The organism is Flavobacterium aquaticum, assembly GCF_003259835.1.
Taxonomy (GTDB): Bacteria; Bacteroidota; Bacteroidia; order Flavobacteriales; family Flavobacteriaceae; genus Flavobacterium; species Flavobacterium aquaticum.
In genome coordinates this window covers 1-83,004 of sequence record NZ_QLMI01000009.1, presented here as the reverse complement: position 1 = coordinate 83,004, position 83,004 = coordinate 1, and the positions used below count along the sequence as shown (strand labels likewise).

Here is an 83,004-nt window from a genome sequence, read left to right as displayed (position 1 = left end):
CCTACACTTGGAGTTACTGATACCACAGTATATCCACTAGGAATGTTCTCAGTAACGATAACTCCAGTAGCATCACTTGGTCCGTTATTAGTAGCTGTTATAGTAAATGTTACAGTATCACCTACATTAGGTGTTGCGTTGTCCACTACTTTCGTGATAGATAAATCAGCTACCGATGATTGAGTATCTGTATCGGAACAATTAGAGCAAGTTGGATCTGGATCTGGAGAATTTGTAGTTACAGCAACCGTATTGGTTAAATTACCAGTATAATTTGAAGGCACGGCTACATTAACTGTATAGGTAACAGTTGCTCCATTAGCAATTGAAGCAATTATTTCGTTAATATTACCAGTTCCTGAAGTTCCATTTGTTGCGCTCCAAGAAGTTATTGAAGTTCCAGTAGGTGCTGTATCCACAACGTTAACATTTACTGCGTCGCCAGGACCATTGTTTGTTACAGTTATAGTATATGAAACTGTTGTGCCTGGAATGTATTGCGTTTGACCATTTGTTTTTGTTGTAATAACATCAGAAGAACAAAGAATAGGAGAAGCAGTTATTGTTATAGGGTCACTTCTATATGCTTCATCATTATAAGGAGCTGTTAATCCTTTAATGTTGTAGTTGACTGTTGCAACGCCATTATAACCTGCAACAGGAGTGAAATTCACTAATGAAGTTAAAGGATTATATACCCAAGTTCCTACACCTGCAATGAAGTAATTTTGTCCTTGTGGATTTCCTAGAGTATCTAGAAATTGAAAAGAATTTGGATTTATGTTTGCTGAAGAAGCCGTTGGTGGACCTGAAATTGGACCATCATAAGCTACATCATTTAAAAGAGGGTTAATAGTTATAATATTTCCTCCATTTGAACAATAAGTTAAAGCATCTGGTAAGCCTTCTGCAGCATAAGGAATTGTTACTTTTAAATTTCTAATTAAATGTACATCATTTAATCCTCCGGTAGATGCTCCAAAACCAATTTTGAATGCTGATGGAGGAGTAGTGTTTAATGTATGAGTAGTATTAGCACCTTGCAAATTTGAAACTTCAAAATCTGTTACTGCAGGGTTTGCATTTTCAACATAATTATAAGATGTTTGATACCAATAATTATTTATTACGGTTGAAATTATTGTTCCATGTTGAATTCTAACTGTTACAAAATATCCATTTATTGGATGAGGAATTAATTCTACATAACATTTTCTGTAATCGGGATTATTTGGATCCCAAGATAGTGTAGAAGTTCTTAAATTGAAATTATCTGCTAGACCTCCACCAGTAATATAAGCTCCTGTTGCAGGGTCAATTGTTGCAGAGCCTATTGCTGTTGCAAAAGTTGTTTGAGTTGCAAGGGTAGGATAACCTGTGTAACCATCACCAAGACCAATGCCTGCATTTATAATGTCTCCCTTTTTACCACGTAGAGTAACGTGACTATGAGCTTGTGTGAATGTTGCATTTGGCACACCATTATATCTTGAAGTAGCTTCAAATACACTTCTTTTAAAGTTGGTAAAGCCATCAAGTCCAATTCCTAAATATGCACCAGTAAGTCCAGTTTGTCTTGCAAAAGTAAAAGGATCCCTAGCTCTGTTATAGCCATAACCCAGTGCTCCACCACTAGCTCCAATTACTGGGGTTCCTACTGAGGCATCAAATAAAAACATGCAAATTCCATCTGCGCCACTTCCGCCGTACATACCATATTCAAATTCAATTTTAATACCATTTGAAGAGGTAAATTGTTTTGTGGCAACATAAATGGCTCCAAACTGACTGTTTAGAGCAGGGGTTAATTGTACTCCTTGTGGTGTAAATGTTGCTGCATTTGTTGTTCCTCCTTGTGGGGTTAGCAAGGAAACATCAGCTGGTTGAATTCCAGAAGTAAATGACTCATTATATGGGAAATCTCCATATAATTGCGCATTTGAAATCGCACTGAAAAACAAGGAAAGCATCAACATCATCCACTTTAAATTTTTCATTTCAAAACATGGAAGTGTTTTGAAAGTAAAATTTGTTTTTGGGTTAGTAATCTTACTTTTCATATAATCGGGTTTAAATTCGTATTAAAATTTCTTTAAATAGTTTGTTTTAAATGAGATACGACAAATTTATAGGGTAGTGGTATAACTATTTGTAGAACAGGTTTTTGTAAACTTATAGAACAAGTTCTACAAATAATTTATTCTTTTTTGTCTTTATAAAAGTTGAAAATTTGTATTAAACTGGATAAATTGTCAACATCTAATTTTTCAAAAATTCTATTCTTATAAGTGCTTACCGTTGATTTTTGAATATTTAATGTATTACATATATCAATATTTGAAAAACCTTCAACCAATAGTTTTGCAATTTCAATTTCTCTATTTGAAAGTTGTTCTAACGGATTTTTAGGTTTTTTAAAAATGTATGTATCCATAATTTTCTCCTGAATATTCTTACTAATATATTTTCCGCTATTTAACACTGATTTTATGGCAAGTTTAATTTCGTCTTCATTACTTAGTTTGCTTAAGTAGCCACTTGCTCCTGCATTTAAATATCGAATGGCATATATATTTTCATCAAAGGCTGAGAAAATTAAAATTTTGATATTAGGTTGTATTTTTTTTATTGTTGGAATTATATTTAAACTTGTACCATCAGGAAAACTAATATCTAATACCAATAAATCTATAGGGGTTGTATTTAGTCTTTTAATAATTTCAGAAAAATTTGCCAATTGATAAACACAAGAATTCTTGTGAATTTCTTTTAAAATAAAAGTTACGCCTTGACGTACAATTGTATGATCGTCGGCAACGATAAAATTAAATTCGCATTGTTCTTCCATGATTAATTTGCTTCAAAAAATAAACTACATTCTACTTTTGTTCCTTGATTTATTTTACTTGAGATGTTGATATCGCCTTCAAATAGTTCTACAATTTCTTTGCATAGATTAAGTCCTAATCCAATGCCGAGGTTATTAACTTTGTCTGAAATGGTTCCTTGATAATAATCTTCAAAAACATAGTTTAAATCTTCTTGAGAAATCCCTATTCCACTATCTTCCACTGTTAATAGGAGGTTTATTTTCTTTGAAAATTCATTAACAATGTAAAGTCCCACTTTTATTTCTCCGTTAGATGTAAATTTATTGGCGTTACCAACTAAATTGTAGAGTAATTGTTGTAGTTTAATTTTATCTGAATTAACAAAACAATCATTTGTAATATTGCTTTGAATAAGTAGTTGGTTTTGATTGCTTTCTACTAGATAATTGAGATTTTTTAGAGTCTCTTCAATATTTTGTTTTAAATTAAATTGCTCCTTATTAAGAATTAGTTTTTTATTTTCATTTTTAGAAAATTCCAAAATTTGGTTAACCATTAACGACATTGAATTTGTTGTATACTGAATAGATTGCACAGACTCTTTTAAAGAAGGATCATTCGTATTATTAAAAATGGATTTCAGGTACATAGAAAGAATGTTTAAAGGAGAACGAATCTCATGGCTAATCATTCCTACAATTCTATTTTTAAAATTCAAGTTTTGGCGTAATTTTTCTTTAGAATCAAGTAGTCTATTTTCGTAGTTAAATGCCAAGTATGTTAATAGAATTAATATTCCTGAGATTATAAATAATATGAATAGTAAGCCAAAAATGGTATAGCGTCTAATAGAACTATTGGTTTTGAATTGGTTATCAAAGTTCTGTCTGCTTGTTTTGTCAAATAGAGTTAGCGCTTTATTTATACTATTAATAATGAATTCACTATGCATAAGAATAGCGTAATTGTTTTCTGCAAAACTTTCGGTTGTGTTTAATTTTTTTCTTAATTGTCCGAATTCATTGTAATAAAAACTATTTGTTCTTTTAAATGCATTTGCTAATTGTTCTTCGATGTTTCCAGTAGTGATATTTTTTCCATACTTCATGGTTATAGTAACATTCAATTTTTCTTTTTGAACATCTACTTTGCCAGAAAATGCATCGCCAATTCTACTAAATAGGCCTTTTCGTTCAACACTATCTACCAACATATAAGATTCTACTTGAACACTATTTAAAATATCCTTGTAGTCAAATGAATTGAAATTTATCGGAGGAAAATCGATTTTGTTTTTGGGATTTTTTTGAACAGAAATTAGTGAATCCAGCAATTGTTTTTCTTCATTTATTTTAATGAGATTAATTTTTTCTTGATTTAAATAAGCAGTTAAGGATTCATTTTTAGAAACCGTACCCAATAATATGTTAACATTATTGTTTAGATTTTCTAAAGATTGATAATACGCTGCTAAATAGGTAGTATCTTTTGAATTTAAAAAATCTTGTAAATTTTTGTGAATGGTAGCATAATCATCTTTAATGATTTCTTTTTGTTTAAATAATGCAGATGAATTATCTAAGTTCTCTTTATATTTTTGAAGTTTATTTTCATTAATGAATTCATTATATAAAAGAACAACCAATATTAATAAAGTGAAAATTGAAGTTAGAAGTAAAAAGACTTGTACTAATTTTCGCTTTCTTAAAATGTTTAAGTTTAAATCTAAATAATGTAAAATGTTTCTAATCAACTTTATTGCTTTTTATGTTTTGTTTAATTTCAAAACTGGTTTTTATAATGAAAAATTAAAGCTTGTTTTTTTAGTAGGAATTTTCTTTGTTAACAAAAATAATACAGCTTTAACTAAATATTTGTAGAACTAATTAATCGCTATAAATAGAACTAATTCTACAACAGGTGCAATTTATATCGATTGATTATTTAAAAATGTAAATTGAAATACGCAATTTTACTCGAGATTAAAATTTTTATAAATCACTGATAATCATTAGCTTGTTGTTGTATTTGTAAATAATTGAGTAGTAATGAGTAGTAGCTAATTGCTTTTCTGAGCTTTATAAAAGTATTAGTAAAAAAAAATCCAGTTTTTTAAACTGGATTTTTATATTTGGAACAGGAAAAATTAAAAGTTTAGCAACCAAGAGTATAAATCTTGTTCGCTATCTAAGTTGAGTTTTTTTCTAACTCTATATTTTTTTGATTCTATAGATCTAACACTTGAATTCGTAAATCGAGCAATATCTTTAGCTGTATAATTCAATCTAAAGTAAGCTAAAATTTCAATATCGCTTAAAGTTAACTCAGGATAAGTACTTGTTAATTTGTTTATATGATCTGAAAAAACATCTTTAAACCTTTCTAAAAATAACTTGTTGTCTTTTTCTGCAATACTTTTTAGTTCTAAAATGGCTTCAATTGAGGGAGCATCTTTCGAATTTGTATTACTATTCACTACTTCATAATCATTTTTTAAGTCTAATATTTCATAATTGTTTTTATCATCAATAAATTTATTTTTTTTGGATTTTTTCCAATAATAGATAAAGATAATCCCTAAACTAAGAATCGAGAAAATGATTATATAATAATATTTGGAAAAATGTTTGGTTTCTTCTTTTTTTAATTGAGTTTCATCTTTTAGAATATTTTCTAAAGCCTTTCCTTTAGATTTGTCAATTTCAATAGAATTACTGATGGAGTTAACTAATAATTTACTTGCTTTTTCTTCTTTGCCAAGTTTTAATAATAATTCTCCATATTCATTATTTATTATGTTTAAAAATATTTTATTTCCTGATGCTTTTGCATATTTAATTGCTTCTTCATAGTATTTTGCTGACAATTTGAATTCACTGATAAAGTTGTGTACTTTTCCTAAATCTTTGTAAATCATGGCTTTAATTGTATTGCTTTTTGATTTAAGCGCTAATTCTTCAGCAAATTTTAAATGTGTAATTGCAACTTTGTGATCTTCATATAAACCATACATGTACTCCTGAGCAAAAATTAATTCTGCATAAGCTAAAGTGTTATTTCTGGATAGACTTTTTTTTGAAATTTGTTTTGCTTCTTTTAACATTTGTTCTCTAAAGTAAAATACCGAATCTTTTGGGAAACTTTCTGCAATTCCATATGTTAAAAAGACTACATATAGATACGCTTTTGATGTGTGTCGATCATCTTTATCTTCAATTTTATCTGCAATTTTTAAACCTTCATAAACTGTAGACTTAGTTTTGTCTATAATTCCAGAATGCTGATATATTTTAGCTTTAGTAGATAAAAAAGAGGCATGACTTTTGTAATCTTTTTCTTCTTTTGATAATTCAATTCCTTCGGTAATGAACTTAGATGCTTCATCCAAGTTTCCGCTATTAAACATTATAACTGTGTAAATTTTTGAAGAAATTATCATTCCTCTTTTGTAATTTTCTTTTTTACTCTGTTCGTAAAGGCTTAGTGATCTCTTATCTAAGTTTTTTAAGTTTTCTACACCTTCTTTATAAAAATCCAATTCAAGCTTATCAATTTCTTGTTCTAAGCTTAGTTGCTGATTGGTTTGTGAAAATAGAGTAATACTAAGGAAGAGCAGAAGTAAAATTAAGCTGTTTTTTTTCATGTAAATTATAACTATTTTAAGAGTGTTTTTTAGAATAATCTAAAATTAGTAAATAAATCGAGATAAAATAGTTAAAAAAATATTTTTTTTAAATTTCATTTTTGTTTGAAATTCTTTAAAAAAAACAATAAAAAAACCCTAAACAATTGCTGTTTAGGGTTTTACTTTTCGTAGCGAAGACGGGAGTTGAACCCGTGACCTCAGGGTTATGAATCCTGCGCTCTAACCAACTGAGCTACCTCGCCAAATGTTGGTCTTACATCCTTGCTGAATGCGGGTGCAAATATAAAACTAATTCTTTTGTTTGCAAATATTTTTTGACTAAAATAAATTAAAATATTTTTTTTGTTTATTCGATTAATTCTATATATATTTCCAAACTGAAAAATAAAAATAAGCTATGAGTGTAAAAGTAAAATATGAATTAGAATTTCCTATTCAATCTTCACCACAACTACTGTATCAATATATTTCTACGCCGTCTGGATTATCTGAATGGTTTGCTGATAATGTGAATTCTAGAGGTGAGTTTTTTACTTTCATTTGGGATGATTCTGAAGAGAAGGCAAAATTAGCTTCTAAAAAATCAGGTGAGCGTATTAAGTTTAAATGGTTAGAAGAAGATGGTACTGAAACGGACTACTTTTTTGAAATGAAAATTTTAGAAGATGAAATTACTAAAGATGTTTCTATCGTTATTTCTGATTTTGCTCATGCCGATGAATTAGATGAATCTAAGTTATTATGGGAAAATCAAATTTCCGATTTAAAACATGTATTGGGTTCTGTTTAAAACTCAATTTTAAAAGTTATATTTGTCCCGATTTAAAAGTCGGGATTTTTTATGGTAAATTTTAACGGAAATATTCAAGAAAATAGTTCAATTTCGATTGAAAATAATAGAGGTTTTTTATTTGGAGATAGTATTTTTGAGACAATAAAAGTATTGGATAACAAAGTGTTATTTCTTGAAGATCATTACTTTAGATTGATGGCTTCTATGCGTATTTGCCGAATGGAAATTCCTATGAATTTTACTATGGAATTTTTTGAATCTCAAATTTTAAATTTAATTGCTACATTTTCAGATTCTAATTCGTATCGTGTTCGTTTTTCTGTTTACAGAGATTCGGAAGGATTTTATTTGCCAAAATCTAGAAATGTACAATTTATTGTGTCAGCTTCGCCATTAAATTCAGAATTATATTTTTTTGGAAAAGAGCACTACGAAGTAGAGTTATACAAAGATTTCTATGTTTCAAAACAATTACTTTCAACTTTAAAAACTAATAATAAAATGCTTCAAATTACTGGAAGTATTTTTGCCGATGAAAATGGTTATGACAATTGCTTGGTATTAAATGATGAAAAGAATGTAGTGGAAGCATTACAAAGTAATATCTTCATGAAAACAGGTAATTTGGTGATTACACCACCCGTTTCAGATGGTTGTTTAAACGGAATCATGCGCAAACAAGTACTAGAAATTTTGAAAAAAGTAGAAGGAATCGAAGTCAAAGAAACTTCAATTTCTCCTTTCGATTTACAAAAAGCAGACGAATTATTCTTAACCAATGTGATTTCAGGAATTCAACCGATTACCAAATACCGTAAAAAAGAATACACAACAGAATTTGCTTCAGATGTATTAAAAAGATTGAATGCTAAAATTCGACTTAGTTAAGCATAGGATTTTCTGGTGCGTTTGAAAATAATACGTATTCGCCACCTTGCTCAATTATCTTTTCTTTCCAAAACAAAGTGCTTGCTTTTGAGAGTAGTTTGTTTTTGAGTGTATTTTCGGCAACAATCCACGAATTTTCTTGCATCTCCATTTCTAGTTGGTTTACACTCCAACCACTATAACCCAAGAAAAAACGAATATGATTTTTGGTGATCTTACCTTCGTTTATTAATTGTTTAGTGGTTTCAAAGTCGCCACCCCAATAAATTCCGTTAGAGATTTCAACGCTATTTGGAATAATATCTGGAATATTGTGGATGAAATACAGATTGTCCTGTTCAACAGGTCCACCATTATATATTTTAAAAGAAGCTCCAATTTCAGGAATCAAATCATTGATTGTGTAGTTCAATGGTTTATTTAGAATAAACCCAATCGAACCTTCATCGTTATGTTCTGCTAATAGGACCACAGAGCGATTAAAAGAAACATCGCCTAAAATCGAAGGTTCCGCAATTAGCAGATGGCCTTTTTTGGGTAAAGTTGATATCATATTTCTGTAGTTAATTAATTAAAGTTATCAAAAAAAAATCATAAATTCAAAATATTCTCGACGAAATGCAAAAAAAAAGTCCCGATTTACATCAGGACTCTCTTATTTTATGTAACAAAATTATTTTTTGTTTACTGCTCCTTCTAATTCAGCACCAGCTTTGAATTTTACTACGTTTTTAGCAGCAATTTTGATAGTTTTACCAGTTTGTGGATTTCTACCATCTCTTGCAGCTCTTTTAGATACTGACCAAGATCCGAAACCTACTAAAGATACTCTTCCACCTTTGTTTAAAGTTCCTTCAACATTGCTTAAAAATGATTCTAAAGCTAATTTAGCAGCTGCTTTTGTAATACCAGCAGAAGCTGCCATTGCATCGATTAATTCTGATTTGTTCATGATTAAAGTTATTTATAATTGGTTAAACTTAATTATTTATCACAAATTTAGCGGTATTATTGAGCTGTGCAAGTATTCGTGCTAATTTTCGACTAAAATGTTAATAAATTAGATTAAATGTTAATAACATTGTTTGTTTTTTCAAATTTTAGGCTTAAATATAGTGTTTTCAGGGCTTAGAGCGCTATTGCATTTTCAGAAAACGAAATTCCGTTTAATAATTCATGTGCTAACATTCTTTTCTTTCCTGGAAATTGTAAACTTTCAATTTTTAAAAAGCCATCTTTTGTAGTAATAAATATCTCTTTTTTAGTAGTTGTAATCTTTCCGATAGTTTCCGAATGTGCTTTTTCTTCAAAACTTGCTAAATAGATTTTTACATTCCATTCGTTTTCGCCGTCTTTAATATAAGTCCAAGCCGCAGGATAAGGAGATAAACCTCTTATTAAATTAAAAATCGTCTCTCCTGATTGGGTCCAATCAATTTTGCAATTCTCTTTATTTAGCTTGTAAGCCGTTTTAACATCCGGATTGTTTTCTTGTAAAGTTGTAATGGCTTTTCCAGATTCAATTAATTGAAGTGTTTCTAAAACCGTCTCACTTCCTAAATGCATCAAACGGTCATGTAACTCACCGGCAGTTTCGTTCGCGCCAATTTCAGTTTCTTTACTCAAAATCATCGCTCCGGTATCAATTTTATCATCGATAAAGAAGGATGTAACTCCTGTTTTAGTTTCACCATTAATGATAGCCCAATTAATAGGAGCAGCACCACGATATTCTGGTAACAAAGAAGCATGTAAGTTGAATGTTCCTAATTTTGGCATTTTCCAAACGACTTCAGGCAACATTCTAAAGGCTACGACTACTTGTAAATTGGCATCCAAACTTTTTAATTCGGTTAAGAAATCTTCTGATTTTAAATTGGTAGGTTGTAATAAACGTAGGTTTTTTTCTAGTGCATATTCTTTAATCGCACTCATGCTTACTTTTTGTCCACGACCTGCTGGTTTGTCCGGAGCGGTGATTACGCCCACAATATCATAGTTGTTTTTGTAAATAGTATCCAAAATCCCAACAGCAAAATCGGGCGTTCCCATGAATACAATTCTTAATTTTTCCATTATATAAGGTAATATTGATTGTTTGAATTGATTTTGATTCGATTATTTTCTAATAATAATTGAATCGCAAAGATAGTCGCTTCTGAAGAAATGTGCAGTTGGTTTTCAATTTCTCTTGAACTTAACGGACTTTTCTCTAATAATTGTATGACCGATTGCGTTATTTCAACTGGATTGACTTTTTTTTTAGCAATACAATACGAACAAATGCCACAGTCTTCCTTCGTAATTTCATCAAAATAAGCCAAAAGTATTTTGTTTTTGCAAGTATCTTCGTTTGTAATGTAGTTTACCACGCTCTGAAATTGCTCTTCTTTCAATTTGTTTTGATGTTCTAAAAATTTAGCTACGCGATTAATCGTTAAATCATCTTCGCGAGCTTCGTTAAAAGTTATCGAACTATCATTGTTTTTCGCGTGTAAAATGATACACTGACTTTCCGCTAATTTATCAATTACTTCTTCTACATGTTTTTCTGAAGTGTTTGCTTTTTTTGCAACTAAATGCGGATTTATTGTGGTTTCAATATCAAAAATTCCAGAATAGGTTCTTAAAATCGTGGTAATAACAGGTTCGTCGTATGGATGTAAACTGATGTAACGGATTACTTCTTTACTAGGAATGATAAATTGCAAACTAATTTTCTCTGTTGATTCGCTTTGAAAAGTGATGATTCCTTGACGGTCTAAAAATTGCAAACTATTGAATGCTTTGATTACTGGGAAATTATAATGCGCACAAAACTGATTCAAATTGAAAGCAAAACTTTCATTATAACCTTCACCATAAGCAATTTGGAAGAAATTGTTCAGTTTGATGTAAACTTCTTTCACGAATTTTTTATCGGGTAAAACATCAATAAATTGTGCTTTAGTATAAGTGATATCCGAAGGATTGGTAACGATGATTCCAAAGGCTTTTTCGCCATTTCGTCCAGCTCTTCCAGCTTCTTGATAATAATTTTCAATGTTTTCTGGAAGTTGGATGTGAATTACCGTTTTTACATCGGGTTTGTCAATTCCCATTCCGAAGGCATTCGTTGCTATCATGACTTGCGATTTATTCTCCAACCATGATTGCATATTTTTTTCTTTCTCTTTTGCTGGTAATCCTCCGTGGTAAATGGTTGAAGTAAATCCCAATTGGTTCAACTGTTGCGAAGTTTCAACACACGATTTTCGATTGCGAACATAAATAATAGAAGATTGCGGATTTTTAGTTAAAATCTGCTGTATTTTGAAAAGCTTATCTTCGGTTTTAATCACGTGATATGCTAAGTTTTCTCTAGTAAATGACTTTGTAAATACTTTCGGATTAACCAAAGCTAAATTCGTACAAATGTCTTCCTGAACTCTTTTATTTGCGGTTGCTGTCAATGCTAAAAATGGAGTAGAAGGGAAGTGTTCTTTTAAAGCCGAAATTTTCAAATACGCCGGTCTAAAATCGTGACCCCATTGGCTCACACAATGCGCTTCATCAATAGCGATAAGATTTATGGGCAATTGTTTCAAGCGTTCAACAATCCAGTCGTGCTGTAAACGTTCGGGAGAAAGATATAAGAATTTGTAATTTCCGAATTGGCAATTGTCTAAAATATCAATAATGTCGTCTTGGGAAACACCACCAGTTAAAGCAATCGCTTTGATGTTTTTGCTTTGTAAATTCTGAACTTGGTCTTTCATTAAAGCAATTAAAGGCGAAATCACCAAGCAAATCCCATTCAACATCATCGCCGGAATCTGAAAACAAACCGATTTCCCTCCTCCAGTTGGCAAAAGTGCAAACGTATCATTGCCACTTAAAACCGATTGAATGATTTCTTCTTGTGGTGTTCTAAAATTATCGTGTTTCCAGTATTTTTGAAGAATTTGTAAGGCTTCCGACATGTAAATTGGCTTTTAGAAACACTAAATTACGAAAAAAATTATTTAACAAGATGTTTCATAATAAAATCCACACGATTTTCAACCGTATCTTTTGGAACTTCCGTAATTGAATAGCCGTATTTTTTGTAAGTTTCCATCAAATGTTCGTGAATTAAAACCGCTTGTTCGTAATTTTCATAACGCTCGGCATCACTAACATAAATTTCTTTCCAAGGCGGTAAAACAAAAATTGCAGAATATTTGTGGTCTTGACAGGCTTTATCAAAAAATGCAGGGTACGAATCGCCTATGTAATGCATATACGCCAAAACATCTGGAATGCCTCGATCTAAAAAGACGATATTTGCCTCTTCGTTTAATGCTTCTTTGAATTGTCTTTTTCTGCCTTCTAGCAATAATTCACTGAATAAAAGTGGTTTTTCTAAGAACAATTGTTCAATACCTTGTTCTTGGGCTTCACGAATAACTTCGCGCGAAACCTCAGGATAACAAGTGTGTCCTTTTTCTTTTAATGCATCGATTAAGGTGGTTTTTCCAGAGCTTGGTCCACCAATTAAAACCACAATTTCTTTATTCATATTGGAAATACTAAGGCGCAAAAGTAAGTTTTTTTAAAAATCTAATCAACTTAAAAATTTATAAGTTACTACATTACAATTCTGAACATAAAAAAGTATATTTGCTTTTCCAATACGAAATGATGATGGATAAGAAAACAGAAGATTTTTACGCAAGATTAAAAGAAGAATTAACAAACTCAACGCTTTGGCCTTCAGAGTATTTGTATAAATTTATTATGCCGTCTGATGTGCATAGTATTGCAAAAGTAGAAGCTGCTTTTAATGATATGGGAGCTGTTATTACTACGCAACAATCTAAAACAGGTAAATTTACCAGTGTTTCTATTAGTGTAACTATGGCAAGCGCTCAGAGTGTGATTGATAAATACATTGAAGTTTCGGATATTGAAGGCATCATTTCATTATAAAAAAACATGCAAGAAGAAGTAAGTTACTTAGAATATAATTCAGAACGTCCGCATTTGATTATTCCAGAATATGGAAGACATTTGCAGAAATTAATCGATCAAGCTACTGAAATTGAAGATCGTGAAGAACGAAACAAAGCAGCAAAATATATTATTTCTGTGATGGGTTCTTTGAATCCGCACTTGAGAGACGTTTTAGATTTTCAACATAAATTGTGGGATCAGTTGTTTATTATGTCTGATTTTAAATTGGATGTAGATTCGCCTTATCCTATTCCTTCAAAAGATATTTTAACTCAGAAACCAGATCGTTTAGAATATCCTCAAAATTTCCCGAAATATCGTTTTTACGGAAACAATATCAAATATATGATTGATGTGGCAAACAGTTGGGAAGAAAGTGATTTAAAAAATGCTTTAGTTTTAGTGATTGCGAATCACATGAAAAAGTGTTACTTGAGTTGGAACAAAGACACGGTAACCGATGAGGTGATTTTTGAGCATTTATTAGAACTTTCGGGAGGAAAATTAAATCTTTCCAAATCCAATGAAGAACTTTCGAACACCCACGATTTAATGAAAGTGAACAAGAAAGTTTCAAATAAAACCCAATTTGGTCCTAATAAACCAGGAATTGTTAAGAAAAACAACAATCCAAAAGGGCATTTAAACAAGAACAATCAAAATAAAAATACATTTAAAAAATAGGCAGTTACATGGGAACATTTAAAATTGAAGGAGGAAAAGCATTAAAAGGAGAAATCACACCACAAGGCGCTAAAAATGAGGCGTTACAAGTGTTATGTCCTGTTTTGTTAACTTCTGAAAAAGTAAGAGTAACGAATATTCCAGATATCATTGATGTTAACAAATTGATTACACTTTTAGGTAATTTAGGCGTTAAAATTCAAAAAAATGGACCTGGCGATTACACGTTTCAAGCCGATGAAGTAAATGTAAACTACTTAAAAACAGAAGCTTTCAAAAAAGAAGGTGGAAGTTTAAGAGGTTCTATTATGATTGTGGGACCTTTATTAGCACGTTTTGGTTGTGGTTATATTCCAAAACCAGGAGGTGATAAAATTGGACGTCGTCGTTTAGATACGCACTTTGAAGGTTTTATTAACCTTGGAGCAAAATTCAGATACGAAAGAGAAGACCATTTCTACGGTGTGGAAATCGATGGAAGATTACAAGGAACTTACATGTTGTTAGACGAAGCTTCTGTAACCGGAACTGCTAATATTGTAATGGCAGCGGTTTTAGCTGAAGGAACAACTACGATTTATAACGCAGCTTGTGAACCTTACTTGCAACAATTGTGTAAAATGTTAAACTCTATGGGAGCTAAAATCTCAGGAGTAGGGTCTAATTTATTAACGATTGAAGGAGTTGAGAGTTTAGGCGGTTGCGAACACAGAATTTTACCTGATATGGTAGAAATTGGTTCTTGGATTGGTCTTGCGGCTATGACAAGAAGTGAAATCACAATTAAAAATGTAAGTTGGGAGAACTTAGGACAAATTCCAAACGTGTTTAGAAAACTTGGAATTACATTAGAAAGAAGAGGAGAAGACATTTACATTCCAGCTCATAAAGATGGGTATGAAATCAAAACCGATATCGACGGTTCTATCTTAACCGTTTCGGATGCACCATGGCCAGGATTTACGCCTGACTTGTTAAGTATTGTTTTGGTAGTTTGTACACAAGCAAAAGGCGATGTTTTAATTCACCAAAAAATGTTTGAAAGCCGTTTGTTCTTCGTGGATAAATTAATCGATATGGGAGCAAAAATTATGTTATGTGATCCGCACAGAGCGGTGGTTATGGGACATAATTTCCAATCGCAATTAAAAGCAACTACAATGAGTTCACCTGATATTAGAGCCGGAATTTCCTTATTAATCGCCGCTTTAACAGCAAAAGGAACTTCAACCATTCAAAATATCGAACAAATCGACAGAGGTTACGAGCGCATCGATGAAAGATTAAGAGCTATCGGAGCTAATATTGTAAGAGTATAATTTAGTGTTCAGTGTTCAGTCGCAGTAAGCAGTGTTACTGTGACTGAACACTGTGACTGATTACTAAAAATGGAAACCTACATCATCATTTTTCTCTGCATCGCATCCTTCGTAGCTGGTTTTATCGATGCTATTGTGGGTGGCGGAGGCTTAATTCAAACTCCTGCCGCTTTAATTTTATTGCCGAATGTGCCTGTTGCTTCCATCATTGGAACATTAAAAATTCCGGGTTTTAGTGGAACTAGTATGGCAACATACCATTATTTGAAATCAGCAAAGGTCAATTGGAAATTATTTATAGTAATGGCAATTGTTTCTTTCACATTTGCTTATTTGGGTTCGAGTTTACTCAACGTAATGCAAAACGATTTCATGAAACCCTTGCTTTTTGTGGTTTTAATTTTACTCTTACTTTATACCTATTTCAAGAAAGATTTCGGACAATTTCAAATCAATAAACTGACTCAAAAGCAAACCTATATTTACGGAATTATAATTTCAATTTTTTTAGGTTTCTACGATGGCTTCATCGGTCCAGGAACAGGAAGTTTGCTAATTATGGCGTTTATTGCAATTCTTGGTTTCGATTTTTTAAAAGCGAATATCTATGCGAAATTAGTCAACTTGGCAACAAACATTGGTTCCATTACTTTATTCGTGTTAAAAGGAAAAATCATTTGGACAATTGCTATTCCAATGGCAATTTGTAATGTTACTGGTTCGTGGTTAGGAGCTAGATTAGCTATTTCAAAAGGCAACGGATTTATTCGTGTTTTCTTTTTGATTGTGGTTGGAATGGCGTTGCTTCGTTTTGGTTATGATGTGTTTTTAAAATAAAAAAGCACTCCATTTAGAAGTGCTTTTCATTGTTATTTCTTAGAATTTCAACCCAAACATTACGCCATCTCCTTGAAAACCATTTTGGTAACTTCTTACATAATCAACACGTAAGAACCTGAATTTACCCCAACCAATATTATCAAATCCAACAGTAAATTCTTGATATGGTTTCATGTTTGGAATGTTCAATTGATGAAAACCTCCAATTAAATTCCATTGTAACTTGTTCAATAACGGAATCTTGTTCATGATATAACCTTTAAAATTGTGCTCAATGTGCGTTTCCAAATACGCATCATTGGTAGAATGCGTGTAATAAGGAAGCAAATTAAATGAGTTCAATGAATTGTTCAACAAATTAATATGCGTTTGATTTCCGTTGAAGTGTTTATAATCTACAAACGAAATATTATCGGCATTAAAGAATTTTCCTGCTTTAAAGCGTAAGCCAAAATCGCCTTTATTTCCTAGGGTTTTGTTGTAATCAATGGTTCCACTGATTAAATCATAATGATAATTGCTGTTCGAAGCGCCAAATGCTTTTTCGTAATAGAAACTCAATATTGGATAATTATCGTTTTGAATGTTAACCTTTCCATCAGGACGCGAAATGTATTTTTGTCCAAAACGAATACGTGTTCCTAAACTCGCTTTCATAATATGATGTTTTTCAAAAGGAACCGAAGTATAATTATCAGGTTGTAACGGATCGTTCGAAAAATACAAATCATCATTTTTAATCATTGTATAATCGGTGTTGTTAAATAACGCTCTTCGGTTTTCGTACAATAATTTACCTGAAGCAAAAACACCGTTGGTAACTTCTCTTCCGTAGTTAATTTCTGCAAATTCTTTATTGTACAATTTCATGTAATTGTTTTTAAAGAATAATGTTGCTACCGAATTTACTAAATTGCTTATTGGTTCATTTGGGTTAAACTGACTTATGACGCTTCCTCCATTTAAACTTATGTAAGCGTTGTTTATATTGTTAAATCGGTGATAAAAGTTACCTTTTATGCGCAATCTGTCTTCGGCAAAACCATAATTAACTATAGAAGAAATAGAAGTATATTTCCCTGTTTCTTCATTCCATTTTCTAAAAGAAAAGCCACTGTCTAAATTCCAACCTTGAACGGTATTAAAACTTAAAGAAGTTAAATTGGTTAAACCTTGGTAATTGAAACTCCAATTTTTAAATGAATTTTTATAAGTGTAACCCGTAATAATTTTCAATAACTTGAATTTATTCCCTTTGGCATCAACCGAATCCAAATATACTTGTGATTTTCTTAAAGTTTGTAAACTATCTTTTTTAATGTAATTTGTTGTTTCTTCTTCGGTTAATGGAACAGGTCTGAATTCATTCCAATACGAATCTTCTTTTTTGTTCGCGTTTTCAGCAAAAGTTACTACTTCTTTACCAAATGTTTTCTTTTCGAAAGCATCTTTGAAGTTGTAATTAGTAAATACATAAGTAAACTTTCCATCAAATTTCATCCCGAAAAGACCAGCTTTAAAGTCTAGCGTTTGAATGTTTTTTGCCCAAATCTTATTATCTGAATTGTAACTAAAGCTTTGTGTTAATTTCATGGTTTCAAGAATTGGCTGTTGCATTCTATAGCCTTTAATATCTAAGTCAATTCCATAAATTGCCCAAGTATCTTCTACAATATAAATATAACCTTCAAAAACAGGTTCTTTGTCTCGTTTTGGCGTAACTAAAATTTTATTGATTAACTGATTACTTTCGTTATAAAAAGTGCTTTCTAATTTGTATTTGTAATAATTAAAAGCATTATCAGCAATAGGAGAAACCATGTTGATATTAAACTCAACGTAGTTGTCGTAAAAATCGTAATTTGTTTTTAGCGCAGTATTGTAGCTAAACCCGTTATCGTCTCCGGCAATTTTAGAAGCAATGATTTCTTCTTTTAAATCATCAGGTTTTTGGAATTTAATTTTTGATACAGTTTCCGATTGATAAATAATACCACTTCTAGTAGAATCTAAGTTGCCTTCTAAATCTCCAATTTCTACGCCCATGAATTTCTTAGGAATATCTTTTGCTCTAAAAATTCCTCTCGAATAAAAATCGGCTTCAAACTTATCAGTTTTAGCGGCATTTTTCTTTTTTTCTTTTATAGTATTTCGAATAATTTCATCAGCAGGATTTTCTCCATTTACAATCACAACTTCTTTCAGTTGAAAATCTTCCTCTTGTAAAGTTACATCAAACTCAAAAGGAAAACTGCTGATGTTTAAAATGTGTTTCTGAGTTTTAAATCCTAAATATTGAAAAACCAAATGCACATTGTTTTTCTGTGTAGTGTTTAATTCGTATTTACCATGTTCATTTGACGTTGTACCTATATAGGTGTTCTCTATATATATGTTTACAAATGGTAAAGCATTTCCATCTTTATCTTTGATAGTTCCTTTAATTTGAGCGAAAGAGATTGATGTTAAGAATAATAAGAATAGCGTAATTTGTTGTTTCATGTTGTTTGTTTTTATTGCACAGAGCTACACCGAGCTTTTTTTGATTTTCTTTGTCTTTATAGAGCTACACAGAGACGTTTCACTTGTTTTTACACAGAGTTGCACAGAGTTTTTTTGATTTTCTTTGTCTTTATAGAGTTACACTGAGGTGTTTTACTTGTTTTATTTCACAGAGCTTCACAGAGCTTTTTTTAATTTTGTTTGTCTTTAGAGAGTTACACTGAGGCGTTTTACTTGTTCTTTACACAGAGTTTTTTTTGATTGAGAGCTTCTTCGAGATTTTTTACTTTTATAATACAAATCGTTTAATTCCTTTAGATAATAGTTTAGTGTTAAAATTAATTAATAATCCTGTTTTGTAATTTCCTAATCTCATGTAAGTTAATATTTGAGCTTTATGAACATCGGTGAAAGTTTCAACTGTTTTAATTTCGATTACTAATCTATCTTCTATTAGTAAATCTATTCTATAACCATGATCAAGTTTGATTTCTTTATATTCAATAGGAAGTTTTAATTCTCGTTCAACTTTTAAATTAGCTTTTTTTAATTCATAATATAAACACTCTTGATAAGCAGATTCTAATAATCCCGGACCTAAATGGCGATGAACTTCAATAGCCAAGCCAATAACTTGTTCTGTTAACTTATCAATTTCCATAAAAGTATTTCAATTTTATTTATATTCTTAATTTAAAAAAGTGCAACGTCCTTTTCATCTCTCACATTCAACACAAAGCATATAAACCCTCCGTGAATCTCATTTGCCTCTGTGCATCTCTGTGTATAAAACCAAGTGCAACGCCTCTCCATCTCTGTGTAACAAACAAGTAAAACGCTACTCAAAAGCTCTTAATGCCAACTTATAACTCTGCAGTCCAAAACCAATAATTACACCTTTAGCATTTGGCGAAATATACGATTGATGACGAAAAGATTCTCTTGAAAATGTATTGGAAATATGAACTTCTACAACTGGAGTTGTAATCGCTTTAATAGCATCACCAATTCCTATAGAAGTATGGGTATAAGCACCAGCATTTAGAACGATACCATCATAACTAAAACCTACTTCTTGAATTTTACTGATAATTTCTCCTTCAATATTACTTTGGAAATATTCTAATGTGATAGCTGGAAACTCACTTTGTAATTTTTCAAAATACGATTCAAAAGTGGCATTGCCGTAAACTTCGGGTTCTCTCTTTCCTAATAAATTAAGATTTGGACCATTTATAATGATAAGCTTCATGAGAATTGTTTTTGTAAAAGTAAAAAAACCATTCTTTTTGAGAATGGTTTTAGCAAAATATTATAACTTTTAGTGTTAAAACATATAACCTACTGAAAATTGAATAACCGAGTTTTTCACATCAGCATCTTTTTTAGCTTCTGTTAAACCCGCAACATAACGCCCTGATACAAATAATCCGTTTGTAATCTTATAACTTAAACCACCAGCTAAGCCAAAGTCGAAAGTATTCGTGTCGTTTGAATCAACTTCATTTCGTTCGCTTACTAATACAGAAGCTTGTGGACCTAATTCTAAACTAAGCTTATTAGATGTTAAATAAAATTTAGCAAGAACTGGAAGTGATAAATAACCCAACTCATTTTTAACTTGTTCGCCTAAACCTTCCAATTCTGCACCTTGTGTAGAATATAAGAGTTCGGGTTGAATGGCGAAGTTTTCAAATACTTTTAATTCCATTACAGCACCTGCATGATAGCTTGTAATAGTTTTAAAATCTACACCCGAAACATCTCCGCCTGTGTAGTTAGCAAAATTTACCCCACCTTTTACACCAAATTTTAGCATTTGAGCCTGCGAAAAACCAGTTCCTAGAACCAGTAAAATCAATGTTACAATTGTTCTTTTCATATTAAAATCTTTAGAGTAGTAACGCTTGCTAGCGCTTTTTAGTATGATTGTCGATAAAATGCACTTTTTATCGATTTTTGGATTTTGTTGATTATGAGGTGTTTATGTTTTTTTTGTTGTTTTTTGAAGGTTTACTTTTTATTAAAAAAAGTTTAAAATTTTAAATTTTAAAACTTTCAACTGCTTGATTATGAACATAATCGTTTTTGCTTGTTAATAAAATTGTTAATAACATAACAAAATATGTTATTTCGTATAAAAAAATGCTATAAATTTGCTCTATTAACTTTAAATTTAAACTAAACATGAAAAAAGTTTTATTATCTGCTGTAGCATTATTGGCTTTCGGTTTTGCTAACGCACAAGAAGAAGAAAAAGCATTTGGTTTCGCTAAAGGTGATGTTATTGTAGAAGGTAACTTAGGTTTTTCATCTACTAATGACAAAAACACTGAAGAAAAAACTAACAGTTTTCAATTCAATCCAAAAGTTGGTTACTTTTTAACTGACAAATTTGTTGTTGGAGTTGAATTAGGTGTTGGTTCAGACAAAGAAGAAGTAGCAGGAACAGAAACTGACAAAAATTCAAATTTTGATGCAGGTGTTTTTGGTCGTTATTATTTCTTAGATTTAGGAAAAAGATTCAAAACTTATGCTGAAGCTGGTTTAGGTATGGAATCAGGAAAAGCTGGTTTAGGAGATGCTAAGTATTCTGGATTTGGATTTGGTGCAGGATTAGGAATGAACTATTTCGTTTCTGATAGTTTTGCTATCAACTTCGCTTTAACAGATGTTTTATCTTACTCTTCTCAAAAATGGGATGGTGCTGAGAATGTATCTGAATTCAATGCAAATGTAAATGTTTTCAATAACTTCTTTACAACTGCTCAATTTGGTTTAACTTACAAATTCTAATTTGTAAAAAACAAATAAGTCAAAAATCCCGCTTAGGCGGGATTTTTTTATTGCTGTAATTTGCCTACATTTGATATATGAGTACTTGGCAATCGTATATTAAAGAATATCAAAATTATCTTCGTTTAGAGCGTGGTCTTTCTAAAAATACCATTGAAAACTATACGTTTGATATCGAAAAATTAGTGTTGTTCTTACATCAACATGAAATACAGGTTTCTCCTGTTACAATTACAGAAGAAACGGTTCAGCAATTCATTTACGAAATTTCATCTCAAGTAAATGCTCGAAGTCAGTCGCGAATTATTTCAGGATTAAAAAGTTTTTTCAACTACTTAGTTTTTGAGGATTATCGAAAAGATACACCACTTGAATTAATTGAAGTTCCTAAAACAGGCAGAAAATTACCCGATACATTAGCAACAGAAGAAATTGATGCGTTAATCTCGGCAATAGATTTATCTACTCCAGAAGGTGAACGTAATAAAGCTATGTTAGAAACCTTGTACAGTTGCGGTTTGCGTGTTTCAGAATTAGTAAGTTTAAAGATTTCCGATTTGTTTTTTGAAGAAGGTTTTATCAAAATCACAGGTAAAGGAAATAAGCAGCGTTTTGTGCCCGTAGGAGGCTCTACAATTAAATACATAACTTCTTATGTAAATTTAATACGAGTGCATTATCCGGTACAAAAAGGACACGAGGATACGCTTTTTCTAAATAGGAGAGGAAAGCAATTAACACGAGCTATGGTTTTTACCATAATTAAAGATTTAGCGGTAAAAATCAATTTAAATAAAACCATTAGTCCACACACATTCCGACATTCTTTTGCAACACATTTATTAGAAAATGGTGCCGATTTACGTTCGATACAATTAATGCTCGGGCACGAATCCATTACTACAACCGAAGTGTATATGCATTTGGATAGAAAATTCTTATCGGAAGTTTTGAATAATTATCATCCGAGGAAGTAGTTTTTGTTTTTACACAGAGATACACGGAGTTTTTTTGATATGCTTTGTGTTGAGAGAGTTACACAGAGGCGTTGCACTTGTTTCAGGTTTCAAGTTTGAAGTTGAACTTATTGTCACTTCGAGCGAAGTCGAGAACTATAGAAAAGTTTTTACACAGAGCTGCATGGAGTTTTTTTGAAATACTTTGTGTTGAGAGAGTTACACAGAGGCGTTGCACTTGTTTCAAGTTTGAAGTTGAACTTATTGCCACTTCGAGCGAAGTCGAGAACTATAGAAAAGTTTTTACACAGAGCTGCATGGAGTTTTTTTGAAATACTTTGTGTTGAGAGAGTTACACAGAGGCGTTGCACTTGTTTCAGGTTTCAAGTTTGAAGTTGAACTTATTGTCACTTCGAGCGAAGTCGAGAACTATAGAAAAGTTTTTACACAGAGCTGCACGGAGTTTTTTTGAAATACTTTGTGTTGAGAGAGCTACACAGAGACTTTTATAACCAATTAGATAAGGCGTTTCGTTTGTTATGCTGTCAAGTATCTCTTTTGTGAACTTCAAATTGGAATTTAGTTCAACATAAAACTTATATGACTTATATGTTTAAAACAAACAACAATAATCACTCACTAAAGAGATTCCTAATGGAATGATAAAAATGGGCATAAAAAAACCGTGCTAAAATGAATTAACACGGCATTTAATTTCTATAACTTAAGACTATTTAGCAATATTCACGGCTCTAGTCTCACGAATAACCGTGATTTTTACTTGACCAGGATATGTCATTTCAGTTTGAATTTTTTGAGAAATATCAAACGATAAGTTTACCGCTGCATCGTCAGATACTTTTTCACTTTCTACAATAACACGTAATTCTCTACCTGCTTGAATTGCATAAGCATTTTTAACACCGTTGAATCCGAAAGCGATGTCTTCTAAGTCTTTCAAACGTTGGATGTAAGAATCTAATACTTGTCTTCTTGCTCCAGGACGTGCTCCAGAAATAGCATCACAAACTTGGATAATTGGAGAAATCAATGATTTCATTTCAATTTCGTCGTGGTGTGCTCCAATTGCGTTACAAACTTCCTCTTTTTCTCCGTATTTCTCAGCCCATTGCATACCTAAGATTGCGTGAGGTAATTCACTTTCTGTATCAGGTACTTTTCCAATATCGTGTAATAAACCAGCTCTTTTAGCTAATTTAACGTTTAATCCTAATTCAGCCGCCATGATACCACATAACTTAGCAACTTCTCTTGAGTGTTGTAATAAGTTTTGTCCGTAAGATGAACGGTATTTCATTCTACCTACCACTTTAATTAATTCAGGATGTAATCCGTGGATTCCTAAATCAATTACCGTACGTTTTCCAGTTTCGATGATCTCCTCGTCGATTTGTTTTGCTGTTTTAGCAACAACTTCTTCAATACGTGCTGGGTGAATACGTCCGTCAGTTACTAATTTGTGTAAGGCTAAACGAGCGATTTCTCTCCTTACCGGATCAAAACAAGATAAGATGATAGCTTCAGGTGTGTCGTCAACTATGATTTCAACTCCTGTAGCTGCTTCTAAAGCTCTAATGTTACGACCTTCACGACCAATGATTCTACCTTTCACATCATCTGATTCAATGTTAAATACAGAAACACAATTTTCAACAGCTTCTTCAGTACCCACACGTTGAATAGTATTGATGATGATTTTCTTAGCTTCTTGTTGCGCTGTCATTTTTGCTTCTTCCACAGTATCTTGGATGAATGACATAGCATTTGTTTTGGCTTCCGCTTTTAAACTTTCTACTAATTGATTTTTAGCATCTTCAGCAGATAATCCAGAAATAGCTTCTAATTGCTCTACTTGGCTTCTGTGAAGTTTATCAATTTCTTGTTGTTTCTTGTCTAAATATTCGATTTTATTGTTGTAATCTGCAATTTTAGCTTCAACTTCATCGTTGATTTTTTTAGCTTTTGCTAATTCATTTGAAACTTGAGATTCTTTATCACGCGTTCTTTTTTCAGCTTCCGCCATTTTTTTATCGCGTGCTAAAATTACTTGTTCGTGTTCTGCTTTTAATTCTAAAAACTTCTCTTTAGCTTGTAAAATTTTATCTTTTTTTGCTGCTTCAGCTTCTGTTTTAGCGTCTTTTAAAATCGAAGCTGCTTCTTTTTTGGCATTTTTAATTAGGTTAGAAACATTGCTTTTCTCTAAAAATTTAGCAATTCCAAAACCTCCTGCAAGACCAACAACAATTCCAATTATTATACTTAGTATATCCATGTGTGTGTTAAAAAATTTATATAAAAAAAAGCCTACATTAGGTGTTTGTATAAACTCTGTTATACAAGATTTGAGCTAACCTGCAGTTCAAACTTCCCACTTAAGGGCCTGTTATAGTTGCAAAGATTCACTCGTTTAATTTGTTAGTGTTGAGTTTATCAAATATATACTAATGTAGGCAGTATCTTTGTTTGTTATGTAAGAACGTATTTATTTTGAGAGTAACTCACTCAGTTTTTTATCCAAATTTTGTAATCTGGTTATGTTGCTTTCATTATCCTGAGAGTTATTGATTTGTTTTTGTTCAACCTGAGCTGCAAATTGCAAGGCACACATTGCTAAAACATCTTGTTTGTCTCTTACAGCATAGCTTTGTTCAAACTGTTTAATCATAGCATCTATCTTTTTTGAAGCACTTCTAAGTCCTTCTTCTTGCGATGGATCTACCGTTAAGGGATACACGCGGTCTGCTATCGATATTTTAATTTTCAGTTTTTCACTCATGCGGTTTCTAATCCGAAAGTTGGGCTATACAATAATCGATTTCTCTGATTAATGAATTTATTTTGAGTTTTGTTTCTCGTTTATTTTCTTCACTGCCTAGTAATGAGTTTACCATTTTTAGAGTATCTAACTGGTTCTTCAAAGCTTCAATTTCACCTGATTGCTGTTGTTGATTTTTTCTAGAAAGCAACAATTCATCCTGCAACTCTTGGTTTTTCTTTTCTAGCTGTGCCACTTTTTGGTTCAGCTTAAAAAATTTAACTTCGAGAGAATCAATTAATTCAGATAATCCATTCATTAATGATAAAATTCATTTCATTATTTCACAAAGTTAGCATTAGTATTCAAAAATTGCAATACTTTTTATTAAATTTTGTGAATTAATTTTTATTATTTATAACTAATTGATTATTAAATAATTATTATAGGTATGGTTTTTGTTTACTTTATGTAAAATTATTTTAGTATTTTAGCACTAAACACAAGCACTATGAGATTCGTATTAGCCATTTTATTCGCCCCTCTTTTTATTTTTAGTCAAGATTTTCCTCAAGATTATTTTCAATCTCCTTTAGATATTCCGCTCGATTTATCGGGTTCTTTTGGAGAATTACGAAGTAACCACTTTCATTCTGGTTTGGATTTTAAAACAAAAGGAGTAGAAGGTCTTCCCGTTTATGCTGCCGGTGATGGTTATATTTCAAGGATTAAAATCTCAACTTTTGGATATGGAAAAGCCATTTATATTACACATCCAAATGGTTATACATCTGTTTATGGACATCTCCAAAAAGCAAATGGTGCTATAGAATCTTTCATTAAAGCTAGACAATACAAAGAACAATCCTATGAAGTAGAAATGTATTTGTATCCAACAGAATTACCAGTAAAAAAAGGTGATATTATTGCTTTTACCGGAAATACAGGTGGAAGTGGTGGTCCTCATTTGCATTTTGAATTCCGAAATACCAAATCAGAAGAAATACTTAACCCAATGCATTTTGGGTTTAAGAAAATTATCAATGATGATAGAAAACCTGTTATTCAAGGTGTTGTGGCTTATCCTTTAGATTCAACAGTAGTAAATACTTCTCAAAAGCCAATTAATATTTCATTTTCTAAACAAGCCGATGGAAGTTATTTGAGTACAAAAGTTAGAGCTAATGGTAAAGTTGCATTCGGAATTAATGCTTACGATTTTTGTACCAATGCCTACAATAAAAACGGATTGTATAAGGTAAAAGCCTATCTGAATGGTGTTTTGTACTACCAGTATGGTTTTGATGGTTTTGCCTTTGATGAATCGCGCTACATTAATAATTTTATTGATTACGAACGTTTTCATTTGATGGGTCAACGCGTTCAAAAATTGTTTCAATTGTCTGATTATCCCTTATCTATTGTGGCTGGAAATAAAAAAGATGGTACAATAAAAGTACAACCTGCAACAAATTACACCTATCGAGTAGAAGTATATGATTTTCATGGAAATAAGGTAGATTTAGTTATTCCAATCGAATTTTATAATACGCAAGCCACTGTAAAAAATACGATTCAAAAAACACCTTACTATGTAAAAGCTAAAAACGAATCTATTTTTGAAAAGAATAATGTTTCAGTTCAAATTCCAGAAAATGCATTTTATTCTAATTTCTATTTGAATTTTGATGTTAGTAACGATATTCTTACGTTGCATGATGATAGTGTTCCGGTTCATAAAAATATTACAATTACATTCAATAATGTTCAAGGCTTAACCGAAGAGCAATTAGCAAAAACTTACATTGCAACTTTAGACGGTTATAAATTAGAATACAATAAAACATATCGAAAAGGGAATACATTTTCTCTTAAAACAAAGTCTTTAGGTAAATTCAAATTAGCGCAAGACTCAACTCCACCAAGAATTTACAACGTAAATTTTGTAGAAGGAAAGACAATTAAAGAGCAAAAAACAATTAGTGTTTCCATTACAGATTTGCATTCCGATATTGATTCTTACAATGCTTATTTAAATGGAAAATGGATTTTAATGGAATACGATTATAAGACAAAAAAGTTGGTACACAATTTAGATGATAATATTTGCGTTCAAGGAAGAAACGATTTAAAGATTGTTGTGACTGATAATTTACAAAATTCTACTACCTTTGAATCTTACTTTTTTAGATAATTAAAATCCATTCTTTTGAAAAATATAATTTTTGTATTCATTATAGGTCTTTTTTCTTTGACTGTTTCGGCTCAAAAAGCACGTATTAAAGGTGTTATTTTAGACGAATTTAATAATCCTGTTGAAAATGTAACGGTAAAAGTGGGCGACAAAGGAACCGTTTCTAATGAAAATGGTTTTTATATTTTAGAAATAGATGCCAATAAAAAAGTGACGATTACTTTTTCTCACATTTCATTAAAGAAAATTACAATTGATGTAAATTTGAAATCCAATGAAGATTTTGAGTTAAACCCAGTTATGAATTCAAAAGTAGAGGAGTTTGGAGAAGTTACAGTAACAGGAAATAGCAAAAAAAGAATCGAAGGTGTTACCACAATTGATCCGGTAATTGTAAGAAAAATTCCTGGAGCTAATGCCGGGATCGAAAATATCATTAAAACGCTTCCGGGTGTTTATTCTAATAACGAATTAAGTACTTCGTATGCTGTTCGTGGTGGAAATTACGATGAAAACTTAGTATATGTAAATGAAATTGAAGTCTATCGTCCGTTTTTAATTCGTTCAGGACAACAAGAAGGTTTGAGTTTTACCAATACCGATATGGTTCAAAATGTAGATTTCTCAGCTGGAGGATTTCAGTCCAAATATGGCGATAAATTGTCTTCGGTTTTAGATATTACCTACCGAAATCCAAAACGTTTTGGTGCGAGTTTAGAAGCTAGTTTGTTAGGAGGAAGTCTTACTGTTGAAGGTGTTTCCAAAAATCAAAAATGGAGTAATATCACAGGTGTTCGATACAGAAATAACAGTCTTTTAGTTAATAGTCAGGAAACAGAAACTAATTTTAGACCTACATTTTTTGATGTCCAAACTTTGTTGAATTTTAATGCTTCAACCAAATGGAATTTTAGTTTTTTAGGAAACATTTCGCAAAATCGATATAACTACGAACCTTTAACACGTCAAACCAATTTTGGAACTATCGATGAACCAATTGCGCTTTTGGTGTTTTATGAAGGACAAGAAAAAGATAAATATCTAACGTTTTTTGGTGCCGGAAAAGCCGTTTATCAATACAACGAAAAAAATAAATTAAAATTCATCCTTTCAGGATATCACACGCAAGAGCAAGAATATTATGATATTTTAGCACAATATCGTTTGGGTGAAGTAGATGCAAATATTGGTTCGGAAACCTTTGGTGATGTTGTTTTTACTCGCGGAATTGGTTCGCAATTAAATCACGCACGTAACGATTTAGATGCTTTAATCGTAAATGCTGAAGTAAAAGGTTTTCACGAATTAAACGAAAAATCCCAATTTGAATGGGGCGCAAAATTCACAAAAGAAGATATTCGTGATAGAATTGTAGAATGGGAAGTTGTAGATTCAGCTGGGTTTTCATTGCCAAATCCTATTTTAGATTATCAAAACGATCAGCCTTATAATCCTTATGTTGGACCCTTAGCGCCTTATCAAAATGTAAGAGCTACAAATTTTACCAAAATAAATAGATTTTCGGGTTATGCACAATGGAATTATAGAGGTAATATAGGTGAACATGATTATTGGATAAATGCCGGAGTTCGTGCTCATCAATGGCAAGTTGAAGCTGATGGTAGACCAAAAGGTGATAGCCAAATTACATTTTCACCAAGAGCTCAATTTGCATTTAAACCCAATTGGAATAAAGATATGTTGTTTCGATTATCTGGCGGTTTGTATCATCAACCACCATTTTACAGAGAATTGCGAGATTATGATGGAGTAGTGCAAACCAATGTAAAAGCACAACAATCGATTCATGTTGTTTTGAGTAATGATTACAGTTTTAAAATGTGGAACAGACCATTTAAATTGGTTTCTGAAGCGTATTATAAAAACATTACCGATGTAAACACCTATACAATTGATAACGTTCGTATTCGTTACAGAGCTAACAACGATGCCGAAGCCTATGCTTATGGTTTTGATGCTCGATTAAACGGAGAGTTTGTACCAGGAACAGAATCGTGGTTTACTTTCGGATATTTAAAAACAGAAGAAAATCAAGACGGAAAAGGTTTTATTGCTCGTCCAACAGACCAACGATTAAAATTTGGCGTTTTGTTTCAAGATTATATGCCAAATATTCCAAACTTGAGATTGTATCTTAATTTGGTTTACAATACAGGATTACCAGGTGGTTCTCCTGCTTATGCTGATCCTTACAATTATCAATTACGTTTAAACGATTATCGTAGAGCTGATGTTGGATTCTCTTTTGTGTTTAAAGATGAAAAAATCAAATCAAGTAAAGTTTGGTTAAAACCGTTTAATGAGCTATCATTAGGATTGGAAATTTTCAATTTATTCAACAATCAAAATTCGATTACGAATACATGGGTTCGCGATGTGTACACCAAATCACAATACGGAATTCCAAACTACATGACTACTCGTGTTTTCAATATCAAATTAGTTGCCCGATTGTAAGCCAATTATTATTTTAGTATATTTGACTATAAAATTTAAACAGATGAAACGTATTCTTTTTACTTTTAGCTTGGTTGCAACTTTAATGAGTTGTAAGAAAGAAGCAGAAACTCCAAAGGTTATCTACGAAGAAGGAAAAACTAAGGTAGAAGTTGAAGCTAAAGATACGTCGTCTATCAAAGTGGCCGATTTGCCAATTTTGATGGAAGGAACGAAATATTTAATTCATCCTGTTGGTGATGTTCGTGTGTATGATACCAATAGTAAAGTGTATGGAAGCAGTAAAACCAATCAGGTTAGTTATGCCATTTCTAATTACAACCGATTTGAAATTACAGGTTATTTCGATAATTTGAATTTTCAGCATATCGATTCAATTACTGTTAAACCTTTAACCGATAAGAAAATCCAAATTCAAACCGCAACTTTTTTAGACGGAATTGCTACTAAAACTAAAAAGCAAATTATAGTTTATACATTAGTAGATTCCGATACTAATAAAGATGGAAAAATCAATCAAAATGATATTCGTTCGTTGTATTTGAGTTCGGCAAGTGGTGAGAATTTTACTAAACTTTCAGAAAATCTTCTTGAATTAATCGATTGGAATATCATTGAAGCTCAAAATCGTTTGTATTTTAGATGCATTGAAGACATCAACAAAAACGGTGCTTTTGATAAAAACGACAAAGTACACTACCACTATGTAAACTTGTTAGCAGATGAGTGGAAAGTGGAAATGTATACTCCGAATTAATAATGTCATCCCTACGGGATTTTAGTTGCTATTGATTTTTTTACCAATATTTCATGCCTAACAGCATTTTTAAATTCCAAAGTAAATAAAGTTCCGTAGGAACGATATTTTGGTAACAATAAAGTAAAATAGAAATAAAGTCCCATAGGGACGACATTAAAATAATGAAAGAAAATCCGACTTAATCCGAGCTGCAATGCATCCGTTTCATCCGCGTTCCAACTCTAAATCAAAATATCACTCTCTAAATCCGATTTTTCAATTTCAAAATCAAATCCTAGTTTAGAAACCAATTCAATTACCAATTTTTTGTACCAGTTTTCACTTTTAGGGTGAATATATATTTTTTCGATTAATTGATTCAAGTTTACATCTACTTTTAATCCGTTGTCGATTTTCATTCCATTAGCCGAAACGTCTGAAATAATACGAATTTCTCTTTCGTATTGAAAACTTTTACGTTTAAATAAGAACGGAAAGAATGTATCTTCAAACGGAATAAACTCTTTTTTGTAATCGATGTAATTTACAGCGCCAATATATTGTTCGGTTTGTCTTTCAGGTTGTAAAGCTTCTTTTAGTCTGCCAATTGTAGTTTGAATCGCTAAACCTTCTGTATTTTGAGTGAAAATCTGCCACATAGCAAACGATTCATATTCGTTAATGTGCCAACTGCTAATCACTACTTTTTCGCGATGTGATTTATAGTAATCTAAAAACTTTGGATTGTTAGCGGCAATTTTCTTTATTTCTTCAAAAGTAGGTTCTGAAAAGGTGCCTTCATATTGGTCTTCAAACTTATCCGAACGCGACATAAACAACTGTTGCGACAACAACATGTCTAAAAATTTAGACAAATCCAAATATTTCCAAACAATGGTTTCATTGTCATCGGGTAAAGTGATATTTGGATGGTTTATGTACATTTTTAAAGTTCAATTACAAGTTCAAAAATCAAAATTATTCCTCAAAGAGCAAAATCTGTTTAAATTAGCGTTGCGAAGCATCCGTTTTATCCGCGTGCTAATTTACTCGAAACTCTGCATCATCACCAACTTCGAATACGTTCCATTCAAAGCTAATAATTCATCGTGTGTTCCTTGTTCAAAGATTTCACCTTTGTGCATTACCACAATTTTATCTGCTTTTTGAATGGTAGATAAACGGTGCGCAATTACAATTGACGTTCGGTTTTGCATCATGTTTTCTAAAGCAACTTGAACGAATTTTTCACTTTCGGTATCCAAAGCCGAAGTTGCTTCATCTAAAATCATGATTGGTGGATTTTTCAAAACGGCACGAGCAATCGATAAACGTTGTTTTTGTCCGCCCGAAAGTTTTCCGCCTGCGTCACCGATGTTAGTTTCAATTCCGTTTGGTAAAACTTTTACGAATTCGTAAGCATTAGCCACTTTTAAAGCCGCAATAATTTCTTCATCTGTTGCATCTTCTTTCCCTAAACGAATATTATTTTTAATGGTGTCATTAAACAAAATCGAATCTTGCGTAACCAATCCCATCAAATCACGTAGCGATTCTAACGTCATATCTTTAATGTCGATTCCGTCAATTTTTACGGTTCCTTCTTGAACATCATAAAAACGTGTCAATAAATTGGCAATAGTACTTTTTCCAGAACCAGATTGCCCAACTAATGCCACCGTTTTTCCTTTCGGAATTTCCAAAGAGAAGTTTTTCAATACATTTTCTTCTGCATATCTGAAATTGATATTTTCAATAGCTATTTTATCTTCAAAAGAAGTTTTTACGACTGCATCAGTTTTGTTTGTAATTGTGTTTTCAACTTCTAAAATTTCGAATACACGCTCTGCAGCTGCTAAACCACTTTTAACTTGATACGAAGCTTTCGAAATCGCTTTAGCTGGAGTTAGAATATTATAAGCCAATCCCATGTAAGCTAAGAATTTTGATCCTTCAAGAATAGGTTCGCCATTTGCTAATTTATCAACTAAAACCATGTTTCCTCCGTACCAAAGTAAAATCGCAATTACGACAATTCCCATGAATTCACTCATCGGAGAAGCTAAATTGTTTTTGCGTTCAATACTGATGGAAAGTTTTAATAATCTGTTGATTGAATCATTAAATTTTGAAATAATATTTTTTTCAGCATTATAACTTTTTACCACTTTTAATCCTCCTAAACTTTCTTCTACAACCGAAATCAAATAACCATTTTCTTGTTGCGCTCTGCCTGATTTTGATTTTAAACTTTTACCGATTTTCGAAATAACAAATCCAGAAATTGGAATAAAAACAAATACAAAAAGTGTTAATTTAAAACTAATTGAAATCATAGCTCCAATAGTAAAAAGAATCGTCATAGGTTCTTTTACTACCAATTCTAAAATTGAGAAAAAAGAATTTTTGACTTCATTAATATCGCCCAACATTCTAGCCATAACATCACCTTTTCTCTTTTCGGAATAATACGAAATAGGAAGTTGGATGATTTTATCAAACATATTTTTTCTCAAATCTTTTAAGACACCATTTTTTACAATAGTTAAATAGTTTAATCCAAGATAATTAAAAAGGTTTTTCAATAAAAACGTTGAAATTACAATACAAACTACTAATAAGAGTGCGTATTGTGCACCGTTTTCTTCTGTTAACTTGGTAATGTAATAATAAAGATAATCTTTACCATATGAAGTAATGTCCCAAATATCTGTATAAACTGGTTCTTCAACGATTTTTTCTGCATCTTTAAACAATACATCCAACATTGGAATTAATGAAATGAATGACAATGTACTGAAAAGCGCATACAAAATGTTAAAAATAATGTTGAGTATAACATTACTTTTATACGGTTTTAAATACGGAATTATCTTTTTAAAATTTTCGTCCATTTAGTTTAATTTCATTGCCGAAATAATTTCTGCAATTTTGTTATCCAATTCTTTTTCTACTGATTTTGCGCTTTCAATGGTATCTAAAACTCCATTTACACTGAAATAAAATTTAATTTTAGGTTCGGTTCCGCTTGGTCTAGCGCAGATTTTACTTCCATCTTCCAAATAGTAAATCAATACGTTAGATTTAGGAATATTAATTTCAAATTCTTCGTTATTCATAAAATCTTTTCCTTTTGAAGCTTGATAGTCTTCAATGCAAATCACACGTTGTCCGTTGATTTCTTTCATTGGATTTTCGCGTAAATCAATCATCATTTGTTTGATTTCGTTAGCACCTTCAATTCCTTTTTTGGTAATCGAAATCAAATGTTCTTTATAGAAACCAAAATCAATATATAAATTCAATAATTCTTGATATAACGAACTTCCAGAAGCCTTAGCTTGAGCTGCAATTTCACTCACTAATAAAATTGCGGCTACCGCATCTTTATCACGAACGGCATCACCAACCATGAAACCAAAACTTTCTTCGCCACCACCCACAAATTTCTGATTTGGGAAATCTTTAATAAATTTCGCAATCCATTTGAATCCTGTTAATCCTACTTTACATTCCACATCATAAGCTGCTGCTAATTCTAACATCATTGGCGTAGAAACTATGGTTGAACCAATGAATTCATTTCCTTGGAATTTATCAGCTCGTTTCCATTGTTCTAATAGGAAAGCCGTCATGATAACCATTGTTTGGTTTCCATTCAATAATTTGATTTTTCCATCTAAATCACGAACAGCAACACCTAAACGGTCAGAATCTGGATCTGTTCCAACTACCATATCCGCACCAATTTTCTCAGCTAAAGCAATTGCCATCGACAACGCTTCTGGTTCTTCTGGATTTGGAGAAACTACGGTTGGAAAATCACCATTAGGCTCCGCTTGTTCTGGAACGATATTTACATCGGTGTAACCTGCCTTTGCTAAAACGTTTGGAATCGCTTTAATCGAAGTTCCGTGTAAAGAAGTATAAACGATTTTTAAATTCGCTTTAGCTTCTGCTGGCGTGTTAAAACTTGCATTTTCAACTGTTGATTTTGCGAAAGCTTCGTCTACTTCAGCATCGATATATTCAATTAAATCGTTATTCGCTTCGAATTTGATATCGCTGTATTTTAAATCTTCGATTACTTTGATAATTTCAGCATCTTGTGGTGGAACTAATTGACCGCCATCTTGCCAATATACTTTGTATCCGTTGTATTCTGGTGGATTGTGAGAAGCTGTTAACACAATTCCTGCATGGCAATTCAAATAACGAACGGCAAATGATAATTCAGGAGTAGGGCGCATATCCGAAAACAAATACACGTGAATTCCGTTTGCAGAGAAAACATCTGCAACTACTTTAGCTAAGGTATCACTGTTATGGCGACAATCGTAAGCAATTGCTACTTTTAATTGTTCGTTTGGAAACGATTTGTGTAAATAATCCGATAATCCTTGCGTGTTTTTACCTAATGTATATTTGTTGATACGATTGGTTCCAACACCCATAACACCGCGCATTCCGCCTGTTCCAAACTCTAAGTTTTTATAGAAACTTTCTTCTAACTCTTTTGGAGCCGAAGTCATCATTTCTTCTATAGCGTTTCGAGTTGCTTCGTCAAATGTTGGGGTTAACCACTCGTTTACTTTGTTTAAAATATTTTGTTCGATATGCATATTCTTATTTCTTTTTGAAGCCAATTTTGCTTCTTTCTTTTTGTTCTGTTTTTTTCTGATGCGTATCCATCAGATAATTTAATACTTTGTAAATTTCTGGAAATTTTTGTTCAACTTCTGTGAGCCTTTTGGTTACCTCTTCATATGTTAAAGCAAATTTTCTTAAAGAAACAAAGCTTCTCATTATTGCTATATTTATTTCTATAGCTTTTTCATTGTTTAAAACACTTGAAAGCATTGCAACACCTTGTTCTGTAAACGCATAAGGTTTGGCGCCTCCAAGTTTACTTTTTGATGGTATCACAGATTGTGACACCAATAAAATAATTTCGCTTTCAGTTAATTCAAACATGAAATCTTCTGGAAATCTTTCAATATTTCTTTTAACAGCTTGTTTTAAAATTCTCGTTTCAGTTTCATAAAGTTCTGCAAGATTAAAATCCAGCATTATTTTATGACCTCTAATTTCATAAATTTTTTGTGTAATAATCTCTAATTTTTGCATGGCGTATATAATTTAAAAAGTTAATAATTCTGTTTTACTCTCAACTTCAAACTCCCAGCTCCTCACTAATCTTATAACGTTCTTCGTTGTTTTTGGTTCGTAGGATAATTTCACCTAAAAATCCGGCTAGGAATAATTGTGTTCCAATTAACATTGCGGTTAACGACAAGTAAAATTGTGGTCTTTCGGTGATTAATCTTCCTGTAGTGTTGATGAATAATTTGTCGATTCCTAAGTAGAACGCGAATAAAAATCCAATGATAAACATTATAGAACCTAATAATCCAAAAAGGTGCATAGGTCGCTTCCCGAAGGTTGATAAAAACCAAATCGTAATCAAGTCTAAAAAGCCATTGATAAAACGGCTCATCCCAAATTTAGAACTTCCATATTTTCTAGCTTGATGAATCACGACTTTTTCACCGATTTTCCCAAATCCAGCATTTTTTGCTAAAACAGGAATGTAGCGGTGCATTTCGCCTGAAACTTCTATGTTTTTGATGACAATATTTTTGTATGCTTTTAATCCGCAATTGAAATCATTTAAATGAACACCAGACGTTTTTCTAGCTGCCCAATTGAATAATTTAGACGGAATATTTTTTGCTACAACCGAATCGTAACGCTTTTTCTTCCAACCTGAAATCAAATCATAATTATCTTCTTTAATTAAACGGAATAATTCTGGAATTTCATCTGGACTATCTTGTAAATCGGCATCCATGGTAATTACTACATCACCTTGAGCTTTTGCAAAACCAGCATGTAAGGCTTGTGATTTTCCGTAATTTCTAAGAAAACGGATTCCTTTTACATTTGAATTTTGATTAGATAATTTTTGAATAACATTCCAAGATTCATCAGTACTACCATCATCAATAAATAGGATTTCGTAGGAAAAGTTGTGCGATTGCATTACTTTCACAATCCAATTGTGTAATTCGGGTAACGATTCTTGTTCGTTTAATAATGGGATAACTATGGATAAATTCATTTATTTAGAATACAGGTTGATTTTTTTTGAAGATTGCTGCTAAAATTAAGTTCATAACTGATGAAAGTAAAAAAGCAATCAATGTTCCTTGTAGAATATTTAATATGGAAAAATTATTAGTTTCTGCAATTTTCTTTAGGTCTTCACTAGTAACTTTTGTGAAGCTTTTCATAGCATTCTGAGCTACAATCTGTTGTTCGTTCATGAATTCATTCATGGCATTTCCGTATTCTACATCAATAAAATTATTGAATAAAAAAGTGAATGATTGTGAAATCAAGATTCCAATAATTACAGTAACTGTTAGTGTTGTAAATAATTCTTTTAGAGAAATAAAACCGTTAAACTCTTTTTTTGTTTTGTTACATTGAACAATTCTTATTGCTAGGAAAGCTAGCCAAAACACAAATTGAAGTATTGAATTTAATATTGCATTTTCTTTAGAAATACCTCCCATTGCATACACAATCATTTGAGATGCGATACCTAATACACCTAATGTAATACCAAAGTTAATTCCGTTTTTTTTGATAATTTCGTTCATAGTTTGTTCTGGTTTAATTAATTTACAAATATAAGAATTCTAATCGTTGTAATATAAGAGTTAAAAAATAAAAAAAAGTTACAGAAACATTGGTAAATTAAAAATTAAATGTAATTTTGCACTCTCAAATAAAAAAGTTTATAAACCAAAAGGTTATAAAATGTTTACACCTTTATAGAAATAAAGCCGCGGAACAAGTTATAATCGCTTAATAAAAGATTTACAAAATGAAAAAAGGTATTCACCCAGAAAATTACAGATTAGTTGCTTTCAAAGACATGTCTAATGAGGATGTTTTTATCACTAAATCTACAGTAGAAACTAAAGAAACTATTACTCACGAAGGTGTTGAGTATCCAGTTTTCAAAATGGAGATTTCTAGAACGTCTCACCCTTTTTACACAGGTAAATCTAAACTTATTGATACTGCAGGTCGTATCGATAAATTCAACAGCAAATACGCTAAAAAAGCTAAATAATTTTTCGCTTTTTCAAGATAGAGAAAAGCTTCACTTAGGTGAGGCTTTTTTTATTGCCTAAATCTTCCTACTTTTGAGTATTGTTTTAAACAATGCATCACTTTAACAATTCAACATAATGAACTATATACTTTTTGACGGAACCGTTCGCAATGCGTTACTTCCTTTTACTTTTACTCGTCCAGTTGCTGATATTCGTATCGGAATTTTAACAATTCGCGAAAAGTGGGAAAAATATCTAGGATATACCACCACCACGCTTACCGAAGAGTATTTGATGGAAAAATATCCGATGGTAGAAATGGAACAAAACATTATGATTAATGCTTCGTTTTTACCCAATCCGATTTTAATTGATATGGTTCAAAATTTGAATCCTAAAGAAGCAATTCTTTTTGGAGAAGAAATCATCGCTTTTCATACAAATGATACACAAGAAGATATAGATTTTGATGAATATGAATTAATTGAATATGAAGGTGAGGTTTTACGAGTAGAGAATACTTGGGATATTTTCGCAAAGAATGATGCTGCCATTCGTGAAGATTTTGAATTACTTACAGAAGATAGATTTTCCCAACCCATTCCAAAAAGCGTCAACGTAATTGCACCTGAAAACATCTTCATTGAAGAAGGAGCGAAGTTAGAATTCGTTACCTTAAACGCTTCTACAGGTCCAATTTACATCGGAAAAAATGCTGAAATCATGGAAGGTTCGGTTATTCGTGGACCATTTGCTTTGTGCGAAGAAGCACAAGTGAAATTAGCTACGAAAGTTTACGGAGCAACAACTGTTGGACCACATTGCCGTATTGGTGGCGAAGTGAATAACTCTGTATTATTCGGGTATTCTAATAAAGGACATGATGGATTTTTAGGAAATTCCGTTTTAGGAGAATGGTGTAACATTGGAGCCGATTCGAATAATTCCAATTTAAAAAACAACTACGAAGAAGTGCGTTTGTGGAGTTATGAAACCGAAGGTTTTGCCAGAACAGGTTTGCAATTCTGTGGATTAATGATGGGAGATCATAGTAAGTGTGGTATCAATACCATGTTCAATACGGGAACAGTGGTTGGAGTTTCAACGAATATTTTTGGATCTGGATTTCCAAGAAATTTTGTGCCAAGTTTCTCATGGGGAGGCGCTTCAGGATTTACTACTTATATCACTAAAAAAGCTTTCGAAACCGCTAAAATTGTAATGAGTCGCCGTCATGTAGAATTCACAGAAGAAGACGCTAAAATTTTAGAACACGTTTTTGAAGAAACGAAGAAATATAGAAAAGAGTAATATAATTTGAAAATTTGAAGATGTATTGATTTGAATATTACTTTGACTCTAATTACATTTTCAAATTTTCAAATGAAATAATTTTCAAATTTAACTATCTTTGCACTCTCAATTTTTTGACAACGATTTCATTAATTGAGTTTTACTTATGGAAAACAAGAAAAAAGTCGCGTTCTACACTTTAGGATGCAAATTAAACTTCTCAGAAACGTCTACTATTGCACGTGATTTTCAAAATGAAGGTTTTGAACGTGTCGATTTCGAAGAAATTGCAGATATCTATGTAATTAATACCTGTTCGGTTACCGATAATGCGGATAAACAATTCAAGCAGATTGTAAAAAAAGCAATGAAGCTGAATGATAAAGCATTTGTTGCTGCCGTTGGATGTTATGCGCAATTAAAACCAGAAGAATTAGCTGCAGTTGATGGAGTAGATTTAGTTTTGGGTGCGACAGAAAAATTCAAAATCACAGATTATATTAATGACTTGTCGAAAAACGACATGGGTGAAGTGCATTCATGTGAAATCGAAGAAGCCGATTTTTATGTAGGAAGTTATTCAATTGGTGATAGAACTCGTGCGTTTTTAAAAGTGCAAGACGGTTGCGATTATAAATGTACCTATTGTACGATTCCGTTAGCACGAGGAATTTCTAGAAGTGATGCATTAGAAAATGTATTGAAAAACGCTAAAGAAATTTCAGAACAAGGAATCAAAGAAATTGTTCTTACTGGTGTTAACATTGGAGATTACGGAAAAGGAGAATTCGGAAATAAAAAGCACGAACACACTTTCTTAGATTTAGTAAAAGCATTAGATGAAGTAGAAGGTATCGAACGTTTGCGAATTTCTTCCATCGAACCTAATCTATTGAAAAACGAAACGATTGAATTCGTATCACAAAGTCGCACATTTGTGCCGCATTTTCATATTCCATTGCAATCGGGTTCTAATGATATTTTGAAAAAGATGAAACGTCGTTATATGCGTGAATTGTATACAGAACGTGTTGCAAAAATTCGCGAAGTAATGCCGCATGCTTGTATTGGAGTAGATGTTATTGTAGGATTTCCAGGTGAAACTGACGAACATTTCTTAGAAACGTATCATTTTTTGAATGATTTAGATATTTCTTATTTGCATGTTTTCACTTATTCGGAAAGAGATAATACAGAAGCGGTTGAGATGGATGGAGTAGTGCCAGCTAATGTGCGTTCGAAAAGAAGTAAAATGCTACGCGGACTTTCCGTTAAGAAAAGAAGAGCGTTTTATGAAAGTCAAATTGGAAGTAACAGAACAGTTTTATTCGAAAGTGAAAATAAAGAAGGTTACATTCACGGATTTACCGAAAATTACGTAAAAGTAAAAACACCTTGGAATCCAGAATTAGTCAATACGTTGCACGAAATTAATCTAACCAAGATTGACGAAGACGGAAGCGTAAGAATGGAATTTATAAACGTAGAAGCATAAAAAAAATCCCAAGTTTAATAGACTTGGGATTTTTCTTAGAATTAAATCTTAATTCCAGGAGGCAACATTTCTTGAAATTTTCGATTCTTTCTAAAGAAACTGATAAATTTTGCGTGTGTTGGAACGACTTTTAATTTTCGTTCTTGCGCCAGTTCTAAAACAGTTTTGATAAATTCGTTGTGTAACTCTTCATCTTCGTTTGAATTATTGCAAAATTTGGTTAAAAAAAGTTTACGTTCTTGAATAGAATACTCAATAGCAACTAAGCCAGTTTCGGTAATAATTTCAAATTGTCTTAAAAGTTCATTATCTTTGATTTCCATGATGCCTTTCAATTTAGGTGCAAATTTACGAAACTTTTTTAAAATAATGGTAATGAGTAAGATTCCGGTTTATTTTATGCCTGGCTTGGCTGCAAGTCCTACTATTTTCGAAAATATAAAATTACCAGAAGACCAATTTGAAATGCATTTTTTGGAATGGTTTTTGCCCAATGATAAAGAAAGTATCGAAAGTTATGCACTTCGAATGACTGAGAAAATTCAAGATGAAAATCCGGTTTTAGTTGGCGTTTCTTTTGGTGGTGTTTTGGTGCAAGAAATGGCCAAGCAAATGAAAGTTCGTAAAGTAATTATCATTTCAAGTGTAAAATCCAATGCCGAATTTCCACAGCGTTTTAAAGTCGCGAAGACAACAAAAGCGTATAAGTTAATTCCAACCCAACTTTTAGCTGATATAGAAAAATTGGTTAAATATGCATTTGGCGATAACATTGTAGCGAAGCGATTAAAGTTGTATGAAAAATATTTATCGGTTCGTGATAAGCATTATTTGGATTGGGCTATTGAAACTATTTTGTGTTGGAAACAAAAAGAAGTAAACGAATCGGTAATTCATATTCATGGTGATGCGGATGAGGTTTTCCCAATCAAAAACATTGAAAAATGTATTGTTGTAAAAGGCGGAACTCATATCATGATAATTAATAAGTTCAAGTGGTTGAATGAAAATTTACCTAAATTAATTCTAAACGATTAAAAAAATGAAAAAGCATATGAAGAAGATAGTGATTTTAGGAACGGTTGCTCTTTTAGCAAGTTTTCTAATTTATGGAGTAGTTTCAAATGATACGAAATATTCGCCAGTAGGTTATAGTTTGAAAATGGACTTTTCAGGTGAAGAAGTGCCAACGTTTATGGCAGATGTTCAAGAGCGTTTGGATAAAGAAATGATTACCAATATGAATTATCATACGAATACCACTTTAGTTATTAAACGTGCGAATAAAGTATTTCCGATAATTGAACCAATTCTTGCAAAATATGGAGTTCCAGATGATTTCAAATATTTAGCGGTTATTGAAAGTAGTTTGGTGAATGCAGTTTCTCCAGCTGGAGCAAGAGGTGTTTGGCAATTTATGCCAGCAACTGCTAAAGAAAAAGGAATGGAAGTAAGTGATGAGGTTGATGAACGTTGTCATTTAGAAAAATCAACCGAAGCGGCTTGTAAGTATTTATTAGTAGCTAAAGAAAAATTTGGTTCTTGGACGTTAGCAGCAGCTTCGTATAATGGTGGAATGAACGGAATTACCAAAAAAATGGAAGAGCAACAAGTTGATAATTATTACGATTTGTTACTTACAGAAGAAACATCTCGTTATGTTTTTAGAATTTTAGCCTTGAAAGAAATTATGAAAAATTCAGATAAGTATGGTTTTTCAATTCCAAAAGAAGCGTTGTATTATAATATCCCAACGAAAAAAATAGTAATTGATTCTTCGATTACCGATTTAGCAAAGTTTGCCAAAACACAAGGAGTGAATTATAAAATTTTAAAAATTCACAATCCTTGGTTACGTGATAAAAAATTAACGGTTACAACAGGTAAAAAATATGAAATCGAAATCCCAACTTCAGGATATAACAAACAATAAACGCCCAATGGATATTCAAGTAGTTCTGTCTTTAGTCTTAATTGGTATTTTAGCTGGAATTCTAAGTGGATTAGTTGGAGTAGGTGGAGGTGTTGTTATGGTGCCTTTGTTAGTGTTGTTTTTAGGTTTTAACCAACATCAAGCTCAAGGAACTAGTTTAGCAGTTTTAGTAGTTCCAGTAACGGCAATTGCGGTGTATACCTATCATAAAGAAGGTTATATCGATTGGCGCTATGTTGGAATAATTGCTGTTTTCTTTGTTGTTGGAGGGTATTTTGGAAGTAAAATGGCGGTTAATTTAGACCAAAAAATGTTGAAGAAAGTATTTGGTTTTATTCTTTTATTAATTGCTGGTAAAATGTTATTGGGCAAATAAAAACCACACAGAAAATAAATTTTGAGTTAGTGGTAGAGTAGAATTATGAGAGACTCAAAACGGTGTTTTTCTGTATGGTTGAATTAGTGCTTAAATCAATAAAAATACTCTAGCAAAGTTTAATCTGCAAGTGTTTTTTCTTTTGAAAAGCCACTATAATTTTTAATCTTTTCATGTTTATTTAGTCGATTTTTTTAAAGTTGGAATTTCCCCTTTTCCATCTTTTTTTTATAAATCTTCCTATAAAAATTATAGTGGGTATTCAATTCTAGGGGAATTTTTATTTTTTTACTTAGCGAAGCTATGAAAATGAAATACTCAAAACTAAAAAACTCGTCAAACGAAAAGATAACTCGTTAAAATAACAAAAAAAGCACCTCTAAAGGTGCTTTTGTGTGTTGAAAATGAGTGAATTACATTTTTTTCATTTGGTCTTTCATCATTTTAATTTGATCTTTCAACATATTTTGTTTGTCTAATTTCTTAGCTTCATTCAATAAAGAAGTTGCTTCCATTTTTCTTCTTCTTGTCATAGCAATTCCTGCTAATTGTAATTTAGCTAAAGCTAAATCTTGGTCCATAGACAATCCTAAAGCAATTGCTTTTTTGAAATAACGCTCAGCTTCATTAAGGTTTGTTTGCGAAACCATTAAGCCATGTAAGTAATTAAAATAACCTTGTTGTTTTTTTACTAAAGCTGCTTCTGGGTTTTTAATGTGTGCCAACCATTTTTGTGCGCCAGGAAAATCTTGTTTTCTTAATTTTAAAAAAGCTAATAAAATGAATTCGTTTTTAAAATATAAGAAAATAAAAATGGTAGAAAATAATAGTAAAAAGATACCATTACCTATATTATTTTCTGTGAATTGATAAATTCCGAATGCTATAACTAAGGCTGCTAAAACTAATTTGATATTTTTGTGAAACATATTGTTATTTTTTGTTTGATGCAAAGGTAATAAAATCAATTAAAAATATTTTTAAAAAAGTACTTGCGAATGAAAAAAGTCTTTGTATATTTGCACTCGGTTTTCAGGATAGGAAACCTATGAGTTTTAAAAAAGATTTTTATTTATAGATTTTAAAAGATACTACAATGAGTAAGAGAACGTTTCAACCATCAAAAAGAAAAAGAAGAAATAAGCACGGTTTCATGGATAGAATGGCTTCTGCTAATGGAAGAAAAGTGCTTGCTCGTAGAAGAGCTAAAGGAAGACATAAGTTAACTGTTTCTTGCGAACCAAGACACAAAAAATAATGTTTTAGCTTAAAACAATATATCAGCCGTTACTTTTATTAGTAGCGGCTTTTTTTTAAACTGTTTATAAAATTTGAATAAGTTTTAACGCTCTTTTCAGTGCAACTCTTTGAAAATTAGTAATTTTATAATCACAATATAACTACAACCCACAACAACAAAACAACAAAACAACAAAACAACAACACAATGCCTAAAGACACCACAATCAAATCGGTTTTAATTATTGGATCTGGACCTATCGTTATTGGTCAAGCTTGCGAATTCGACTACGCAGGTTCTCAATCAGCGCGTTCATTAAGAGAAGAAGGAATTGAAGTTATCTTAATTAACTCCAATCCTGCAACGATTATGACCGACCCATCGATGGCGGATCATGTTTACTTAAAACCACTTACCACTAAATCAATTATCGAAATTCTAAAAGCGCATCCACAAATTGATGCTGTTTTACCAACAATGGGTGGGCAAACGGCGCTTAATTTAGCGATTGAAGCCGATGAAAAAGGAATTTGGAAAGATTTCAACGTAAGATTAATTGGTGTAGATATCAATGCCATCAATATTACCGAAGATAGAGAGCAATTCAAAAACTTATTAAATAAAATCGGAATTCCTCAAGCACCAGCTAAAACGGCTAACTCTTTCTTAAAAGGTAAAGAAATTGAGCAAGAATTTGGTTTCCCGTTAGTAATTCGTCCTTCATTTACATTAGGTGGAACGGGTGCAGCTATCATTTATAAAAAAGAAGATTTTGATGCGGCTTTAACTTACGGTTTAGAAGCTTCTCCAATTCATGAAGTCTTAATCGATAAAGCCTTAATGGGTTGGAAAGAATACGAATTAGAGTTATTACGAGATAGCAACGATAACGTAGTAATTATCTGTACAATCGAAAATATGGATCCAATGGGAATTCATACTGGAGATTCTATTACGGTGGCGCCTGCGATGACTTTATCGGACACAACTTTCCAAAAAATGAGAGATATGGCCATCTTAATGATGCGTTCTATCGGAAATTTTGCGGGTGGATGTAACGTGCAATTCGCGGTTTCGCCTGATGATAAAGAAGATATCGTAGCGATTGAAATCAATCCTCGTGTTTCTCGTTCTTCGGCTTTAGCTTCAAAAGCAACAGGTTATCCAATTGCTAAAATCGCAACGAAATTAGCGTTAGGGTATAACTTAGATGAATTACAAAATCAAATTACTAAATCGACTTCTGCTTTATTTGAGCCGACATTAGATTATGTAATCGTAAAAATACCACGTTGGAATTTCGATAAATTTGAAGGTTCAGACAGAACTTTAGGTTTACAAATGAAATCAGTTGGAGAAGTAATGGGAATTGGACGTTCGTTCCAAGAAGCGCTTCACAAAGCTACTCAGTCGTTAGAAATCAAACGTAATGGATTAGGAGCAGACGGAAAAGGTTACAAAAACTACGAACAAATCATCGAAAAACTAACTTTCGCAAGTTGGGACAGAGTTTTCGTAATCTACGATGCAATTGCAATGGGAATTCCATTAAGCAGAATTCATGAGATTACTAAAATCGACATGTGGTTCTTAAAGCAATATGAAGAATTATTCCATTTAGAAAGAGAAATTTCGAATTATAAAATTGATACGTTACCAAGAGAATTGCTGTTAGAAGCAAAACAAAAGGGTTACGGAGACCGTCAAATTGCTCACATGATGGGTTGTTTGGAAAGTCAAGTACACAAATTGCGTGACGAACAAAATATCAAACGTGTTTACAAATTAGTAGATACGTGTGCGGCAGAATTTAAAGCAGTAACGCCTTATTTCTACTCGACTTTTGAAGCAGAAATTGAAAAAGCAGACGGAACAAAATATGTTCACAACGAAAGTATTGTTACCGATAAGAAAAAAGTAGTGGTTTTAGGTTCTGGACCAAACCGAATTGGACAAGGAATTGAGTTTGATTATTCTTGTGTTCACGGAGTTTTAGCAGCAAAAGAATGTGGTTATGAAACCATCATGATTAACTGTAATCCAGAAACGGTTTCTACCGATTTTGATACAGCTGACAAATTGTATTTCGAGCCAGTTTTTTGGGAACATATTTACGATATCATCCAACACGAAAAACCAGAAGGTGTAATCGTTCAGTTAGGTGGACAAACGGCTTTGAAATTAGCGGAAAAGTTAGCAAAATACGGAATCAAAATTTTAGGAACTTCATTCGATGCTTTGGATTTAGCGGAAGATAGAGGACGTTTCTCTGATTTGTTAACCGAATTAAACATTCCATTCCCTAAGTTTGGAATTGCTGAAAGTGCTGAAGAAGCATCAAAATTAGCAGATTCGTTAGACTTTCCATTATTAGTGCGTCCTTCGTATGTATTGGGTGGACAAGGAATGAAAATCGTAATCAACAAACAAGAATTAGAAGAACACGTAATTGATTTATTAAAATCGATTCCAGGAAATAAATTGTTGTTAGATCATTATTTAGATGGTGCTATCGAAGCAGAAGCAGACGCAATTTGCGATGCCGATGGAAATGTGTACATCATAGGAATTATGGAACACATCGAGCCTTGTGGGGTACATTCGGGAGATAGTAATGCAACTTTGCCTCCGTTTAACTTGGGCGAATTTGTAATGCAACAAATCAAAGATCACACGAAGAAAATTGCCACAGCTTTAAAAACGGTTGGATTAATCAACATTCAATTTGCAATTAAAGATGACACGGTTTATATTATCGAAGCGAATCCAAGAGCATCTCGAACGGTTCCATTTATTGCAAAAGCTTATGGAGAACCTTATGTAAATTATGCAACAAAAGTGATGTTAGGTCATAATAAAGTAACTGATTTTACTTTTAATCCGAAACTTAATGGTTATGCGATTAAGCAACCGGTGTTCTCTTTTAGTAAGTTTCCAAATGTAAACAAAGCATTAGGACCAGAAATGAAATCAACGGGAGAAAGTATCTTATTCATAGATGATTTAAAAGACGATCAATTCTACGATTTGTACGCAAGAAGAAAAATGTACTTAACGAAGTAATACATAAAAAGAAAATCCCAATCGAAAGATTGGGATTTTTTTGTAAGCAACTTGAGAATTTAAACCCAAATTAATAAAATACTTCAAGTGCTCTTAGTTCATTGCAATGATATGCTCATTACATTGCAATTTGTTAGTGAAATACTTTTAACCCCTTAAATTATTTAACACTAACTAGTCCAAAACTATTGTAAGGAAAATAGTTTTGAAGCAACTTTCAAATTTAGATAGGTCAAAATTAAGAGGTTTTGTTGGAGTGGTTGCTGTAGTTTTTCTGCATATTTTTACTAAAATGTATTTTTTTACTACTTTTTTGTAAAAAAAAAGTCTAGCGAAAGCTAGACTAGTAAAATATTTAAAAATAATGATATTAAATTTTGCTAATTGCAGTTTCGTATTTAGCATTTACTACATTCCAGTCAATTACATTGAAAATAGCGGTTAAATATTCGTTTCGCTTGTTTTGGTAATTTAAGTAGTAAGCGTGTTCCCAAACATCAATGGCTAAAATTGGTGTTCCTCTAACTTCTGCATTTGGCATTAATGGATTGTCTTGATTGGCAGTACTAGTAACAGCTAATTTTCCATCACGAGTAACTACTAGCCATGCCCAACCGCTTCCAAATTGTCCTGAAGCTGCTTCAGTAAGTTGTTTTTGTAAGTTGTCAAACGAACCTAGTTCTGAGGTAATGGCTTCTGCCAAAGCTCCTTTTGGAGTGCCGCCGCCTTTTGGGTTTAAAATTTCGAAAAATAAATTGTGGTTGTAGTATCCTCCAGCATTATTTCTGATTTCTTTGTTGTTGACATCTAAGTTTTTTAAGATGTCTTCTACGGTTTTTAATTCTAAATCAGTACCAATAACGGCTTTGTTTAATTTATTAGCGTAACCCAAATGATGTTTCGAATAATGAATTTCCATTGTACGTCCATCTATGTGAGGTTGTAAATCGTCGTAAGCGTATTTTAAACCGCGCATTTGAAAGATTCCGCCTTCGGTAACTTTAACATCTGCTGGATTTCCTAGGGCTGAAATTTTTGTTTCTACTTCAGGGTCGGGAATTTTTACTTCTTCTAATTCGTTTTCTTTTCTACAGCTCGTCATCATAAATGATATACAAGCCAAAATCAATAGTGACTTTTTCATTTGTAATGCAGATTATAGGTTACGTTCTTTCAGTAATTGATTGATGATTTTGATGTATTCCGCTTTGGCTTCATCAGGAGGAAGATTTTTTACTTGCATCCAAGCATTTAATTTGAACGCATTTCTAATATCCTGAGGGTTTTGAAATAATAAAGGGTTTGAAGTTTCGGATGTAGCTTGTTTGTACAAACCATACAATACCAATTGCATATCCTGTGGCACTGATTCTTGTGGAATCAATTGTGCATTAGCAAATGCTTCATCAAATAATGTATTTAAATCCTTTTCGCTCATTCTTTATGCTTTTTTACTAATAACGGTTTTATTTCCGATAGCTTTATCACCTAATTTTACATTGATTTCAGTCCCTAATGGTAAGTAAATATCTACTCTTGAGCCAAATTTAATGAACCCAGCATCTTTACCTTGAACTACACGCATGCCTTCTTGTGCGTAATTTACAATACGTCTTGCTAAAGCACCAGCAATTTGGCGATATAAAATTTCACCATAGATTCTATTATTGATAACTACAGTAGTTCTCTCATTTTCTTCACTTGCTTTTGGATGCCAAGCTACTAAGTATTTTCCTGGATGATATTTGCTGTATTTTACGATTCCGTTTACACAATAACGCGTAACGTGAACATTTATTGGCGACATAAAAATAGAAACCATCAAGCGTTTATCTTTGAAATATTCAGGCTCAAATACTTCTTCAATAACAACTACTTTTCCATCTACTGGAGCTAGAATATGATTATCGCTATTATCAGCAACACGTGTTGGGTTTCTGAAGAATTGTAAAACCAATACTAAAATTACTAATGCAAATAAATATAAAATAGTTCGTAACCAATTTATAGAAACAAATGCATCGGTTAAGAAAATAATTGCAACTACTATAAGTAGTGTAATAAAAATGATTTTTGAACCTTCTTTATGAAACATAGTATAAAATTAAATAAAATAAATTAATAAATGGAATTACAAATATAATACTATCTAGTCGATCTAGTATACCTCCGTGACCAGGCATTATATTTCCGGTATCTTTTATGCCAGCAACACGTTTTAATTTCGATTCGATTAAATCGCCTAACGTACTGAAAATACTAACAATAGCAGCAATAACAATCCAAATATAAAGTGTTGATGCCATAATGTAATAATTTGCTAACAAAGCGCCTCCAATAATGGTAAACATCAAACCTCCAGCAAAACCTTCAATAGTTTTTTTAGGAGAAACGCTTGGGAATAGTTTGTTTTTTCCAAAGTTTTTTCCAACTAAATAAGCAAAAGTGTCGTTAGCCCAAATTAAAATTATAATGGAAATTAAAATTTTTGGATTGTAGCCTTTAACTCCCATTGCTACATAATTTGCTATAATGAATGGAAGGATTACGTAACCAAAGAGCAAAAAGTATTTGGTGTAAATTTTAAAGTGAGTTTTATTGGCATTAAATAAATACAACAATAATTTTATGGAAGTAACAATCGAAATAGCTGTTAAAGCGGTATTTAAGTTTAAGTCTGAGTTCTTATTCCATAAGTAATAATAAGAACCTGCTGCTATTGGAATACTTATATAGAAATTTAAGCCACACATTTTACAGAATTCGTAAACTCCAATCACTAAAAATGCACCAAAAAGAATAGCTAAACCCTCTCTAGAATAAGAAATACAGCCTAATAGTAATGCAACATAAACGGCTCCAGATAATGCTCTTTTTAGCGTTTCATTCATTATAAATCCTCTAAAAGAAGTAAATAAAGATTTTTATGGCAACTTCCGTAGTGAAGAAAATCTTGTTCTTTTACTTCTTCAAAATATTTTATGGTGGTAATATTAGAAGGGTAATTTTTTTCGTGAGTGCTTTTAATTCGCCTCAATCCATCACTTTTGCTATTTACTATCTGACTTGTTGTTGCAAAAACAATCATGTTTGTCGGAAGTTCGTTAGGTTTAAAGTGTTTGAATTGGTTAGAAGAGAATAAAATAGAACCCTCATCAGCAATTAAATTTTCGCAAGAAGAAAGAAAAAATACTGGAGTTGATGAATTATCGTGAGTTAATTTATTATCGTTTAGTAAATAAAGTAATCGGTTGTCAAAACATTGTGCGTTACATTCAAACCAATCGTTTTCTGCTAATATATTTTCAAAATTCTCTGCAATTTCATCTAAATTCTCACAATAAATAAATTTACCTCCATTTCCTTTGAAATTGAAAGTAAATTGTTCGTCTATTGGCAATGTAGTATCTGGTGAATATGGACTCTTGACTTCTTGCTTTTTGTCATTGTCTTCTTCTTCTGATGATGTGCCAAAAAATTTTCTAAAAAGACTCATGTATCTTTAGTCGTTTTTTATAGTGTGAAAATCAAAGATAAAAAAAATCTTAGTTCTTTGCATGCAGAACTAAGATTTTTATTAATATAATTTTGTTGATAAGTTACTTATTCAGAAACCGTGTTTTCGGTTGTGTTTTCAATAGTTATAGCAACTTCTTTATCAAAAGGTCTTTTCCCAAAAATGGTTTCTAAATCATCTTTGAAAATAACTTCTTTTTCAATCAGAATATCAGCTAATTGCGTTAATTTTTCTTTATTTGTTTCTAACAGATGAATCGCTCTTTCGTACTGTTCTTCTATTAATTTTGAAATTTCAGTATCGATAACTTTAGCCGTTTCTTCTGAATATGGTTTTGAAAAATTATAGTCAGATTGTCCTGTTGAATCGTAATAAGTAATATTTCCAAGCTTGTCATTCAATCCATAAATGGTTACCATAGCTCTTGCTTGACGCGTAACTTTCTCTAAATCGCTCAACGCACCAGTTGAAATTTTATTGAAAATTACTTTTTCAGCAGCACGACCACCCATAGTAGCACACATTTCGTCTAGCATTTGGTCAGGACGAACAATCAGTCTTTCTTCTGGTAAATACCAAGCGGCACCTAAACTTTGTCCACGAGGAACAATTGTTACTTTTACCAGTGGAGCTGCGTGTTCTAACATCCAACTCACTGTTGCGTGACCCGCTTCGTGAATTGCGATAGCGCGTTTTTCTTCTGGAGTTACGATTTTGTTTTTCTTTTCTAAACCACCAACGATTCTATCAACAGCGTCTAAGAAATCTTGTTTGTCAACAGCTTTTTTGTCGTTACGAGCAGCAATTAAAGCAGCTTCGTTACAAACATTAGCAATATCAGCACCTGAGAATCCTGGTGTTTGTTTTGCTAAGAATTCAGTGTCTAATTCTTCAGATTTTTTCAAAGGTTTTAAATGCACTTCAAAAATTTCTTTACGTTCTCTAATGTCTGGTAAGTCTACGTAAATTTGTCTGTCAAAACGACCTGCACGTAATAATGCTTTGTCTAAAACATCAGCACGGTTGGTTGCAGCTAATACGATTACGTTTGAATTAGTTCCAAAACCATCCATTTCAGTTAATAACTGATTCAATGTGTTTTCTCTTTCGTCGTTAGCACCTGTCATGTTGTTCTTTCCACGAGCTCTACCTACGGCGTCAATCTCATCGATAAAAATAATGGCTGGTGATTTTTCTTTGGCTTGTTTGAATAAATCTCTCACACGAGAAGCACCAACACCAACGAACATTTCCACAAAATCAGAACCTGATAATGAGAAGAAAGGTACTTTAGCTTCACCAGCAACAGCTTTTGCTAATAAGGTTTTACCTGTTCCTGGAGGACCTACTAATAAAGCTCCTTTTGGAATTTTTCCTCCAATGGAAGTATATTTTTCAGGGTTTTTCAAGAATTCTACAATTTCTTGAATTTCTTCTTTAGCTCCTTCTAATCCAGCAACGTTTTCAAAAGTTACTCTTGTATCGTTTTTTTCATCAAATAATTTAGCTTTTGATTTTCCAATGCTAAAGATTTGACCTCCGCCACCTCCAGAACCACCTGACATTCTTCGCATCATGAAAATCCACAATCCAATTAATATTACAATTGGTAAAAGCATTGAGATAAGTTCGCCCCACATGCTTTCTGGTTCTTTTTCATATTCTGAAAGTTTACCTTCGTTAGATGCTTTTTGTAAATTTTCTTGAAAGGTTTTTAAATCACCTATTTCAAAGAAATAGTGAGGACCTTTGGTGTTTAATTTGTTTAAAACATCATTCTTTACTTTGTCGTGTGTTTTGTCTGTTAAAGCTGTTTTCTTTAAATAAACAGTAGCTTTAGTATTGGTAAACACCACTTTTTCTACCTGATTTTTATCTAAAAATTGGTAGAATTTTGATAATGTTGTAGGCGCAGGATTGCTTAAATCAATACCTTTGGTAAATAAACTTATCGTAAAAAAAATAGCCAAGACAAGTACAATACTCATCCACGGACTAAACTTAAATCCAGAATTATTATTTTGTGCCATAAAATTTTTTAGTATTTTGATTCAATGGTAGTGATTTTTGCATCACCCCATAAACTCTCAATTCGGTAGTAGTCGCGAATGTGTCTTTGAAAAACGTGTACCACAATGTTAACGTAATCCATTAAAACCCATTCTCCATTTTCAGCACCTTCAACGTGCCAAGGTTTATCTTTTAACTCTTTAGAAACGATTTTTTGAATTGAACCTACAATTGCATTTACTTGTGTATTTGAATTTCCATTGCAAATTACAAAGTAATCACAAACCGTGTTGTCAATTTCTCTTAAATCAAGAATATCAATATTTTCTCCTTTAACTTCTTCAATCCCTTTGATGATGTTTGCTAATAAATCATCATTATTAATCTGCTTCTTCGCCATTTATTATTTTTCTATTTATGCAAAGGTATCATTTTTTGTGATTATTTTTGAACCTTAACATAAGATTAAATTTTGTTATTATATTATGAGAATAATCAAACTCGATGCCATAGATTCAACCAACCGTTTTTTAAAAGCACTTTCTGCTCAAGAAAGCTGCGAAAATTTCACAGTTGTAAGTACCGAATCGCAAACAGAAGGTAAAGGTCAAAGAGGTTCTGGATGGGTTTCTGAATTAGGTAAGAATCTAACTTTTAGTGTTTTATATAATCAAAGAGTTGAAGGAATTACGAGTCTTTTTACATTGAATATCATTATAGCTTTGAGTATTGTTGAAGCTTTAAAATCAGTTAGTAATTTAAATTTTGTCATCAAATGGCCAAACGACATTTTGGCAGAAAATAAAAAAATTGGTGGCATTTTGATTGAAAATACGTTCAAAAATTCAGGCGAAGTACAATCGATAATCGGAATTGGTTTGAATGTAAATCAATCTCAATTTGAAAATTTACCTCAAGCGTCGTCTTTATTTTTGTTGGAAAATAAAATTTTTGATAAAGAAGCGATGCTAATTTCTATTGTAAATCAGTTGGAATTCAATTTAAAACAATTGCCAATTTTAGGAGAAACTCATTTTTGGGACGCTTATCATCAAATTTTGTTTAAAAAAAATGTAGTTTCCGCTTTTGAATCGGTTGCAGGAAATCGCTTTGTAGGTAAGATTCAGGAAGTTACGCAAGAAGGAAAGTTGGCTGTTTTATTAGAAGATGATTCCATTCAATTTTTTGATGTCAAAGAGGTGAAAATGTTGTACTAAAATGAGAACGTTATAAATTCCTCAAACCTATGTTAAACTTCGTTAAAAAGTTTTTGTTTTTAAGTACATTTGTGCCAATTAAAAAAAACGTATTCCTATATATCTCATGGAGAAAAAAATACTATCCCTGTTATCTTCCACGCGCTTAATGGCTGTTTTGTTTATTCTTTTTGCTCTTGCCATGGCAGCTGGAACATTTATTGAAGATGCTTATAATACTGATACTGCAAGAGTTATTGTTTACAATGCCGTTTGGTTTGAAGTTATTATGGTGTTTTTTATCATTAACTTTTTAGGTAACATCAAGCGTTATCAATTACATAAAAAAGAAAATTGGGCGACTTTAATTTTACACCTTTCTTTTATTCTAATTATAGTTGGAGCTTTTGTTACGCGTTATATTAGTTATGAAGGAATGATGCCAATCAGAGAAGGCGAATCAGCCAATATGATTTATTCCGATAAACCTTATTTAACAGTTTTAGTGGATGGAAATCACGAAGGACAAATGCGTCGTAGAACTTTTGAAGAAGGTTTGTATTTAGCCCCAGAAGTAAAAGAAGACGGCTTTTTGAATGCTTTCGCTAGTAATCATTTTTCAATGGGAGGCGAGTTTAGTGGCATTCCATTTGAAGTAGAACATCAAGAATTTATTATGAACGCTACCGAAACAGTTGTAGCTTCTGAAACTGGACAATTGATGATTAAAATGGTAGAGTCGAGTGGAGGAACACGTCACGAACACTACTTAAAAGAAGGCGAAGTTCAAAATTTACACAACGTACTTTTTGCCTTTAATAAATATACTGAGGGCGCAATAAATATCACTAAAATTGCTGAAGCCTACACGATTCAAACGCCTTTTGAAGGTGATTTTATGCGAATGGCAGATAAATTACAAGGTAAAGTGGTGAAAGATTCTGTGCAACCTTTAATGTTACGTTCTTTATATAATATTGGTGGAGCTCAGTTTGTATTTCCAGAACCTGCAATAAAAGGAGAATTGACTTTCAAATCGAATAATGATTTCAAAGACAAACAAACCGATGATGCTTTGAAAGTTAAAATAAAGACACAAGGAAAAGAAGAAATCTTAACTTTAGTTGGTTCAAGAGGAAAGCAAGGAGTTCCGCAAAGTGTTAAGATTGGTGATTTAGAATTTACACTTTTCTTCGGAAGTAAAATTTACAATACACCTTTTTCTGTGAAATTAGACGATTTTATCGCTGATAAATATCCAGGAACAGAAAATAGTTATTCGGCTTTCAAAAGTAAAATCGAAGTTATTGATACTGAACAAAAGAAAACCTTCAAAGACAGTGTTTTCATGAATCATATCTTAGATTACAGAGGATTTAGATTCTTCCAAGCGGGATTCGACCCTGACGAAAAAGGAACTAATCTTTCTGTAAGTCACGATTTCTGGGGAACTTGGATTACTTATATTGGTTATTTCTTGTTGTATTTTGGTTTGATGGCGATATTGTTTACAAAAAATAGTCGTTTTTCAAGTTTGAAAGAGAAATTAGAAAAAGTGAAAGCGAAAAAAGCAGGTTTATTGAGCGTGTTTTTGATTTTATTTTCTTCATTAACTTTTGCGCAACAACATAATCACCAACCAAGCAAAGAAGAAATTCTGAAGTTATTAAAAGAACACGAAGTTTCCGTTGAACATGCAAATGAATTTGGAAAAATCGTAATTCAAGATGGTGGTCGTATGAAACCTATTAATACGTTTTCATCAGAATTACTTCGTAAAGTATCTAAAAGTGATACGTATGAAGGAATGAATTCCGATCAAGCGTTTTTATCTATGACGCAATATCCTCAGTATTGGTATTCGTTGCCAATCATATATTTAAAAAGAGGAAATGATAGTATTCGTAAATTAATTGGTGTAGAAAAAGAAGCAAAATACGCACCTTTAGTAGCCTTTTTCGATGAAACTGGAAGTTATAAATTGGCTCAATTTTTAGAAACGGCTTACAAAGAGCCAGTTCCGAATCAATTTCAAAAAGATTTTATTGAAGCAGACAAAAAAGTAAACCTTTTATATTCGGCTTTGAGTGGACAAATTTTGAAAGTGTTTCCAATTCCAGGAGATAAATCGAACAAATGGGTTTCATTTTTAGAAGTGAATCAGCCTACAGGAACTGCTTTGGATTCTATTAAAAATGTAATGCCGTTTTATTTGAATGCCTTGGATAAAGCATCACAAAGTAAAAATTACGAATTACCAAATAGCCTTTTAAAAGGACTAACCGAATACCAAAAAAAATACGGAAAAGCCGTAATGCTTTCGGAAAGTAAAATCAGCTCTGAAATCACTTACAACAAATACGATATCTTCAAAAGATTGTATTATTTGTATATGTTGGCAGGAGTTTTAATGTTGATTTTCTGTATTATACAAATTTTCAAAAATTCAAAAGCTATTCGAACGATTATCAATGTTTTTCATGGATTAATTGGTGTGTTTTTTATCTTACATTTAGCAGGATTAATTGTTAGATGGTACATTTCAGGTCACGCGCCTTGGAGTGATGCGTATGAAAGCATGATTTACGTAGCTTGGGCAACCATGTTCTTTGGATTGGCTTTCGGAAAAGATTCAAAACTTACAGTTGCTTCAACCGCATTTGTAACTTCTATGATTTTGATGATTGCACACTGGAACTGGATGGATCCGTCTATCGGAAACTTACAACCCGTTTTAAATTCGTATTGGTTAATGATTCACGTTGCAGTTATCGTAGCTAGTTACGGACCATTTACTTTAGCGATGGTTTTAGGTTTAGTTTCATTATTCTTGATGATTTTCACAAACGAAAAGAACAAAGAAAGAATGAAATTAAGCATAGACGAAATCACATACATCAATGAAATGGCACTAACAGTAGGTTTAGTCATGTTAACCATAGGGAACTTCCTCGGCGGACAATGGGCTAACGAAAGTTGGGGACGTTATTGGGGTTGGGATCCAAAAGAAACTTGGGCTTTAATCAGTATTATGGTGTATGCATTTGTAATTCATGCGCGCTTTGTGCCAGCATTAAGAGGAAGATGGATTTATAATGTAATGAGCGTTTTAGCTTTCGCTTCTATTTTAATGACGTATTTTGGAGTAAATTTCCACTTAAGTGGTTTACATAGTTACGCTTCGGGTGAAAAACAAAACGTAACCTATTACTTCATTATTTTAGCAATTGTTTTAGTTATAGCCGCAATAGCTTACTTTCCGTATAAGAAATATTATAAAAAATAAGAATTTGGTCGCTAATAAGCGGCCATTTTTTTTTATGAAATGTTTATCAAAAATTGCGTTTTAAAATCCTAAATTTGAAATAAAAAAGAGATGAAGAAATTAGTAACCTTGTTTTCGGTAGTGGCTTTGTTTTTCAGTTGTCAAAATCAGGCACAAAAAAAGCAAACGACTACGGCAACAGCAACCACAACACCTATGGCAAAAGAAACAATTTATCAGTTCAAAGTTGAAGATTTAAGTGGCGATACTTTTGATTTTTCCACCTTAAAAGGAAAGAAAATCTTAGTAGTCAACACGGCTTCAGAATGTGGTTTAACACCGCAATACGAACAATTGCAAGCGATTTACGAAAAGTATAAAGATAAAAATTTCGTAATTGTAGGTTTTCCAGCGAATAACTTTGGATCGCAAGAGCCAGGAACTAATCAACAAATCGCTACATTTTGTCAAAAGAATTATGGTGTTTCGTTTCCAATGATGGCTAAAATTTCAGTAAAAGGTGGCGATATGCATCCAGTTTATCAATTCTTAACTCAAAAAGCTAAAAACGGATTAGAAGACAGCGAAGTACAATGGAACTTCCAAAAATACCTAATCAATGAAAACGGTGAATTAGCAAAAGTAGTTTCTCCAAGAACTTTGCCTACAGATGCTGAAATCGTAAATTGGATTGAAGGGAAATAATTTAGTATTCAGTGTTCAGAATATAGTGTTCAGTCTATTCTTTTTTTAGAATACTGAACACTTTTTTATAATATCTTTTGCACAAAAACAGAATGTAACCATCGGTTAAATTTAAAGCCTGTTTCTTTAAGAAATCCAACTTCTTCAAAACCGAACTTTTTATGAAAATCAATACTGTTGGTGTTTTCAGAATCGATAACGCCAATCATCGTGTGAAGGTTTTGTTGTTTGGCTCTTTCGATTAATTCGGTTAATAATAATTTTCCGATGCCTTTTCCAATTACATTCTTATTCGCATAAACGGAATGTTCTACCGTGAATTTATACGCTTCTCTGAAACGAAATTCGCTATAATAGCCGAAGCCTATAACTTCATTATTCATTTCGGCAACAATCACAGGAAAACCTTTCTGAAGTTTTTCTTCAAAAATAGCTTCTTGTGTAGCTAAAGTTCGAACGTTGTAATCGTATAAAGCTGTCGAATTTAAAATAGCATCGTTAATGATGTCTAAAATGGCTGGGCAATCTGTCATTTGATAGTCTCTAATTTTTATCTCCATTTGGCAAAGAAATTACGTAGTAAAAGTACTAAAAACCTTTTCAACTTCGTAACTTTGTAGTTCAGTTATTTTTTAAAAATGATGTATCCAAAAATTCCTTTAGCGCAAAGCATTATCGAAATTTGCCAACAAAAAGGAGTCCAACATATCGTAATTTCACCAGGTTCGCGCAATGCTCCTTTGACGATTGGATTTACTAATAATCCGTTTTTCAAATGTTACAGTATTGCTGACGAACGTTGTGCTGCATTTTTTGCTTTGGGAATTGCCCAACAAATTCAAAAACCCGTTGCGGTTGTTTGTACTTCGGGTTCGGCTTTACTGAATTATTATCCTGCAATAGCTGAGGCTTTTTACAGTCAAATTCCTTTAATTGTAATTTCTGCGGACAGACCACAAAGCAAGATTGATATTGGTGATGGACAAACCATTCGTCAGGAAAATGTTTTTGCGAATCACAGTTTATACAATGCCAATTTAAGAGAAGCGATTTCAGTTGAAAACGACAATCACATTCAAATGGCTTTGCATGTTGCGGTTACCCAAAAAGGACCAGTCCATATCAATGCGCCTTTTGAAGAACCTTTGTATGAAACCGTTTCTGAATTACAAGTACAACCTGAAATAGTTGATTTTAATACTGAAAGCAAAACTTTCTCTTTAGGAAATTCAACTATAGAAACTTGGAATAAAGCGACTAAGAAATTAGTTTTAGTAGGAGAGTTGTTCCCAAATTCAGTAGAGCAAAAGTATTTGGATATTTTAGCGAATGATCCAAGTGTGGTGGTTTTAACTGAAAAAACATCCAATTTACATCACCCTACATTCATCGACCAAATTGATACTTTGATTACGCCATTTGCAGAGGATGATTTCAAAGCGTTTCAGCCTGAAATTTTGTTGACTTTTGGTGGAATGGTAGTTTCGAAACGTATCAAAGCCTTTTTGCGAAAATACAAACCAGCACACCATTGGCATGTGGATGATTTACGAGCGTATGATACTTTTGGAGCACTTACGAATCATTTTGAAACTAAAATCAATACGTTTTTGAGTCAGTTGTTGACTGAAGAAATGATTGAAAGTTCTTATAAATCAAGTATTTCTACTATTTGGAAAGATAGAGTAGCAAAACATCAAGAATACACTGCAAAAATTCCGTTTTCAGATTTTAAAGTGTTTGATTTTATTTGTCAAAACCTGCCAAAAAATAATCAATTACAAGTGAGTAATAGTTCGGCGATACGTTACTTGCAGTTGTTTGATTTAGATAAAAGCATTCAAGTTTTTTGCAATCGTGGTACTAGTGGTATCGATGGAAGCACATCTACAGCCATTGGAGCTGCTTTAGCATCTGATTTGCCAACAATTTTGATTACAGGTGATATTAGCTTTTTATACGATAGCAACGCTTTGTGGAACAATTATATTCCAAAAAACTTCAAAATCATTTTGTTGAACAACAGTGGTGGCGGAATTTTCAGAATTTTACCTGGACATCAAGAAACAGAAACGTTTAACACGTATTTTGAAACTTCACACCAATTAAACGCTTCCCATTTAGCTAAAATGTTCGGATTGGATTATTTTGAAGCAAATGATGAAATGACATTACAACAACAATATACTGCATTCTTAAACCAAAACGAAAAACCAAGTATTCTAGAAGTTTTCACTCCAGAAAAAGAGAATAATGGAATTTTGCTGGATTTTTTTAGAAGGTTGAAGTGAATACTTTTTTAGTTTTATGAATACGGAATGTAATTCCGCGCTATCGGAAATTACTCTATTTACACTTCGCTCGGTAAATTACCATCTGAAAACAAAAAAGCTTCAAATTAATGAAGCTTTTTTTAGTGTATTTTGTAATCAAACTACCAGTCGCTTTTAGATGCGCTAGCTTTTGCCATTTCCTTTTTAATGTCGCTTTTAATGGTGTCAATTGTAGAATTGATTGCTGCATAATAGGCTTTAAGAGTTTCCATTAATTTTGGATTTTCCACCGCTTTTTCGGAAGCCAATTTATCAAACATTTTCTCTACAGTTGTTTCAGCACTCGACTTGATAAAGATATTTTTTATTTCGTATTTGTATTTGCCTTCTTTTGACATAATAGAAATAGTATAAAACAATTTTACTTTTGTCTCACTTCCGTTTGCCTTAATCGTCATGAAAGAATACTGGGTGTCAGTAACCGATAAAGCTTCCTTATCCTGTTTAATCTTATCTTGTGTTTCTTTATAGATATTTACAAAGAACATTTTGGAGTTGTTAAACAAGTCATCTTTGGTTTTTCCTTCCGCAGATACAACTTCCGAGAAGATAATCTGCCCGTTTTCATTCAATGGGAAATCGAATTTATCTTGGGCATTCATGGTGAACGTAGTCAATGCTAATAATAAAAGAATTTTTTTCATATTTATGGAGCTTGGTTTAATAATGGTTAAGTCGAATACAATGATAATATAATTTTTTTAAAATAAAAATACCTTTGAGATAAATGTGCTTTTCAATTTAGCCGATCATTAATTTGTTTAAGTATTTTTTAATTACTCTTTAATGAATTTGTGCGTAACAAACTGCCCATTATTTTTATATAAATAACAAATATACATTCCATCAGAGAGTTGGGCGGTATTAATTTTATTGTTTTGAATTGTTCCTTGAATTACTTTTTGACCAATTACGTTAAAAATTTCAAAACTTGATATTTCGGTTGAATTAAAAATGTTTAATTCGTCTTTAACAGGATTTGGGTAAATAGAAATATCGGTATTTTCAAAACTTTCTTCACTTAATGTTGTACATGGAAACAAGATTGGATTTGCATAGGAAGTTGACGTTCCATCACCTAAATAACCTCCGTTATAACCCCAAGCATACAAAGTATTATCTTCTTTTATGGCATACGAACTAGAGTAACCTGCGGCAACAGATTTCCAGTTTGAATCTGTTCCTACTTGGACTGGTACATTGCTATTTGGAATTAACATGATTCCATTTATCCAACCATAAGAGCCCCATTGCCAAAGCGTACCATCAGATTTGATTCCAATTACATGAAAATTTCCAGCTGCGACATCTTTCCATGTACTATTTCCAATTTGAACTGGTGCTGGTCTGTTGATAGTTGTACCATCTCCCAAACGACCATTTTCATTGTTTCCCCAAGCCCAAAGCGTACCATTGGTTTTCAATGCAATTGTATATCGATCACGTGCAGCAGAAATTTTAAGCCAATCAGTATCCGTACCAATTTGAGTTAAATTAAGAAGGGTGAAATTATTTCCAGTTCCTAAATCACCTGAATTATTTCTTCCTATTCCCCATAAAGTACCATTATTTTTTATAACAAATGTTTTGAAGTAGCCTCCATAAATTTTATTCCAATCAGTATCTAGACTCATTTGAACAGGACTTGTAATATAGGTAGAAGCACTATTATTTATTTCAAAAGCTCCATTGTTGCCCCAACCCCAAAGTGTACCATTAGATTTTAAAGCAACTGTATGAAGGTTTCCTGGTGATATTGCTGTCCAATCAGAATCTGTACCCACTTGTACAGGTATATAACTATTATTGGTGTTTCCGTTTCCAAGTTGTCCAACTGCATTGTTTCCCCAAGTCCAAAGTGTTCCATCTTGGTTTATGGCTACGCTATGCATTCGTCCGTGATTAACAACCAACCAATTATCTTCATTAATAGTTGCAACAGGAGTATTTTGTAAAGTAGTTGTATTATTACCAAGTTGACCATATTGGTTTCTTCCCCAAGTTAAGGAATTGCCATCGAGAAGGTACAAAGTTATCATATCATCTGAGCAAACAATTCGATCAACACACCCTTGAGAGTAGTTGTAAATGCTGAAAAAACTAAATAAAGAGAGTAGAATTTTTTTCATTTAATTTGTTTTTAATTAAAATTCAATTTGTTGTTGATAAAAAAATATCGGTAACTTCTTGTTTATTAATGAAGTGCAATATAGTAAAATTCTCACTTATTATTTGCTCTGGTTTATGTTAAATTTAATTTTGAGTAAAAAAAAATCCCCAATTACTTGAGGATTTCTATATAAATTAAAAGAATATTATTTTCTTTTGATAACTCTTTCTACAGCCTCAACAATCGCTTGATTGTTTAATTTGTATTTTTCCATTAATTGGTCTGGTGTTCCACTTTCTCCGAAGCTGTCGTTTACTGCTACAAATTCTTGTGGTACTAAATGATTTTGAACTAATGTTCTTGAAACACTTTCTCCTAAACCACCAATAATGTTATGCTCTTCAGCAGTAACCACACAACCAGTTTTCTTCACTGATTTTAGAATTGCTTCTTCGTCTAATGGTTTAATGGTATGAATGTTTATTACTTCTGCTGAAATACCTTTTGCTTCTAAAGCTTCTGCTGCAATTAAAGCTTCCCAAACTAAATGTCCAGTTGCAATAATCGTAACATCAGTTCCTTCATTTAACATAATCGCTTTTCCAATTACGAAAGGTTCGTCAGCTGGCATAAAGTTAGGCACCACTGGACGACCAAAACGCAAATATGCTGGTCCGTGATGATCCGCTAAAGCTAAAGTTGCTGCTTTGGTTTGGTTGTAATCACAAGTGTTGATTACGGTCATTCCTGGTAACATTTTCATTAAACCGATATCTTCTAAGATTTGGTGCGTAGCCCCGTCTTCTCCAAGCGTTAATCCCGCGTGAGAAGCACAAATCTTCACATTCTTATCTGAATACGCTACCGATTGACGAATTTGGTCATATACTCTTCCGGTAGAAAAGTTAGCGAAGGTTCCTGTAAATGGAATTTTTCCACCAATTGTTAATCCAGCTGCAATTCCAATCATGTTGGCTTCAGCAATTCCAATTTGGAAGAAACGCTCTGGGTGGTTTTTTTTGAAATCATCAAATTTTAATGATCCAATTAAATCCGCACAAAGTGCTACTACGTTTTCATTTTTTTGACCTAATTCAGTCATTCCAGCTCCAAAACCTGAACGGGTATCTTTACTGCCTTGGTTGATATATTTTTTCATAATTCTAGTAATCTCCTAAAGTTTCAACATTTTGTTCTAACGCTTTTGCTAATTGCTCATCATTTGGCGCTTTTCCATGCCAAGCGTGTGTGTGCATCATGAAATCAACACCGTTACCCATTTCAGTATGCAATAAAATACAAACTGGTTTTCCGTTACCTGATTTTGATTTTGCGTCTGCTAAACCAGCTTTGATAGCGTCAATGTTGTTTCCTTCTTTGATTTCTAAAACAATCCAATCAAATGCTTCAAACTTCGCTTTAACACTTCCCATGGCCAAAACTTCGTCTGTAGTTCCGTCAATTTGTTTTCCGTTTAAGTCGATAGTCGCGATTAAATTGTCTACTTTTTTTGCCGAAGCATACATAATCGCTTCCCAGTTTTGTCCTTCTTGTAATTCTCCATCACCTAAAAGAGCAAAAACTAAATGGTTATCGTTGTTCAATTTTTTAGCTTGCGCCGCTCCAATTGCAACCGACATTCCTTGTCCTAACGAACCCGAAGCCATTCTGATTCCAGGTAAACCTTCATGAGTTGTTGGGTGACCTTGTAATCTTGAATTTAATTTTCTGAATGTTGCTAATTCTGCTACTGAAAAGTAACCGCTTCTAGCTAAAACACTGTAAAAAACAGGAGAAATATGTCCGTTTGATAAGAAGAATAAATCTTCACCAATTCCGTTCATATCAAAACCTTCGTTACGTTTCATAACGTCTTGGTAAAGGGTAACCAAAAACTCAGCACATCCCAAAGAACCTCCTGGGTGACCTGAATTTACGGCATGAACCATACGAAGAATATCTCTTCGAACTTGTGTTGTAAAATCTTGTAGTTGTTGCGTGTTAGACATTATAAAAAGATATATATGTGTTAATTGGATGCAAAAGTAATTTTATTTTTTTGGTGGTACAAATCATTTTGTTAGAAGTTATTAAGAATTGATTTGTGATTGGTGAAAGTAATGGAACGCGGATGACGCTGATGCAATGCAACGCTGAAAATTACGGATTTAGTTTTTTTAGCTCGCAAAGCCATAAAGTTTTTAAAATTAAAAATCAGTTAAAATTCGCGTTTCGCATTAGCGAATCTGTTTCATCCGCGTGCCAATGTATTGTCTTATCATAAATAATTCTAAATTCTAAATTCATATTTCTAAATTAATTTATCTTTGCCGTTAGTAAAAGCACAATATGAAGTTTGATTTAATTACCAAAGACCCAAAAAGTAAAGCCAGAGCTGGAAAAATAACAACCGATCATGGTGTTATTGAAACCCCAATTTTTATGCCCGTAGGTACCGTGGCTTCTGTAAAAGGAGTACACCAGCGTGAGCTAAGAGATGATATTAATCCAGATATTATTTTAGGAAACACCTATCATTTATATTTAAGACCTCAAACCAAAATTTTAGAAGCGGCTGGAGGTTTACATAAATTCATGAATTGGGATAGAAATATCTTAACGGATTCAGGTGGATATCAAGTATATTCGCTTTCTTCGAACAGAAAAATTAAAGAAGAAGGTGTGAAATTCAAATCGCACATTGATGGTTCTTATCATTTCTTTTCACCTGAAAATGTGATGGAAATTCAACGTACCATTGGTGCCGATATTATTATGGCTTTCGACGAATGTACACCTTATCCTTGTGATTATCGTTATGCAAAACGTTCGATGCACATGACACACCGTTGGTTAGACCGTTGTATTACGCATTTGGATAAATTACCATTTAAATACGGTTACGAACAAACGTTTTTTCCTATTGTTCAAGGAAGTACTTATAAAGATTTAAGAGAACAATCGGCTGAATATATTGCAAATGCAGGCGCTCAAGGAAATGCTATTGGTGGGCTTTCTGTAGGAGAACCTGCTGAAGAAATGTACGCAATGACTGAAATTGTTACTGCCATTCTTCCAGAAGACAAACCAAGATATTTAATGGGTGTAGGAACGCCAATCAATATTTTAGAGAATATTGCGTTAGGAATTGATATGTTTGATTGTGTGATGCCAACACGTAACGCCAGAAACGGAATGTTATTTACAGCTCACGGAACAATGAACATGAAAAACAAAAAGTGGGCTGAAGATTTTTCGCCAATTGACGAAATGGGACACACTTGGGTAGATACCGAATATTCAAAAGCATATCTTAGACACTTATTTGCAGCTGATGAATTTTTGGCTAAACAAATTGCAACCATTCACAACTTAGGTTTTTATATGTGGTTGGTTCGCGAAGCAAGAAGACAAATTATTGCCGGAACATTTAGAGAATGGAAAGATAAAATGGTGGTTCAAATGAGTCAACGACTTTAAAATTGGTTTCAGGTTTCAAGTTTCATGTTGGTTTGAAACTTGAAACCTGAAACTTGAAACTTAAAATATGAAAATAATAGATAAATACATTTTAAAACGCTATTTGGTCACTTTTTCAGTGATGTTGATTATGTTTATTCCAATTGGAATTACAATTGACGTTTCGGAAAAAGTAAACAAAATGATCGAAAAGAAAATTCCGCTGAAGGATATTTTAATTTATTATGGTGATTTTACCGTGTATTTTGCTAATTTATTATTTCCGATTTTCTTATTTCTATCGATTATTTGGTTTACCTCGAAATTAGCGAATAATACAGAGATTATTGCGATTTTAAGTTCAGGAATCTCATTTGGTCGATTCTTACGTCCTTTTATGTACGGCGCGGTAATCGTATCTATTTTTGCTCTATTGATGGGGTTTTTCTTAGTGCCAAAAGCAAGTAAAGGATTTAACGATTTTAGATATCAAAACTTAAAAGGGAATTCTCAAACCAGAGAAACTTCCGATATTTTCAGACAAATCAAAAAAGATGGAAAAATTGAAGAAAATATTTATGTAAGCAATTACAATTATTTATCACAAACGGGTTTTAATTTCACTTTTGAAAAGTTTCAAGATAATGTATTGGTTGAAAAAGTTACAGCAAACCGAATTCGCTATGATGTAAAAACTAAAAAATATACATTATTCGGATACAACAAGAGGATAGTTGGTCAAACTAATGATCAAATTCTTTCTTCAGACAAAAATGAAGTCGCATATAATTTCGAACCTGATGATTTAACTCCAGTTATTTATGTGGCAGAAACCATGACAATTGGAGAATTAAATAAATTTATAAACAAGGAAAGAGCCAGAGGAAACGGAAATATCAATACGTATTTGGTTGTTTTTTATAAGAAATTTAGTTTACCCATTTCTGCTTTCATATTAACAATCATTGCTGTGGCAGTTTCTTCTATGAAACGTAGAGGCGGAATGGGAATTAATCTTGCTATTGGAATTGTAATCGCATTTACTTTTATCTTCTTCGACAAAGTTTTCGGAACCTTAGCAGAGAAATCGAGTATTCCTCCATTTTTAGCCGTATGGTTTCCAAATATTGTTTTCGGAATTTTAGCCGCTTATTTACTTCGAAATGCAAAACGATAATCTAAAAAGTTATTTACATCTTCATGTAATTGTATTTATTTGGGGATTTACCGCCATTCTTGGAAAACTAATTTCATTAGAAGCTTTAGATTTGGTTTGGTATCGCATGCTTTTTGCATCGGTAATTATGACTTTTGTAGTGCTTTTCAATAAAGAAAAAATCAAAGTCCCGTTTAATGTTTTAATTGGATTTATCGTTTCCGGAATTATTATTGCAGCACATTGGCTTACGTTTTATCAAGCTATTAAAGTTTCAAATGTGTCGATAACCTTAGCTTGTTTGTCAACAGGTGCTTTTTTTGCTTCTATTTTAGAACCCATTTTTTACAAACGAAAAGTCATTTGGTATGAATTGCTTTTTGGAATCATCGTAGTAGTAGGATTAGGAATTATTTTTAATGTAGAAACCAAATATACCACTGGAATTTACTTAGCTGTAACCTCCGCATTTTTATCCGCTTTATTCTCTGTTATCAACGGAAAATATGCTAAAGAGTATGATCCGAATATTATCTCACTTTACGAATTATCGAGCGGTGTTTTCTTCATCAGTATTTACTTATTTTTTGCGGGAAGTTTTACACCTGCTTTCTTTGCACTTTCTGTAAACGACTTGATTTGGCTGTTCTTATTATCATCCATTTGTACAGCGTATGCGTTTTCAGCATCGGTAAAAGTAATGAAGTTTTTAAGTCCGTTTACCGTAATGTTAACCATTAACCTAGAACCTATTTACGGAATCATTTTAGCGTTGCTAATATTTAAAGATGGAGAAGAAATGACACCCTTGTTTTATGTAGGCGCTATTATAATTTTAGCCACTGTTATAGCTAACGGAATTGTAAAAAGTTATAAAAAAGTAACAACTAATTAACGATAAGTTTACTAAAGTTAATTGAAAATTTTATCTTTGTCACAACAAACACAAACCCTAATAAACCGATTATGGAATATTTAGATTTTGAATTACCAATTAAAGAGCTTGAAGACCAATTAGATAAATGTCAAATCATTGGTCAAGAATCAGATGTTGATGTGTCAAACACATGTAAGCAAATTGAGAAGAAATTAGAAGAAACTAAGAAAAAAATATACAAAAACCTTACGGCTTGGCAACGTGTACAATTATCACGTCATCCAAATCGTCCTTATACATTAGAACATATTACTAATATTACTAATGGAACGTTTTTAGAACTTTTTGGAGACAGAAGTTTCAAAGATGATAAAGCGATGGTTGGTGGATTAGGTCAAATCAACGGACAATCTTTTATGATTATTGGACAACAAAAAGGTATTAATACTAAAATGCGCCAATACAGAAACTTCGGGATGGCAAATCCAGAAGGATATCGTAAAGCACTTCGTTTAATGAAAATGGCAGAGAAATTCAATATTCCTGTATTAACATTAATCGATACTCCAGGAGCTTATCCAGGATTAGAAGCAGAAGAAAGAGGGCAAGGAGAAGCTATTGCAAGAAATATTTTCGAAATGGCTCGTTTGAAAACTCCAATTATTTCTGTAATTATCGGAGAAGGAGCTTCAGGAGGAGCATTAGGAATTGGAGTAGGAGATAGAGTATACATGTTAGAAAATACATGGTATTCTGTAATTTCACCAGAATCGTGTTCGTCTATCTTATGGAGAAGTTGGGAATATAAAGAACAAGCAGCGGAAGCATTAAAATTAACTTCATTTGATATGAAAAAACAAAAGTTAATTGATGATATTATTCCAGAACCGCTTGGTGGCGCTCACTATGACAAAGAAACTACATTTAAATCGGTTGCTGAGTTCGTAACTAAGGCTTTTAACGAGTTAAAAGATTTATCAACAAAAGATTTAGTGGCACAACGAATGGATAAATATAGCAAAATGGGTGAATTCAAAGAGTAATCACTTGTTTCCAATTATAAATAAAAATCCGAAGCCATAAGTTTCGGATTTTTTTTGGCTTATCAACACTTTTTTTAAGTTATTAACAGTTTGGTATTAAGAACTCAAAACGTTTTTTTGTAAATTTTGGTTAACTTCGCAATATGGAAAATGTCAGAAATATGAACCCGATAAAAGTAGATAAAACTACGATTATCAATTTGGAAAAAGGAAAACTACCTCCTCAGGCGTTAGACCTAGAAGAAGCGGTACTTGGTGCCATGATGATTGATAAAAAAGGGGTAGATGAAGTAATTGATATTTTACAACCAGATGCCTTTTATAAAGACGCTCACAAGTACATTTTTGAAGCTATTGTTCAGTTGTTTAACGAAACACAGCCTATCGACTTATTAACCGTTTCTGCTCAATTAAAGAAAAACGGAAAACTAGAACTTTCAGGTGGTGATTTTTACTTGATTCAGTTAACGCAAAAGATATCATCTTCGGCTCACATTGAGTTTCACTCACGTATTATTCTTCAAAAATTTATTCAAAGAAGTTTGATTAAAATTTCAAGCGAAATTATTGAAGAATCGTATGATGAATCTACTGATGTATTCGATTTGTTAGATAAAGCAGAATCAAAATTATACGAAGTAACGCAAGGAAACATCAAACGTAGTTCGGAAACTGCACAAAGTTTAGTGATTCAGGCAAAAAAACGTATTGAAGAAATTGCAGGTAAAGAAGGTTTGAGTGGAATTCCAACAGGATTTCACAATTTAGATAAATTAACTTCTGGATGGCAACCTTCGGATTTAATTATTGTGGCAGCTCGTCCAGGTATGGGTAAAACGGCTTTTACGTTATCAATGGCACGAAATATGGCTATCGATTATGGTGCGCCAGTGGCCTTTTTCTCATTAGAGATGTCATCTGTACAGTTAATTACACGTTTGATTTCGTCTGAAACAGGATTGTCTTCTGAGAAATTAAGAACAGGAAAATTAGAAAAACACGAATGGGAGCAATTGTCTATTAAGGTGAAAGACTTGGAAAAAGCACCTTTATATATTGATGATACACCATCGTTATCGATTTTCGATTTACGTGCAAAAGCAAGACGACTTTCATCGCAATACGGCATCAAAATGATTGTAATCGATTACCTTCAATTGATGACAGCAGGTGGAAACGGAAAAGGAGGCGGTAACCGTGAGCAAGAAATTTCAACTATTTCTAGAAATTTAAAAGCATTAGCAAAAGAATTGAACGTTCCGGTAATTGCGCTTTCGCAGTTATCTCGTGCCGTTGAAACTCGTGGTTCTAGTAAACGTCCGTTACTTTCCGACTTAAGGGAATCAGGAGCAATTGAGCAAGATGCCGATATCGTATCGTTTATTTACCGTCCAGAATATTATAAAATTGACGAATGGGATGACGAAGAGCGTTCGCCAACTCAAGGTCAAGCCGAGTTTATCGTAGCAAAACACCGTAATGGAGGCTTAGATAACATCCGATTGAAATTCATTGGTAACTTAGGAAAGTTTGATAATTTAGATGATTTTAGTTCGCCTTTCGATGCATTGCCCTCAAAAATGAATTTAGATGATAGTAATCCATTTATCACGCCAAATTTACCTACGCCTAATGAAGCTTTTGGTAGTACCATGAATTCATTTGATGATGATTCTGATGTTCCGTTTTAAAAAAAAATAGATTAAAAGTTAAAAACAGGCAATTAGCCTGTTTTTTTTATTTCTTTTTTATTACATTTATAATTCAATTATAAAAAATTTAAAAATATGCCAGATTTTACAATTACTCTCGATGTAGCCAAAGCATGGGCAACATCATGGAGAACTAACCCCCCAAAAGATTTAGCAAAAGGTCATTTAATTCCTGGAGGAGCATTATCAGAACTATTAGCAACAAATGGAGTTGTTGATGTGAGAGCTTACATGGGAGTAGATGAAACAGGAACACAAAAATTAATGTTTGTAGGTGTAGATGCAAATGGTAAAGATTTAATAGATGCTAACCATTTGATTTATGATAATACAGAACCTTGTCCAAAGAATTGTGATCCCACGAGTCCTCTTTACAATCCATAGTTAGTAATATTGAAACCTTCAGGTTATTTATTCATAACGTCGGCATTATTATGCTCGCTTTATCTTATAGGTTTTTTCAAAAGTGGGAAAACCTATAAGATTTTTACATTTTATATAATAGGTGTTTTATTAATAGATTTTATTAGTTCTAATTTATGGAGATGGTTTCGTATTTATAATGTTTTTATGCAACATTTTTATGAATTGTTTCAATTTGTAATCTTAAGTTATTTTTTTTCTTTATTGTTAAAAACAAGAGCACAGTTACTTACAGTTTACATTCTACTAATTGTGCTTCCAGTTTTTTTATTGTCTCGATATCTTATTGATCCGAATTTGTTTTTTGAGTATAATCATTTGGAACCATACTTAACAACAATGCCTTTAATTGTTTATTCAAGTATGCATTTGTATAATAATCTTGGCGAAAAATCAGATTTTTATTACGGTAATATTGGTTTGTTGTTTTATTTATTTACAAGTACTTTTATTTTCTTAATTTATAGGTTATATGTTGTTTTGGATATTGATGACAAAATAGGCGATGTGATGACAATAATAAATATTACACTTCAATACATAAAATTTGGATTTTTCTTTTACCAATGGAAATTAATTTATTTTAATAAAAATGAACTCAATTAATTTAGAAAATAGCGAAATAATTCAAGGAGTATTTTTCATATTACTTGCTTTTATATCCATGTTTTTGGTACTGATTTTGTTTTTCTATTTTTCAAGAAAAAAAATCGTTCAAATTGAAGTTGATAAAAAAAACTTAGAAATTGAACACCAAAAAGAGTTGTTGAATTCGGTTTTAATAACCCAAGAAGAAGAACGCAAACGTATTGCTCAAGATTTGCATGATGATATTAGTTCAAAATTGAATGTAGTTTCGTTAAATAGTCATTTATTAAAAACTCCTAATCTAAGCGAATCGGAACAATTAGAAATTACCAATAATATCATCGAATTAACACAAAAAGCGTTAGAGAATTCAAGACGTATTGCACACGATTTATTACCACCCGTTTTAGAGAAATTTGGACTTCATGCCGGAATTGAAGAACTCGTAGAAGAGTTTAACAGTACCAAAACTGTTAAAGTTTCTTACGAAAACCAACTTGACTTCGAAAGCTATCCTATTGAAAAACATCTACATATATTTCGCATCTTACAAGAATTGTTAAATAATTCGCTTCGACACGGAAAAGCTACTGAAATTTCAATCCAATTTACTAATTTCGATAACCAAAAAACCTGTACTTATATTGATAATGGATTAGGTTTTGATAGTTCAAGTGAAGAAAATCAAAAAGGTTTGGGAATGAAGAATATAGAAAGTAGAATTAACTTCTTAGGGGGGAATTTCAATTTTACTTCTAAACCAAATGAAGGAGTAAAAATGATATTTAATTTTAATTAATGGAAAATAAAGTCAAAATAATTTTAGCAGACGATGAAGAATTGTTCAGAAAAGGAATTTATTTCTTACTTCAGCGTGAGCCTAATTTTGAAATTATTTTTGAAGCTTCCAATGGTAGTGAGTTAGTGGAGCATTTGAAAACTACTACCGAACTTCCTGATATCATTATGATGGATTTAAAAATGCCATTATTAAATGGAGTAGAAGCAACTAAATTAATTCACAAAGATTTTCCAGCAATTCGAATCATTGCTTTAACGAGTTACAATACCAAATCGTTTATTGCTAATATGATTAATGTGGGCGCGGCATCTTATTTAGTTAAAAATGCTTCTCCAATTGATATGATTAAAACCGTTAACGAAGTAGCTCAAAAAGGATTTTATTACAATGAAATCGTGATGGAAGTAATTCATCAAAACATGATTTCAAATGCAACTTCAAGAACCGTTTTAGATGAAGATTTCTTAACGGAAAGAGAAAAAGAAGTGTTGGAATTAATTTGTAAACAATATAGTTCTTCCGAAATTGGTGAAATGCTAAGCTTAAGCACGAGAACAGTGGATGGTCACAGAAATAACCTTTTGCTAAAAACAAATTCTAAAAATATGGCAGGATTAGTCATATTTGCCATACAAAACAAAATCATAAACCTAGAAGACTCTCATAACGATATAGAGTCTTAAAAAGTGTATTTACAAATTTATTAATAAGTTCTGCAGAATTGAAAAACTAAAACAAAATACACCAGGATAGTTATAATAAGCACAATATATCCGATTCTTTTTAACAATTTCATTTCTTTCGAGTTTATTAACGATAAATTACTACTGTTTGTGTCCATCTTTTTTTCTTATTTTGATACAAGTCAAAACTATGACAAAAAAAAATCCTGTGTAAGCGTAAAAATACCTGATTTTCAAACCAGGTATTTTTACGGGGGTAACCAGGTATTTTTACGGGGGTACGACTTTAACATTTCGATAAATGATATTTGTTAGAAATGTTATAAATTAGTCAATTATATTTGTAATCCATGAAATTTAAAGGACTCAACCTATTTATAGTATTCTTTTTTCTTTGCTCATTTTCGAGTAGAGCTTCTTTTGTTTTATTACCAATGGAGGCTGAAGGACAACAAAATCACTTAAAAGCATACGGAATTACCTATTGGGCTTTAGATAAAAGTTACAAAGTAAGTTGGTTGTTAAACTATAGAGGCGGTTCGTTTTTATTACCCGACGCGCCTGAAATCAGAAAAGAATGTCAAATTCGTGGTGTTACTTTTGAAGTGTTATCGGATGCCGCTACAAATTCAATTTTAGAAGATATCAGTTCGCCATCGCAAAATATGGAAACGGTTGTTTTAGAAAAAGCACCCAAAATTGCAGTTTATACTCCAAAAGGAAAACAACCTTGGGATGATGCCGTAACTATGGTGTTAACCTATGCTGAAATTCCCTATACAGAAATTTACGATGAAGAAGTGTTGTCTGATCAATTGTTGTTATATGATTGGTTGCACTTGCATCACGAAGATTTCACAGGTCAGTACGGAAAGTTCTTTGGAAATTATAGAAATACACCTTGGTACATCCAACAAAAAGCTGATGCTGAAGCTTTGGCAAAGAAGTTAGGTTACAACAAAGTTTCGGAGGAAAAGTTGGCTGTGGCTAAAAAAATCAGAGATTTTGTAATTGGTGGCGGATTTATGTTTGCGATGTGTTCGGCAACCGATAGTTTTGATATTGCACTTTCGGCCGAAGGAGTTGATATTTGCGAGCCTATGTTTGATGGTGATGATTCAGAAGCTAATTATCAATCCCGAATAGATTACACGAGCACATTTGCTTTCAAAGATTATACTTTAGTTCGAAATCCAATGGTTTACGAATTCTCCGATATTGATACTACTGAAGAACACGGAAAAGGTGCTTTTTCTATGGATAAAGACTATTTCACTTTAATGGAATATTCGGCAAAATGGGATCCAATTCCTACAATGTTGTGCCAAAATCACACCCAATTAGTAAAAGGTTTCATGGGGCAAACTACCGCTTTTGATGCCGAGAAAATAAAATCCAACGTCTTAGTAATGGGCGAATGTAAAATCAATGGTGAAGCAAGATACATTCATGGAACCAAAGGAAAAGGAATGTTTACGTTTTATGGAGGTCACGATCCAGAAGATTATCAACATAGAGTAGGAGATGCTCCAACAGTATTGGACTTACATCCAAATTCGCCAGGTTATCGCTTGATTTTGAATAATGTCTTGTTTCCTGCTGCAAGAAAGAAAAAGTTGAAAACGTAACACTTCTTTTATGAATTTAATTAAAACCATATTTATATCATTATTCTTTATTGTTAATCTACTTTCTGCTCAAGATGGAAGAAATAAATTCGAGATTTTTGGACAAATTGAAGGAAATTACAATGGGTATTTGTTTTTTAATTACAATGATAAGAAAGATAGTTGTTTAGTTGTTGCTAATAAATTTTATTTTTCTGGAATTACGTCTGAAGAAATTGTTTATGCTACTCGATTTTTAACTAATCGAACATCATCAATGGATAAAGATGTATTTTTAGAGAACAAGAAAATTTATGTTACCATTGAAATTCAAAGAAAAAAATACAATGAAACCGAGTATGATTGGATAGTATTAAAAGATATTTCAGGAACGCAAACAAGTGAGTTAGAAAAAGAATATTCAAGTTATATTGCGTCTTTACCTAGAAACGAAAATTGGCAAAAAAACAAGTACAAAAAAATAGATGAAATAGTTTCGTTACATCCTAAAAATCATTTTTCTGGCGAACTTTTATATTTTGCGGCTCAAGATTCAATAGCTAATTTTGAGGATTTGAAATTGATTTTTCAAAAAATTGATACAGTTGCTCAAAATTCTAATCTAATTAGTAACATAAAAGAGATGCTTTATCCTAGAGAAAAAATACAAGTTGGTGATTTTATTACTGATTTTGAATTACCAAATGAGAATAATATTTTGATTAATACAGAATCGTATAGAGGAAACATTTTAATTATTGATTTTTGGGCTTCATGGTGTGTGCCATGTAGAAAAAAATTACCTCAATTAACAAAGTTATATGAAAAGGTTAAGTTGCATAATGTTAAAATACTTAGCGTTTCACTAGATGCCGATCGATTAAAATGGATTAAAGCCATTCAGAAAGAAAATATGAAATGGGATAATGTTTTAGAAAATGGCGAATTTGATGGAGAAGTTGTCAAAACCTATGGAGTTAAAGCAATTCCTTCAATTTTTTTAATTGATGATAAAGGAGTACTAATAGCTATTGATCCCTCAATTGGAGAAATGGAAAAGATTATTATGGAAAAAATAAATAAAAAATCTGAGTAGTTTTTTATTTCAAAATATCCTTAATAATCATCCTATGATGTTTGGTATGCAATACTAAAAAGTTCTCCGTTTCCTTTTTATTTAAAACTCCAAAAAACGGATGTGGAAAATGAGTATTTTTATCCAAACTTTTCCAATTTTTTATATTTTCTCTCACGTTTTCTAAACTTAAAGCCAAAGTTTCAGGAGAAATATCACCTTCAGGTCTTACGATTTTTGGAGCTCTTGCTTTTCCTCTTGGAATCTTTTTCGCTACTGACATAATTAAAAAGCGTTTAAAATTAAAATGCCATTGATATTCCGACGGATTTGAATGTTTACAAGCCGTAACAATTTGGTCAATCGTTTTTAAGCTATGCGCAATGTGCCAACCTACACTTCCCGAAGAAACCGCTAAATTCACTTTATCAAAAGACGAAATATCCGATTGTAATTGATCTAAAAGCTTATGTAATTCTTGCATAATGTTCTTTATTAATTATTTTTTTCTTCCGTCACTTCGAGTGTTTTGTATTTGTAAATCCTTAGATTTATAAATGCAAAATGTATCGAGAACTATAGAACCCTTAAAAACCCATCACCCATCATCCATCACCCATCACCTTTTAAAACTTCCAAAACAAAATTCTACTCACTTTATTCCCGTGTTTCATTTCTGTAATTTGGTAGGTTGCTTTTACTTTTTTAAGATGCGAAAGCAAGGGTTTCAAATTATCTTTTTTAGAAACTAAAGAAGAAAACCATTTGCATTGCGATTTAAAATGCACGCTTTCATAAATCATATTGCTGATGAACGTTAGTTCGCCACCTTCGCACCACAATTCGTTATTTACGCCACCAAAGTTTAAGGTTGGTTTTTTAGAATCTTCAATGCCTAAGTTTTTATTTTTACGAATCGTACCTTTATTTGCTTCTTCTTTAGAACTGTGAAATGGCGGATTACAAATCGTCATGTCGAATTTGTCTTCTGGAAGAATGATATTTTTAAAGATATTTCGTTTTGAAGTTTGCAATCGCAACGCAACGTTTTCTTTTAATTTTTGATTCGAATTGATATTCTCCTGAGCCGCTTCAAAAGCTTGTTTATCAACTTCGCTACCCACAAAACGCCAATCGTATTCCGAAACACCAATAATCGGATAAATACAATTCGCTCCAATACCAACATCTAAAATACGAATTTTATGTTTCGTTTGCAGCGTGCCAAACGTATCTTCTAAAATATCGGCAACTTGATGAATGTATTCAGCACGTCCAGGAATAGGCGGACAAAGAAATCCTTTTGGAATATCCCAATTTTTCAAACCATAAAAATGCAACAACAACGCTTTGTTCAACATTTTCACCGCATCAGGATTAGCAAAATCAATCGTTTCAGTTCCATATTCATTTACCGCAACAAATGGCGCTAAATCAGGGTTAGCCGCAATTAAAGTTTTAAAATCGTATTTGCCGTGGTGCTTGTTTTTCGGATGAAAGCCGGTTATGGTTTTGGTCGTACTCAAAGTAATGTTTTTAAAGTGTAAAGGTATTGAATTCTGGGGAATAATAATAAAGAAGGTTTTTACTACAGAATTATTGAAAAGTTGATTATATTTGAGATGTACTATTTGACTGCAAGTATATTTCAAAAATGCACATAAAAATAATATTTAAGAAAATATGCAAATAGATTTCATTGGACATGGATTAAATAAAAGGAATAAATTAAACGTTGGGGACCAAATAGCAACTTCTTTAATAAGTCCAAATTTTGATGTTATTACAGGTTTTGTTGCTTTTACAGCTGTTTCAGGAGTTAATAAATTGTTGAAATTTTTATTAGAAGCAAAAGAAAATAATAAAAAAGTAGTATTCTTCATTGGAGTTGATAATAAAGGAACTTCAAAACAATCGTTGGAAATTTTACTAGAAAATAAGATTGATGTATTCATTTATCATAAAAATGAAGAGTTTATAACTTATCATCCAAAACTTTTTTTATTTGAAGGTAAAACATATTCAAGGGTTATTATAGGTTCATCAAATTTAACAAATTCTGGTTTTTTAAGCAATATCGAAGCATCAGTTCAACTAGATTTTAGAACAGAAACCGATAAACAAGGAAAAAAATTAATAAAAGAGATAAAAGACTACTTTCAAGACATAATAAATTTAAAAGATGAGAATGTTTTTAAATTAGACAAAGAATTAATTGAAAAATATGATAAAATGGGTTTATTATATTCTCAATTTAAATCTCTCAATCAATCAAATGAGATTCAATCAAATGATGGTGAAAATCCATTTGAAAAATACATATACACACCTTTTTTTGAAAATGAATTTGGACAAGGTGATGAACCAGACAATAAGTTATCAAGAAATAAATTAATTTCAATTTCAAAAAGCGACTTTGAAAATTTCAACTATTTTTTACAAAAATATATTATTTATAAAAGAGATATAAAATCTACTGGTGCTGTTGCTAAAAAAAATTCGGATAGAGATTTATACAATTGGTACAAAAGAATCAAAGAATTAATAAAAGCTGATGCGTTACCATATGAATTAGCAAGTCAGTTAATTGATGCTGGATTTCCTATAGGAAATGCATGGGAAGGACAAATTAGACACACTTGGGATATAAGATTTACTGAATTGGTGGCCTTTAAAAATAAATATCAAAGTCATTTAGATTTCACATATGTACCAAATACAAGAAATAAAAGTCTGCCATATTTTGAACTTGGTGTTTGGTGTGTTAGGCAAAAAAGAAGACGAAAAGGTCTTGAAACCCCAAAGTGGGATTGGAATTATGAAGAAGAGAAAATGAAATCTATAAATTTTTTATGGGAAGTTCCAGAAAACTTTGGTACTAATAATATTGCAAATGAAGACAAGTGGGCTGAAAATTTGTTAAAATTAGAAGAATATTATGAGGATGAAAAAAATTATAATACGATTCCAAAACAAAAAACATATTTGGGTAAATGGCTCAATGATCAAATTACTCTAAAACTTACTGGTTCAAGAGGAAAAAACAAAGTATTCTTACATCCAGTTAGAGAAGCATTACTAGGTGAAGTTTTAAAAAGAAATAATATTGAATGGGAAAGACAAAAACAGAATGAAAGAGAAAGTATTGAAAATGTAATTCAGAAGTGGAAACTAATTACAGAATGGGATAAAAAATCTAAGTCTGAGCAAGATGAAGCTTCTGATGAATATAAAAAAGAAATTAGTGAAATGAGACAATTAATTTCGGGGACAAAGTTTAGAATGAAGAAGTGGAAAATTGAGGATAGTAAATGGAAATTAGAAATATATAGAAAAGCTGGTTTTCCAATACCAAAAGAAATTGATTTTAATTAAGAGAGTTCACAATAAATTCTCTATATGATAAAAATACATCCCGATAGCGCGGAATTCCATTCCGTCCCCACAATCAAAACCACATCAAATAAAAAACCCCGATTTTCATCGGGGTTTAATATATAAGTAAGATAAACTGAGTTAGACGTAATTATTTAATTTTGTTAACGATAGCTGTGAAAGCAGCTGGGTGGTTCATAGCTAAATCAGCAAGAACTTTACGGTTCAATTCGATGTTGTTAGCTTTTACTTTCCCCATAAATTGAGAATAACTCATACCATGTAAACGTGCACCAGCATTGATACGCGTAATCCATAAAGCACGGAAATTTCTTTTGTTTTGTTTTCTATCACGGTAAGCATAAGCCATTGCTTTTTCTACCGCGTTTTTAGCTACAGTCCAAACGTTTTTACGTCTTCCAAAGAAACCTTTGGCTTGTTTTAATACTCTTTTTTTTCTAGCTTTAGTAGCTACTGAATTTGTTGCTCTTGGCATAATTTTAAATGTTTTTTGCAGTAAGGCGGTTTCTCAACACTTTTAAACGTAGAACATCATACTTTATACTTTGTACTTTTAACTTTGTTCTTCATTCAGCCCACTCCAGGGTTACTAAATTGTTTTAACCAAACAACGATTAAATAATATTCAATTGTTGTTTAATGCTTCTCTCATCTGTTGGGTGAACCAATGTAGAGTGAGTTAAAGCTAATTTACGCTTTTTAGATTTTTTAGTCAAAATGTGACTTTTAAAAGCGTGTTTTCTTTTGATCTTTCCAGAACCAGTAACTTTGAATCGTTTCTTAGCACTAGATTTCGTTTTCATTTTAGGCATTTTCTTCCTGTATTTATAATCTATCTTACTTATTATTTTTCATGTAGGATTACTTGGTAATCACTATTTGTATAGTTCAGCGACTAATCACTAATTACTTATCACTAAAACTATTTTCCTTTCTTTTTCGGAGCAATGTACATAATCATACGTTTTCCTTCTAAAACTGGCATCGCTTCTACTTTTCCAAACTCTTCCAATTCTTGAGCCAAACGTAATAATAAAATTTGTCCTTGCTCTTTGTAGATAATCGAACGACCTTTAAAGAATACAAATGCTTTTAATTTAGCACCATCTTGTAAAAATTTAAGGGCATTCTTTTTCTTAAATTCATAATCATGCTCATCTGTTTGAGGTCCAAAACGAATCTCTTTAATTACAATCTGAGTCGATTTTGCTTTAAGTTCTTTATCTCTCTTCTTTTGTTGGTACAAAAACTTACCATAATCCATCAATTTACAAACGGGTGGCTCAGCATTTGGAGAAATTTCTACCAAATCAACTTCTTGCTCTTCAGCTAAACGAAGGGCTTCCGCTATTTTGTAAACTCCAGGCTCAATGTTTTCGCCTACTAAACGTACTTCAGGTACACGAATCAAATTGTTGATACGGTGCGCTGCTTTTTTCTCTTCGCGAGGTTGAAAACCTCTGTTGTTTCTAATTGCTATGGCTTTAAGATTTTAGTTAAACTTAAAATTGTTTTAATGTTTTATTGATTTCTTCGTTTATCATTGCAGCAAATTGCTCAATAGTAACCGATATATTTCCTTTTCCTTCTTGTCCGCGTTGTCTAACAGAAATGGTTCCGTTTTTCTCTTCTTCCTCGCCAACAATCAGCATAAACGGATATTTATTCATCTCCGCTTCTCTAATTTTCTTCCCGATTGTTTCGTTTCGGTTGTCAATTAGGGCGCGAATTTCGTGATTTTCTAGCAAATCTAAAACTTTTTTCGCATAATTTTCATATTTCTCACTCAAAGACAAGATTATAGCCTGCTCTGGCATCAACCAAATTGGGAAATTTCCTGCTGTGTGTTCCAATAAAATAGCGATAAAACGTTCCATTGATCCAAAAGGTGCTCGGTGAATCATAACTGGGCGATGCAACTTGTCATCCGCACCTTTATAAGACAATTCAAAACGCTCTGGTAAATTGTAATCTACCTGAATCGTTCCTAATTGCCAGCTTCTACCTAAAGCATCTTTCACCATGAAATCCAATTTCGGACCATAGAAAGCCGCTTCTCCAGCTTCAATCACATAATTCAATCCTTTATCTTTCGCTGCACTGATAATTGCATTTTCAGCTTTTTCCCAGTTTTCAACGCTACCTATATATTTATCCGGATTATCTAAATCACGAACCGATACCTGAGCCGTAAAGTTTTCAAATCCTAATGAACCAAAAACATACAATACCAAGTCGATTACATTTTTGAACTCTGCATCCAATTGATCAGGCGTACAGAAAATATGCGCATCATCCTGAGTAAATCCTCTAACACGAGTCAAGCCGTGTAATTCACCCGATTGTTCATAACGATACACTGTTCCAAATTCAGCATAACGCTTTGGTAAATCTTTATACGACCAAGGTCTTGCATTGTAAATCTCACAGTGGTGTGGACAGTTCATTGGTTTTAGCAAGAACTCTTCGCCCTCCGCTGGAGTATGAATTGGTTGGAAACTATCCGCACCATATTTAGCATAGTGTCCAGAAGTTACATACAAGTCTTTCATCCCAATGTGAGGCGTAACTACTTGCTCGTAACCTGCTTTTTTCTGCGCTTTTTTCAAGAACTGCTCTAATCTATCGCGCAAAGCAGCTCCTTTTGGTAACCATAATGGTAAACCTTGACCTACTTTTTGTGAGAAATGGAATAATTCTAATTCTTTTCCTAATTTTCTATGGTCTCTGCGTTTTGCTTCTTCTAATAATTCTAAGTAATCCGTTAAGTCTTTTTGTTTTGGGAACGAAATTCCGTAAACACGAGTTAACTGCTTATTCTTTTCATCACCTCTCCAGTAAGCACCTGCCACTGATAAAATTTTCATCGCTTTGATAATTCCTGTATTCGGAATATGACCACCACGACACAAATCAAAGAAATTCGAATGATCACAGAACGTAATCGTTCCGTCTTCTAAATTCGAAATCAATTCGGTTTTGTACTCATTATTTTTATAAATTTCCAATGCTTCAGCTTTAGAAACCGAACGCATTTTAAACTCATGTTTCTCTCTCGAAATTTCTAACACACGATCTTCAATCTTTTTGAAATCGGCATCCGTAATTTTTTTATCACCAAAATCTACGTCGTAATAGAAACCGTTATCAATCGCAGGCCCAAGCGTTAATTTAATACCAGGGAAAATTTCTTCCAAAGCTTGCGCCATCACGTGCGAAGTCGAATGCCAAAAAGCTTTTTTACCTTCTTTGTCATTCCACGTATATAATATAAGTGTACCGTCCGTCGTTAAGGTCGTCGTCGTTTCAATAGTGGTACCATTATAGGAAGCCGAAATCACGTTTCTAGCCAAACCTTCACTAATGCTTTTCGCAACATCCATTGGAGTAACTCCTTGAGCCATCTCCTTAACCGACCCGTCGGGTAAAGTAACTTTTATCATTTTTTAAAATTTATAAGTTGCAAATATAAACCATTAATAAAATCCATACAATATATATAAGGTATAATGTTAAAAAAGATTAGAAGCATCTTTTTAGTTTTCCATAAAGACTTTTAGTCCCGCTGTCCACTACAATTTTTTTTGCCATGTTATATTTAAGTGAATTCGAAACATGGCAAAAAAAGATTTCCACTCCCATCGGGGCTATTCAAGACGTTTAGTATTTCAGATAACCATTCCACTGGCTCGCGAAGCGTGCGCTAACACCTCGCACCGCGAGCATTCTTTCCTCGCACCGCGAGTTTTCATTCCGCAGAATAGGAATCTCCTGCGTAGCAGGCAACTGCTTAACGCAGTTAAGCCCACACCTGAAACTTGAAACCTGAAACTATACATATATATAGTATAAAACAAAATAAACGAATCCTTCTTAGAAAGCGTTCCCCCTTCGAAGGGGGCTAGGGGGATGTAAAAAACTTTCCCATATTAAATCCTTGTTATCAGCATGTTAAGAAAAACAATAAAAAAAACACAAAAAAAAGAAGCTAAAAGCCTTGTGGGAACAAAAAAGATTTCTACTTTTGCACCCGCATTAGAGCAGAAGTTCACACACAAGCTGAAGATTAAACAAATCAAAAAAACTTTAAAAAAAGTTGAAAAA

The 83,004-nt window shown here is 32.3% G+C and carries 77 protein-coding genes and 1 tRNA gene; 35 read left to right on the top strand and 43 right to left on the bottom strand.

Annotated features, from left to right (window positions below; genetic code table 11):
* The 5 genes from B0I03_RS12630 to B0I03_RS12610 all read right to left on the bottom strand — a co-directional run.
* Positions 1–2,060: DUF11 domain-containing protein (locus B0I03_RS12630; RefSeq protein WP_111567798.1), on the bottom strand; the 2,060-nt coding region annotated here is incomplete at its 3' end.
* A gap of 137 nt (positions 2,061–2,197) precedes the next feature.
* Positions 2,198–2,848, bottom strand: coding sequence for a response regulator transcription factor (locus B0I03_RS12625; RefSeq protein WP_111567797.1), 651 nt, complete (start codon positions 2,846–2,848; stop codon positions 2,198–2,200).
* Positions 2,849–2,850: 2 nt separating this feature from the next.
* Positions 2,851–4,584, bottom strand: a complete 1,734-nt coding sequence (locus B0I03_RS12620) for a sensor histidine kinase (RefSeq protein WP_111567796.1) — start codon at positions 4,582–4,584, stop codon at positions 2,851–2,853.
* A 393-nt stretch (positions 4,585–4,977) separates the two neighbouring features.
* Complete coding sequence (locus tag B0I03_RS12615; RefSeq protein WP_111567795.1) at positions 4,978–6,474, bottom strand: helix-turn-helix transcriptional regulator; 1,497 nt, start codon at positions 6,472–6,474, stop codon at positions 4,978–4,980.
* A 171-nt stretch (positions 6,475–6,645) separates the two neighbouring features.
* Positions 6,646–6,719, bottom strand: a tRNA-Met gene (locus B0I03_RS12610).
* A 155-nt stretch (positions 6,720–6,874) separates the two neighbouring features.
* On the opposite strand from B0I03_RS12610, the gene B0I03_RS12605 reads away from it, so the two are divergent.
* Positions 6,875–7,267, top strand: a complete 393-nt coding sequence (locus B0I03_RS12605; protein ID WP_111567794.1) for an START-like domain-containing protein — start codon at positions 6,875–6,877, stop codon at positions 7,265–7,267.
* Between the two features lie 51 nt (positions 7,268–7,318).
* Positions 7,319–8,158 carry an aminotransferase class IV gene (locus tag B0I03_RS12600; RefSeq protein ID WP_111567793.1) on the top strand — a complete coding sequence of 280 codons (840 nt, stop codon included), beginning with the start codon at positions 7,319–7,321 and terminating at the stop codon, positions 8,156–8,158.
* Here the strand turns inward: B0I03_RS12600 and B0I03_RS12595 are convergent.
* The 5 genes from B0I03_RS12595 to B0I03_RS12575 all read right to left on the bottom strand — a co-directional run bounded on the left by B0I03_RS12595 (position 8,151) and on the right by B0I03_RS12575 (position 12,698).
* Positions 8,151–8,711: a YqgE/AlgH family protein gene (locus B0I03_RS12595; RefSeq protein ID WP_111567792.1), complete on the bottom strand. Its 561-nt coding sequence runs from the start codon at positions 8,709–8,711 to the stop codon at positions 8,151–8,153. The genes B0I03_RS12600 and B0I03_RS12595 overlap by 8 nt on opposite strands.
* Positions 8,712–8,831: 120 nt before the next feature.
* Positions 8,832–9,110 carry an HU family DNA-binding protein gene (locus B0I03_RS12590; RefSeq protein ID WP_111567791.1) on the bottom strand — a complete coding sequence of 93 codons (279 nt, stop codon included), beginning with the start codon at positions 9,108–9,110 and terminating at the stop codon, positions 8,832–8,834.
* Between the two features lie 176 nt (positions 9,111–9,286).
* On the bottom strand, positions 9,287–10,234 hold the full coding sequence (fmt, locus tag B0I03_RS12585) for a methionyl-tRNA formyltransferase (protein ID WP_111567790.1): 948 nt from the start codon (positions 10,232–10,234) through the stop codon (positions 9,287–9,289).
* The gene (locus B0I03_RS12580) at positions 10,234–12,120 is read right to left on the bottom strand and encodes a RecQ family ATP-dependent DNA helicase (protein WP_111567789.1); all 1,887 of its coding nucleotides are present in this window, start codon (positions 12,118–12,120) and stop codon (positions 10,234–10,236) included. Before B0I03_RS12580 ends, fmt begins: the two co-directional genes overlap by 1 nt.
* A 38-nt stretch (positions 12,121–12,158) precedes the next feature.
* A complete protein-coding gene (locus B0I03_RS12575) occupies positions 12,159–12,698 on the bottom strand; it encodes an AAA family ATPase (protein WP_111567788.1) in 540 nt (179 codons plus the stop codon).
* Between the two features lie 125 nt (positions 12,699–12,823).
* Between B0I03_RS12575 and B0I03_RS12570 the strand changes: the two genes are divergently transcribed.
* The 4 genes from B0I03_RS12570 to B0I03_RS12555 all read left to right on the top strand — a co-directional run bounded on the left by B0I03_RS12570 (position 12,824) and on the right by B0I03_RS12555 (position 15,972).
* Positions 12,824–13,108: a DUF493 family protein gene (locus tag B0I03_RS12570; RefSeq protein WP_111567787.1), complete on the top strand. Its 285-nt coding sequence runs from the start codon at positions 12,824–12,826 to the stop codon at positions 13,106–13,108.
* Positions 13,109–13,114: 6 nt separating this feature from the next.
* On the top strand, positions 13,115–13,816 hold the full coding sequence (locus tag B0I03_RS12565; protein WP_111567786.1) for a DUF4290 domain-containing protein: 702 nt from the start codon (positions 13,115–13,117) through the stop codon (positions 13,814–13,816).
* Between the two features lie 8 nt (positions 13,817–13,824).
* On the top strand, positions 13,825–15,135 hold the full coding sequence (gene murA, locus B0I03_RS12560; RefSeq protein ID WP_111567785.1) for a UDP-N-acetylglucosamine 1-carboxyvinyltransferase: 1,311 nt from the start codon (positions 13,825–13,827) through the stop codon (positions 15,133–15,135).
* Between the two features lie 69 nt (positions 15,136–15,204).
* Positions 15,205–15,972 carry a sulfite exporter TauE/SafE family protein gene (locus B0I03_RS12555; protein WP_111567784.1) on the top strand — a complete coding sequence of 256 codons (768 nt, stop codon included), beginning with the start codon at positions 15,205–15,207 and terminating at the stop codon, positions 15,970–15,972.
* A 39-nt stretch (positions 15,973–16,011) separates the two neighbouring features.
* On the opposite strand, the gene B0I03_RS12550 is transcribed toward B0I03_RS12555, so the two are convergent.
* The 4 genes from B0I03_RS12550 to B0I03_RS12535 form a co-directional block, all read right to left on the bottom strand.
* Positions 16,012–18,477, bottom strand: coding sequence for a DUF5686 and carboxypeptidase regulatory-like domain-containing protein (locus B0I03_RS12550; RefSeq protein ID WP_111567783.1), 2,466 nt, complete (start codon positions 18,475–18,477; stop codon positions 16,012–16,014).
* 289 nt (positions 18,478–18,766) lie between these two features.
* On the bottom strand, positions 18,767–19,138 hold the full coding sequence (locus tag B0I03_RS12545; RefSeq protein WP_111567782.1) for a GxxExxY protein: 372 nt from the start codon (positions 19,136–19,138) through the stop codon (positions 18,767–18,769).
* A 177-nt stretch (positions 19,139–19,315) separates the two neighbouring features.
* Positions 19,316–19,729, bottom strand: a complete 414-nt coding sequence (gene aroQ / locus B0I03_RS12540) for a type II 3-dehydroquinate dehydratase (protein ID WP_111567781.1) — start codon at positions 19,727–19,729, stop codon at positions 19,316–19,318.
* A gap of 75 nt (positions 19,730–19,804) precedes the next feature.
* Positions 19,805–20,359 carry a porin family protein gene (locus tag B0I03_RS12535; protein WP_111567780.1) on the bottom strand — a complete coding sequence of 185 codons (555 nt, stop codon included), beginning with the start codon at positions 20,357–20,359 and terminating at the stop codon, positions 19,805–19,807.
* Positions 20,360–20,664: 305 nt separating this feature from the next.
* Between B0I03_RS12535 and B0I03_RS12530 the strand changes: the two genes are divergently transcribed.
* Entirely contained in the window at positions 20,665–21,273 is a 609-nt protein-coding gene (locus tag B0I03_RS12530) for an outer membrane beta-barrel protein (protein WP_111567779.1), read from the top strand.
* Positions 21,274–21,350: 77 nt separating this feature from the next.
* The gene (xerD, locus tag B0I03_RS12525; protein ID WP_111567778.1) at positions 21,351–22,250 is read left to right on the top strand and encodes a site-specific tyrosine recombinase XerD; all 900 of its coding nucleotides are present in this window, start codon (positions 21,351–21,353) and stop codon (positions 22,248–22,250) included.
* Positions 22,251–22,959: 709 nt separating this feature from the next.
* On the opposite strand, the gene rny is transcribed toward xerD, so the two are convergent.
* From rny to B0I03_RS12510, 3 genes are all read right to left on the bottom strand, one after another.
* The gene (gene rny / locus B0I03_RS12520; protein ID WP_026724774.1) at positions 22,960–24,522 is read right to left on the bottom strand and encodes a ribonuclease Y; all 1,563 of its coding nucleotides are present in this window, start codon (positions 24,520–24,522) and stop codon (positions 22,960–22,962) included.
* Positions 24,523–24,732: 210 nt separating this feature from the next.
* Complete coding sequence (locus B0I03_RS12515) at positions 24,733–25,026, bottom strand: cell division protein ZapA (protein WP_111567777.1); 294 nt, start codon at positions 25,024–25,026, stop codon at positions 24,733–24,735.
* A 7-nt stretch (positions 25,027–25,033) separates the two neighbouring features.
* A complete protein-coding gene (locus B0I03_RS12510) occupies positions 25,034–25,324 on the bottom strand; it encodes a hypothetical protein (protein WP_111567776.1) in 291 nt (96 codons plus the stop codon).
* Between the two features lie 192 nt (positions 25,325–25,516).
* Here B0I03_RS12510 and B0I03_RS12505 point away from each other — a divergent pair, with 192 nt between their 5' ends.
* Genes B0I03_RS12505 through B0I03_RS12495 form a run of 3 tightly spaced genes read left to right on the top strand, consistent with a single transcriptional unit; the run spans position 25,517 to position 30,434 of the window.
* Complete coding sequence (locus B0I03_RS12505) at positions 25,517–27,199, top strand: M23 family metallopeptidase (RefSeq protein WP_111567775.1); 1,683 nt, start codon at positions 25,517–25,519, stop codon at positions 27,197–27,199.
* A 15-nt stretch (positions 27,200–27,214) separates the two neighbouring features.
* A complete protein-coding gene (locus tag B0I03_RS12500) occupies positions 27,215–29,677 on the top strand; it encodes a TonB-dependent receptor (protein WP_245903046.1) in 2,463 nt (820 codons plus the stop codon).
* A 43-nt stretch (positions 29,678–29,720) separates the two neighbouring features.
* Positions 29,721–30,434: a hypothetical protein gene (locus tag B0I03_RS12495; protein ID WP_111567774.1), complete on the top strand. Its 714-nt coding sequence runs from the start codon at positions 29,721–29,723 to the stop codon at positions 30,432–30,434.
* Between the two features lie 224 nt (positions 30,435–30,658).
* On the opposite strand, the gene B0I03_RS12490 is transcribed toward B0I03_RS12495, so the two are convergent.
* The 6 genes from B0I03_RS12490 to B0I03_RS12465 form a co-directional block, all read right to left on the bottom strand.
* A complete protein-coding gene (locus B0I03_RS12490) occupies positions 30,659–31,360 on the bottom strand; it encodes a DUF2971 domain-containing protein (RefSeq protein ID WP_111567773.1) in 702 nt (233 codons plus the stop codon).
* A gap of 102 nt (positions 31,361–31,462) precedes the next feature.
* Positions 31,463–33,310 (bottom strand): ABC transporter ATP-binding protein, encoded by a 1,848-nt coding sequence (locus B0I03_RS12485; protein ID WP_111567772.1) that lies wholly within the window; start codon positions 33,308–33,310, stop codon positions 31,463–31,465.
* Positions 33,311–35,038 (bottom strand): phospho-sugar mutase, encoded by a 1,728-nt coding sequence (locus B0I03_RS12480; protein WP_111567771.1) that lies wholly within the window; start codon positions 35,036–35,038, stop codon positions 33,311–33,313.
* Between the two features lie 4 nt (positions 35,039–35,042).
* Positions 35,043–35,543, bottom strand: coding sequence for an ORF6N domain-containing protein (locus tag B0I03_RS12475; RefSeq protein WP_111567770.1), 501 nt, complete (start codon positions 35,541–35,543; stop codon positions 35,043–35,045).
* A 46-nt stretch (positions 35,544–35,589) separates the two neighbouring features.
* Entirely contained in the window at positions 35,590–36,537 is a 948-nt protein-coding gene (locus tag B0I03_RS12470; protein WP_111567769.1) for a glycosyltransferase family 2 protein, read from the bottom strand.
* A 4-nt stretch (positions 36,538–36,541) separates the two neighbouring features.
* Entirely contained in the window at positions 36,542–37,081 is a 540-nt protein-coding gene (locus B0I03_RS12465) for a DUF4199 domain-containing protein (protein WP_111567768.1), read from the bottom strand.
* A gap of 227 nt (positions 37,082–37,308) precedes the next feature.
* On the opposite strand from B0I03_RS12465, the gene B0I03_RS12460 reads away from it, so the two are divergent.
* The 3 genes from B0I03_RS12460 (at position 37,309) to mtaB (ending at position 40,331) form a co-directional block, all read left to right on the top strand.
* Positions 37,309–37,560 carry a type B 50S ribosomal protein L31 gene (locus B0I03_RS12460; RefSeq protein ID WP_026724762.1) on the top strand — a complete coding sequence of 84 codons (252 nt, stop codon included), beginning with the start codon at positions 37,309–37,311 and terminating at the stop codon, positions 37,558–37,560.
* 118 nt (positions 37,561–37,678) lie between these two features.
* Entirely contained in the window at positions 37,679–38,854 is a 1,176-nt protein-coding gene (locus B0I03_RS12455; RefSeq protein WP_111567767.1) for a GlmU family protein, read from the top strand.
* Between the two features lie 148 nt (positions 38,855–39,002).
* A complete protein-coding gene (gene mtaB / locus B0I03_RS12450; RefSeq protein ID WP_111567766.1) occupies positions 39,003–40,331 on the top strand; it encodes a tRNA (N(6)-L-threonylcarbamoyladenosine(37)-C(2))-methylthiotransferase MtaB in 1,329 nt (442 codons plus the stop codon).
* Between the two features lie 41 nt (positions 40,332–40,372).
* Here mtaB and B0I03_RS12445 read toward each other — a convergent pair whose 3' ends face one another.
* On the bottom strand, positions 40,373–40,654 hold the full coding sequence (locus B0I03_RS12445) for a GNAT family N-acetyltransferase (RefSeq protein WP_111567765.1): 282 nt from the start codon (positions 40,652–40,654) through the stop codon (positions 40,373–40,375).
* Between the two features lie 52 nt (positions 40,655–40,706).
* On the opposite strand from B0I03_RS12445, the gene B0I03_RS12440 reads away from it, so the two are divergent.
* Genes B0I03_RS12440 through B0I03_RS12430 form a run of 3 tightly spaced genes read left to right on the top strand, consistent with a single transcriptional unit; the run spans position 40,707 to position 42,640 of the window.
* Positions 40,707–41,369, top strand: a complete 663-nt coding sequence (locus B0I03_RS12440) for an alpha/beta fold hydrolase (protein ID WP_181452395.1) — start codon at positions 40,707–40,709, stop codon at positions 41,367–41,369.
* Positions 41,370–41,373: 4 nt separating this feature from the next.
* Positions 41,374–42,264: a lytic transglycosylase domain-containing protein gene (locus B0I03_RS12435; RefSeq protein ID WP_111567764.1), complete on the top strand. Its 891-nt coding sequence runs from the start codon at positions 41,374–41,376 to the stop codon at positions 42,262–42,264.
* Positions 42,265–42,271: 7 nt separating this feature from the next.
* Positions 42,272–42,640: a sulfite exporter TauE/SafE family protein gene (locus tag B0I03_RS12430; RefSeq protein WP_111567799.1), complete on the top strand. Its 369-nt coding sequence runs from the start codon at positions 42,272–42,274 to the stop codon at positions 42,638–42,640.
* 413 nt (positions 42,641–43,053) lie between these two features.
* Here the strand turns inward: B0I03_RS12430 and B0I03_RS12425 are convergent, their stop codons facing one another.
* Positions 43,054–43,569 carry a DUF2892 domain-containing protein gene (locus B0I03_RS12425; RefSeq protein WP_111567763.1) on the bottom strand — a complete coding sequence of 172 codons (516 nt, stop codon included), beginning with the start codon at positions 43,567–43,569 and terminating at the stop codon, positions 43,054–43,056.
* 167 nt (positions 43,570–43,736) lie between these two features.
* Here B0I03_RS12425 and rpmH point away from each other — a divergent pair, with 167 nt between their 5' ends.
* Positions 43,737–43,898, top strand: a complete 162-nt coding sequence (gene rpmH, locus B0I03_RS12420; RefSeq protein ID WP_007136275.1) for a 50S ribosomal protein L34 — start codon at positions 43,737–43,739, stop codon at positions 43,896–43,898.
* A 189-nt stretch (positions 43,899–44,087) separates the two neighbouring features.
* A complete protein-coding gene (gene carB, locus B0I03_RS12415; RefSeq protein ID WP_111567762.1) occupies positions 44,088–46,943 on the top strand; it encodes a carbamoyl-phosphate synthase large subunit in 2,856 nt (951 codons plus the stop codon).
* 370 nt (positions 46,944–47,313) lie between these two features.
* Here the strand turns inward: carB and B0I03_RS12405 are convergent, their stop codons facing one another.
* From B0I03_RS12405 to rsfS, 7 genes are all read right to left on the bottom strand, one after another.
* The gene (locus B0I03_RS12405; protein ID WP_317048056.1) at positions 47,314–48,087 is read right to left on the bottom strand and encodes a superoxide dismutase; all 774 of its coding nucleotides are present in this window, start codon (positions 48,085–48,087) and stop codon (positions 47,314–47,316) included.
* A gap of 12 nt (positions 48,088–48,099) precedes the next feature.
* Positions 48,100–48,381, bottom strand: coding sequence for an acyl-CoA-binding protein (locus B0I03_RS12400; RefSeq protein WP_111567759.1), 282 nt, complete (start codon positions 48,379–48,381; stop codon positions 48,100–48,102).
* Between the two features lie 3 nt (positions 48,382–48,384).
* Positions 48,385–49,038: a phosphatidylserine decarboxylase family protein gene (locus B0I03_RS12395; protein WP_111567758.1), complete on the bottom strand. Its 654-nt coding sequence runs from the start codon at positions 49,036–49,038 to the stop codon at positions 48,385–48,387.
* Positions 49,028–49,834: a phosphatidate cytidylyltransferase gene (locus B0I03_RS12390; RefSeq protein WP_111567757.1), complete on the bottom strand. Its 807-nt coding sequence runs from the start codon at positions 49,832–49,834 to the stop codon at positions 49,028–49,030. The genes B0I03_RS12395 and B0I03_RS12390 overlap by 11 nt, the downstream gene beginning before the upstream one ends.
* Positions 49,834–50,439 (bottom strand): LUD domain-containing protein, encoded by a 606-nt coding sequence (locus B0I03_RS12385; protein ID WP_111567756.1) that lies wholly within the window; start codon positions 50,437–50,439, stop codon positions 49,834–49,836. Before B0I03_RS12385 ends, B0I03_RS12390 begins: the two co-directional genes overlap by 1 nt.
* Before the next feature lie 107 nt (positions 50,440–50,546).
* Positions 50,547–52,490 carry an ATP-dependent zinc metalloprotease FtsH gene (ftsH, locus tag B0I03_RS12380; protein ID WP_111567755.1) on the bottom strand — a complete coding sequence of 648 codons (1,944 nt, stop codon included), beginning with the start codon at positions 52,488–52,490 and terminating at the stop codon, positions 50,547–50,549.
* An 8-nt stretch (positions 52,491–52,498) separates the two neighbouring features.
* A complete protein-coding gene (gene rsfS, locus B0I03_RS12375; RefSeq protein ID WP_111567754.1) occupies positions 52,499–52,870 on the bottom strand; it encodes a ribosome silencing factor in 372 nt (123 codons plus the stop codon).
* Between the two features lie 85 nt (positions 52,871–52,955).
* On the opposite strand from rsfS, the gene B0I03_RS12370 reads away from it, so the two are divergent.
* From B0I03_RS12370 to B0I03_RS12360, 3 genes are all read left to right on the top strand, one after another.
* Positions 52,956–53,687 (top strand): biotin--[acetyl-CoA-carboxylase] ligase, encoded by a 732-nt coding sequence (locus B0I03_RS12370; protein WP_111567753.1) that lies wholly within the window; start codon positions 52,956–52,958, stop codon positions 53,685–53,687.
* 106 nt (positions 53,688–53,793) lie between these two features.
* On the top strand, positions 53,794–56,952 hold the full coding sequence (gene ccsA, locus B0I03_RS12365) for a cytochrome c biogenesis protein CcsA (protein WP_111567752.1): 3,159 nt from the start codon (positions 53,794–53,796) through the stop codon (positions 56,950–56,952).
* A 90-nt stretch (positions 56,953–57,042) separates the two neighbouring features.
* On the top strand, positions 57,043–57,636 hold the full coding sequence (locus B0I03_RS12360; protein ID WP_111567751.1) for a glutathione peroxidase: 594 nt from the start codon (positions 57,043–57,045) through the stop codon (positions 57,634–57,636).
* Between the two features lie 65 nt (positions 57,637–57,701).
* Here the strand turns inward: B0I03_RS12360 and B0I03_RS12355 are convergent, their stop codons facing one another.
* On the bottom strand, positions 57,702–58,196 hold the full coding sequence (locus tag B0I03_RS12355) for a GNAT family N-acetyltransferase (protein WP_111567750.1): 495 nt from the start codon (positions 58,194–58,196) through the stop codon (positions 57,702–57,704).
* Between the two features lie 78 nt (positions 58,197–58,274).
* Here B0I03_RS12355 and menD point away from each other — a divergent pair, with 78 nt between their 5' ends.
* Positions 58,275–59,927: a 2-succinyl-5-enolpyruvyl-6-hydroxy-3-cyclohexene-1-carboxylic-acid synthase gene (menD, locus tag B0I03_RS12350; protein WP_111567749.1), complete on the top strand. Its 1,653-nt coding sequence runs from the start codon at positions 58,275–58,277 to the stop codon at positions 59,925–59,927.
* Between the two features lie 143 nt (positions 59,928–60,070).
* On the opposite strand, the gene B0I03_RS12345 is transcribed toward menD, so the two are convergent.
* From B0I03_RS12345 to B0I03_RS12330, 4 genes are all read right to left on the bottom strand, one after another.
* Positions 60,071–60,613, bottom strand: coding sequence for a DUF4468 domain-containing protein (locus B0I03_RS12345; protein ID WP_111567748.1), 543 nt, complete (start codon positions 60,611–60,613; stop codon positions 60,071–60,073).
* A 132-nt stretch (positions 60,614–60,745) separates the two neighbouring features.
* Positions 60,746–62,098 (bottom strand): RCC1 domain-containing protein, encoded by a 1,353-nt coding sequence (locus B0I03_RS12340; RefSeq protein ID WP_111567747.1) that lies wholly within the window; start codon positions 62,096–62,098, stop codon positions 60,746–60,748.
* 186 nt (positions 62,099–62,284) lie between these two features.
* A complete protein-coding gene (locus tag B0I03_RS12335; protein ID WP_111567746.1) occupies positions 62,285–63,238 on the bottom strand; it encodes a transketolase family protein in 954 nt (317 codons plus the stop codon).
* Positions 63,239–63,242: 4 nt separating this feature from the next.
* On the bottom strand, positions 63,243–64,088 hold the full coding sequence (locus B0I03_RS12330) for a transketolase (protein ID WP_111567745.1): 846 nt from the start codon (positions 64,086–64,088) through the stop codon (positions 63,243–63,245).
* A gap of 340 nt (positions 64,089–64,428) precedes the next feature.
* Between B0I03_RS12330 and tgt the strand changes: the two genes are divergently transcribed.
* The 11 genes from tgt (at position 64,429) to B0I03_RS12275 (ending at position 75,525) form a co-directional block, all read left to right on the top strand.
* Entirely contained in the window at positions 64,429–65,559 is a 1,131-nt protein-coding gene (gene tgt, locus B0I03_RS12325) for a tRNA guanosine(34) transglycosylase Tgt (RefSeq protein ID WP_111567744.1), read from the top strand.
* A 67-nt stretch (positions 65,560–65,626) separates the two neighbouring features.
* On the top strand, positions 65,627–66,715 hold the full coding sequence (locus tag B0I03_RS12320) for an LptF/LptG family permease (RefSeq protein WP_111567743.1): 1,089 nt from the start codon (positions 65,627–65,629) through the stop codon (positions 66,713–66,715).
* Positions 66,702–67,589, top strand: coding sequence for a DMT family transporter (locus B0I03_RS12315; RefSeq protein WP_111567742.1), 888 nt, complete (start codon positions 66,702–66,704; stop codon positions 67,587–67,589). Before B0I03_RS12320 ends, B0I03_RS12315 begins: the two co-directional genes overlap by 14 nt.
* A gap of 71 nt (positions 67,590–67,660) precedes the next feature.
* On the top strand, positions 67,661–68,614 hold the full coding sequence (locus B0I03_RS12310) for an acetyl-CoA carboxylase carboxyltransferase subunit alpha (protein ID WP_111567741.1): 954 nt from the start codon (positions 67,661–67,663) through the stop codon (positions 68,612–68,614).
* 143 nt (positions 68,615–68,757) lie between these two features.
* Positions 68,758–70,305 (top strand): replicative DNA helicase, encoded by a 1,548-nt coding sequence (gene dnaB / locus B0I03_RS12305; protein ID WP_111567740.1) that lies wholly within the window; start codon positions 68,758–68,760, stop codon positions 70,303–70,305.
* A 96-nt stretch (positions 70,306–70,401) separates the two neighbouring features.
* Positions 70,402–70,710, top strand: coding sequence for a hypothetical protein (locus B0I03_RS12300; protein WP_111567739.1), 309 nt, complete (start codon positions 70,402–70,404; stop codon positions 70,708–70,710).
* 378 nt (positions 70,711–71,088) lie between these two features.
* Entirely contained in the window at positions 71,089–71,355 is a 267-nt protein-coding gene (locus B0I03_RS13170) for a hypothetical protein (RefSeq protein WP_146603297.1), read from the top strand.
* A complete protein-coding gene (locus B0I03_RS12290; RefSeq protein ID WP_111567737.1) occupies positions 71,342–72,136 on the top strand; it encodes a sensor histidine kinase in 795 nt (264 codons plus the stop codon). The genes B0I03_RS13170 and B0I03_RS12290 overlap by 14 nt, the downstream gene beginning before the upstream one ends.
* The gene (locus tag B0I03_RS12285) at positions 72,136–72,822 is read left to right on the top strand and encodes a response regulator transcription factor (protein WP_111567736.1); all 687 of its coding nucleotides are present in this window, start codon (positions 72,136–72,138) and stop codon (positions 72,820–72,822) included. The genes B0I03_RS12290 and B0I03_RS12285 overlap by 1 nt, the downstream gene beginning before the upstream one ends.
* Before the next feature lie 350 nt (positions 72,823–73,172).
* Positions 73,173–74,450: an asparagine synthetase B gene (locus B0I03_RS12280; RefSeq protein ID WP_111567735.1), complete on the top strand. Its 1,278-nt coding sequence runs from the start codon at positions 73,173–73,175 to the stop codon at positions 74,448–74,450.
* A 10-nt stretch (positions 74,451–74,460) separates the two neighbouring features.
* A complete protein-coding gene (locus tag B0I03_RS12275) occupies positions 74,461–75,525 on the top strand; it encodes a TlpA disulfide reductase family protein (RefSeq protein WP_111567734.1) in 1,065 nt (354 codons plus the stop codon).
* 4 nt (positions 75,526–75,529) lie between these two features.
* On the opposite strand, the gene B0I03_RS12270 is transcribed toward B0I03_RS12275, so the two are convergent.
* Positions 75,530–75,988 carry a DUF1569 domain-containing protein gene (locus tag B0I03_RS12270; protein WP_111567733.1) on the bottom strand — a complete coding sequence of 153 codons (459 nt, stop codon included), beginning with the start codon at positions 75,986–75,988 and terminating at the stop codon, positions 75,530–75,532.
* A 142-nt stretch (positions 75,989–76,130) separates the two neighbouring features.
* Positions 76,131–77,030 carry a 23S rRNA (adenine(1618)-N(6))-methyltransferase RlmF gene (gene rlmF / locus B0I03_RS12265; RefSeq protein WP_111567732.1) on the bottom strand — a complete coding sequence of 300 codons (900 nt, stop codon included), beginning with the start codon at positions 77,028–77,030 and terminating at the stop codon, positions 76,131–76,133.
* 157 nt (positions 77,031–77,187) lie between these two features.
* Between rlmF and B0I03_RS12260 the strand changes: the two genes are divergently transcribed.
* A complete protein-coding gene (locus tag B0I03_RS12260; protein WP_111567731.1) occupies positions 77,188–78,879 on the top strand; it encodes a phospholipase D-like domain-containing protein in 1,692 nt (563 codons plus the stop codon).
* A 151-nt stretch (positions 78,880–79,030) separates the two neighbouring features.
* Here B0I03_RS12260 and rplT read toward each other — a convergent pair whose 3' ends face one another.
* The 4 genes from rplT to thrS all read right to left on the bottom strand — a co-directional run bounded on the left by rplT (position 79,031) and on the right by thrS (position 82,343).
* Positions 79,031–79,375 (bottom strand): 50S ribosomal protein L20, encoded by a 345-nt coding sequence (gene rplT, locus B0I03_RS12255; RefSeq protein ID WP_026726128.1) that lies wholly within the window; start codon positions 79,373–79,375, stop codon positions 79,031–79,033.
* A gap of 139 nt (positions 79,376–79,514) precedes the next feature.
* Positions 79,515–79,712 (bottom strand): 50S ribosomal protein L35, encoded by a 198-nt coding sequence (gene rpmI / locus B0I03_RS12250; RefSeq protein WP_026726127.1) that lies wholly within the window; start codon positions 79,710–79,712, stop codon positions 79,515–79,517.
* A gap of 110 nt (positions 79,713–79,822) precedes the next feature.
* Positions 79,823–80,374, bottom strand: a complete 552-nt coding sequence (gene infC, locus B0I03_RS12245) for a translation initiation factor IF-3 (RefSeq protein WP_262510486.1) — start codon at positions 80,372–80,374, stop codon at positions 79,823–79,825.
* A 28-nt stretch (positions 80,375–80,402) separates the two neighbouring features.
* The gene (gene thrS, locus B0I03_RS12240; RefSeq protein WP_111567729.1) at positions 80,403–82,343 is read right to left on the bottom strand and encodes a threonine--tRNA ligase; all 1,941 of its coding nucleotides are present in this window, start codon (positions 82,341–82,343) and stop codon (positions 80,403–80,405) included.
* Positions 82,344–83,004 lie beyond the last annotated feature (661 nt).

Coding starts and splice junctions, on each gene's coding strand:
- B0I03_RS12625 (WP_111567797.1), bottom strand. CDS start 2,848: ATGGAAGAACAATGCGAATTTAATTTTATCGTTGCCGACGATCATACA.
- B0I03_RS12615 (WP_111567795.1), bottom strand. CDS start 6,474: ATGAAAAAAAACAGCTTAATTTTACTTCTGCTCTTCCTTAGTATTACT.
- B0I03_RS12605 (WP_111567794.1), top strand. CDS start 6,875: ATGAGTGTAAAAGTAAAATATGAATTAGAATTTCCTATTCAATCTTCA.
- B0I03_RS12600 (WP_111567793.1), top strand. CDS start 7,319: ATGGTAAATTTTAACGGAAATATTCAAGAAAATAGTTCAATTTCGATT.
- B0I03_RS12595 (WP_111567792.1), bottom strand. CDS start 8,711: ATGATATCAACTTTACCCAAAAAAGGCCATCTGCTAATTGCGGAACCT.
- B0I03_RS12590 (WP_111567791.1), bottom strand. CDS start 9,110: ATGAACAAATCAGAATTAATCGATGCAATGGCAGCTTCTGCTGGTATT.
- fmt (WP_111567790.1), bottom strand. CDS start 10,234: ATGGAAAAATTAAGAATTGTATTCATGGGAACGCCCGATTTTGCTGTT.
- B0I03_RS12580 (WP_111567789.1), bottom strand. CDS start 12,120: ATGTCGGAAGCCTTACAAATTCTTCAAAAATACTGGAAACACGATAAT.
- B0I03_RS12575 (WP_111567788.1), bottom strand. CDS start 12,698: ATGAATAAAGAAATTGTGGTTTTAATTGGTGGACCAAGCTCTGGAAAA.
- B0I03_RS12570 (WP_111567787.1), top strand. CDS start 12,824: ATGGATAAGAAAACAGAAGATTTTTACGCAAGATTAAAAGAAGAATTA.
- B0I03_RS12565 (WP_111567786.1), top strand. CDS start 13,115: ATGCAAGAAGAAGTAAGTTACTTAGAATATAATTCAGAACGTCCGCAT.
- murA (WP_111567785.1), top strand. CDS start 13,825: ATGGGAACATTTAAAATTGAAGGAGGAAAAGCATTAAAAGGAGAAATC.
- B0I03_RS12555 (WP_111567784.1), top strand. CDS start 15,205: ATGGAAACCTACATCATCATTTTTCTCTGCATCGCATCCTTCGTAGCT.
- B0I03_RS12550 (WP_111567783.1), bottom strand. CDS start 18,477: ATGAAACAACAAATTACGCTATTCTTATTATTCTTAACATCAATCTCT.
- B0I03_RS12545 (WP_111567782.1), bottom strand. CDS start 19,138: ATGGAAATTGATAAGTTAACAGAACAAGTTATTGGCTTGGCTATTGAA.
- aroQ (WP_111567781.1), bottom strand. CDS start 19,729: ATGAAGCTTATCATTATAAATGGTCCAAATCTTAATTTATTAGGAAAG.
- B0I03_RS12535 (WP_111567780.1), bottom strand. CDS start 20,359: ATGAAAAGAACAATTGTAACATTGATTTTACTGGTTCTAGGAACTGGT.
- B0I03_RS12530 (WP_111567779.1), top strand. CDS start 20,665: ATGAAAAAAGTTTTATTATCTGCTGTAGCATTATTGGCTTTCGGTTTT.
- xerD (WP_111567778.1), top strand. CDS start 21,351: ATGAGTACTTGGCAATCGTATATTAAAGAATATCAAAATTATCTTCGT.
- rny (WP_026724774.1), bottom strand. CDS start 24,522: ATGGATATACTAAGTATAATAATTGGAATTGTTGTTGGTCTTGCAGGA.
- B0I03_RS12515 (WP_111567777.1), bottom strand. CDS start 25,026: ATGAGTGAAAAACTGAAAATTAAAATATCGATAGCAGACCGCGTGTAT.
- B0I03_RS12510 (WP_111567776.1), bottom strand. CDS start 25,324: ATGAATGGATTATCTGAATTAATTGATTCTCTCGAAGTTAAATTTTTT.
- B0I03_RS12505 (WP_111567775.1), top strand. CDS start 25,517: ATGAGATTCGTATTAGCCATTTTATTCGCCCCTCTTTTTATTTTTAGT.
- B0I03_RS12495 (WP_111567774.1), top strand. CDS start 29,721: ATGAAACGTATTCTTTTTACTTTTAGCTTGGTTGCAACTTTAATGAGT.
- B0I03_RS12490 (WP_111567773.1), bottom strand. CDS start 31,360: ATGTACATAAACCATCCAAATATCACTTTACCCGATGACAATGAAACC.
- B0I03_RS12485 (WP_111567772.1), bottom strand. CDS start 33,310: ATGGACGAAAATTTTAAAAAGATAATTCCGTATTTAAAACCGTATAAA.
- B0I03_RS12480 (WP_111567771.1), bottom strand. CDS start 35,038: ATGCATATCGAACAAAATATTTTAAACAAAGTAAACGAGTGGTTAACC.
- B0I03_RS12475 (WP_111567770.1), bottom strand. CDS start 35,543: ATGCAAAAATTAGAGATTATTACACAAAAAATTTATGAAATTAGAGGT.
- B0I03_RS12470 (WP_111567769.1), bottom strand. CDS start 36,537: ATGAATTTATCCATAGTTATCCCATTATTAAACGAACAAGAATCGTTA.
- B0I03_RS12465 (WP_111567768.1), bottom strand. CDS start 37,081: ATGAACGAAATTATCAAAAAAAACGGAATTAACTTTGGTATTACATTA.
- B0I03_RS12460 (WP_026724762.1), top strand. CDS start 37,309: ATGAAAAAAGGTATTCACCCAGAAAATTACAGATTAGTTGCTTTCAAA.
- B0I03_RS12455 (WP_111567767.1), top strand. CDS start 37,679: ATGAACTATATACTTTTTGACGGAACCGTTCGCAATGCGTTACTTCCT.
- mtaB (WP_111567766.1), top strand. CDS start 39,003: ATGGAAAACAAGAAAAAAGTCGCGTTCTACACTTTAGGATGCAAATTA.
- B0I03_RS12445 (WP_111567765.1), bottom strand. CDS start 40,654: ATGGAAATCAAAGATAATGAACTTTTAAGACAATTTGAAATTATTACC.
- B0I03_RS12440 (WP_181452395.1), top strand. CDS start 40,707: ATGAGTAAGATTCCGGTTTATTTTATGCCTGGCTTGGCTGCAAGTCCT.
- B0I03_RS12435 (WP_111567764.1), top strand. CDS start 41,374: ATGAAAAAGCATATGAAGAAGATAGTGATTTTAGGAACGGTTGCTCTT.
- B0I03_RS12430 (WP_111567799.1), top strand. CDS start 42,272: ATGGATATTCAAGTAGTTCTGTCTTTAGTCTTAATTGGTATTTTAGCT.
- B0I03_RS12425 (WP_111567763.1), bottom strand. CDS start 43,569: ATGTTTCACAAAAATATCAAATTAGTTTTAGCAGCCTTAGTTATAGCA.
- rpmH (WP_007136275.1), top strand. CDS start 43,737: ATGAGTAAGAGAACGTTTCAACCATCAAAAAGAAAAAGAAGAAATAAG.
- carB (WP_111567762.1), top strand. CDS start 44,088: ATGCCTAAAGACACCACAATCAAATCGGTTTTAATTATTGGATCTGGA.
- B0I03_RS12405 (WP_317048056.1), bottom strand. CDS start 48,087: ATGAAAAAGTCACTATTGATTTTGGCTTGTATATCATTTATGATGACG.
- B0I03_RS12400 (WP_111567759.1), bottom strand. CDS start 48,381: ATGAGCGAAAAGGATTTAAATACATTATTTGATGAAGCATTTGCTAAT.
- B0I03_RS12395 (WP_111567758.1), bottom strand. CDS start 49,038: ATGTTTCATAAAGAAGGTTCAAAAATCATTTTTATTACACTACTTATA.
- B0I03_RS12390 (WP_111567757.1), bottom strand. CDS start 49,834: ATGAATGAAACGCTAAAAAGAGCATTATCTGGAGCCGTTTATGTTGCA.
- B0I03_RS12385 (WP_111567756.1), bottom strand. CDS start 50,439: ATGAGTCTTTTTAGAAAATTTTTTGGCACATCATCAGAAGAAGAAGAC.
- ftsH (WP_111567755.1), bottom strand. CDS start 52,490: ATGGCACAAAATAATAATTCTGGATTTAAGTTTAGTCCGTGGATGAGT.
- rsfS (WP_111567754.1), bottom strand. CDS start 52,870: ATGGCGAAGAAGCAGATTAATAATGATGATTTATTAGCAAACATCATC.
- B0I03_RS12370 (WP_111567753.1), top strand. CDS start 52,956: ATGAGAATAATCAAACTCGATGCCATAGATTCAACCAACCGTTTTTTA.
- ccsA (WP_111567752.1), top strand. CDS start 53,794: ATGGAGAAAAAAATACTATCCCTGTTATCTTCCACGCGCTTAATGGCT.
- B0I03_RS12360 (WP_111567751.1), top strand. CDS start 57,043: ATGAAGAAATTAGTAACCTTGTTTTCGGTAGTGGCTTTGTTTTTCAGT.
- B0I03_RS12355 (WP_111567750.1), bottom strand. CDS start 58,196: ATGGAGATAAAAATTAGAGACTATCAAATGACAGATTGCCCAGCCATT.
- menD (WP_111567749.1), top strand. CDS start 58,275: ATGATGTATCCAAAAATTCCTTTAGCGCAAAGCATTATCGAAATTTGC.
- B0I03_RS12345 (WP_111567748.1), bottom strand. CDS start 60,613: ATGAAAAAAATTCTTTTATTATTAGCATTGACTACGTTCACCATGAAT.
- B0I03_RS12340 (WP_111567747.1), bottom strand. CDS start 62,098: ATGAAAAAAATTCTACTCTCTTTATTTAGTTTTTTCAGCATTTACAAC.
- B0I03_RS12335 (WP_111567746.1), bottom strand. CDS start 63,238: ATGAAAAAATATATCAACCAAGGCAGTAAAGATACCCGTTCAGGTTTT.
- B0I03_RS12330 (WP_111567745.1), bottom strand. CDS start 64,088: ATGTCTAACACGCAACAACTACAAGATTTTACAACACAAGTTCGAAGA.
- tgt (WP_111567744.1), top strand. CDS start 64,429: ATGAAGTTTGATTTAATTACCAAAGACCCAAAAAGTAAAGCCAGAGCT.
- B0I03_RS12320 (WP_111567743.1), top strand. CDS start 65,627: ATGAAAATAATAGATAAATACATTTTAAAACGCTATTTGGTCACTTTT.
- B0I03_RS12315 (WP_111567742.1), top strand. CDS start 66,702: ATGCAAAACGATAATCTAAAAAGTTATTTACATCTTCATGTAATTGTA.
- B0I03_RS12310 (WP_111567741.1), top strand. CDS start 67,661: ATGGAATATTTAGATTTTGAATTACCAATTAAAGAGCTTGAAGACCAA.
- dnaB (WP_111567740.1), top strand. CDS start 68,758: ATGGAAAATGTCAGAAATATGAACCCGATAAAAGTAGATAAAACTACG.
- B0I03_RS12300 (WP_111567739.1), top strand. CDS start 70,402: ATGCCAGATTTTACAATTACTCTCGATGTAGCCAAAGCATGGGCAACA.
- B0I03_RS13170 (WP_146603297.1), top strand. CDS start 71,089: ATGCCTTTAATTGTTTATTCAAGTATGCATTTGTATAATAATCTTGGC.
- B0I03_RS12290 (WP_111567737.1), top strand. CDS start 71,342: ATGAACTCAATTAATTTAGAAAATAGCGAAATAATTCAAGGAGTATTT.
- B0I03_RS12285 (WP_111567736.1), top strand. CDS start 72,136: ATGGAAAATAAAGTCAAAATAATTTTAGCAGACGATGAAGAATTGTTC.
- B0I03_RS12280 (WP_111567735.1), top strand. CDS start 73,173: ATGAAATTTAAAGGACTCAACCTATTTATAGTATTCTTTTTTCTTTGC.
- B0I03_RS12275 (WP_111567734.1), top strand. CDS start 74,461: ATGAATTTAATTAAAACCATATTTATATCATTATTCTTTATTGTTAAT.
- B0I03_RS12270 (WP_111567733.1), bottom strand. CDS start 75,988: ATGCAAGAATTACATAAGCTTTTAGATCAATTACAATCGGATATTTCG.
- B0I03_RS12260 (WP_111567731.1), top strand. CDS start 77,188: ATGCAAATAGATTTCATTGGACATGGATTAAATAAAAGGAATAAATTA.
- rplT (WP_026726128.1), bottom strand. CDS start 79,375: ATGCCAAGAGCAACAAATTCAGTAGCTACTAAAGCTAGAAAAAAAAGA.
- rpmI (WP_026726127.1), bottom strand. CDS start 79,712: ATGCCTAAAATGAAAACGAAATCTAGTGCTAAGAAACGATTCAAAGTT.
- thrS (WP_111567729.1), bottom strand. CDS start 82,343: ATGATAAAAGTTACTTTACCCGACGGGTCGGTTAAGGAGATGGCTCAA.